Origin of the sequence: Pseudomonas sp. (assembly GCF_048265905.1) — a bacterium.
GTDB lineage: Bacteria > Pseudomonadota > Gammaproteobacteria > Pseudomonadales > Pseudomonadaceae > Aquipseudomonas.
In genome coordinates this window covers 112,998-195,618 of sequence record NZ_JBLXAP010000008.1, presented here as the reverse complement: position 1 = coordinate 195,618, position 82,621 = coordinate 112,998, and the positions used below count along the sequence as shown (strand labels likewise).

Here is an 82,621-nt window from a genome sequence, read left to right as displayed (position 1 = left end):
AAAAAACTGCGAAAAGCGGCCGAGGTCGCGCTCGACTTTACGTGTTGTAAATGAGCATTTTGAGCAGTTTTTTAACGAAGTAATATCTAGCGCAGTAGTTTTTCAGTGGTTCCTTAGGTCGGGTTGACGTGATTTTGCATATCAGCCTGTATCCGCAAGAGGCTACTGCAACTATGTATGACCGCGATTTACAAGCCCTGTTCGCTGAGCCATAAATTGAGCGCGGCCATTTGCCAGAGTTTCGAGCCGCGTAATGGCGTCAGCTGGCCGTCTGGATTGCTTAGCAATTTATCCAGCATGGCCGGGTTGAACACGCCACGGTCTTGGCTGGGGTCGGTAAGCAGATCACGCACCCAACCGAGTGTTGCGCCTTCAAGGTGTTTAAGACCAGGAACCGGGAAGTAACCCTTTTTACGGTCGATGACCTCGGCAGGAATAACCTTGCGCGCAGCTTCCTTGAGCACGTATTTGCCGCCGTCAGGCAGCTTGAAGCGTCCAGGCACACGTGCCGAAAGCTCAGCCAAACGATAGTCGAGGAACGGCGTGCGCGCCTCTAAGCCCCAGGCCATGGTCATGTTGTCCACTCGCTTGACCGGGTCATCAACCAGCATCACCGTACTGTCGAGGCGCAGGGCTTTGTCGACTGCAGCGCTGGCGCCCGGTTGCGCGAAGTGTTCACGGACAAATTCACCAGCGTGGTCATCGGTCAACCAGGCAGGCTGTACGCAAGCCGCATACTCATCGTGTTCACGGTCGAAGAAGGCTTGGCGATAGGCGCTAAACGGGTCATCCGCGCCATCAACCAATGGATACCAGTGATAACCGGCAAACAGCTCATCAGCGCCTTGGCCGCTTTGTACCACTTTGCAGTGTTTGGCGACTTCACGCGAGAGTAGATAAAAAGCAATGCAGTCATGACTGACCATCGGCTCGCTCATCGCGCGGAACGCCGCTGGCAACTGATCGAGAATTTCGTTTTCACCGATGCGCAGCTGGTGGTGATTGGTGTTGAAGCGCTCGGCAATCAGGTCCGAATACTGGAACTCATCGCCGCGTTCGCCACCAGCATCCTGAAAGCCAATCGAAAAGGTCGAAAGGTTTTCCACGCCTGCTTCACGGAGCAAGCCAACCAGCATGCTCGAATCAACACCGCCCGAGAGCAGTACACCAACGTCGACCGCCGCCCGCTGACGAATCGAAACTGCTTCACGCATGCCGTCAAGGACACGGTCACGCCAGTCTTCAAATGTGTAGTTCTGCTCGTCGGCTCGTGGACCAAAGTCCAGCTTCCACCAGCTTTGCTGTTCGCACTTACCGTTGGCATCAATGCGCATCCAGCTCGCCGCTGGTAGTTTTTCGACGCCTGCCAGAATGGTGCGTGGCGCAGGCACTACCGCATGAAAGTTGAGGTAGTGATTGAGCGCAATCGGGTCGAGGGTTTTGCCGATATCACCGCCTTTAAGCAGAGCAGGCAAGCTCGATGCAAAGCGCAGGCGTTGGCCAGTGCGTGACATATACAGCGGCTTGATGCCGAGGCGGTCACGGGCGATGAACAGCTCTTGGTTATCGCGCTCCCAAACAGCAAAGGCAAACATGCCATTGAGCTTGGGCAGCATGTCTTTGCCCCAGGCGTGATAGCCCTTAAGCAACACTTCGGTGTCGCCGCCTGAGAAAAAGCGATAACCCAGCGCTTCGAGTTCAGCACGTAATTCTGGGTAGTTGTAGATGGCGCCATTAAAGACCATGGACAAGCCCAGATCGCTGTCGATCATCGGCTGGCCAGAGGCCTCGGCGAGGTCCATGATTTTTAGTCGGCGGTGGCCGAGGGCGATAGGGCCTTGGCTGTGGAAGCCATGGGCATCGGGGCCGCGAGGGGCCAGATGATGGGTAATTCGTTCGACTGCAGCTAGATCGGCTGGTCGGTTATCAAAGCGTAGTTCACCTGCTATTCCGCACATATATCCTTACCGGTATTGCCGTTGGGGAGTGGTTGAGGCATTGCCTAACCTTTTACACCAAAACAAAAAAATGCTTTCATGTCAAAGTTTATGGCAGCAAGTAGATAGATAAATGGCAGATAAAAAAGTTTCAGCTGAAATCAAATTGTCATCCGTCGTCGCGTTCGAAATGCCCGTTTTTCAAGCCTTGCGACGCTTGCAGCAGGCCGGTGAAGTGCATGCCAAACGCTTGAGCCGCTTCGGTGGTTTGACACCGATGCAGTTGATGGTTCTGCAAGTATTGGAAAAAGAATCGCGGATAACCGCGAGTGATTTGAGCGGGCGAGTGAGTCTCACCGCCGCCACGTTGTCAGGCTTACTTGATCGCTTGGAAGAGCGTGGCTTATTGCAGCGTCAGCGTGATGATCAGGATCGTCGTCGTCAGTGGTTGTTGATCAGTGATGAAGGCCGCGAACTTCTAAAACGCGCACCGTCGTTGTTACCGCCCGAGTTCAATCAGCGTCTGGCAGCGATTCCCGAGTGGGAGCGACACAACCTGACCGCCGCATTATTGCGCGCCGCCGAGTTTTGTGAAGACGAGTAGGGCGATCGAGGTCGCGTAGGGCTTCGACAACGCGAAGCTTGTCTACCAGATTTGGCAGGCAACCATTTATCGCACTGCAAATGGCGGACATAAAAGCGCTGTCTTCCCCACAGGACAAACATCACGTAGGGTGCGACAACGCGCAGCTTGTCCACCAGATTTGGCAGACAACCATTTACCGCACTGCAAATGGCGGACATAAAAGCGCTGTCCTCCCTACAGGACAAACATCACGTAGGGTGCGACAACGCGCAGCTTGTCCATCAGATTTGGCAGGCAACCATTTATCGCACTGCAAATGGCGGACATAAAAGCGCTGTCCTCCCTACAGGACAAACATCACGTAGGGTGCGACAACGCGAAGCTTGTCCACCAAAGCTGGCGCAGGCAACCATTTACCACACTGCAAATGGCGGACATAAATGCGCTGTCCTCCCTACAGGACAAACATCATTCGTAGGGTGCGACAACGCGAAGCTTGTCCACCAGATTTGGCAGGCAACCATTTACCGCACTACAAATGGCGGACATAAATGCGCTGTCCTCCCTACAGGACAAACATCACGTAGGGTGCGACAACGCGAAGCTTGTCCACCAAGTACCTTGGGGCGCTATAAATTGCGGATCAACTTGCGCAATACAAAGCGATTCGGGTGGCATCCTTCCGCAACATCACGCGGCACTGGCAATGGCTCGGCGTTTAGCCAGGCAGCGATTAACTCGCCTGAGAGGGGTGCGGTAATCAGGCCGCGAGAACCATGGCCACTATTGATATATAAGCCATCCAGCCAAGGGCACTGAATATCCGGGGTTTGCTTCGCGTTTTTACTCAGGGCCTGATAACAGTCGAGAAAAGCCTGCTGGTCAGCCAGCGGTCCAACAATCGGCAAGTAATCTGGGCTGGTGCAGCGAAATGCCGCGCGTCCGGCAAGGGTTTGTGGGTCTTGCTCAGCGATATTCAGGCGACTGCTCAGGTCGGGCGAAATTGCCTCCAGCATCTGCAAGTTACCGACATGATCGGCGCTGTTAAGGCTTAAGTCATCGCTATCAAAGTCGAAGCTGGCACCAAGCGTGTGTTCATGCAGGCGAGCTGGGGCGACATAACCTTGAGCGCACACAACGGTGCTCAATGCACGGCTTGCGGTTGTCTGCTTCAAGCTGCTGATTTGCCCGCGGATACGCTTAAGCGGCAGTTCTGCACTGTATGCAAAGCCTTTAATCTCTGCGGCACCGGCCAGCACCACAACTTCGGCGCTGGCCAGCAACTGTTCGCCATCCCAGGCTTGCCACTCTCCGCCTGCACGTACAAGTTGCAGTGCGTTGTGTTGGCTGAGCAGGGTTACGTTCGGCTGACGACTGAGCAACTCGCATAACGCAGGCGGGTGAACCCAGCCCGCTTCCGGATAAAACAAACCACCGGCAGGCAACTGGACGCCCGCTAATTGCTCGGCGGTGGCTTGGTCGACTTGTTGCAGCAAGTCGTGGGCAAATGCCTCAGCCAGTTTGCTTTGCCGTTTGTGCTCCTGGGTATTGAATGCCAGTTGCAACACGCCGCAGTCACTCCAGTCCTGGTCTCTCTCCAGACGCTCAAGCAGCCGCCGGGTGTAGCCAAAACCGCTGACGATCAAGCGCGATAGAGCGGTGCCATGGGCTGATAGCTTGAGGTACAACACGCCTTGCGGATTACCTGACGCCTCTTGCGCGATAGCTGAATGGCGTTCCAGCAAACTCACCCGCCAGCCACGAGCCGCGAGGCTGGCGGCTGTGGCGCAACCGGCCAGACCTGCGCCAATCACCATTGCATGGCGGTTTGAGGTATTTAATGCGGGGCGGGCAAACCATGGTTTAACCGGGCTAATGGATTGCCGGTTCAGGGGCGCAGCAGGCTGCTCAGGCAAGCCAATAAACTGGCCTTTGAGTACATGCCATTTACCGCCGATGCCGGGTACGCGCTTGATTTTGAAACCTGCTTCTTTCAGCCCCCTCCGCACATCACCTGCACTGGTGAAAGAGCCAAGCGTTGCACCGGGTTTAGATAGGCGGGTGATTTCAGCGAACAATTGAGCAGACCACATTTCCGGGTTTTTAGCCGGTGCGAACCCATCGAGAAACCAGGCATCTACACAGGCATCCAATTGGCTGAACATCTGGCTGGCATCGCCGATCAGCAAGTCGAGGGTCACGCGTCCGGCAGCAAACTGCAACCGCTGAAAACCAGAGTGAATCGCTACATATTGCGACAGCAGGGCCTGACTAAAGCATGCCAACTCGGGCCACAGGCTCAAGGCGCGTTGCAGGTCGTCACGGCTTAGCGGGTACTTTTCGACACTAACAAAATGCAAGCGCGCGCTGGCCGTGGCATGTTGTTCAAACAGCTGCCAGGCACAGAAAAAATTCAGCCCGGTACCAAACCCGGTTTCAGCGATGGTCAGTTGTTGATGCTCGGCAAGCTCGCTAAAGCGCTGGGCAAGATCGTTGTTGTGCAGAAACACGTGGCGAGTTTCTGCAATGCCTTGCTGAGGTGAGAAATACACATCATCAAACACTGAGGAAAGCGGGCGGCCCTGGTCATCCCAGTCAAGTTGCGCTTGCTGATGCTGGGCGGTTTGTTGCGCTCGCTCGGTCATGGTCTTCGCTCGGGAAATCAGGGGTGCATTCTAGCCGAATCTGGGCGTCGCATATTGCCCGCGATCCTCTTCAAAACCGCAAAGCTTTGCGACAACAACGCATGTAATCCGCTAGTCTGAAGCAATCAGTTCAGGGAGATGTACATGTTCGAGTCCGCAGAGATTGGTCGCACGATAGACAAGGAAACCTTTGATGATGCCGAGCCGGCGCTGCGCGAGGCGTTGCTCGAAGCGCAATATGAGCTGCAGCAGCAAAAGCGCTTCTCGGTCATTATTCTGATTAATGGCATCGAAGGCGCAGGCAAGGGCGAGACCGTTAAGCTGCTCAACGAGTGGATGGACCCGCGGCTGATTGAGGTCAGCACCTTTGATCAGCAAACCGATGAAGAGCTGGCGCGCCCACCGGCTTGGCGCTTTTGGCGTCAGTTGCCCGCCAAGGGGCGCATTGGTGTCATGTTCGGCAATTGGTACAGCCAAATGCTTCAGGCACGGATCCACGGACGTTTGAAAAATGCTGCCTTAGATCAAGCTATCGACAGCGCTGAAGGCCTTGAGCGCATGCTTTGCGATGAAGGGACGCTGATCTTCAAGTTTTGGTTTCACCTGTCCAAAGAGCAAATGAATGCGCGCCTGAAAACCCTCAAGGACGATCCGCTGCATAGCTGGCGCATCAGTCCGTTGGATTGGCAACAGTCGAAAACCTATGACAAGTTTGTCCGTTACGGCGAGCGGGTTCTGCGCCGCAGCAGTCGTGAATATGCGCCTTGGTATGTGGTGGAAGGGGTCGATGAAAACTATCGCAACCTCACCGTTGGCCGAATCCTGCTGGAAGGCTTGCAGGCCGCACTCAAATCTAAAGATCGCCCAGTGCCTCAGCCTCATGCTGCGCCGTTAATTGCTTCGCTTGAGGGCAATGGTTTGCTCGATAGCCTGGACATGTCCCGGGCGCTGGAAAAAGACGACTACAAAGAACAGCTGGCGATGGAGCAGGCGCGTTTGTCAGGCTTGATGCGTGACAAACGAATGCGCAAGCACTCGGTGATCGCGGTGTTTGAGGGTAATGACGCGGCGGGTAAAGGTGGAGCCATCCGCCGCGTAGCTGCGGCAATGGACCCGCGCCAATACCGGATCATTCCAATTGCTGCGCCGACTGATGAAGAGCTGGCGCAACCCTACTTGTGGCGATTCTGGCGACATATTCCGGCACGCGGCAAGTTCAGTATTTTCGACCGTTCGTGGTATGGCAGGGTGCTGGTTGAACGGGTGGAAGGCTATGCTTCGCCAGCGGATTGGCTGCGTGCATACGGCGAGATCAATGACTTTGAAGAGCAGTTGACCGATGCCGGTGCAGTTGTCGTCAAGTTTTGGTTGGCGATTGATCAAGACACCCAGCTAGAGCGGTTTAAGGCGCGAGAGAAGATCCCGTTCAAGCGTTTCAAAATCACCGAAGATGACTGGCGCAATCGCGAGAAGTGGCCGCAGTATCGTGACGCGGTCGGTGACATGGTCGATCGCACCAGCACCTCAATTGCGCCTTGGACCCTGGTTGAGGCCAATAACAAACACTTTGCCCGGGTTAAGGTTATACGCACTATCAATGAAGCCATTGAGGCGGCATTTGCTAAGGATTGAGCAGCGGTTTATGCGCGCAGCAGGTGCAAGTTCATATGCCTGGTGAATGATCATCGCATATGAGCATTGTACGAACTTATGCTCAATCTAACCCTTTATAGCGGTGCACTTGCTAGTAGCGATGCCCGTCGGCTCATCATGGAGAACAGCTATGCGTGAAGTAGTGATTGTCGAGAGTGTCAGGACCGGTCTGGCCAAATCATTCCGCGGTAAATTCAACATGACCCGCCCAGACGACATGGCGGCGCATTGTGTTAATGCTTTGCTTGAGCGTACAGGCATTGACCCGCAACTGGTTGATGATTGTATTGTCGGCGCTGGCTCCAACGAAGGCGCCCAAGGCATGAACATTGGGCGGAACGTGGCTGTACTGTCTGGCTTGGGCACGAATGTGGCCGGTATGACGCTCAATCGCTACTGCTCGTCGGGTTTGCAATCCATTGCGATTGCCGCCAACCAGATCGCTTCTGGCTGCAGTGACGTTATCGTCGCGGGCGGTGTTGAGTCGATCAGCATGACCCTGAAAAGCATCAACATGGACAACCTCTACAACCCGATTTTGCAGGAAAACGTTCCGGGGATTTATTACCCGATGGGGCGCACTGCCGAAATTGTGGCGCGTCGCTATAACATCAGCCGTCAAGCGCAGGACGCGCTCGCTCTGCAAAGCCAGCAACGTACTGCCAAGGCGCAGCAAGCTGGGCTGTTTGCTGATGAAATCGTCCCGATGAACGTTAGCTACCAGGTCGAGGATAAAGCCACGGGCGAGAAATCAATCGTTGCAGGAGTGGTTGATCACGACGACTGCAATCGCCCGGATACCACCCTGGAAAGCCTCGAAGGTTTGAAGCCGGTATTTGCCGAGGATGGCTCAGTTACGGCTGGCAATGCTTCACAGCTGTCGGATGGCGCTTCGATGACTTTGATCATGAGTCTGGATAAAGCGCTTGAGCTGGGCCTCAAGCCCAAGGCGTATTTCCGCGGCTTTACTGTGGCCGGTTGTGAGCCTGATGAAATGGGTATCGGGCCAGTGTATGCGGTGCCTAAACTGTTGAAAGCCAAAGGCTTGAGTGTTGCCGACATCGATCTGTGGGAGCTCAATGAAGCATTCGCCTCGCAATGCCTTTATTGCCGTGATGAGCTTGGAATCGATAACGAGAAATACAACGTCAATGGCGGCTCGATCTCCATTGGTCATCCGTTTGGCATGACCGGTTCACGACTGGTTGGCCACATGATTCGCGAGCTACAACGCCGCGAACTGCGCTATGGCGTGGTGACCATGTGTGTGGGCGGTGGCATGGGAGCAGCGGGGCTATTTGAGGCTTATCGTCCATAAAGCGAACAATGCGAAGCTCGTCCGCCGCGGCTTAAACAGCGCAATGTTAAGGCAACACAGTTGTTGATGCACAAAAACCGCGCAATTTTGCGCGGTTTTTTGTGGGTATCAGTTTGATGGTTGCGACTGGAGCCTAGAACGTTCTGCTTTCGATTAGTTGGTGCGACTGAATCATACGCTGCACATAACGTTCGATCTGGTGTTCGGCATCTATGCGCGTGAAGAACGGGCCTTCCAATGTGCCTTCACGGGTCGAGAAGAAATATTGACCATTTATTGAACTGATGCGATCACAGCGATAGTGGGTTTCGGGTCCGGGGTCAATAGCGCGCTGGCCTAGCATGTCTCCATCCTCAGTTTGGGAATCTCTGAAAACGACTGCGCTACTTTTCTCAGAGGCTCGTGGGAAATAAGGTTTTTCTGAGTGTAACCGGCAATATGGATTTTGTGCGGCAGGGCGATAAGTGGTTGTTTTGCAGTGTGTTAGGTTGATTTGTCGGTATTTTGGCGACAACTTACTGGCTTTTAGAGCTGCGCTTAATCACGCCCAGGCGCCCAGGTTTTCAGCTTTGCGTAGCCACTCCTGACGCTGGTCTTCGGATGCGGTGTGGATGGAGGCGAACTCAGTCAAACGGCAGGGTTTTATGCCGCAGCTGTAGAGTGTTGCTCGAGTGATACGGCTATGTGCAGGCGCACCAAATCGCCAAGGTATACGCCATGTAGGTGTATCGAGCGTGACGAGGATATCGGCTGTGCGCCCGCTCAACAGTTTGTCCCATTGGCATGAGTTTGCGTGGTATTTGAAGGCAAAGCCGGGCATCAGTACGCGCTCGAAAAAGCCTTTGAGCAAGGCGGGCGGACCGCCCCACCAAACCGGATAAACCAGTAAAAGATGCTCGGCCCAGTGAATCTGCCTTTGCGCTTCAAGCAAGTCAGGTTCAAGTTTTTGCGTGCTTTCATAGCCGCTGTGCAGCACAGGGTCGAATGCCAGTTCGCCAAGGCGTAACTGGCGAACCACGTGGCCTTCGTTACGCGCTCCATGTGCATAGGCATCGCTTAGCGCATGGCACAGGCTATTGCTCTTGGGCGTGCCAAGGATGATCAAGATGCGTTTGCCATCGCCTTCATTAGGTGTGGCACCGCTCTTGATTGATTCAGTCATGGCGGGGTTCCAGCATGTTTTCTGGGCGAACCCATTGATCAAACTCTTCAGCGCTCAGATGGCCCAGCTCGATCGCGGCCTGACGCAAAGTGGTGCCGTCGTGATAAGCCTTTTTCGCGACTTCAGCAGCCTTGTCGTAGCCAATATGCGGGTTGAGTGCTGTCACCAGCATTAAGCCGTTATCAAGATGCTTGGCCATCTGCTCAGCATCAGGCTCCAGACCTGCGATGCAGTGCTGCTGAAAGTTACTGCAACCATCGGCCAGCAAGCGAATCGACTGCAAGATGTTGTGAATGATTACCGGTTTGAACACGTTTAGCTGCAGGTGGCCCTGACTGGCGGCAAAGCTAATGGTGACATCGTTGCCCAACACCTGGCAGGCCAGCATCGACAAGGCTTCACACTGCGTTGGGTTAACCTTGCCCGGCATGATTGAGCTGCCTGGCTCGTTGGCAGGTAACTTCACTTCTGCAAAGCCCGCACGTGGTCCTGAACCAAGCAAGCGCAAGTCGTTGGCGATTTTCATCAAGCACACGGCCAAGGTTTTTAACGCCCCGGACATGTTGGTTAATGGCTCATGGCCTGCCAGCGCAGCAAACTTGTTTGGCGCACTTATCAGCGGTAAACCACTCAGTGCTGCGAGCTCGGCTGCGATTGCCTCGCCAAAGCCGGGTGGTGAGTTCAAGCCGGTCCCCACTGCCGTGCCGCCTTGGGCTAACTCACACAGGGCGGGAAGGGCGCCACGAATAGCGCGCTCGGCGTAGTCAAGCTGGGCGACATAGGCTGACAGCTCTTGGCCAAAGGTAATAGGTGTGGCGTCCATCATATGGGTGCGGCCGGTTTTGACCAGGTTGGCGTGGCGCGCAGATTGTTCGGCGAGCCCGCCGGATAGCTCAGCAATCGCCGGAAGCAGTTTCTGGGTAATCGCTCTTACCGTGGCGATATGCATGGCGGTAGGGAAACTGTCATTAGAGCTTTGCGCGCGATTGACGTGGTCGTTGGGATGAACCGGACTTTTACCGCCACGTTCGCCACCTGCCAGTTCGTTAGCACGACCGGCAATGACTTCATTGACGTTCATGTTGCTTTGCGTGCCGCTGCCGGTTTGCCAGACCACCAGCGGGAATTGGTCGTCATGCTGCCCGGCAATGATTTCATCGGCCGCTTGCTCAATGAGTCGGGCGATATCTTGCGGCAGATCACCAATGCGGTCGTTAACTCGCGCTGCGGCCTTTTTGATCAATGCCAGCTCGTGAAGCACAGCCAAGGGCATGCGCTCCTGGCCAATTGCAAAGTTGAGCAGTGAGCGCTGGGTCTGGGCGCCCCAGTAGGCGTTTTCAGGTACTTCGATTGGGCCGATGCTGTCTGTTTCGGTCCGGGACATGACAATCCTCCAGTGACGGAACCTTTGAATACCGCTGCAGCCTCGAAGGGGACGCAACGCAAGTCGAGTGCCTATTTATAACCCGTAAAGCCGAGCGCGACCTCAGTTGCATTTGAGCTGTTCGCTTTTGCAGAAGGTTATTGGATGGCCTAAGGAGTTTAGGCTGCAATTGCAGCGCTGGTAATTTGATATGCCAGATTGCTGAAGATTCTGGCTGTTGGCGAGACTTACCAGCGAGCGTCGGTGGTGCCGAGCCAGCCAAGTGCGGCTTTAACTGGCACATGCTCGCCTTGTGGGCTGACGAGTTCGCCGTCGAAGTGGCCAAACCACTGGCGAGTGTCAGCGAAAAGCGGTCCAACGTGCCGCGAGGCCTGGTGCAGTTGGCGTGGGGTGAATGTCAGGTTGACCCGTTGATTAAGCGTTTTGATTGACCAGCTTGCGAGCGGTTCGGCGTGCATTGGCGTCATTTCGATACTGTCGGCAAGCTGCTCTAACTTCCCACCAAACCACAATGCGTTCTCTGAAAGGCCGCTGTAATCGATCCAATGCGTGCCGAAGTTACCCGCAATGCCGCCAGGTCCGGCGAATGCTGCGCGTTTCCAGTGAGTATTGAGCGGCCACACGCCGCGGCCGAAGTCCATCGCAGCGAAACTTTGCCCAGGCTCGCAGCTATAGCTGCGATTGCCCAGCTTCACGCTACCGCTAAGTGGCAAACCGAGCTGGCGGCATGTTGCATGAAAACTATTGGGCCCCATCGGTGCGACTAAATTGACGGACTCAAGGTGGGTTGGCCGCTGAATATCCAGCAATATCTCAATTGGTGGCCCGCTTAAATTGCTGGCGCTCAGGCTCAAGCAGGCGCGCCCCGGATATTCGCTGAGTTGGAATGACAGCCTGCGGTGATCAAATGCATGGCTTTGCTGGGGTCTGTCTGGCAGTTGGCAGCCGCGGCCGAGCGCGCGCATTTGACTGAAACTTGCAGACTCACCGGTTTCAAGATCAAGAAAGTAGGCCGCGCCGTAGCCTACATAGTCGAGATCTGCCTGGGTGACGGAGAGCATCCATTGAGGCGTGGTAAAGCACCAATGGTTCCAGCGCTTGCGCCGCCCTTTGTGCTGCAACAGCGCACAATTAACCTGTGGACGATTTGACCAGCCAATGGCTTCAGGATTGAGCGCGCCGTTACTCAGGCATAAGTCTGTCTGGGTGAAAACAGAGGAGTGAATGGCGCTGTTCATCGTACACATCCATGTGGGTGCAGCGCGACTGCGCGGCAGTTATTCAGATAATAGAGCATTTGCGGCGGTGAGCATGCCTTTACTGGGTAAACTGCTTCAAGTCATGGCAGTTTGCTTATGAGTGGTTCGTGACCGAGCGCACAAACCCCGCTTTAAGTGCATGAGTATGGACAATTCTACGAATTATTCAGTGCTTGGGCACAAAATGGCCTTAGTGGCTGTCCAACTCGATTCAACCCTTTGTCAGGAGTCGCCAATGCCTCGTTTTCCGGTTCTATGCCTCGCTGCTGTGCTGTCATGCGCCAGTGCTCAGGTGTTCGCAGATGCAGCCAGTCACGCAGCCGATGCAGAGCGGTTTTTACAGTTAGCCCATGCCGACAAGCTTGCCGTACCAGTTTATTCACAAGTGCAGCAGATGTTTGCTCAGCGTTTTGCCCAAAGTGGCGCAGGCGGAGAAAAGAAGGCGCTACTGGAGTCCTACCAAGCTAAAGCAGATGCGGTGCTTGATCAGTCCATCAGCTGGAACAAGGTCAAACCTGACCTCGTTAAGCTCTACACCAGCAACTTTACTGAGCAAGAGCTCAAAGAGCTGATCAAGTTCTATGAGTCGCCAGTCGGTATGAAAGTGCTGAAAACCATGCCGCGTCTGACTGCTCAATCTGCAGAGCTGACCCAGAGCAAGCTTGAGCCTGCCGTACCTAAGGTTAATAAGTTGCTGGAAGACATGACCAAGGAACTGGGTCCTAAGAAGTCTTAATCTGCGCTGCATCCGTGCATTTTTGCTAGATGATGAAAAATGGCTTTGGCTTGAGCTTTACACTTCGTAAACTCATTGCCTGAGCCATTTTTTTTGCGCTGCGATTAAGTAAGCATGCGCTAAGGAACCTCTGAAAAAGGTAGCGAGCGACGATAGGATAAGGCAAAAAACTGCGAAAAAGTGACCGGGGTCGCGCTCGACTTTACGGGCTGTAAATGAGCATTTTGAGCAGTTTTTTAACGCAGTAATATCGAGCGCAGTAGTTTTTCAGAGGTTTCCTGAGTCTCACAACGGTATTTTGGAGTCGAAAATGACAAAGCAAGCGCAGCTTGAGGCCGCACTCGCAACCTTGCAGCCTGAGCATATGCAGGTGCTGGATGAGAGCCACATGCACAGCCGTGGCCTTGAAACACATTACAAGGCCGTGATCGTCAGCGAGCAGTTTCAAGGGTTGAACGCGGTCAAGCGCCACCAGAAAGTCTATGCCAGCCTTGGCGATTTGATGGGACAGATCCATGCTCTGGCGCTGCACACATACACCGCACAAGAGTGGGCCAAGAATGCGACTGCACCAGCGTCACCCACCTGTTTGGGCGGCAGTAAGCACGACAAGTAGGGCAGATAGCGCTTTTTACCCACCATTTTGCGCTATGGATATTATGTAGAGGTTCTGGCTCATCTTTGAAAATTTCGCTGTCTGATTCATGGTCGACAAGCTGCACGTTGTCGCACCCTACGCTCACAGCCATAAAAAACGTTAAACTAGGCACCGCACCGGCAATGGCCGGTGCCGCTGTCAATTAAACACCAGTGAATCAATTACCAGTCCGCCCTTTACGTGGGCGACTACTGAGGAAGTAAAAGCATGACCGACAAAATTGTCGTTGCAGCGTTGTATAAATTCGTCTCGCTGCCAGATTTCCATGAGCTGCGCGAGCCGCTGCTCAACACCCTGATCGAAAACGGCGTTAAAGGCACTTTGTTGATTGCCGAAGAGGGCATTAACGGGACTGTTTCAGGTAGCCGTGAAGGCATTGACGGGTTATTTGCATGGTTTGCTCAAGACCCGCGCCTGGCCGATGTCGATCACAAAGAATCGTATTGCGATGAGCAGCCGTTCTATCGCACCAAGGTCAAGTTAAAGAAAGAAATCGTCACCCTTGGCGTTGAAGGTGTCGACCCTAACAAGCAAGTGGGCACCTATGTCGAACCTAAAGACTGGAACGCACTGATTGCCGATCCTGAAGTGCTGCTGATTGATACCCGTAACGATTACGAGGTTTCGATTGGTACATTCGATGGCGCTATCGACCCTAAGACGAAAACCTTCCGCGAGTTCCCTGAATACGTAAAAGCTAACTTCGATCCGGCCAAGCACAAGAAGGTCGCGATGTTCTGCACCGGTGGTATTCGCTGTGAAAAGGCCTCTAGCTACATGCTTAACCAAGGTTTTGAAGAGGTTTATCACCTGCAGGGCGGGATTCTTAAATACCTCGAAGAAGTGCCGCAGGAAGAGTCGAGCTGGAAAGGTGATTGCTTTGTTTTCGACAATCGAGTCACTGTTCGTCATGACTTGACCGAAGGTGAATACGATCAATGCCACGCCTGCCGCACACCGATCTCGGTGGCTGATCGCGAGTCGGAGTTCTTCACCCCCGGTGTGAGCTGCCCGCATTGTTGGGATTCTCTACCGGAGAAAACCCGCGCCGGTGCCCGTGAGCGGCAAAAGCAGATTGAGCTGGCCAAACAGCGCAATATGCCGCACCCCCTTGGTTTCAATCCGCGTTTAAAAAAACAAGGCTAAACCATGCAAACTCGCTTGCTCTACGTGATGGACCCGATGTGTTCGTGGTGCTGGGGTTTTGCCCCCGTGTTCCAGTCTCTCGCGGAGCAAGCGCAAGCTCAGGGAGTCGAACTGCACCTTATTGCCGGCGGTTTGCGTACGGGCAGTGGCGCAGCGTTGGATAACACCACCCGCAATTACATCCTTGAACATTGGCAGGCTGTTGCTGATGCAACGGGGCAGCCGTTCAAGTTTGATGGTGCCTTGCCCGATGGTTTTGTTTACGACACCGAGCCCGCCTGCAGAGCATTGGTCACAGCGCGCAACCTTGATCCGCAAAGTGCTTGGCCGCTGGTTAAGTCAATTCAGCACGCCTTCTATGCTGAAGGTCGCGATGTCAGCCAAGCCAGTATTCTAGTTGAGCTGGCGGAGAAGGCTGGGCTACCGCGTATCGTTTTTGCCGAAGCCTTTGACAGCGCCGAGCAACACGCGGCCACGGCTGATGACTTCACCTGGGTTCAAGATTTGGGTATTGCGGGCTTTCCAACGCTGCTCGCTGAGCGTGACGGGCAGCTTGCATTAGTGACTAATGGTTATCAGCCGCTCGAAAGTTTGTCGCCATTGTTGGCGCGCTGGTTAGAGCGCGCAGCCAATGCGTGATCAGCTGAGCTGGGCGGAAATTCGTCGCCTGGCTTTTCGTCACCGTAAAGCCCTGTACCTCGCCAACGCTGTTGCTGTACTGGCGACACTCTGCAGTGTACCGATTCCGTTGTTATTGCCTTTGTTGGTTGATGAAGTCCTGCTCAAACAGGGCGATGCAGCGCTGCAGGTCATGAACAATTTCTTGCCGGTTAGCTGGCAAAGCGCGGTCGGTTATATCGGCTTGATGCTGGCACTGACATTTGTGTTGCGCGTCAGTGCCTTGATATTCAACGTGTTGCAGGCTCGATTGTTTGCACGGCTGTCGAAAGACATCGTCTATCGAATCCGTGTGCGCCTGATCGAGCGGCTAAAGCGTATATCGCTATCTGAATACGAAAGCCTGGGCAGCGGCACAGTCACCACCCATCTGGTGACGGATCTCGACACCCTGGATAAGTTTGTCGGTGAAACCCTCAGCCGATTCTTGGTGGCGATCCTGACGCTGGCCGGCACATCGGCAATATTGCTGTGGATGCACTGGCAGTTAGCCTTGTTGATTTTGCTGTTCAATCCGCTGGTTATCTACGCCACGGTGCAGCTCGGCAAGCGGGTCAAGCACCTGAAAAAACTCGAAAACGACAGCACTTCGCGCTTCACTCAGGCATTGACTGAAACCCTGGATGCTATTCAGGAGATTCGTGCAGGCAATCGCCAGGGTTTTTTCCTCGGCAGGCTCGGTACCCGGGCGCAAGAGGTGCGTAATTTTGCTGTAGCGTCACAGTGGAAGAGCGACGCATCCAGCCGAGCCAGTGGCTTGCTCTTTCAGTTTGGTATCGACGTGTTCCGTGCAGCGGCGATGCTTACCGTGCTGTTCTCAGATTTGTCGATCGGTCAGATGCTCGCGGTGTTCAGCTATTTATGGTTCATGATTGGCCCGGTCGAGCAATTGCTCAGCCTGCAATACGCGTTCTATGCCGCGGGTGGGGCGCTGTCACGGATCAATGAGCTGCTTGCGCGTCGTGATGAGCCGCAATATGCCGGTGGCGCTGATCCTTTCAGTGGGCGAGAAACCGTCGGCATCGAGATTGAGCAGCTGTCCTTTTCCTACCAGGACGAGCCAGTGCTCGACCAGCTTAACCTGCAAATTGCACCGGGCGAGAAAGTAGCCATTGTCGGGGCTAGCGGCGGCGGTAAAAGCACCTTGGTGCAACTGTTGCTGGGCTTGTACAGCGCGCAAAGTGGATCGATTCGTTACGGTGGCTGCAGTCTGCAGAATATTGGCCTTGAGCAGGTGCGCGAGAACGTGGCGGTGGTGCTGCAGCATCCGGCATTGTTTAACGACTCCGTGCGCGCCAACCTATGCATGGGCCGAGAACGCAGTGATGAAGCCTGCTGGCACGCACTTGAAATAGCCCAGCTGGCGACCACCATCAAGCAACTGCCTAAAGGCCTGGACAGTATCGTCGGCCGTTCTGGCGTGCGTTTATCTGGCGGCCAGCGTCAACGCCTGGCCATCGCCCGGATGGTGCTGGCCGAGCCGAAAGTGGTGATTCTCGATGAGGCGACCTCCGCATTGGATGCCGCGACTGAGTATGCTTTGCATCAGGCCATGAGCCAATTTTTGGTCGGTCGCACGACACTGATCATCGCTCACCGTTTGTCGGCGGTGAAACAAGCCGACCGGGTATTGGTGTTCGATGGCGGCTGTATTGCCGAGGATGGTGATCATCATCAATTGATCGCAGATGGTGGCTTGTACGCACGTCTCTACGGCCATTTGCAGCAGTAGCCAAGGTTTGTAGGGGCAAGTGCTAGGGTTATGGCTAACAGGATTTCGCCGAGCTCTGATGTAACAAGTGCGTGACGTAACAAGTGCGTGTGGTCGGCGTCGAATCAACATTCGTCACACCATAGCCGGCTTCTGGGCCGAGCCACCCAAGCGTAATGATTAACTAACGAGGGATACGTGAATGAATCGAGTCAAGGTTGAATTTGCTGGTAGCTCCGGGCAGCAGTTGGCAGGTTTGCTAGAGCTGCCAAATAGCTTGCAGCCAGTGAAGTACTACGCGCTTTTTGCCCACTGCTTCACCTGTGGCAAAGATATCGCCGCCGCATCACGAATTAGCCGCGAATTGGCAGACCAAGGCATCGCAGTGTTACGGTTCGATTTCACGGGGCTGGGTAACAGCGACGGCGATTTTGCCAACACCAACTTCACATCCAACGTTCAGGACCTGGTTGCCGCTGCGAAGATGCTTGAGGCTAAGTATGCCGCGCCCAGGTTGATCATTGGCCATAGTCTCGGCGGTGCTGCAGTTCTTTCTGCGGTCGACAAAATTCCGTCATTGCAAGCGGTTGCGACCATTGCTGCACCTTCCACCGCGCACCACGTACAGCATTTATTTGACAGCTCAAAATCCGAAATCGAAGCACAAGGCGAAGCCAAGGTTAAGCTGGGCGGTCGTGAGTTTTCGATCAAGAAGCAACTGATTGAGGATCTCGATCAATACGCCGATTTACAGCATATTGCGCGCTTGCGATGCCCTTTGATCGTGTTTCATTCACCGCTTGATAACATCGTGTCGGTTGATGAAGCTGCGAAGATTTTTACCGCGGCCAAGCACCCGAAAAGCTTTGTTTCTCTGGATAAAGCGGATCACTTGCTGAGCAAAAAGGAAGATGCGCGTTATGTCGCCAAGACCCTTGCGGCCTGGGCTGAACGCTATGTCGAGGTGCCCGCAGCTGAACCAATCGCAGCGGATCTTGAGGATGGTCACGTGTTGGTGACCGAGCTGGACAAGAAATTCCTGCGCGGTCTTTATACCCGCTCTCATCAATGGGTGTCCGATGAGCCCACAAGAGTTGGCGGCTCTGATTTAGGACCAACACCCTATGCTCTGTTGCTGATGAGCCTGGGCGCTTGTACTTCGATGACTATCCGTATGTATGCCGAGCGCAAGGGCATACCGCTGGAAGATATAAATATCCGTCTGGTTCATGACCGTGTGCATGCCGAGGACTGTGCCGCCTGTGAAGAGCGCGAAGGCCAGATCGAGCGAATCCAGCGCTTTATCAGCTTCAAAGGCGAGCAACTGACTCAAGAGCAGATCGAAAGCATGTTGAAGATTGCCAATCGATGCCCGGTGCATAAAACCCTTGAGTCCGACCCTGTCATTACCACTGAGCTGGAGAGCGGTGAGTAAGCCGCATGCTGTAAACACCCCAGAAAAACCACCTTCGGGTGGTTTTTTTATGCCTATAGATATCTAGCGGCAAGATGTTGCGCAGGGTTGGCCGCTGAGTTGGCAGCTTATTGAACCGCCTTGTAACGATAACTTTACGCAGTTTGAGCGTTAATCGCGTGGTTATTGCTATAAAACCGGGATGTAAGGAAAACGTGCCACCCAAGCCTCGTAGCAACGGAAAAGCACTGTGCTTGTGCGCTTGTTCGTCCAGCGTTCTAAGGGTGTTATGGCTGCAATAGGGCTGCTTTGAGGCAGCTTACAACCGCCCGAAAACAACAAGGAGGCGCAATGAACGCCGTGAACAAAATCGAACAGCACAACCCGATTGGTACTGATGGCTTTGAATTCGTTGAATACACAGCGCCGACGCCTGAAGGTATTGAACAACTGCGCGAGTTGTTCACGGCGATGGGTTTCACGGAAACCGCCAAGCACCGCTCCAAGGAGGTGTTTCTGTTCCAGCAGAACGACATCAACTTCGTACTCAATGGCAGCCCGACGGGTCATGTTCGTGAGTTCGGTCTCAAGCACGGCCCAAGTGCCTGCGCCATGGCTTTCCGGGTTGAAAACGCTGCGCAAGCTGCTGCCTATGTTGAGTCGCAAGGCGCTACGCTGGTGGGTAGCCACGCCAACTTTGGCGAGCTGAATATCCCGTGCGTTGAAGGGATTGGTGGTTCTCTGCTGTATCTGGTGGATCGTTTTGGCGAAAACACTATCTATGACGTGGACTTCGAGTTCATCGAGGGCCGTACACCCAACGACAATGCCGTGGGCCTGGTCAGTCTCGATCACCTGACCCACAACGTTAAGCGCGGGCAGATGGACGTTTGGTCCGGCTTCTATGAGCGCATCGCCAACTTCCGTGAGATTCGTTATTTCGATATCGAAGGTAAGCTCACCGGTTTGCTGTCGCGGGCAATGACCGCACCTTGCGGCAAGATTCGTATCCCGATCAACGAGTCGGCGGATGACAAATCGCAGATCGAGGAATTCATCCGCGAATATCAGGGTGAAGGCATCCAGCACATCGCCCTGAGCACCGATGATATTTTCGCCACCGTTCGTCAATTGCGCGCCAATGGCGTCGACTTTATGAGTACTCCAGGCACTTATTACGACAAAGTTGATACCCGTGTCGCAGGCCATGGCGAGTCAACTGAGATGCTGCGTGAGCTGAGCATCCTGATTGATGGCGCGCCGGGCGATGACGGTATCTTGCTGCAGATTTTCACCAATACGGTAATTGGTCCGATTTTCTTCGAGATTATCCAGCGCAAAGGTAATCAGGGCTTTGGCGAAGGCAACTTCAAGGCCTTGTTCGAGTCGATCGAGGAAGACCAGGTTCGTCGTGGTGTGATCGCCGCCGACTAAGCTCCTTTATGACTGATATAGGACTGGCGCAGCGATCTAAACTGCGTCAGCTGCTTTTGCCAATTTAAGGTTTGATTATGAAGTTAGCCTCACTCAAGCAAGGTCGCGACGGAGTATTGGTCGTGGTTTCCCGCGATCTCAGCCGCGCGCTCAAAGTCCCAACCATTGCCGCAACACTGCAGGCCGCACTGGATGACTGGGCCACTATTCGTCCGCAACTTGAAGCCCGTTACCAGCGCTTGAACGATGGCCTTGAAGCCGAGGCGTTCGCGTTCGAGCAGAGCGCTTGCCACAGCCCGCTGCCACGGGCTTTTCACTGGGCCGACGGCAGCGCCTATGTGAATCACGTGGAGTTGGTGCGCAAGGCGCGCGGTGCCGAAATGCCAGAGAGCTTCTGGCACGAGCCCTTGATGTATCAAGGCGGTTCTGACGCATTTATCGCTCCGCACAGCCCCATTCTTATGGCTGACGAGGCATGGGGTATCGACCTTGAGGCCGAGTTGGCGGTGATCACCGACGACGTGCCGATGGGCGTTAGCGCTGCCGAGGCCGTCGATCACGTGCAACTGCTGATGCTGGTCAACGATGTGTCGTTGCGTAATCTGATCCCGGGTGAGCTGGCTAAAGGCTTCGGCTTTTATCAGAGCAAGCCCTCGTCTAGCTTCTCGCCGGTTGCAGTGACCCCTGATGAACTGGGTGATAGCTGGAAGGGCGGCAAGGTTCACCGCCCGTTGGTTTCGCATATCAATGGTAAGTTGTTCGGTGAGCCGGATGCGGGTACTGACATGACCTTCAACTTCCCGACGCTGGTGGCCCACGCCGCGAAAAGCCGTCCATTGGGCAGCGGCACCATTATCGGTTCTGGCACCGTCTCCAACTATGACCGCAGCGCTGGATCATCTTGCCTGGCGGAAAAACGCATGCTCGAAGTGATTGAGCAGGGCGAAGCCAAAACACCGTTTCTAAAGTTTGGCGACCGCGTACGCATTGAGATGTTTGATGCCGCTGGGCAGAGCATTTTCGGCGCGATTGACCAAGCAGTGGAACGCTACGATGGCTGAGCTGACGCTCTATTCCTATTGGCGCTCCAGTGCCGCTTATCGCGTACGCATTGCCCTCAACCTCAAAGGCTTGGCGTATCAACAGGTAGCGGTGCATCTGGTCAAGGATGGTGGTGAGCAATTGGCGCCAGCGTATCAGCAGCTCAACCCACAAGGCTTGTTGCCGCTGCTGGTCGATCAAGTGTCTGGCGCTGATGAAATCAAAATTGCTCAGTCGCTGGCGATCATCGAATACCTTGAAGAAGCGTTTCCCGTACCCGCACTGCTGCCAGTCGAGCCAGCATTGCGTGCGCAAGTTCGGGCGCTGGCGCTGCACATCGCCTGTGATGTGCACCCCTTGAATAATTTGCGTGTGCTGAAGTACCTGTCGACCGAGTTGGGCATTGCCGATGATGCCAAGACGCAGTGGTACCAACATTGGGTGCACAGCGGTTTGAAGGCAGTTGAGCAAGGGCTGGCGGTATTTGTTGACAATTTGTCCCTTGGTCAGCGGCCTGGATATCTAGAAGCCTGTTTGATCCCACAGGTGTACAATGCGCGCCGTTTTAACTGTGACTTAAATGCGTATCCGCGCATTCTCGCCATGACGGCGCGTTGTGAAGCCCTCGAAGCCTTCCAGAAGGCCGCTCCGGAGGTGCAACCCGACGCAACTTGAGGTTTACAGCCTTGCGGGGAGACAGGCGTGCCAATGTTGGTGCCACTGAGCTCTTCATCACTCCGCCGCGCCACAAGCGCAGCGGGTTAGATTCCGTCACAGATAAAAACAACAGGTGACGCATGACCCGAGAAAAACCGAAAAACCTCTGGCTCTCTCGCTGGGGCTTTATCCTTGCCGCGACTGGTTCCGCCGTGGGGCTGGGTAATATCTGGAAATTCCCTTACATCACCGGTGAATACGGCGGCGGGGCTTTCGTACTGATGTACCTTGCCTGCATTCTGGCCATTGGTATTCCGGTGATGATGACTGAGATCGCCATTGGTCGCCGGGGTCGCGGCAGCCCGATTGATGCGATTGGTCGCGTGGTCAAGGAAAACAGCGGTAATCCGTTGTGGAAGGCGGTTGGCGGTATGGCCATGCTTGCCGGGTTCATGATTCTTTGTTTCTACGTGGTCGTGGCCGGTTGGGCTTTTGCCTACACCTGGAAAATGCTGGATGGCTCACTCGCAGCGACCAGCGTTGACGCCCTAGGCGCGGTATTCGAGGCGCACAATGCCAATCCTTGGCAGCTCGGCGGCTGGAGTGTTTTGGTTGCGCTGCTAACCTTGTGGATTGTTGCCAAGGGCGTGCAGAAGGGTATCGAAAGCGCGGTGCGCTGGATGATGCCGGGTTTGGCGGTGATGCTGGTGGCGTTGGTCGGTTATGCCTTTACCAGCGGCAGCTTCTCGGCGGGCTTCGATTTCCTGTTCAGCTTTGATGCCTCGAAAATCACCGGCGAAGCCTTACTCGCCGCCTTGGGCCATGCGTTCTTCACCTTGAGTTTGGCCTCTGGGGCGATTCTGACTTACGGCTCATACATTCCCGACGGCCAGTCGATTGCACGAACCACCTTTATGGTTGCCATCTGCGATACCGCTGTTGCGTTGTTAGCTGGCTTGGCGATTTTCCCGATTATCTTCGCCAACGGCATGAGCCCGAGTGCGGGTCCTGGCCTGATCTTCATGAGCTTGCCGCTGGCCTTCCAGCAAATGCCTTTTGGCACCGCATTTGGCGTGTTGTTTTTCGCCATGGTGTCAATTGCTGCGCTGACCTCGGCGATTTCAATGATCGAGGCGACTGTTGCCTATCTCAATGAAAAGCACGGTATCAGTCGTGTCAAATCCGCCGTCGTGTCCGGTTCGGTGCTGTTGGTCATTAGCTTGTTGGCGATGCTCTCGTTCAACCTGCTCGCGGGCTGGACGCCGATGGATAAGAATTTCTTCGATTGGCTGGATTACCTGACGTCACGCTGGATGATGCCTTTGGGCGGAATCTTCATCGTATTGTTTGCCGGTTATGCGCTGCGTGACGAGATCATGCGTGACGAGCTTAATCTGCCGCCGCTGGGGTACGCACTCTGGCTGTTTATGGTGCGCTATGTGTGCCCGGTGCTGATTATGATTGTGTTCCTCAATGCCCTTGGCTGGCTGGGTTTTGACCCGATTGCAGGCTGGTACTGGATTGCCGGAGCAATTGGCGTGCTGACTATCTTTGGCGAAGTTTTTCGGCCACGGGTGATGCCAGCTCTGGCAGGCCGTTAATCGATCAAGCTACATGCAACTGAAAAAGCGCAGGGCGAAAACCCTGCGCTTTTTTTGTGTCCGTGAACTGAGTCGGCTTGACGTTCTAGCCGAGTGCTTGCCGATAAAATAATGGCGAGATGCCGCCAAAGTAATGGTTCAGCTCAGCGTAAAGCTGCCGATACAGCTCATCTAGATGTTGTGATTTTGTCCACCTACGGATTGTCTGTTGCCTTGTTGTACCCGTAATAAAGGCTTTTACGGGTTATGGCGGATTAATGGCACAAGGCTTGCGATGGAGGCAGGTCCAACAAACACTGTGCCAGTTCAATCTTGCGAGCAGGCTGGCGATTTCAGTGAATAAATATAACGGAGTAGCCCCATGTCTTTGTCTGTCTCACGTCTATTCAGTGACCTTGCCGTAGGTAAAAAACTGCTCGGCGGTTTTGCCATTGTGTTGCTGCTAACTCTGGCAGTTGCCTTAACCGGTTATTGGGCTGTGGAGGCTGTTGCGAATAGACACGAGCAGGTCAACCGGTTCTCGGAAATTGACTTGGCTGTATTGGATGCTCGGCGCTTTGAAAGTATGTTCGCTCTGAAGAAAACCCCAGAAGCCGCAGCACAAACCACTCAACAGTTAACCTTGGTCAAGCAGTTGATTGCGGCGCAAGCGAGCGCGGCGGTTGGCGACAAAAAAGCCCAATTGCAGGCGATGGATGAGGCGGTTGATCAATACCGGCAACAGTTCGACGGCTTTGTCCAACTCAATGACCGGTCGCGCTCAGCCCGTGAACAAATGAGCAAGGCTGCGGGTGAGGCGCGTGATCAGTTTGATGTGATTGAATTTGAAATGTACGACGCCGTGCGTGAGTTGCGCTTGCAGGGCGACAACCTCAAAGGCAGTGATCCGCTGACTCTGGCTGAGACAGCATCAGGTTTGAGCAAGCGCATGCTTGATCTGCGCAGCAATGAAAGCTTGTACATCATTGATAAATCCGCAGACGCTTTGAAAGACTGGAAGTACACCAATGAAGATCTGGAAACTGTCGCTCGCAACTTAATGATCTGGCTCACCGATGAGCAAAAAAGTGCGATCAGCGCTGCACTGGATGCACTGAAGGTTTATCAGCAGGCGTTTGCCAATTATCAGCAGGTCATTACTGAGGGCGACAACGCTGAAAAAAGCATGGTGGAGAAAGCAGAGACGGTGTTGAGCCTGGTTGAGGTCGCCAAATCAACCGAAGATAAGCGGATGCTCGATATTCGCAATCAGTCGCTGTTAGGTTTGAGTGTCATGGCGCTGGCAGCGATGGCCGTTGGAGTGCTGGCTGCGCTATTGATTACTCGTTCGATTGTCTCGCCATTGCGCCAAGCCGTGACCTTTGCCGAACAAATCGCCGAAGGTAATCTCAGCCAAAACATTGCGAGTAACCGTGGTGATGAAGTCGGTCAGCTCATGTCTGCCATGCAGCGCATGACTTTGAGTCTGCGTGAGTTGATCAACCATATTGGCGGTGGCGTCGGGCAGATTGCTGCGGCAGCCGAACAGTTGTCGGCAATTACCGCGCAAACCAGTTCAGGCGTGCAAGAGCAGAAGCTTGAAACGGAGCAGACTGCAACCGCGATGCATGAAATGGCGGCGACTGTGCAAGAAGTTGCGCAGAATGCTGATCAAGCGTCAGTCGCGGCACGTGAAGCAGACCAGGAAGCGCAGCAGGGTAATCAAGTTGTGCAGCAGGCGGTTGGCCAAATTAATAGTCTGGCAGGTGAGGTTGAGCAATCCGCTCAAGCCATTCAGGCTCTTAACCTTGAGAGCGAGCGCATTGGCAGCGTGCTTGAGGTGATTCGTTCAGTTGCAGAACAGACCAATTTATTGGCCTTGAATGCTGCCATTGAGGCGGCGCGTGCGGGCGAGCAGGGCCGTGGTTTCGCAGTAGTTGCCGATGAGGTTCGTGCGTTGGCGCAGCGCGCCTACAGTTCAACCGAGGAAATCGAGGCGTTGATTGCTGGCCTGCAATCCATGGCTAAAGATGCAGTCACGCAAATGGACAGCAGCTTGAGTCTGACTCAGCGCACTGTAGTGCTTGCTGGCCAGGCTGGCGATGCATTGGGCCGGATTACTCAATCGGTAAGCACTATCGAGCAGATGAACCATCAAATCGCCGCAGCCGCCGAAGAGCAAAGTAGCGTGGCGGAAAATATCAGCGAGAGCATCACCCGAGTCCGGGATATCGGTGAGCAAAGCGCCTCGGCCAGCGCGCAAACCGCCGAATCCAGCGCCGAGTTGGCACGCCTTGGGGTCGAGCTGCAAGGTTTGGTCAAGCGGTTCAGGGTTCAGTAAACCTTCGATGCAAACCAAGAATGGCGGACGCAAAAAACGTCGTCCGCCATCACTGCGTAGGGTGTGACAACGCGAAGCTTGTCCACCACAGATCGGCAGGCAAGCCTTTTCGCGTGGTAAATGGCGGATAGAAAAGCGCTGTCCGCTCTACATTGCGTAGGGTGTGACAACGCGAAGCTTGTCCACCACAGGTCGGCAGGCAAGCCTTTTCGCGTGGTAAATGGCGGATAGAAAAGCGCTGTCCGCTCTACAGTCGGTTCCGGCTGATCAAGGGTTTGCTAAGTTCACTGGCCCAACTCGCCAGTGGAATAGGCGTTTGCGGCTGCCAAATGCGCGTCCACAATAGCTTCAGGCGGTTAAGGTCGCCGCGCTCGACCGGCCAGCGTTGGATCTCATCCTGAATCTGCCACTTATTGTCTTTCCAGTGGGCAAAGTCGAAGCGAAACGGGTGAAAGCCGGTCATCCCCAAGCGCAGGTCAGTGACGATCAGGCGGTCATCAATCCGGTCATAACGCAATACGCCATTGGTGAACCAGCTAAGGCGGGCCAACGCTGGCGAATTGGCTAACGCTTTACCCTGCTCGGTGCCCAGCGGAATGCGTTCAAGTGTTGGTGGCTCGCTATCAAACCAGCCAGACAGCGCCTCGTAGTAATTATCGCCATCAAGCACGATCACTCGCCATAACAAGGTATTGAACGGTGTCGGCGAGCTGAATATTTGCTGTGCTTGAATGCCTTGGCGGGCGAGCTCAGCCTCGACACGATGCTCGGCAACGTTTTTGCCGACCAGACTTGAAGCAAGGTATGCGGTCGAAATTGCCAGCGCGATAGCTGGCGCTTTGGCGACCTTGTCGCGCAGCCCGTAAATCAGCCCGAGTATCATCGCACCGAGCAAGGGCAAGGTGTAGAGCGGATCGATGATGAAAATGCTCGACCAGGCGATGGGTGTTGTGGTCATAGGCCAGAACAGCTGCGTGCCGTAGCTGGTGAAACTGTCGAGTAGCGGATGAGTGGCCAGCACCAGCCAGATTGTCAGCAGCAAACGCTGGCTGGAATAATCGGGGTTGGGCTGAAAACGCCTTATCAGCAAGGTCAATAGCAGGGCTACACCGCTGAGGACGAAGATCGAGTGGCTAAAGCCGCGGTGATAAGTCATCTGTGCGACAGCGTCGCCGTAATGAATGAGTACATCCATATCCGGCAGGGTGCCGAGCAGTCCGCCATACAGCAGTGCCTTGCGGCCTTGCCAGCGGCCAAGCAGTGCACCTTGAATGCTAGCGCCAAGCACAACCTGTGTAAGCGAATCCATTGCTGCCCCTCATATTCGAATAACGCCTACGTTAACCGGATCTTGCTCGCGCCAATGCATTGAAATGTACTAAAAAACATTTCAATACAAAGCTCAATACACTGGCTCAGCTTGGCTAAGTGCCAACTGTGACGGCATATCGGGTTATTCTGCATCCTTACTTTTGTGCAAGGTCTTGTCATGTTGGTGGTTTCAAACAGTGTTCATCTCGCCGATGACGAAATTGAGCTGACTGCGATCAGGGCTCAAGGTGCGGGTGGGCAGAACGTCAACAAGGTATCCAGCGCCATGCATTTGCGCTTTGACAGCCAGGCATCATCATTGCCGCCATTCTATAAGGAACGCCTGCTTGCGCTGCGTGACAGTCGGATTACCGCCGATGGTGTGGTGATCATCAAGGCCCAGCAGTTTCGCACCCAAGAGAAAAACCGCGCGGATGCACTGGAGCGTCTGTGCGAGCTGATTCGCAGTGCCGGCAAAACCGAAAAGGCCCGGCGTCCGACCAAACCGACCTTGGGCTCAAAGAAACGCCGACTGGAAGGTAAGACCAAGCGCGGAGCCATTAAGGCGGGACGCGGGCGCGTAGATTTTTAGTCGTCAGCAAGTCGCCAATGATCAGCTGTTGGTTAATCCCATTGAGGCGCAAAGCCCGGGTTGGCCAAGCGTTCGCCACGATCCAGTTGCGCGATTTCAGCCATTTCAGCTTCACTCAGTCTCAGGTTCATCGCCTGCAAATTGCTTTGCAGGTTTTGACGCTTGGTCGATGAAGGAATTACTGAAAAACCCGACTGCAGCAGCCAGGCCAGTGAAACCAGGGCGGGTGTGGTGTTATGGGTGCTGGCGATACGTTGCAGCAGCGGATCATTCATTACCTTGCCATACGCCAGAGGCATGTAAGCCGTCAGATGCAAGCCGTTTTCACGGGCAAATTCAACCACCTTGCGGTTTTGCAAGTAAGGGTGGATTTCGACCTGATTGGTCGCGATCTGCTCAACGCCGACGGTCTCAAATGCCTGTTGCATATGCTTGATGGTGAAGTTGGAGATGCCAATTTCGCGGGTCAACCCTTGAGCCTTGGCTTCGAGCAGGGCGCTCATGTATTCGCTAACCTGGATTTTATCGTCTGGCGATGGCCAATGGATCAAAGTGAGGTCGACATAATCCATTTTCAGCTTGCTCAGGCTTTGCTTGAGGCTTGGGATCAGATCATTGCTGGCAAGGTTATCGGTCCAGATCTTGGTGGTGACGTATAGATCCTTACGCGCTATTGCGCTGGCAGCAATCGCTTGGCCGACTTCGGCTTCATTGCCATAAATCTGTGCGGTGTCGATATGGCGATAGCCGAGTTCAAGGCCAGTGGTGACTGAATCGATGGCTTGCTGGTCTTTCAGGCGGAAAGTACCAAGGCCAAATGCTGGAAGAGACATCTTTTACTCCTAACGGCGTGAATGATTAGTAACAGCTAATTTAGGGCGATAGATTAGCTGACAGTGTAATTGGCCCGTCGTTTCGTCCGGGTTGCCCAATCAATGGCCGCCAACTGATGTTGCTTGCACTGAATTCTGCAGCTTTTATTCATGCGGAGTAATACGGTTGCAGGTGAAAGATAATTGACTAAAATTCAATAATGAAAACGACTTTAGATGAATTACAGGCCTATGTGACTGTGGTCGACAGCGGCTCTATCAGCGGAGCTGCAGAGCAACTTCAACAAACCGCTTCGGGGGTTAGTCGCGCATTAAGCCGTCTTGAAGAAAAACTTGATGTAACCCTGATGCGTCGCACAACCCGGCGCTTGGAAATTACCGAAGAGGGCATGGTTTTCCTGGCTCAGGCGCGCAAGATCCTAACTTCGGTTGAAGAAGCTGAGGAGCAGATGGCCTTGCGTCGTCAGCTTCCAGCAGGGCGTTTGCGGGTCAATGCTGCTGCGCCATTTATGCTGCACAGCATTGTGCCGCTGGTTGCAGGGTTTCGACAGCAGTATCCGGATATCGAGCTTGAGCTTAATAGCAGTGATCAGATCATTGATTTGCTTGAGCAGCGTACAGATATTGCAATTCGGATTGGCCCACTGCGTGACTCAACCCTGCATGCGCGTCCTCTTGGGAGTAGTCCGCGGCGTATTTTGGCCAGCCCCGAATACCTAAAGCTGCATGGAGAGCCGAAATCAGTTGCGAGTTTAAGTCAGCACAGTTTGCTTGGCTTCACTCAGCCAGAGTCGCTCAACCATTGGCCGTTACGCAACGAACAGGGCAATTCATACGCAATCAACCCCAGTTTATCGGCTTCCAGTGGTGAGACCTTACGTCAGCTAGCCTTGGCAGGTGCAGGCATCGTCTGTTTGGCAGGTTTTATGACTGACAAGGACCGAGAAAGCGGCAGTCTGCAGCAGGTGCTTAAGCGCGACACTGTTGAAGCGTTGCAGCCGATCAATGCTGTTTATTACCGCAATACCGCTTTGGCTTCGCGTATTACCTGTTTTATTGATTACCTCAGTCAGCAGATGCTTGAGCCCTGAAGCGCGTTGCAGCAGGCTGAATCCACATAAAAAAACCGGCGCAGTGCCGGTTTTTTATGTGCTATGCCTTTGAGTAATGGTGGACAAGCTTCGCTTCACCACGCCCAAACGGTAGGGCGGATGACACTTGTTTCATCCGCCACTGCCGGCCTAAACGTGCTCTGTAGACGGCTTGCCTACGATGCTTGGTTGGCTGTCTGCTGGGCTGGGCGTCGCGTTCGGCATTTCACTGCCAATTATCGGTACGACCTCACCTTGTGCATTGAACAACTTGCCGCTTTTGAAGTAATCACCGTCTTCCAGTGCTTCAATGTCGCGGTAGCGCAGGCTGCGCTCGGTACCGGCAACGAACACCGATTGTTGGTCTGAGTTGCCGGTCGTGATGTGGTTGAACACCAGGTTAAGCACGATCGCCATGATTGCAGCAGAGCTGATGCCCGAGTGGAAAATGGTTTCGAACCAGGCGGGGAAGGCATGGTAGAAGCTTGGCGCAGCGATTGGGATCATGCCAAAACCGATCGATGTGGCGACGATGATCAGGTTCATGTTGTTGCGGTAATCAACCTTCGACAAGGTACGAATCCCGCTGGCCGCTACAGTACCGAACAGTACGATGCCAGCGCCGCCTAGAACCGAAGTGGGTACTGCGGCAATGACCCGGCCCATGACTGGGAGCAAGCCGAGCAGCACCAGAAATACACCGCCGGTGGCAACCACGTAGCGACTTTTGATTCCCGTGACTGCAACCAAGCCGACATTCTGGGCAAAGGCGCTTTGGGTAAACGAACCAAAGATTGGCGCCAGCATGCTGGAAAGCATATCGGCGCGCAGGCCATTGCCGAGACGTTTGGAGTCAACTTTGGTTTCGATGATTTCGCCAACCGCAAGGATGTCAGCGCTGGTTTCGACCAGTGTCACCATGATCACGATGCACATCGAGATGATTGCGGCAATGTGGAAGGTCGGCATACCGAAGTGGAAAGGGCTGGGCATCGCGACCATGGTGCCGTCGCCAATGCGCGAGAAATCGGCCATGCCGAGGCTCATCGCAATCACCGTGCCGATCACCATCGACAACAGAATTGACAGGCGTGAAATGCTGGCGCTGCCAAGTTTGCTCAGTATCAGTACGCAAACCAGGGTAATCGCAGCCAGGCCAATGTTGGCCATGCTGCCGAAGTCTGGCGCGTTGCTGTTACCGCCCATGGCCCAACGGGCGGCCACTGGCATCAAGGTCAAGCCGATAGTGGTGATGACAATGCCGGTCACCAGTGGCGGAAAGAATTTGATGATTTTCGAGAATATGGGGGTTATCAATAGGCCTATCAGTGAGGCAACCACCACGGCGCCGAACACCGCTTGAATACCGCCTCCACCGTCGCTGGTAACAATTGCGACCATTGTCGCAACACCGGCGAAGGAAACACCTTGCACCAGTGGCAATTGGCAGCCAAAAAATGGCAGGCCGAGGGTTTGCAGGAGTGTGGCTAAACCGCCCGCAAAGAGTGAGGCGGTGATCAGCAAGCCGATATCGCTTGGTGATAGGCCTGCTGCCTGACCAACAATTAGCGGTACTGCAACAATACCGCCGTACATGGTCAGAACATGCTGCAAGCCGTAAGCCATGTTGGCTCCGGTACCGAGGTTCTCATCTTCAGGACGTTGCGATGAAGCACTTTCAACTGATTGCGATTGCATAGTGAGGTGTTCCCGTTTTTTTCTTGTGACCGTAATGTAGGGAACAATGGGTGTACTTGGCTAGTACTTGTATACAATTTTGTCATAAAAACTGGATAACCTGTCCGACTGGTCAGTCAAATTAAGTTGATCTGCATAAGCTCTCAACCGTCTGTTACAGGGCTTTTTGACAAGTTGTCCGTGCATTCAGTTAAAAAACATTGTGTACGATTTATGAATTATAAATCGACGAAAGGTATAAAAACGCCACAGTTTTGAGCTGTGGCGGTTTGATTTTTCAGGCTGAAACCTTATGAGTGCGCGTGCTCAACGCTCAGTTCCTGTTGCGCTTGACGGATGACTTGGTAAGCTGAAGTAATTGCCAAAAGCGCCATTACGCTGGCAACCAGCAGGTCTGGCCATGCGGTGCCGGTGCCGAACACACCTAGTGCAGCGATTAGTACCGCAACATTGCCCAGTGCATCGTTACGTGTGCACAACCACACGCTGCGCATATTGCTGTCACCTTCTCGGTAGGCGTAGAGCAGGGCGGCCACACCGAGGTTTGAGAGCAAGGCCAGGGTGCCGATCAGGCCCATGGTTTGCGGTTCCGGCACCTGGCCATTTATCGCGTGCCAAACAGCCATGGCGAGAACGCCTACACCAAATACCAGCATCGATGCGGCTTTTACTAATGAGGCTTTGGCACGTAATGCGATGCTCATGCCCAGAACCCACAGGCTGATGCCGTAATTGGCGGCATCCCCGAGAAAGTCCAGTGAGTCGGCAAGCAGTGACACAGAGCTGGCTTTAACACCGCTGGCGATCTCGATAAAAAACATCCCAAGGTTGATCAGCAGTGCAATCCACAGAATCTTGCGATAACGCTCTGGCTGTTGTTGGGTTGATGGATCGGGTGTGTGATTGCAGCAATTGGCGCCCATAAGACTTCTCCTCAATAGCGATAGGCGTTACGCTAAACCCTGTAGTCGCTACGGAGTCAAGCATGAAAAAGCCATTTACCATCAGCGCATTGAGTAAGCAGAGCGGCGTCAATCTTGAGACGATTCGTTTTTATGAGCGCAGTGGATTGTTGCCGCAGCCGCAGCGCACCGCTTCTGGCTATCGTAACTATCAAGATGCCGATGTGCGGCGTGTGTTGTTTATCCGCCGTGGCCGCGAGCTGGGTTTTAGCTTGGATGAAATCCGCAACCTGCTGGACTTGGCAAACAGGCCTCACAGCCCTTGTGTCGAGGCGGATAAGCTGGTGCAAAGCCATCTGGTGACCATCGAAGATCGTATTCGCGACCTGCAAAAAATGCAGGCCGAGTTGTCACGAATGGCAAATTGCACCAGTTCTGAGGCGGAACATTGCAGGCTGCTCGAGGCGCTCGATAATCGCCAATGCTGCGCGCCACTTCACGAGATGGATGCGGCGCAGGGTGCGGCAACGCAAAGCTTGCCCGCCAGCGTTGATTCAATAAGCTGAATGTCAAAGGATGGCTGAACAAAGCTCAGCCATCCTGCGAACGTTCCTTAGCTGCGCTCAGCCAAATAGCGGCTGTAGTCGGGAATCCGATAAGAATGTTGTTGTTCTAACAAACTACTGCTGAGCATGTAGTCGGCGCTGCTTTCGTTGCAGGCTACCGGAATGTTCCAAACTGCGGCCACCCGCAGCAGGGCTTTGATATCCGGATCGTGGGGTTGTGGCTCGAACGGGTCCCAGAAAAACACCAGCATATCGACACGCTGCTCAGCGATGCGTGCGCCTATTTGCAGGTCACCGCCCAGTGGGCCGCTGATCATGCTTTCGACTGGCAGTTGCAAGTTGCGGCTCAACAAGGCACCGGTCGTTCCTGTTGCCAGTAATTGGTGATTAGCCAGTTTATCGCGATGGCGCTGGCACCAGTCCAGAAGAAACACTTTGCAGTGGTCATGAGCGACCAATGCAATCCGTTTACGTGCAGCCAGTGTTGCGGTCGTAAAGCTGATACGGCTCATGCATTAACTCCTGCTACTCGGGTGCGTTGCACAGGGCCAGGCAGGTATCGAGCATACGATTGGAGAAGCCCCATTCGTTATCGTACCAAGCCATCACTTTAAGCATTTTTCCGCTGAATTTGGTGTGATTGGCATCGAAGATCGACGAAAGAGCATTATGATTGAAGTCGCATGAAACCAGCGGCAGGCTGTTGTAACCGAGTACATTTGAGCCTTCGCTGGCGCTTTTCATCAGTGCATTTACCGCTTCTGCGCTGGTCTCACGACTGACCAACAGCGTCAGGTCGACCAGCGATACATTGATGACCGGAACCCGCACAGCCATGCCCGTTAGCTTGCCAGCAAGCTCAGGTAGAACTAGACCTACAGCTTCGGCTGCACCTGTTTTGCTCGGGATCATCGATTGCGTGGCCGAGCGCGCGCGGTACGGGTCGCTGTGGTAAACGTCAGACAAGTTCTGGTCGTTGGTGTAGGCGTGAATGGTGGTCATCAGGCCTTGCTCGATGCCCAGTTCGCGATGCAAGACCTGGGCAACGGGTGCCAGGCAATTGGTGGTGCAGGACGCATTGGAGATAATCTGATGAGATTGACGCAGAATACGGTGGTTGACCCCGTAAACTATGGTTGCATCAGCGCCTTTGGCTGGCGCAGAGATAATCACTTTGCGTGCTCCGGCACTAAGGTGTGCAGCCGCTTTATCGCGTGCGGTGAATAGCCCTGTGCATTCGAATACCACGTCGATTGCCAGCTTCTTCCAGGGCAGTTCGGCAGGATTACGAATTGCACTGACAGCGATATGATCACCGTTTACGGTCAGGCTTTCCTGGTCGAACTCAACATTGCCATCGAAGATGCCATGCACGCTGTCATACTTCAGCAAATGAGCATTGATAGCGCTATCACCAAGGTCGTTGATAGCTACGATTTGGATGTTCTGGCGGTAGGCTTGGGTGTACAGCGCACGCAACACGTTGCGGCCGATGCGCCCAAAGCCATTGATAGCGATACGCAGTGTCATAAATGCAGTCCGTTAATTATTTTGTTGTTGGAATTACAAGATTATTCCCGTGAATGTAGAAATCAAGTCTTTTAAGTGGCAGTATTTTGTTAAAGGTACAAATAAATTTGCCCGCTAGCCTGGAGTCGACAACATGCATCCCCGTGTCCAAGAGGTAACTGACCGCCTTATCGCCCGCAGCCGTGCTACTCGTGAGCGCTATTTGGCGATGATTCGTGCGGCTGCAAGTGACGGTCCGCAGCGTGGCAAATTGCAGTGCGCCAACTTTGCTCACGGCGTTGCCGGTTGTGGCTCTGACGACAAGCAAACCCTGCGCCTGATGAACGCTGCCAACGTGGCAATCATCTCTGCATACAACGATATGCTCTCGGCGCATCAGCCGTACGAGCGTTATCCCGAACAAATCAAGCAGGCCCTGCGCGAAGTTGGCTCGGTTGGCCAGTTCGCCGGTGGCGTGCCAGCCATGTGCGACGGCGTTACCCAAGGCGAGCCGGGCATGGAGTTGGGCATTGCCAGTCGCGAAGTGATTGCCATGTCGACTGCGGTGGCGCTGTCGCACAACATGTTTGATGCTGCGCTTTGTCTGGGTATTTGCGACAAGATTGTTCCGGGCTTGCTGATGGGCGCATTGCGTTTTGGCCACTTGCCGACGATGTTTATTCCCGCCGGGCCAATGCCTTCTGGTTTGTCGAATAAAGAAAAGGCAGATGTGCGCCAGCGTTATGCCGAAGGCAAGGCGACTCGCGATGAATTGCTTGAGGCCGAGATGAGCGCTTATCACAGCCCCGGCACCTGCACCTTTTACGGCACAGCCAACACCAACCAGTTGTTGATGGAAGTGATGGGTCTACATCTGCCGGGCGCTTCTTTCGTCAATCCGAATACGCCGCTGCGCGATGCCTTGACTGTTGAAGCGGCGCGGCAGATCACCCAACTGACAAAGCAAAGCGGGCAGTTTATGCCGCTGGCTGAAATCGTTGATGAGCGTTGCCTGGTTAACTCGATTATCGCCTTGAGTGCGACCGGTGGCTCAACCAATCACACCTTGCACATGCCTGCGATTGCTCGTGCGGCCGGAATCATGCTGACGTGGCAGGACATGGCTGATTTGTCCGCTGTGGTGCCGACCTTGGCGCATGTCTATCCGAATGGTAAATCCGACATCAACCACTTCCAGGCGGCTGGCGGTATGTCGTTCCTGATCCGTGAGTTGCTTGATGCGGGTTTGTTGCATGAAAACGTCAACACTGTTGCGGGCCATGGTCTGAGCCGTTACACCCAAGAGCCGTTCCTTGAAGATGGCAAGCTGGTGTGGCGCGACGGTCCGGGCAAGAGCTATGACGAAACGGTACTGCGTCCAGTGGCCAACCCGTTCTCGGCGGAAGGCGGTTTGCGGGTGATGGAAGGTAATCTTGGGCGCGGCGTGATGAAAGTTTCGGCAGTCGCCCTTGAACATCAGGTTGTTGAGGCGCCGGCGCGAGTATTCGAGGACCAGCAAGAGCTGGCTGATGCCTTCAAGGCTGGCGAGCTTGAACATGACATGGTGGCGGTGATGCGCTTTCAGGGCCCGCGCTGCAATGGTATGCCCGAATTGCACAAGATGACGCCGTTCCTCGGCGTGTTGCAGGATCGTGGCTTTAAAGTCGCGCTAGTCACTGACGGACGTATGTCGGGCGCTTCGGGCAAAATTCCGGCGGCGATTCATGTTTGCCCAGAGGCATTTGATGGTGGCCCATTGGCGCGCGTGCGTGATGGCGACATGATCCGAGTGAACGGTCATACCGGAGAGTTGCAAGTGCTGGTGGATGACAAAGAGCTGGCTGCGCGCGAGTTGGCGAGCCGGACTGTGGAAAGTGGCGAGGGTTGTGGTCGCGAGTTGTTTACCTTCATGCGCCACTCATTCAGTACCGCAGAGCAGGGTGCGAGTGCGTTCACTGAAAGCCTGGAGTCGCTTAAGTGAAGCTAGCGCTAGTTGGTGATATTGGCGGCACCAATGCACGCTTTGCGTTATGGCGTGATGAGCAGTTGGAGTCGGTCAGTGTGCTGGCTACGGCTGACTTCACGACACCGGAAACGGCAATTGAGCAGTATCTGGTTGAGCACAATGTGGCGCCTGGCTCGCTCGGCTCGGTTTGCCTGGCATGTGCCGGGCCGGTCAGCGATGCGGTGTTTCGTTTTACCAATAATCATTGGCGGATCAACCGCGCTGAGTTTTGTCAGCGCTTGCAGATCGAGCAGTTGTTGCTGGTCAACGACTTCTCGGCCATGGCGCTGGGAATGACTCGCCTGGCTGAAGGTGAGCGGTTACAGGTGTGTCCGGGCGAGTCTGATGCGGGTCGTCCATTTGTGGTGATCGGTGCGGGCACCGGCTTGGGGGTTGGCACATTACTGCAGCAAGCGGACGGCAGTTGGGCTGCGCTGCCCGGTGAAGGCGGGCATGTTGATCTGCCCATTGGCAGTGCTCGCGAGGCGCAACTGTGGCAAGTATTGTTCAAGCAATTGGGCCATGTGCGCGCTGAGGATGTGCTCAGTGGCAATGGTTTGCTGGTGCTTTATCGCGCCATGTGCGAGCTGGATAATGTTGCACCGCAATTGGCTAGCCCTGCACAGATCACCACGGCGGCGCTTGCAGGTGACGCCACGGCAAGTGCTGTGCTTGAGCAATTCTGCTGCTGGCTTGGGCGCGCTGCAGGCAATAACGTGCTGAGTCTGGGCGCGCGCGGTGGCGTGTACATCGTTGGCGGTATTGTCCCGCGCTTCGCAGAGTTCTTTTGTAACAGTGGTTTTGCGCGCAGCTTCAGCGACAAAGGTTGCATGAGTGGTTATTTTGCCGGGATTCCGGTGTGGCTGGTAACTGCTGAATACCCGGGCTTGATGGGAGCCGGGGTGGCGTTGCAGCAAAACAGCCGGGGATAGCGAGTCTGCGTTGGCCGTTATCGGCGGCCACTCATAACAAGAAAAGGTGATGTCTTGAGTCAGAGCGGAAAGTCGGTCTTGCTGGTTGACGACGATCAGGAAATTCGCGAACTGCTGCAAACCTATTTGAGTCGCGCTGGTTTTCAGGTGCGTGCAGTCGGTGACGGCGCCGGATTCCGGCAAGATCTTACGGCGAATTCTGCTGATTTGGTTATTTTGGATGTGATGCTGCCCGATGAAGACGGTTTCAGTCTGTGTCGTTGGGTGCGTGAACATCAGCGCTTTGCGCATATTCCGATAATCATGTTGACCGCCAGTTCTGACGAAGCTGATCGGGTGATCGGTCTCGAGCTGGGCGCTGATGACTACTTGGGCAAGCCCTTTAGTCCGCGTGAGTTGCAGGCGCGTATCAAAGCCTTGTTGCGCCGGGTCAACTTTAGTCTGGAGCGTGGCGCTGAGGTGCTGGCATTTGAAGGCTGGCGGCTGGACATGGTCAGCCATCGTTTGTTTCATGCCGATGGTGAAGAAGTGATTCTTTCCGGGGCTGATTTTATCTTGCTCAAACTGTTTCTCGATAACCCGCAGCAAATCCTTGATCGCGACACCATCGGCAACGCCACGCGCGGGCGTGAAGTGATGCCGCTTGAGCGAATTGTCGATATGGCTGTCAGTCGGTTGCGTCAGCGCCTGCGCGATGTAGAAAAACCACCGCGACTGATTCGCACGGTTCGCGGCAGTGGTTATTTGCTGGCAGCTAACGTCGAGCCACATCAGGGGCAAGGTTATTAAGCGCTTATTCGCCAAGCTGGTGCCGCGCTCGTTGCTGGCAAGGATGTTGGTCTTGACCCTGTTGGTGGTATTGATTGCCCAAGCGCTTTCGAGCGTTATTTGGGTCTCGCAGTTGCGCGCCAGTCAGGTTGAGGGGTTGGTCACCAGTTCGCGCAGTCTGGCGCAGTCGATGGCGGCCAGCGTCAGCTACTTCCGTTCATTGCCGCTGGGCTATCGGCCGATGGTGCTGGATCAGTTGCGCAATATGGGAGGTACGCGTTTTTTCGTATCGCTTAACGACAAACCGCTGAGCATGGATGTGTTGCCAGTCACGCCGCGAAAGCGCGCAGTACTGGATGCCGTTGACGCGACCTTGCGTGATCGCTTGGGTCACGACCTTGATGTGTCGGTACAGTTTGTCAGCCCGAATGATCTGCGTATTTTCAACAACGCGGTGAAGCTCGATGAGTTGCCGCGATCGTGGGCGCACTACGCGCTAAGTCTTGAGCCGATGAACCCGCCAGTGCTGGTTACCCAGATAAGAATTGGCCCGCAGGAGTGGCTTTATCTGGCGTCGCTGATGCCCGAGCCTTACGTCAGCCTTGAGCAGCCGGGCCTGCCTGCGCAACAACTTTGGTTCATCATTTTGACCAGTGGTTTTCTGTTGTTGTTCATTGGTTTGATGGTGCATTGGCAAAGCCGTCCGCTTAAGCATCTGGCAGTGGCTGCGCGTGAAATGTCATTGGGAACCGAGGTTGAGCCGCTTAAAGAGGCGGGCGGCAGCGAAGTGGTGGAGGTGAGCCGTGCATTCAACACCATGCGCGAGCGTATTGGTCGTTACCTGCGTGAACGCAGCCAGTTATTCAGCGCTATCTCCCATGATTTACGCACCCCCATCACCCGTTTGCGCTTGCGCGTTGAGTTACTTGACGATGGGGCGGTACAGGATAAGTTTCGCCGCGATCTTGATGAGCTTGAGTTGCTGGTAAAAGGTGCCCTGCAGTGTGTTAAGGACACTGATATTCACGAGAATATAGAGCCGATAGACCTCGATTATGTGGTCAATTGCGTGATCGAACCTTATCTGGCACCTGCCGGTAATGGCTTGGTAACACTACAGGGACAGACATGCGCAAGTTATCAGGGCAAGCCTTTGGCGCTGAAACGCTGTATTGGCAACCTGGTTGATAATGCTTTGAAATACGGTAAGCGTGCGCATTTATCTATCGAAGATGATGACAGCGCGTTTGTCTTGCATGTGGACGATGAGGGGCCGGGCGTGCCCGAGCAACAATTGGAGCATGTATTTGAGCCGCATATTCGCTTGTCTGCACAGCAGCTGGGTTACGGCCTTGGCTTGGGCATCGCGCGCAACATTGCGCATAGCCATGGCGGCGAAGTGACCCTGAAAAACCTGCGCGAAGGCGGCTTGCGCGTGTCGCTGTATTTGCCGCGATTCGCTGATTAATTTGAGGGTTATGGAACCTTTGAGAATGTAGCGAGCGAAGGGAGTGCAAGGCGAAAAGATGCGAAAAAGCGGAGTCTACGGGTTGTAAATGAGCATTTGATTCGCTTTGCTCACCCCTTCGGGGCCGCACTAAAGTGCGTTCAGCCTAAAGGCTGTGAGCAGTTTTTCAACACAGCAATCCCTAGCGCAGTAGTTTTCAGAGGTTCCATGTCTTTTGTAACCATCCTGTGACGTTTCTATATCCCTTCGTTACCCGTTTTCGCCAATGCCTTGGTTAGTATCCAATGCAGCACAAGCGTCAGACTTGTTCGCGAATAACAACAAGAAAGGTACTGTTAATGAAAGTTATCTCTCGCCTGGCAACCGCTGTTTGTCTTGCCTCCCTTATTCCGTTTGCTGCCCACGCTGGTGAAGTAGAAGTTCTGCACTGGTGGACGTCGGGTGGTGAAAAGCGCGCTGCTGATACCCTCAAACAAATGGTTGAAGCCAAAGGCCACACTTGGAAAGACTTCGCGGTCGCCGGTGGCGGTGGTGAAGCGGCCATGACCGTACTCAAAACCCGGGCTGTTTCTGGTAATCCACCTGCAGCTGCGCAGATCAAGGGTCCAGACATTCAAGAGTGGGGTGAGCTGGGCTTGCTGACCGACTTGAATGACGTTGCCAAGCGCCAGAAGTGGGATGAACTGTTGCCTGCACAAGTTGTTGAAATCATGCAGTACGACGGTGATTACGTCGCCGTGCCGGTCAACGTGCACCGGGTTAACTGGCTATGGATCAACCCGGAGGTGTTTGCCAAAGCTGGCGCTACGCCGCCAACCACTCTTGATGAGTTCTTCACTGCTGCCGACAAACTCAAAGCCGCTGGCTTTATTGCAATTGCCCACGGCGGCCAGCCGTGGCAAGACGGCACTGTGTTTGAAGATTTAGCGTTCGCCATTCTGGGGCCAGCTGATTTTCGCAAAGCATTTGTCGACCAAGACGAAGCGGTGCTGACTGGCGACAAGATGGTTGAAGTCTTCGCCACCCTGAAAAAACTGCACGGTTACATTGACTCAAACGCTGCAGGGCGTGATTGGAATGCCGCAGCGGGCCTGGTCATCAACGGCAAGGCCGGTATGCAGATTATGGGCGACTGGGCCAAGAGTGAATGGACTGCTGCTGGCAAGGTTGCAGGTAAGGACTACACCTGCCTGCCGTTCCCTGGTACGCAAGGTAGCTTTGCTTACAACATCGACTCATTGGCCATGTTCAAGCTCGCCGATGCGGACAACCGCAAAGCTCAGGAAGACCTCGCCGAAATCGTAATGGGCAAGGAATTCCAAGCCATCTTCAACAAGAACAAAGGCTCGATCCCGGTTCGTCAGGACATGGATATGAGCAGCTTTGACAGTTGCGCCCAGGCGTCAATGAAGGACTTCAAGGAGGCCGCCAGCAATGGTGGTCTACAGCCAAGTCTGGCGCATGGCATGGCGGCTTCAAGCTATGTGCAGGGCGCGGTGTTTGACGTGGTGACCAACTTCTTCAATGACGCCGATGCTGATCCGAAGAAAGCTGCACAGCAACTGGCTGCGGCAATTCAAGCGGTTCAGTAAATAGCCCGGCTGCCGGTACGCCGGCAGCTTCAGAGGTTCCTATTTCTCATGTAAAGCGCTTTCGGTGCATTAACAGGCACTGTGAGCAGCGCTTTGCCTGAATTTTGTCTTACGCAGCTTGAGAGGCCTGTATGAGCTCAGTAGCAATTATGAGCAAAGCTTCACCACTGGATGCGCTGCAACGCTGGCTGCCTAAGCTGGTGCTGGCGCCGACCATGCTGATCGTGCTGGTTGGTTTTTATGGTTACATCCTTTGGACCTTTTTATTGTCCTTCACCAGCTCGCGGTTTATGCCCAGCTACAAGTGGGTGGGCCTGCAGCAGTACGAGCGGTTGATGGATAACGATCGTTGGTGGGTGGCGAGCAAGAACCTGATGATGTTTGGTGGCTTGTTCATCAGTATCAGCTTGATCCTCGGGGTATTGCTTGCGGTGCTGCTCGACCAGCGCATCCGCCGCGAAGGGTTTATCCGCACCATTTTCCTGTATCCGATGGCGATCTCGATGATTGTCACCGGTACGGCCTGGAAGTGGCTGCTCAACCCGGGGCTGGGGCTGGATAAGCTGCTGCGTGACTGGGGTTGGGAAGGTGTTCGCTTTGACTGGTTGGTGGACACCGATCGCGTGGTCTATTGCCTGGTGATTGCCGCTGTCTGGCAGGCCTCGGGCTTCGTTATGGCGCTGTTTCTGGCTGGGCTACGCGGGGTTGATCAATCAATCATTCGCGCCGCGCAAGTCGATGGCGCCAGCTTGCCGAATATCTACCTGCGGATCGTGTTGCCGAGCCTTGGTCCGGTGTTTTTCAGTGCGGTGATGATCCTCTCGCACATCGCAATCAAAAGCTTCGACCTGGTTGCGTCGATGACCGCTGGCGGCCCCGGTTATTCATCTGATTTGCCGGCGATGTTTATGTATGCCCATACCTTCACTCGCGGCCAAATGGGCCTCGGCGCGGCCAGTGCGATTTTGATGCTGGGCGCGGTGTTGGCGATTCTGGTGCCGTATCTGTATTCCGAGTTGCGGGGCAAGCGCCATGATTAACTCAAACAAGTTCAGCTTCAGCCGCTTGGCCATCTACACCACATTACTCGCGGCCTGTGCGGTTTATCTGGTGCCGTTGATCGTCATGCTGCTCACCAGCTTCAAGACGCCCGAAGATATTCGCAGCGGCAACCTGTTGTCGTGGCCTGATGTAATTACTGCGATTGGTTGGGTCAAGGCCTGGGACAGTCTCGGTGGCTTTTTCTGGAATTCGGTGAAGATCACCGTTCCAGCGGTGCTGATCTCCACGCTGCTCGGCGCGCTTAACGGCTATGTGCTGGCGATGTGGCGCTTCAAGGGCTCGCAACTGTTCTTTGGCTTGCTGTTGTTTGGTTGCTTCCTGCCGTTTCAGGTGGTGTTGCTGCCTGCGTCATTCACCCTCGGCAAGCTGGGTCTGGCCAACACCACAACCGGTTTGGTGTTGGTGCATCTGGTTTATGGCATCGCCTTTACCACGCTGTTCTTCCGCAACTACTACGTCAGCGTGCCGGATGCTTTGGTGCGCGCTGCGCGTTTGGATGGCGCCGGATTCTTTACCATTTTCGGACGCATTCTGCTGCCGATGTCAGTGCCGATCATCATGGTTTGCCTGATCTGGCAGTTCACCCAGATCTGGAATGATTTCTTGTTCGGTGTGGTGTTCGCCAGTGGTGATACCCAGCCGATTACGGTAGCGCTGAATAACCTGGTCAACACCAGCACTGGCACCAAGGAATACAACGTCGATATGGCGGCAGCAATGATCGCTGGGCTACCCACGCTGGTGGTCTATGTGCTGGCTGGAAAGTACTTCTTGCGCGGGCTGACAGCCGGCGCGGTGAAAGGCTAACAGGTCGCTTTCGACCTTGACCTGTTTGGAGAGACAACATGGCAACGCTTGAACTACGCAATGTACACAAGAGCTACGGCAGCGGTCTGGCCGATACGCTGAAAAATATCAAATTGAAAATCGACTCGGGTGAGTTCCTGATTCTGGTCGGCCCGTCCGGGTGTGGTAAGTCCACGCTGATGAACTGCATCGCTGGGCTGGAAAGCATCAGTGGCGGTGAAATCCTGGTCGAAGGCGCTGATATAAGCGGTATGAGCCCAAAAGACCGTGACATCGCCATGGTTTTTCAGTCCTATGCGCTGTATCCGACCATGAGCGTTCGCGACAATATTGCCTTTGGCTTGAAGATGCGCAAGATGGCACCCGAGGCGATTGATGAAGAAGTCGCCCGTGTTGCCAAGTTGCTGCAGATCGAACACCTGCTCAAGCGCAAACCGGGGCAATTATCCGGGGGCCAGCAGCAGCGCGTGGCGATGGGGCGTGCACTGGCCCGACGCCCAAAAATCTACCTGTTCGATGAGCCTTTATCCAACCTGGACGCCAAGCTGCGCGTCGAGATGCGTACCGAAATCAAGCTGATGCACCAGCGCCTTAAAACCACCACGGTGTACGTCACCCACGATCAGATCGAGGCTATGACCCTGGGTGACAAAGTGGCGGTGATGAAGGAGGGCATCATTCAGCAGTTCGGTACGCCGCAGCAGATTTATAACGATCCGGCCAATCTGTTCGTCGCCAGTTTTATTGGCTCACCGCCGATGAATTTTATTCCGGTGAAGTTGAAGCGTGGTGACAATCAGCTGTTTGCGCAATTGCACAGCGGTGAAAAAGGCGAGCTTAGCTGTGCCTTGCCCTTGGCGGCGATGCCTGAAGGTGTTGAGGATCGTGAAGTGATTCTGGGTATTCGCCCAGAACAGATCCAGACCACTGCAGGCACGCCGGGGCTGGTGCCGATCGCTGCCGAAGTCGAGATTATCGAGCCGACCGGCCCGGACACACTGGTATTTGTCACCCTCAATCAAACCAAGGTGTGTTGCCGCATGTCGCCCGATGAGGCGCCGCGGGTTGGACAGGTTCTTGAGCTGCAACTCGATCCAGAAAAAATCATGTTGTTCGACGCCCAGATCGGCGAGCGCCTTCGCCCGGTGTCATTCACGGCAGATCACTCAGCCAGCAATGTCACTCGCTTGAGAAGTCTTTAACTGTCGCTGAATTGATCGGTGGCTGTGCGGCGGATTGAACGCCGCGCTGAAAACCATTTTGTGTGTTGTTCAGCCAGGCTTTTACGCCCGGCTGAGGGAGTTTTGCGTGGATATGGATATCGCTTAGCAGTTTATGCGGCGGCTGCCTTGTTTGGTCACATGAACTGATTTCTGACGAACTTAACAATAAAAATAAATGGAGTTGAAATGAGAGCAGCAACACGTATGAGTCTTGCGGTAGCGGTGAGCTATTTGGCTATGCCAATGGCTGCAAACGCGCTGGAGTTCAGTGGTTATGTGCGCAGCGGCGCGGGTAGCTCGGAAAATGGAGGAAGCCAGTCATGTTTCCAATTGCCCGGCGCGCAGTCCAAGTATCGTTTGGGTAACGAGTGTGAAACCTATGCGGAGCTGGACTTGCGCCAGGACTTGCTGAGTTTTGACGACGGCTCCACCGTCAGCGTTGAAGGCATGGCTCAGCTCTACAACGAGTATGGCCACACGCCAAAATTCACCGGTGATTATGGCTTTGCCCGAATGAACCAGATGTATGCCGAGTGGAGCAATATGCCAGCGTTGAATGGCGGCTCACTTTGGGCCGGTCGCCGTTTCTACAAGCGTAATGACATTCATATCTCTGACTATTACTACTGGAACCAGAGCGCGACCGGTTTCGGTGTCGATGAAATGGTTATTGGGGATCTCAAGTACAGCTATGTGTTCTCGCGTAAAGACAGCTACTTTCAAGAAGACTACACCACCCGTCATGACTTCAACGTCGGCGGTTTCAAGACCAATCCGGGCGGTGAAGTGGAGGTTGGCTACAGCTACATTGACAACCCTGATCGCGGTGACAGCAGCAGTGGCTGGGCGATTACCGGGCAGCATGTGCAAAAGGTTTTCCTCGGCGGCACCAACAAGTTTGCCTTGCAATACGGTCAGGGGCCGGGCACCGGATTGGGCACCACTGGCGATGTGGGGCTGGATCGCGACAGCAAGAGCTACCGATTGGTTGAGTTTTTTGACTGGCAGATCACGCCGCGATTAGGCGGTCAGGTCGAGGTGGTTTATCAAAAGGATATTCGCCCCGACACTGATGATCAGGACTGGTTGTCGGTCGGTGGGCGCACCACCTATGCGTTGACTGATCAATTCAAGCTGGTGGGTGAACTGGGCCGCGACCAAGTGGATGCCGCCGATGGCACCCGCAAACTGACCAAGTTTACCGTTGCTCCCACCTGGTCACCGACGGGGCCTGGTTTCTGGGCGCGTCCTGAGTTCCGTTTGTACTACACCTATGCCAGCTGGAACGAAGCGGCGCAGCGTGCAGCGAGCCAGATGGCAGCGGGCTCCGCGCTATCGGATACGGGTGTATTTGATAACGCGCGGCATGGCTCGAATTTCGGTGTGCAAGTCGAGTATTGGTGGAAGTAACCTTTGTGGCGGTTGAGGTGCTTGCTGATCGAGCGGATTGTCGAAGTGGTCAATCTTCATCGGTCGGGTAGCGGCTGGCGTTGAGGCTCTCTTTGATTTTGCGCAGATGTGGCTGGAAATCGACGCCTCTGCGCAAGGTAACGCCAGTCGCGAGCACATCAAGCACGGTTAGTTGGATGATGCGTGAAGTCATCGGCATGTAAATGTCGGTGTCTTCAGGCAAGGGAATATCCAGGCTCAAGGTGCTGGCTTTGGCGAGTGGTGAATTGGCCGCGGTGAGGCCCAATACCGAAGCGCCTTTTTCACGGGCGATACGCGCCACTTCAACCAGCTCACGGGTGCGCCCGGTGTAGGAGATGATCACGAACAAATCGCCGGTATGCGCCACCGAGGCTAGCATGCGTTGCATGAGCACATCGGCGTGGGCGGTTACGGCAAGGTTGAAACGAAAGAATTTGTGCTGTGCATCCAGCGCCACTGGGGCGGATGCGCCGAGCCCGAAGAAGTGTATCTGTCTAGCCTGAATCAGCAGGTCGACAGCTCGACTGATGAGTTGTGGGTCAAGTGACTGACAAGCGCTGTCTAGCGAGGTGATGGCGCTGCCAAAAATTTTACGGGTATAGGCTTCCGGACCGTCGTCTGCTTCAACTGCTCGGCTGACATACGCCGCGCCACTGGCAAGGCTCTGCGCAAGTTGCATTTTCAGTTCGGGATAGCCGTTGACGCCGAATGAGCGACAGAAGCGGTTAACGGTCGGTTCGCTGACGGAAGCTGCCTGCGCGAGTGCGGCTATGCTCAAGCGTGTGGCTTGCTGCGGGTTGTGCAAAATCACTTCAGCAACCTTGCGCTCTGCCTTGTTCAGGCTGTCGAGGCGGGTCTGGATTTGCTCCAGAAGGTTTCGCACGCGATCCATTTTTGTTCCTTATGTAGACATGCAGACGACGGAAATGCAGGCCTATCGTACTGATCAGCCCTGATTGTCACCACTTGTTATGTTAATTTCCGCTAAATGTTGTTTTTATTACTACATCTTGCGGTGTAGTATGCCGATAAATCCGGTGTTTCTCGCTTAAGTTGATAGAAGAACATATATCATGCCAAGCATAACTGTTGAACCTTGTACCTTTGCCTTATTTGGTGCGCTGGGTGATCTGGCACTGCGCAAACTGTTCCCGGCACTTTTTCAGTTGGATCAAGCTGAATTATTGCACGCCGATACGCAAATTTTTGCACTGGCGCGCGATGCCAGTGAGCCGCAGCAGTATATCGATACGATTGAAAAGGCCCTGCGCGGCTACATTGATGCACCGAGCATCGATGAAGCTGTCATGCAGCGCTTTCTGGCGCGTTTCAGCTATCTGCAGATGGATTTTTTGCAGGCTGATGATTATCTGCAACTGGCGGAACAAATTGCTGGTGACAAATGCCTGATTGCCTACTTCGCCACCCCGGCTTCGGTATACGGCGGCATCTGCGAAAACCTTGCACGGGTCGGTTTGGCAGAACGCACACGAGTGGTTCTGGAAAAACCGATTGGCCATGACTTAGCCTCTTCGCGTGCAGTAAACGATGCTGTCGCGCGCTTCTTCCCGGAAACCCGCATCTACCGGATTGACCATTACCTGGGCAAAGAGACCGTGCAGAACTTGATTGCACTGCGTTTTGCGAACAGTTTGTTTGAAACCCAGTGGAATCAAAATCATATCTCCCACGTTGAAATCACCGTGGCGGAAAAAGTCGGAATCGAAGGCCGCTGGGGCTACTTCGATCAGGCTGGCCAACTGCGCGACATGATCCAGAATCACCTGTTGCAGTTGCTTTGCCTGATCGCGATGGACCCGCCCAGCGACTTGTCCGCCGACAGCATCCGTGATGAGAAAGTCAAGGTGCTCAAAGCCCTTGAGCCTATTACTGCCGAGCAAATCAGCCAGCGCGTAGTGCGCGGTCAGTATGTGGCCGGTAATAGCGCTGGCAAGCCAGTGCCGGGCTACCTTGAGGAGGAGAACTCCAACACCGAAAGTGATACTGAAACCTTCGTTGCGTTGCGTGCCGATATCCGTAACTGGCGTTGGTCGGGCGTGCCGTTCTACCTGCGCACCGGCAAGCGCATGGCGGAAAAAATGTCACAGATCGTGATCCATTTTAAGGAGCCGCCGCATTATATCTTTGCTGCCGAACAGCGGCCGCTGATCAGCAACCGGCTGATCATTCGTCTGCAGCCAGATGAAGGGATATCGCTGCAGGTCATGACCAAGGATCAAGGTCTCGACAAAGGTATGCAGTTGCGCAGTGGCCCATTGCAGCTGAGTTTTTCTGACACCTACCAAAGTGCACGTATCCCCGATGCGTATGAGCGTTTGCTGCTTGAAGTCATCGGTGGCAATCAGAACCTGTTCGTGCGTAAAGATGAAATCGAACACGCGTGGCTCTGGTGTGACCAACTGATCGCTGGCTGGAAGCGTCTTGGCGATAAACCTAAACCCTACGCCGCAGGCTCGTGGGGGCCAATGGCTTCAATCGCCTTAATTACGCGTGACGGGAGGGCTTGGTATGGCGATCTCTGATTTGCAGTTACCGACAGGCGTGGTCGCTCACAGCCTTAACAGCTCGACCCAGCTTGCCAACACATTGGCCGCTAACGTTGCCGATATGTTGCGATCGGCAATCGCTGATAAGGGCCAAGCTACATTGGTGGTGTCAGGCGGACGCAGTCCCGTGGCCTTCCTTGAAGCGCTGGCACAGCAAGAGTTGCAGTGGTCAAGCGTGGTGGTAAGTCTGGCGGATGAGCGCTGGGTGCCTACCAGCCATGCCGACAGCAACGAAGGCTTGGTGCGCCGTCACCTGCTGCAAGGGCCGGTTGCAGCTGTCTGTTTTTTGGGGCTGTATTTCAATGCTGCATCGCATGAAGAGGCGGCTGAGGCGGCTGATCAGGCGCTGCGGGATTTGCCGCCGATAGATGTGCTGGTGCTGGGCATGGGCGATGACGGGCACACCGCATCGCTGTTTCCCAATAGCCCTGATTTGCTTAAGGCATTGGCGCCGGACGGGGAGCGTCGTTGCTTGCCAATGCTCGCGCCGAGTGTTCCACATCAACGCTTGACCATGACCTTGGCGTTGCTTGCTACAGCAAGGTTGACGCTGCTGGCGATCCAAGGTCAGAGCAAGCTGTCAACGCTGACTCAAGCGCTTCAGGTTGATGAGCTGGCGCTGATGCCAGTGCGTGCCTTTTTACAACCACCTCTTGAAATTTACTGGTGCGCGTAGCCCGGTAGCTTTAATTTTTAAGGACTTCAATAATGACAATTCATGAGACGAACCAGCAGCGTATGGTTGCCAAAATTGCGCAGATCGACGCTATTTGCGCGCAAGCGAAAATAATGCCGGTAATCACCATCTCCCGTGAAGAAGATATTCTGCCGATGGCGGATGCATTGGCTGCTGGCGGGCTTACTGTGCTTGAGGTGACGCTGCGCTCTGAGCATGGACTTACCGCCATTCGCCGCTTGCGTGAAGCGCGCCCGGATTTGGTGATCGGTGCGGGTACAGTGCTTGACGTCGATATGCTTGCCGCCGCAGAAGCAGCTGGCGCGCAATTTATTGTCACCCCTGGCTGCACCCGTGAACTGCTCGAGGCCAGTTTGACCAGTGATATCCCACTCTTGCCGGGTATCGCCAGTGCCTCGGAAATCATGATGGGCTATGCCTTGGGCTACCGCCGCTTCAAGCTGTTCCCGGCTGAAGTCAGCGGCGGTACTGCAGCACTCAAGGCTCTGGGTGGACCATTCCCTGCTGTACGTTTCTGTCCGACTGGCGGCGTCAGTCTGGCTAATGTCAAAAGCTACATGGCACAGCCGAATGTGATGTGTGTCGGCGGGACCTGGATGCTCGACAGTGCCTGGATCAAAGCCGGGGACTGGGCGCGCGTAGAGCAGACCAGTGCTGAAGCCCTGACGCTATTGGCGCAGTAAAGCTCGACCAGCAGGTCGGCGGACAACGTGCCGACCTGCTTCCTTCCACGGATTTACCGTCAGTCAATCAGGCTGGCAACAGCTTGATCTCTCGCCTATGGTCATTCGACCAGTCTTAGCCAGCCGCTGAAAACCACAGCCTTTGAATGTGCAGTAGCCGTCGCTGCGCGTTGCATTCTGTCGCTCACGGGCTTTTTCAGCTGCGCCTTGATCAGCCATACAGTGCCTAATTATCCCGGCCTGAAAATAATTGTCTGGCCTTGTCGATTTGCCGTATGCCCGTTCGACTAACGCATAGTTAAACCGAAAATAATAAGGAGTTTGTTATGCGTTGCATGGTGATAGTCAAAGCCAGCCCAGAGTCAGAGGCCGGTGAAATGCCCACTGAAGATTTGCTTGAGCAGATGGGTAACTTCAACGAAGAGTTGGTCAAGGCGGGCGTCATGCTCGCAGGTGAAGGTTTGCACCCGAGCAGTAAAGGCGTGCGCGTGCAGTTCTCTGGTGAGCGGCGCACGGTTGTTGACGGTCCGTTTATGGAAACCAAAGAACTGATAGCGGGGTTCTGGATCTTCAACGTCTCCTCGATGCAAGAAGCGATCGATTGGGTCAAGCGGTGTCCAAACCCAATGGTCAGTGATTCTGAAATCGAAATTCGCCAGATATTCGAGGCAGAGGATTTCGGCGAAGAATTTACCCCGGAGTTGCAAGAGCAAGAGCGCCGCTTGCGCGCACAAATTGACTCAAAGAACTGAGCCCTTGGCTACTACTTGAGGATTAGGAGTTAACCATGAAAATTAATAGCTACCTGACATTTGATGGCAACTGTGAAGAAGCATTCAACTTTTATGCTGACTGCCTGGGCGGCAAGGTTGAGGCGCTCATGCGTTTTTCCGAGATGCCTGCTGAGGCGGGGGAAGTTCCACCCGAACTCGCCGAGCGCATTTTGCATGCGCGTCTGGTTGTGGATGATCAGGTCTTGATGGCTTCAGATTCATGCCCCATGAGTCCTTATGAAGGCATTCGAGGAAATTCGGTGGCAATCAATCTGGACTGTATCGAAAAGGGCGAGCGGATCTTCAATGCCCTGGCTCAAGGCGGGACCATTGAGATGCCGTTTGAGCAAACGTTCTGGGCGACTCGCTTCGGTTCGGTGAAGGACCGTTTTGGTGTGCCTTGGCTGATCAACTGCGAAGTCACCGAGTAAAACAAATGCCCGCTACAACTGCATGGTTGTAGCGGGCTTTTTCAGGCTTTGGGCAAATTAAGAGGCCAGGCCAATCGCGCTGACATTTTCAGGCTTTTCCACCTCGAACGGCGCCTCGGCAACTGCGCCAAGGAACTCGTCGCCCCAGCGGCGAATGTCGTTGTAGCTGACGATATCGAACAGTTCACGCAGGCGCGCTTGTGCCTCGTCTTTTGGCAAGTTGAGCGCCCAGTAACAGGTGCCGGTCAGGTCGGCTGGGTCGTGGGGGTTGGTTAGCAGTGCGCCCTTGAGCTCAGCTGCTGCGCCGGCAAACTCGGAGAGCACCAGTACGCCGCTACCGCCGAGCAAGCCTTGTGCTGCGACAAACTCCTTGGCAACCAGATTAAGACCGTCGCGCAGTGGAGTGATCCACATTACATCGGCCATCGCATACCAGGCGCTGACTTCCTCAAACGGCAAGCTGCGGAAGAAGAACTGAAGTGGCGTCCAGCCAATACGCGCGAAGCGTCCGTTGATGCGGCCAACAGCTTGTTCGATCTGCGATTGCAGCTCGTCGTAGATGGTCATCTCTTTTGCGGCAGGGACACAAACGGTAACCAACGTAACCTTGCCGAGCAGTTCTGGATTTTCCTCAAGCAGGCGTTCGTAGGCGTTGAGTTTTTCCAGAATGCCCTTGGTGTAATCGAGGCGTTCGACCGATAAGATCAGCTTGATACCGGTGAGTTCTTCACGCAGGCGCGCCATCATTTCGCGAATTTTCGGGTTGTCCAGCGCGCTGCGTACCCGGTCGATGTCCAATCCTACCGGATGCGCGCCGAGCTTGACCGTGCGGCTGCCGGTGTCGACGGCGGTGGTCATGCGCTCAAGGCCAACTGCACAACCGTAGGTGATAAAGCGCGGTGCGCAGTTCTGGCGGCTGACCGTCTGCAATGGCGTCACACCGCGCGCAACATCGACGAAGTTCTCAACCTGGCGTGGGATATGGAAGCCAATGTAATCACACTGCAGCAGGCTGCCGATGATCTGGCGGCGCCAAGGCAGTACATTGAAAACGTCAGCCGATGGGAAGTAGGTGTGGTGGAAAAAGGCAATCTTCAGGTCTGGGCGCAGCTCACGCAGGTAGCCTGGCACCATCCACAAATTGTAGTCGTGCAGCCACACAGTTGCGCCTTCAGCCGCTTCAAGGGCGGTGCGCTCGGCAAAGGCGCGGTTGACCTTGAGGAACACTTGCCAGTCATCTTCACGGAAGGTTGCGCGCTCCCAAAAGGTATGCAGCGTTGGCCAGAAGGCTTCTTTTGAGAAGCGCTTGTAGAAGATATCGACTTCGTCCTTGGTCAGCGCCACACGCGCAGCCTTGAGTTTTGGATAGCGCTCAGCATCAACTGTGGTGTGGGTTTCAAAGGGTTCTTCTTCATCACCTTCATGAATCGCCCAGGCGACCCACGAGCCGGGACGGCCGTCGCCAAAGAAGCTCAGCAGGGTTGGAATGATGCCGTTGGGTGAGGTGGGGCGACGGCGTTGCAGCTTGCCGTCATTGCCGCGATATTCTTCGTATGGCAGGCGGTGATAAACCATAACCATTTCGGATTTGCCCGGTTGCGCGGCTTGGCGTTTTTCAGCGGCGATACCGTGCTCACCGAGAAAGCCAAAGTGGGCAAATGCTTCGAGAATCCCGCCGCAGCCACTGCGCTGTGCATGCAGGGTCCGTGAGTGGTGAAGGGTGGCGTCGAGCAAGGCTTGTTCGGATTTACCCACGCAGACACCATGAAACTTGGTGTCGAGCATGCCAAGGTCGTTGAGTGTATCGCCTGCGGCGAGTACCTGATCGTCATCCAGTTCAAGCCATGCGGCCAGCGCTTCGAGGCTGCTGCCTTTGTTCACGCCCTTGGGTAAAAAGTCCAGGTAACGCGCGGCGGAGTAGAGCAGGTCGCATCCGAGCGAGTCGGCAACGGCTTGCAATTCTGGCGCTGCGGCTTGCTCCGGGGTGCAAAAGTAGGAGCAGCGGCGCACTTGCGGTACATCCTGACGCTCAAGATTAAAGCCTTCAATGGCGCTGGCCACTAGGCTTTCACCGGGCCAGAGTGCATCGACGGCGTTTTGCAGCGGCTGAATGGGCTGCAGGCTGTCGCCATGAACCAGGGTCGCACCAACATCGGCAATGATGTAGTCGGGGTGCGGCAGAGTAGGGTCTGCCAGTAAGGGCAGTACTGCCTCAAGGCTGCGACCGGTGACGTAGGCCAGCTTGATTTCTGGGTGAGCGGCAATGGTTTGGTAAAGGCTTAAACGATCCTCGGGATCGCCAGCTAGAAAAGTACCATCAAGATCGGTTGCAAGTAACATGCGCTGTCTCCCTGTCCATATATAGTGGGTGCAGTTGACGCGCCGACATCGGCCGACGAGCTTGAACTCGCTGTTGAGTAACTGCGCTGTTAATCAACAACAAGCTCTGCGTTTCGAGCAGTTGCACGCACCGTAAAGTGGGTGACTGCCTTCATTGTTATGTAGCGCCAGACTGTGTCTGTCGTTACGGTGATTCGGGTTCAGGTCCAGCGTTATTGGTCCCTGAGTCTAGGTCTGCATGCGGTGTGTCAGGCATGAGTTCCAATACGGTATGGCTGGTGCGTAGCATGGGCACGAAGTGCGCCTGATCTCCACTGACCAAGTCGCTGACATGGCGCAGACGGTAGAGCGTATAGGCGGCCAGCAAACCCAAGACCACAGCAAAATAAAGTGGCAATGCGTGGGCGCCGATGTGTTGCATAAGCACACCCGCAAGCAATGGCCCGCATACTGAGCCAATACCGTTGACCATTAACAGGCTGCTGGAACCGGCGAGAATTTCGTCGCTGTGCAACTGGTCAATCAATTGCGCCACGGCAATTGGGTAAATGGCAAATGCCAAGCCGCCCCAGACAAACATCAAGCCTAGCAGGATGGGGCCGGCAGGTACGAAACTCATCAGCAGGGCCACGACAACCGCGAGCGCGACGACCCAGAACATGATCAGGCGTCGGTCGTGTTTGTCCGAATAACGGCCAATCGGCAGCTGCAGTAATGCGCCGCCAAGAATGGCGCTACTCATCAATAGGCCAACACCCTTTGCGTCAAAGCCGCTGAGGTTGGCGTAGACCGGCGCCATGCCCCAAAACGCGCCAAGGGCCAAACCGGATAAGCCCGCGGCGGCAATCGATAACGGAGCGATTCTGGCGACTTGGCGAACATCGGTGTGCAGTGTTTCAGGCACAGTCGGTTGGATCTGCCGGGTCAGGGTAATAGGCATCAATGCCGCGCTGATCAGAATCGCAGCCAATGCAAACAGCATAAACTCAGTTGGCTCGGCGAGATTAAGCAACTGTTGCGCGGCGGCTAGTGCGCCCAGGTTGACCGCCATATAAATCGCAAACACAGTGCCGCGCTTGTCATTGGGCACCTGCGCGTTTAGCCAGCTTTCGATCACCATGTACAGGCTGACCAGCGCCAGGCCATAGATAACCCGCAAGCCCAGCCAAACCCAAGGGTCGACAATAAGCACGTGGAGCAGGGCGGTGATGGCTGCGAGAGCCGCACAAAATGCAAACGCACGGATATGTCCGATGCGCCGTACCAGCGGAATCGCTAGCCAGGTGCCGAGGAGAAAACCGACAAAGTACCCGGACATTATCAGTCCGAGCATCCCAGTGGAATAGCCTTGGGCTACACCACGCAGGGTCAGAAGTGTATTGAGCAGACCATTGCCGAGCAGGAGTAAAGCGACCCCGCTCAGCAATGAGCTGATAGGGGCAATAAGGGACCACATGGCGAGCTACCCTAGGGAACTAGTCGCAATATAGCAAGCACAAAGCGCGCCACAATCTTTTGGTTGGTATTGTTAAGTGTTTGATTTTAAACAATAAAAACCGTTATTAAAAAGATTGACTAATTTTTCGAGAGTTACAGGTGCACTTGTTTGGTGCGCGTTGCCAGTCGCTACTTGGTCTTAATCCTTGATAGTGCAGGCAGGCTTTCCTTGGCTGCACTGTTGATTCGTTCGATAAAATCATTGATTTCTTCGCGGTCGCGCGGAGTCGTCAAGTGTTCATCGGCGCTTTCTATGACGCTACGTGCGTGGCGTAGAAGCTGCACTTTGTGCTCAGGCTTGGGGTTTTGATGGAGCAGGTTCTTGAAGGCCTGTAGCAGGCTTACCAGCACACTTGGATCTGCTGCGCCGTAGGTGCGGATGGGGCCGAGAACTTGCTGCAGCAATTGGTCGAGCGGCAATTCATTGATAAACAGGCGCGGTGGCTCGTCTTCCAACTCGCTAAAGTCAAAGGTCGGCAGGTTCAAGCGCTGGCTGAAGAGTACGCTGAGCATGTCGATGGATTTAATCGCGGTGCCCGGATCATTAATCCCGGGGCTCAGTGCCTTGACTGCAATTTCAGATATCTGTTTGCAGCCAAACAAGTAATGGGTGCTGGGGTATTCCTCTATAAAGAAGTCAAAGCAGTCGAGCAATTTATTTATCACGCTGTCATCGATCTTGCGGTCGAGCTTGAACAGCGGATGCCCTTCGATAACAAAGAATCCTCGATGCACCTGAATGGTCATTTTTAAATTATGTTCGCAAAGCAGTTCATTGGTCAGCGAAGCGTTAATTTCTTTGAAATAGCCGCTACGCTCAGAGCGAACCTGCTGCCATTTTTGATCATCGGGCCAGCTTGCTGCGGGGCTCTGTGCCGCCATTTTACTGATGCGGGCGTCTAATTTTCCGCGAGTCACTTGGTATAGATTGGTGAGGATATGCTCGACTTGGATCGACTGCGAGATTGAGCGAATGAAGTGGACGAACAGCCCAAGGCACGCAATGCCCAGGCCAAGAGTAACCAATACACCAAGGCTGGGGACTTTATCGCCGCCATTTTGCTCAATGGTGGTAATCAGCAGCAGCGCATAGATGATTGTACCGAGGTAAAAGCCGAGGGTTTTCTGATGGCTTTTGCTACTCACCAGTCCGGGCATAACGCGTGGTGAAAGAACTGTGGCGGCATTGTTGAGTACAACCATGACCATCGAAAAGCTGAACACCATCAGTGACACCAAGCTGCCGACGAGGGTGCCAAGAATTAATCGGGCGTTATCCGCATTTCGCACCAGGCCGATATCAATCTTGCTTTTAATCGCCATTAGCCATGGTTGATATTCGATAGAAATATTCAACAGGCAGGCGAAAAAAAAAGCCAAGGCAATTAGCGTTGGGTAGAAGGCCAGACTATGGATCGTTCGCTGATAGACGCGAAAAAGCATGTTCGATGGGTTGATCACGGGTGCTCCTTAATCAGGCAGTCATCGAACTATAGCTAAGTAGCCTTGGGCCATAAAATAATATGTTCCGGCCGAGCGCCTGATTAAGCGTGGTGCGTTTGCGGGGAGCATCTTAAGTACGCAGTAATCTGGCCGCTTGGCAGGGCTGCCAAGCGGCTTAGGCGGTTCGGTTACTCTACGCAGACGTGAGCAATGGCCTGAGCGAGCTGCGCAAAGCGCTCACCATCAATCCCGGCGACGTTAGCCCGACCGGAACCCACCATATAAATGCTGAATTCTTCGCGTAGCCGTTGCACCTGCAACGGCGACAAACCAGTGTAGGAGAACATGCCGCGTTGCTGGCTGATATGAGCAAAGCGTTGCGCCAAACCGTGGGGCTCCAGTGCAGTGACCAGACCATCACGCAAGCTGGCTACCCGCTGACGCATATTGCATAACTCATCGCTCCATAGCGTTTTAAGCTCTGGGTCAGCCAGAATGGTAGCGACAACGGCTGCGCCATGCGCTGGTGGCGTTGACCATAGATTACGCGCCAGAAACGCCAGTTGACTGCGGATGTCGAGCAGCTTTTCAGTATCACGTGCGCAGACCAACAGCGCACCTGTACGCTCGCGATAAAGGCCAAAGTTTTTCGAGCATGAGCTGGTAATCAGCAGTTCCGGTAGCGCATCTGCGAACAGTCGAGGTGCCCAGGCATCTTGCTCAAGGTCCTCGCCAAAACCCTGGTAGGCAAAATCGATGAGTGGCAGCAGTTCGCGGGCTTTTACCACCTCAAGCACCTGTAGCCAGTCTGCATGGCTCAAATCAAAACCGGTCGGGTTGTGGCAGCAGGCATGCAGTAACACCACATCGCCTTGCGGAATTTGGTTAAGCGCCGTGAGCATCGCCTCGACATTCAGCCGGTTGTCCGCGCCGACATATGGGTAATGCCCAACTTGCAAGCCAGCTTCGGCAAAGATGCTTTCATGGATTGGCCAGGTCGGGTCGCTCAACCAAATGCCGCGTGTGGGCAGATGATGACGAATAAAATCTGCCGCAAGACGCAATGCGCCCGTGCCGCCAGGTGTTTGCGAGGCGCCAACGCGCTGCTTAGTCAGGACTTGGCTGTCCGCACCCAGAACTAATTCTGTCAGTAGTTGGCCAAATAACGGATCACCGTGACCACCGATATAGCTCTTGGTGGTTTCGCTATCAAGCAGACGCTGTTCAGCAAGTTTGACCGCCTTGGGAATCGCTGTCTGGCCTTGGGCGTCTTTATAGGCACCAACGCCAAGGTCAAGCTTGCCCGGATGGCTGTCGGCGCGGTAGGCCTCCATCAGGCTGAGGATCGGGTCACCCGGAACCCGGGCAATGGACGCGAAGTGGTTCACTTGCGGCCCTCGGCGTGCGTAGCGACCTCGTCAGTACGCGCAGCCATGATGAAGTCGTTACGGTGCAGGCCTTTGATTGAATGACTCCACCAGGTCACAGTGACTTTGCCCCACTCGGTGAGCAAGCCTGGATGGTGACCTTCAGCTTCCGCAACATCGCCAACGGCATTGGTAAACGCCAGTGCGTGTTTGAAGTTCTTGAACAGGTAAACCTTTTCCAGCTGCATGATCGAGTCACGAACTTCGATATTCCAATCCGGAATCTGCTTGAGCAATTCAGGCAGCTCCTGATCAGATACTTGAGGGGCACCGGCTTGGCAGGCTTCGCAATGAGCTTGGTTAAGAGCAGTCATGATGACTCCTTAAAATCAGTAGATAAAAGCAATATAGGTTTGAGACGCCGCAAAAGTGCAGGCGTTCACGCCGCTTGTTTAGGTGGAAATTGTGGAGCATGCAGCCCTAGCTGACTGGCTTGAACGACCATCGACATGATGTCTTCATGGGCAAGGTCGAACAGCCGTTTGAGGTCTGGCAGAGCAAAATAAACCGGTTGCAGAATGTCGATTCGATACGGTGTACGCATCGCTTCAACTGGGTCGAAGGCCTGATGCTGGGGTTGATCAGACAAGCAATACACGGTTTCTTTGGGCGATGAAAGAATCCCGCCGCCGTAAATTTTACGGCCTTGGCTGGTATCGACCAGACCAAATTCAATGGTCATCCAGTACAAACGAGCCAGAAATACGCGCTGTTCTTTGCTGGCTTGCAGGCCAAGCTTGCCATAGGCGTGGGTGAATTCAGCGAACCATGGGTTGGTCAGCAAAGGGCAGTGGCCAAATATCTCGTGGAAAATATCCGGCTCTTGCAGGTAATCAAGTTCTTCAGGGGTGCGAATAAAGGTCGCGACCGGAAATTGCTTGCTGGCCAACAGCTCGAAAAAAGTCTGGAAGGGGATTAGTGCAGGCACCCGGGCAACTTGCCATCCAGTGGTTGACTGCAACACCTGATTGACTTCTTTAAGCTGCGGGATGCGCTCATGGGGTAGGTTCAACTGCTCAATACCGTCCAGGTATTCTTGGCATGCACGGCCCTCAATCACTTTCAGCTGACGAGTGATCAGGGTGTTCCAAAGCTGATGCTCGGTTTCTGGGTATTCAATAAAACCGTTGTCATCCGGTTGCCGAGCGACGTATTGCGTGCACTTCATCTATTCGCCTCCTGATGGAGCTTTTGTTGTTGTGTTTATCTATGGATAACCCAGCAGCGAAGGTGTTTACAGCCCCAGAACATCAGCCTGAATGGCGAATGAAGGCGTTTTTTCGTAAAGAAATGATTACGGCATGATGGCGCAGGCCCACTATCATCTTGCTGAACTGCTAATCTGTCACATATTCTTGACGGATAATTCTCGCAATCGTCGATTTTTCATCGCTGCGGCCCATAAAAATACAATCAGAGCTCAGTCATGCGTATCAAAGTTCACTGTCAAAACCGCATTGGCATCCTTCGTGACATTCTCAATTTGCTGGTTGAGTACGGCATCAACGTAGCTCGCGGCGAAGTCGGTGGAGAGCAGGGCAACGCCATCTATCTGCACTGCCCGAACTTGATCAATTTGCAGTTTCAATCGCTGCGGGCCAAGTTTGAAGCCATCACTGGCGTATTCGGCGTCAAACGTGTGGGCTTGATGCCCAGCGAGCGTCGTCATCTTGAGTTGAACGCTTTACTCGGTGCCTTGGATTTTCCGGTGCTGTCGATCGATATGGGCGGCTCGATTGTTGCCGCCAACCGCTCTGCGGCGCAGTTGCTTGGGGTGCGGGTCGATGAAGTGCCGGGTATTCCGCTGTCGCGTTACGCCGAAGACTTCGACTTGCCAGAGTTGGTGCGTGCGAATAAATCGCGGATCAATGGTTTGCGGGTAAAGGTCAAGGGCGATGTGTTTCTCGCTGATATCGCGCCACTGCAATCCGAGCACGATGAGAGCGAGGCGCTGGCCGGTGCCGTGCTGACGCTGCACCGGGCAGACCGTGTAGGTGAGCGGATCTACAACGTGCGCAAGCAGGAGTTGCGTGGCTTCGACAGCATTTTTCAAAGCTCAAAAGTGATGGCAGCAGTGGTGCGCGAGGCGCGGCGGATGGCGCCATTGGATGCGCCACTGTTGATCGAAGGTGAAACCGGCACGGGCAAGGAGTTACTGGCTCGCGCTTGCCACTTGGCCAGCCCGCGTGGCCAGTCACCATTTATGGCACTCAACTGCGCCGGTTTGCCTGAATCGATGGCTGAAACTGAGTTATTTGGCTATGGACCGGGCGCATTCGAAGGCGCCAGGCCCGAAGGTAAGCTGGGCCTGCTTGAATTGACGGCTGGCGGTACGTTATTTCTTGATGGCGTCGGTGAGATGAGCCCGCGCTTGCAGGCAAAGCTGCTGCGCTTTTTGCAGGATGGCTGCTTTCGCCGGGTCGGCAGTGATGAAGAGGTGTATCTCGATGTGCGCGTGGTGTGCGCCACTCAGGTGGATTTGTCCGAGCTGTGCGCCCGCGGCGAGTTTCGCCAGGATCTGTATCACCGGCTCAACGTACTGAGTTTGCATATCCCGCCATTGCGGGAGTGTTTGGATGGTTTGGCTCCGTTGGTTGATCACTTTCTCGATCAAGCCAGCCGGCAAATTGGCTGTGCGTTGCCCAAGGTCGCGCCGCAGGTGCTTGAGCGTCTCAGCCAATATCACTGGCCGGGTAATGTGCGCCAGCTAGAGAACGTGTTGTTTCAGGCGGTTTCGTTGTGTGACGGCGCGATGATCAAAGCGGACTACATTCGCCTGCCCGATTACGGCGCGCCTCAGCCGATTGGTGAGTTCTCGCTTGAAGGCGGCTTGGATGCGATTGTTGGGCGCTTCGAAAAAGCCGTGCTTGAGCGCCTGTTCAGTGAGCATCCGAGCAGTCGCCAGCTCGGGAAACGGCTTGGTGTATCGCACACCACTATTGCCAATAAGCTGCGTGAGCACAGTATTTGCAAAGTGACCAAAGCGGACTGAACCTAAAGCAAGCCCGTCACCATGAGTGGTGGCGGGCTGCCTTTGGTCGCGCAGCTGGTTAGCTTTGTGGCCTGATCAGGCTGCGCTGTAGCGCAGCATTCTTCAGTTGGTTGTGGAAGCTGCTCGCGGTTTGCGCAGGCGTGGGCTGCTCTTGTTGATCTTGCTGCTGCTCTTGCTCTTGTTGTTCTGGAGCCTGCCATGGTTGAGTCAAGCCATCGACGCTGGTGCCAAATAAGGAAGGATCACTGAGCAGGCCGTCAGCGGTTAAGTCGACCCGCTGCTGACGGCTTAGAATCCAGGCCATGTCCAATTCGCTGTCGAACTGGCTGTCGAGCACTTGCTGGTGAACGAACTGGCCCGCCACCGGATTAATCTCAACTATGTCGTTGAGTAAGCCGTGAGCAGAACCAAGCAGCAGCTTGCTGCCGTCTGATTCGCGGGCCATAAAGGCGTTGATCCTGCTATCACGCTCCACCACCGGACTGATAAACACCGCAGGATCAATATCCTTGAGCAGTGGTTGATATTGATCTGCAGGGTCACGGTCGTCTTCGTGGTGGAACGGACCGTCTTTGGGCGCTGGAATGAACGGCGCTGTGATATCGAGAGTAATCACCAGCTCGGCAGGATCGGTGGCTCCGGCCAAGTCACCCAAGGTGTAAGTGAATACATCGCTGAGTACCTGGCCCAATCCTGCGGCGGCCAGGACTTCGTTATTGGTCAGATCGATGCTGTAGGTGTAGCTGCCGTCGGCGTTGAGTACCAAGGTGCCGTAGCGTCCGACCAGTGGCTGGCCGAGGGCGCCGGTTGTACCCGTGGCGTCTTCGGCGCCGGTGCGGATCGCCACGACCTGCAGGCTGTCGCCGCCATCGACATCGCTGTCGTTGGGTAGCACGTTGCCGCTGGTTTGCGGGGCAGGAACCTGATCGCTGGCCACATTGCTGTCGTTGACTGCCAGCGGGTTATCGTTGGCGCCTTGAATCAACAGGTTCAGCCGTGCAGTGGATTCTGCTCCAGCGGTATCGCGCATGCGGTAGGTGAAGGTTTCACGCAGGGTTTCACCTGCCGTACGCAAGGCCTGAACCGTTGGGTTGTTATTGTCCAGCACATACTGGTAACTGCCATCGGCGTTAAGTGTGAGGCTACCGTAGCGGCCCACCAACACCTGGCCTGCGCTGGAGGTGTTGCCGGTTTCACTGCTGGCGCTGAGTACTTGTTTGGTTTCGCCGTTGGCTACGCTGTCAACGTCGGTGTCGTTATCCAGCACATTGCCTTGCGGATTGACCCCTGGCGTGCCATTGAAAATACCGCCGGCTTCCACCGCCGTGGCGTTATCGTCCGCCGCGACAGGGGTGTCGTTGCGCCCGTCGATAGTGATGACAAGCTGTGCGGTGTCGTCGGCAAGGTAAGGGTCTTCGACGGTATAGGTGAACGTCTCAGTCAGGGTCTGGCCGCTGATACGCAATGCTTGAACAGCTGCGAGGCTGTTATCGAGCACGTAGCTCCAGCTGCCATTGCTGTTAAGCGTCAAATTGCCATAAAGGCCACGCAAGCTGGTGCCGACTGCACCGCTGGTACCAGTGCCTGACTCTGTTCCGGTACGCACTCCGGTCACGGTGAGCACTCCGTTTTCCAAGTCGGTATCGTTGCTCAACACATTGCCGCTCGGGTTGACTCCGGGCGTGCTGTTGTTGATCCCGCCAGCCTCAACGGCAGTGGCGCTGTCATCAACACCCACCGGCGGGTCGTTGCGGCCGATAATCAGAATCGACAGTTGTGCAGGGTCGCTCAAACCACCATCGTCGGTCGCGGTGTAGGTGAAATAGTCGAACAGGCTATCGAGTAGGTCGAGTGCCAGTACATCTGGGTTGGTCTTGTCCAGCACATACTGATAGCTGCCGTCGGCATTGAGGATCAAGCTGCCATACTGACCGACCAGTACGCTGCCGACAGTGCCCGCGGTGCCGCTGCCCGCTTCCTGGCCGGTGCGGATCGCGGTAACGGTCAGGCTGTCACCAGCGTCAACATCGGTGTCATTGGTCAGTACATTTCCGCTTGGGTCGAAGAACAGCCCGTCACCATTGTCGGCCACCGCAATACCCAGGTTATTGGCCGCCACCGGGGTATCCCAAGCGCCTTCAATGGTGATCAGTAACTGGGCAATATCTTGCGCGCCAGCGGCATCGTGCATGCGGTAGCTAAAGGCTTCACGCAAGGTGTCACCTGGCTTGAGGGCTTGCACTGCGGCCAGATTATTATTGACCACGTAGTTGTAGTCACCGTTGGCGAGTACAGTCAGCGTGCCGTATTGGCCGGCGATCGATTGGATTGCGCCAACACTGGTGAAACTGCCTCCAGCCAGCTCCAAGCCGGTGCGAATGCCATCGATGGTTTTGCTATCGCCGCTGTCAACATCTGTGTCGTTAGCGAGCAGGTTGCCGTTAGGGTTGTTGCCCGGCGTGGCATTATTGACACCGCCAGCTTCCGTCGCGGTATTGGTATCGTTGATTGCGACTGGGTTGTCGTTGCGACCTGAAATGGTGATAGTCAGTATCGCGCTGCTGGTTGCACCCGCCAAATCGCGGATGGTGTAGGTAAAGCTTTCGCTGAGTTTATTGGCATTGGTGCGCAGCGCCTGAACCAGCGGATCGTCGTTGTCGACGGTGTAGGTGAAGCTGCCGTCGCTATTGAGCGTCAGGCTGCCGTACATACCTGAGAAAGCGCTGCCAATGTTGCCGCCAGTAACCGCGGAAACAGTGAGGACCTCACCATTGAGGTCAACGTCTGTGTCATTGCTCAACACATTACCGCTTGGGTTGACCCCGGGAGTCGAGTTATTCAACCCGCCTGCTTCAACAGCGGCAGCCGTATCATCGTTGGCGACCGGGGTATCGTTACTGCCTTGAATGGTGATGGTTAATACCGCTGCATCGGTTGCGCCAGCGGTATCAATAACGGTGTAGTTGAAACTGTCGGTCAGGGTATTGCCTGCGCGCAAGGCTTGGACTACAGCCATAGAGTTGTCCAGGCGGTAGCGATACTCTCCGTCCTCGCCAAGGGTCAGCCAGCCATAAGTACCACGCAGTTCAACGTCCAGTGAGCCTGCGGTGCCTGCACCTTCAGTTGCGCCAGTACGCACTGAATCGACAGCCTTGGTTTCGCCATTGCTGACGCTGTCGACATCGGTGTCATTGGTCAGTACGTTGCCTGTCGGGTCAGACCCTCCCGTGGCGTTATTCACGCCGCCAGCTTCAATTGCTGTTGCGGTGTCGTTAGCCGCAACAGGGTTATCGTTCTGGCCGCGAATCACCACGATTATTTCGGCGCTGTCACTGAGTCCGCCGGGGTCTGCCACGGTATAGGTGAAGCGTTCTATCAGGGTGTCGCTCGCTTGGCGCAGCGCCTGAACTGCTGGCAGGGTATTGTCGACTACATAGCTGTAGCTACCGTCGCTGTTCATGGTCAACTGGCCATATTGACCTTGCAGTGCTTGGCCGACGATGCCAGAGGTGCCGCTTGCGTTCTCCGCGCCGGTACGAATTGCGCTAACAATAAGAATGTCGCCATCCGGGTCTTCGGCCGAGATATCGCCTGTGGGATTGATACCCGGGGTTGTGTTGTTGACGCCTCCCGCTTCGGTTGCCAGTGCAAAGCCATTGTTTGCCAACGGCACGTTATTGGCGCCGGTGACGGTTATGACGAGTTGGGCAGTATCGGTCAGGCCAGCGGTGTCTGTGATTTCATAGGTCACCACAACATCGAGGGTCTGGCCAACAGCCAAGGCGATAATCTCTGGATGATCGCTGTTGACGTTAAAGCTGAACGAGCCGTCTGGATTGATCGTCAGCTCACCGTAAGACATGCCGCTGACATTGCTTGAGCCTTGCGCGTACATGGCATCGAGCGTGGTGCCAGCCGTCACTGGGTCCAATGCGCCCCCGGCAACTTCAGTGCCATTGCGGATGCCGGTGACAGTCAGATTGGTGTTAGGGCGGTCAGCACTGTCGACATCCTGGTCAATACCGTTGCCGCCTGGCGTACCTGTATCGTCTGGGCGGCTTGGAAAGGTAATGACATTACCAGTCGGGTTGGCTTCGTTGCCGTCGTCATCGACTTCACTGGCTTGGGCCTGGGCGTGGTCATCGCTGGCAACCGGGTTGTCGTAATTGCCCTGGACGATAATGGTTAAGTCAGCCAGATCATTAAGGCCCAGCGCATCAGTGACCTGATAGCTGAAGTGATCGGTCAGCGTGTCATTCGGGCCTAGTCGCTGCACGGCAATGTTGTCGTCATCAATGACGTAGCTGTATTCACCATCAGAAAAGATCGTCAATGTGCCGTAGGTGCCATCGATACTGACCGATCCGCCTGGAGGCACGATTAGCGGTGTGCCGATTTCATCTTTAGGCACATCACGAATGGCGGTGACGCTTTTGCTTTCGCCATAGTTGATAGGATCGCCAGCGCCGCCATCAACATCGGTGTCGTTGTCGAGCACGTTACCGGTTGCGTCCTGTCCAGAGATGGGGAAGCCGTTTGGCGGGGTGTCACCAGGGTTGCCGATGTCGGTATTGTCGACGCCCCCTTGTTCGATTGCCGTGCCAGTATCGTCTACGCCGACTGGCGTGTCGTTGGCGCCTTCGATGGTCACGGCCAGCTCGGCAGTGGAGTTGGCCGTCGCCAACGGTACACCGCTGTCGCTAATCTCATAGCTGAAGGTTTCGCTCAGGGTTTGGCCGCTCAGGCGCAGGGCCTGGACTTCAGGGTTTTCATTGTCGACAACATATTCATAGGCGCCGCTGCTATCGACAAACAGGCTACCGTAATTGCCTTCGATTTCAACGGTGCCAATCGCAGGGACGGGGACGGTCGTACCATTGAAAGTGACCGAAACCAGGATGAGATTTTCGGTGTCCGGATTGGTCACCAAGTCCACATCGAGGTCGTTATCGGTCAGGTTACCGGCTGGATTTACCCCGGGTGTCTGGTTGTCACGACCACCTGCTTCGACTGCGGTTGCGTCATCGTCAACAGCCGTCGGTGGATCATTGACGGCGGCGACCACGATCAATAATGAGTCCTGGTCGGTGCGGGCGTCAGTCGGCTCACCGGGGATGCCATTACCGTCAAAGTCACCGAAGTTACCCAGGTCATTGGTCAGTACGGTCAGGGTGTCGTTACCATTGAAATTGGCGTTGCCCAGGTAGTTGAGGCTGGCCAGTGCCGCATTGATGTCGGCGATACGGCCGACCAGCACCATTGAGTTGCTGTTGTTGCCACTGACGTTGACTCCGGTGGTTGCGCCGGTAAAAAACAACGTGCCTTGAGTCACGCTGAGGGTCACCTGAATGGCCCGGTCAGTGATATCCGGGTCGCGCTCGGCGTCGACATCGCTGACGGAAACTCCAGATATTGCCAAGGCGATATCTTCCTGGGCGTTTTGTGTGCCGGGAAGGCTATTGACCGGCGCGTCGTTGACCTCGACATAACCGGAATTGGCGTCCTGACTGTCAGCTTCGCCGAGGGTGATATTGACTTGGCCGAGGGTCGCACCATCCGTGTCGATGCGAATGCGCATGTCGCCAAAGGCGACAATACTGTTAACCTCGGTAGGGGCGTCAATGCGATACAAGCCCGAAGGCAACACGCCAAAGATGAATTGGCCATTTGCGTCGGTAGTGGCGGTAAAGACTGCGTCGTCAGTGTTACCGAACACTCCATCATTACCGGCCCAGGTCAGCGTCACGTCTTGACCGGCAATGGCCGGGCCGTCTGGCGTGGTGGAGCCGTCGGCTGAGCTGGTGTCGTTCCACAGTGTGCCACTGATGATGCCCAGGCCTGCGGCTTCCACCAGTTGATAGTTATTGAGAACCAAGTCGTTATCCGGGCCAACACCGTCAGCGCTGGTGCGCTCGCCATCGGCACTGCCATCGGCGCCGACAGTGCTGCCGCCCCAAGTGGTGAAGGTTTCCGGCAGGCTGCTCCAGGTGAGACTGGCGTCGGTGCTGGCAACTATTGCGTCGTTGGGTACATCGACGGTGTAGACCACGCTGATCTGGCTGCCAATATCAACCTGGCTGAAGTCAACACTCAGGCCGCCAGCGGTGCTGAAGCTAATGCCATCAGCCGGCAAGTCAGCTGCCGCGTAAGTGGTGCCGCCCACGGTGATGCTGACCAGTTGATAGTTGCTGCCGGTTGCAAAGCTGTCGCTTAAATTGACGTCATAGGCGGGCAGTTCACCGCTCTGGTTAAAACCGATAGTCACGGTCGCGGTACCACTGCTGCCGCCGACATTGGGGTCAAAGTTGCTGACTGTTTTGTCCAGGCCGCTAAAACCACCTTCGACAATACGCTCAAACAGGGTGTCGCTGGTTGCACGTAATACGTTGTCTACACGGTCCTGAACAAATACGCCAAGCTGATCCCCTGCCTGGTTGCTGACTTGGTTATTTACCCGGGCGCTGAATTCAATAACTATCCCTTCAAGGTTGTCATCGTTGCCGTCATCACCTGCGCCGCCTGCACCATTGGTGACATTGCCGAAGTTGATGGTTATGACCTGGCGCCCATTGGCATCAGTGGTGACTGTTACATAATCAGAATTAAGCACCCCGGTTGGTCCCGCGCCAGACAAGTCCGGTGTGATGTACAGGGCTTCGGCGGAGTTCTCGTCGCCATCAATAGCTAGCACACCGCTGGTAATCAAATCGGTCAGGTCTGTTACCAGGCCACCATTGGAGACGAACGCCACACGCATGCTGGCGAGGTCGGCCAGCGTTAGCCCGGCCTCAAGGGTGATGCTGATTGAGTAGTTTGGGTTTGCACCCTCTGGAATCAGGGCGGCAGCGCGATAGCGAACCAGTTCTCCGACTGCGACATTCTCGACACTGGCGTTGGTCGGGTTCGGCGCGGAGGTGTCATCGAGACCACCAACACGGGAAATCCTGATGCCCTGAGCGACAGGGAACACCAGCGCGCTGTCGAGGCGGTAATCGTTGAGGACTCCGCTATTGAGCGGGCCGTCCACGCCGGTACGTTCGTCGCTGTTGACGCCGTCGATACTGGTCCATTGCACTTGCGCCTGGTTGTCGAAATCTGGAACAGAAGCGCCGCTGGCGTTGACCACACCGCTGATGCTGATGCTGATGCTGCCACCTTTGGCAATATCAACATTACCGGTATTAACCAGCATACGGGTGCCGGGGTCGAGACTGAAACTGCTGGTGATATCGGTGCTTACGCCATTGACCGTGTAGATAACACTGTTCAGCGTAAGGCCATCTAGCTCGGTGGGCAGTGTATCGCTGAAGTCGATGTCGAAGGCATCGAAGTCAGTGGCGCTGTTGCCATTGCTGATGGTAATGGTGAAGTCGACAGGGTCATCCTGGTCAAAACCGAAGTCGGTCGGGGTGTCGATTGTTTGGCTGATTTGCAGCGTCGGCTCACGCACTGTGATTGCAGGTTTAGCACCGCTGAGTGCGACGTCACGGTCGATACTATCGGCCGGGTCGGTGCTGTTCGGGGTATCACCGTCTGTATCGGTATAGGTGAGCGTCGCATCATTTTGAAGAACGGTATTGGCCTGATTGCTGCTGACGTCGGTGGCGATCAAGCGCACCCGAATCACAAACTTGTTGTTGTCGGTGTTGTTGTCGCCATTGGCCGAGGAAATGCTAAACACGAAGTTTGCATCGCCACCATCAGTGCCCGTTGTGTTGAGCTGACTGATGTCCACTGTGCCGCCGAAGTCCAGGGTGAGATAGCCTCCGGCGGTGGTGATCAATTGATAGCCACTGCCGCTGAAACTGGTGTCCAGGCGCATGCCGGGCGGAATCAGGTCGTTGATGTTGAGTGACTGGGTGACACCTTCAGGCAGAGTGACAATGATGTCGTAGAGCATACTTTCGCCGACGACCAGATCAGCGCCTGTGGTGTGGCTGGCACTTGAGTCTGAGTTATCTAAGCCTCCACCAGCAAAGCCCTTGCTGATTTCCGGGGCGGCAACTTGTTGCGATGCTGTATCGCTCAGCAGACCGCTATCAAGGAAGTTCGCGCCGCCCTCAACGCTGGCGTAGTTGAGCAACGTGCCGGTGCTTTCAAGGGTTGCACTGGCGTTGATATTGCCTGCAACCAGCGTGTCATAGGTGATGACAATCAGGTTTGCACCACTGTTATCGGCATCCGTCCCAGGACGACCTGCGAGGAGGGCGCCAACACCGGCGCCATCAACAAAGGTGATGGTGTTGGTGGCGTTGTCGACGGTGAAGTCGACCCCGGCGATCAATTGTGAGCCATCGCCGCGGAATATCAGCAGGTTGGCGCTAGACAGGCTGCCGCCAACGAAAGACAGGCCTGGCGGTAGGGTAATCTGGGTGCTGACATCATAAGCATTGCCGCCCCCGGAGTTCTCGATTGCAGTGGCCAGGCGAATGGTGTCGCTGGCGTCGATATCGCTGACGCTGCCTTCAATCGCATTGATATCGGTAACGCTGCCGGTAAACGGCGCACCGCCCGTTCCGGGTGCGTTCCAGCTACCGGTTGTACCGGTGACTGTACCGTTGCTGGAGGAAACCACGCCGTGAGTGATGCTCAGATCAGGCTCGGCGACCGAGGCGATAAGGGTGACGTCATCAGAGGACAGGATTTCGTTCTTGTCGAGCGTTGTGGTTTGGCTTGACTCTGCCAGCACGTTGAAAGAACGCTGGTCAGCAAAGGGTTGGTCGCTGACTGTCAGGGTGAAATCAATTTGGATGGTGCTGCCTTCAGTCCCGCTGTTGACGTAGTTGTCGAAGGTGAAAATCAACGAGTTGCCTGGGCCGATAGTCACCGAGCTTGGACTGTTGGGGTTGGTGTTGTCAGTGCCTAGCTGCCAAAGGGTATTGGGATCGAGACCAGTTAGGTCGAACAGTGGCAGCGGTAGATAAGCTGTGATGCTGAAGTTTTCGTAGTCACCGGTAACCAAGTCATAGGTGAGGCTGAAAGTGACTTCATCGCCCGGCCGCAGTTCTGTCCCAGGCGGCGGTGCGCCATTGCCATTCAGGTCGGCAATATCGATATCAACCGTGCTGGTTGGAATGGTACTGGTGGTGCTTGAGGAGTCGGACTGGTCATCACCCGTGAGGTTGACCTCGTCCTCCATTATGGTCGCCGTAACCGTCGCATTGTTGCCGAATGAGTCGCCTTCGTTGATCTCACTGTGTGGTGTGCCTGCGGGCGGTGTATAGCTCTGGCCAATAACCGCCTGGTAGCTGAGTACCGCTGTGCTGGCCCCCTGCAGAATGTCATCAAAAGAAAGATCGCCATTCATCCACTGATGGTCGGGGTAGTAGCTCTCAACCGAGGCGGCGATATCGAACACCAACGAGGTGGTACCGTCCGGATTCACAACCTGGGTGAAGATGACCGGGATTTGATAGTTGATACCGTCAATATTGGCGGACAAGATCAAGGTGCCATCGACCAGCGTCTGGCCGTCGCTCAGGGTGTCGCTGATAACGAAGCTGCCTTCGTTGAGGAGTGTCTTACCAAATGCAAAATAGTCAGAGACGTTGATATTGATGACGTAGTTAAGCGTGTCACCCGGGCTTAAGCCAGCGCTGCCAATATCGGTTTGCAGGCTGACTTGTTTTTCCAGGGTGATCGACTTGGCGACGATGCTGGTTGCCAGCCCATCACCGCTGAAGGCAATGGTGTCACCCGGATTTGCCACGTCGCGCGGGTCTACCGGTTGCCATTGGCCGCTAGCAGTAGGCGGGGCGAAGGTAATGGTTCTGTCATCGCCGGTGATTGGGTTGAGTACCGGATTACCATTGGCGTCGGCATCCGGTACAAAGAAATCAACATTGGTCGTTACAGGTGCCGAGAAATCGCTGTAGGAGACGGTAAACGACTGGATATAAATGTCGTTGGTCTGGTCGGCATCGTTGTTGCGCGCAAATACCGCATTGATCAATGTCGGGTTGCTGATGGTGTCGCCGTTATACAAGGTGATCGAGGTGAGGGTGCCGTTTGCCCCAGGTGTAATCTGGGTAATGATCACATCGTCGGGTACCGGTTGGGTGATCTCCAGGTCGGTGATGGTCTGCGAGGTTGCCGGGCTAACTGTAATTTGTAGCTCGCGGCCATAGTTTGGCCCGGTCGCAGTTTCACCTTCGGGGGCAATGATTTCCTGATCGAATGTGATCACTGTTGGGTGTACGACATAGCTTACGAAGCCTGACTGCACCAGGCTTGGGTCCACGCTTGGGTTATTCAGCGCATCGTTGCCGTATTGGAAGCCGCTGCGAGCGCGAATAGTTAAATCAGGGGTGGCCGCGGAAGACGAGAAATCGGTGTCGGCTAAGTCACTCAGCGTTGCTGTAACTTGAATGCCGATATTCGGCTGGCCCTGGCTGACACTGGCAAATGGTAACTCGAGCACCACCATTTGGTCGCCGGCTTGCATCCCATAAGTGGCGGCGTTAACCACAAGTGGTTGGCCATCAGTACCTACGGCCAAGGGATGAACGGCCTGGCCATTGGCGTCGAAGGTGATGACGTGAGCGACCAGTGATTGACCAAGGTAGCTGGCTGAAACAAAGCTGATGCCGTCATCAATCTCCGCGCCCGCGCCATCGATACCTGTTGTAGGCAGGAATACATCGACAAAGGGCGCATACCCAGAGTCTGACGAGGTGTTGGAGAAATTCAGGGTAAAGGTAAAGTTGCTGCCCAGTTGAACATCGGCTCCTGTGCCACTGACAGACAGCGTGGGCGCTGCGTCAGGCAACAACCCTGAAAAGCTATCAATGGCTGCAGCGCTAAGAGCGATTGATTTATCAATGTCGCCGTGGCGCACTTCAAGTTCCCAGTCGCCACCTGCCGCTTTATTGCCCGTGTCATCGTTGGACGCGGCGACATCAGCGCCAGTCCAACGCGCCAACTCACCGACCAGAGTTTTGCCAGCCTCGCCCGCCCCAATCTTGCAGCCGTAGAGTTGAATATCCGCACCAGCGCTGAGGTTATTGCTCCATTGCGCGAAGCGACTGCCGAGCTGGTCAATATTGTCACTTGATACGGTGGTGCTGCCTAAAGTGAATTGGCCCGCGGCGCCGTGCGAGAGGATTTGTACAGAATCAACCTGACCCATTGTTTCAAGGGCCTTTTCAATGGCGGCGATGCCATCTTGTTGCGTGTCGACAATGATGGCTTTGACACCCTGCGGAAGTTGCTGGGTGAGCTGCTGGCTATTCTCCAGGCGACTGTCAATGACCAGCAAGGCACGTGCGGCAGATCCGGCAGGAGGGGCCGAGCGCGCAGTTTCAACCGCCGTTGCAGGAACGTGGCTGTTGTCCTGGTTGTTTTGGCCGTCTTGTGCAGAGTTGTCGGTCGTATGTTGTTCGGTGGCAACTGCGGCTGCACCATCGAAAAGAATCCTTGGTTCCAATGCCAACGTACGGCTGCTGGGTTTGAAAGGATTTCCGCTACGACCGGCAGTGATTTTTGACATCGACATGGCTCCATGCACAAGAAAAACATCGTCAACAAAGAATAGACGTCTCTGCCGCAGTCGTGGTGAAAAAATCAAATATGCCGCGAGCTAAAGCGCTGCAAGGCAAATCGAGATGGCCTCGTTGTTGGTTATTTCCAATAAAAAAGCCCGGCGTAATCAATACGCCGGGCTCTTGGGGCAACTGTACTTTTTGGGGCGAGAGATTACTCGTCCATTGCACCCATTGCGGTGGTGTTAAAACCGCCGTCGACGTACATGATTTCACCACTTACGCCCGAAGCCAGGTCGGAGCAGAGGAAAGCGCCAGCGTTGCCGACTTCGTCGATGGTGACATTGCGGCGCAGCGGCGTTTGCTTCTCGTTGGCTGCGAGCATTTTACGGAAGCTCTTGATTCCAGAAGCGGCCAGCGTGCGGATCGGGCCCGCCGAGATTGCGTTGACTCGAGTGCCTTCCGGGCCGAGGCTACCGGCCAGATAACGAACACCAGCTTCGAGACTGGCTTTGGCCATGCCCATAACATTGTAGTTAGGCATGGTGCGCTCAGCGCCCAAGTAGGACAGCGTCAGCAGGCTGCCATTGCGGCCTTTCATCAGTTCGCGACCAGCCTTGGCCAGAGCCACAAAGCTGTAGGCGCTGATGTCGTGGGCAATACGGAAGCCTTCGCGGGTGGTGACGTCTGTGAAGTCGCCGTCTAGCTGGTCGCCTGGAGCAAAGCCGACTGAGTGAACGATGCAATCAAGGCCGTCCCACTTTTTGCCCAGTGCTTCGAATACAGAGACGATTTCTTCATCGTTGGCCACGTCACACGGGAAGCACAGTTCAGCGCTTGAGCCCCAATCAGCGGCAAAGCCTTCAACACGGCCTTTAAGCTTTTCGTTCTGATAGGTGAACGCCAGTTCAGCACCTTCACGGTGCATCGCAGCAGCAATGCCCGAGGCAATGGAGAGTTTGCTGGCAACGCCAACGATCAGTACGCGCTTACCGGTTAGAAAACCCATGTGTTGTTCCTCTTCCTATTCGCAAGGATTAGTCAGCAGTTGCTGGTGCCAAAAAGGCTGCTTCCAGCAGTTGCTGAGTATAAATATGTTGCGGTGCAGCGAATATCGCCTTTGCCGGGCCTTGTTCAACCACCTGACCGTGTTTAACCACCATTAAATGATGGCTGATTGCCCTGACAACGGCCAGGTCATGGCTGATGAACAGGTAAGTCAGGTTGTACTTGGCCTGCAATGACCGCAACAACTCAATAACTTGACGCTGAACGGTGCGGTCGAGCGCCGAAGTGGGCTCATCCAGCAGTATCAGCGCCGGTTTAAGTACCAGTGCCCGGGCAATGGCAATACGTTGCCGTTGCCCGCCAGAAAACTCATGAGGATAGCGATGCCGAGACTCCGGATCGAGATCTACCTCTATGAGCGCATCAATCACAGCCTGTTCCTGCTCGGCTGCGCTGCCCATGTTGTGAATGTCCAGACCTTCACCGATGATTTGGCCCACTGACATACGCGGGCTCAGACTACCGAAGGGGTCCTGAAACACCACCTGCATTTGTCGGCGTAACGGTCGCACTTCCTTTTGCGGAAGGCCATCAACCGCTTGCCCCTGAAAGCGTATCCCGCCTTGGCTTCCCAGCAAGCGCAAGATCGCCAAGCCGAGTGTGGATTTACCGGAACCACTCTCGCCAACAATGCCAAGGGTTTGGCCCTGTGGCAGGCTAAAGTTGATGCCATCCACTGCTTTCACGTAATCAACGGTACGGCGCATGAGTCCTTTTTTAATCGGGAACCAAACGCGCAGGTCGTCAATTTCCAGTATTGGATCCCCAGGGGGATTATCGACTGGGTTACCGCTGGGCTCCGCTCCGAGCAGTTCCTGAGTATAGGAATGCTGCGGGGCAGCGAACAAATCTGCACATGACGCCTGTTCGACGATCTTTCCGCGCTGCATGACACATACGCGGTTAGCAATTCTTCTCACCAGATTTAAATCGTGGCTGATCAGCAGCAGCGCCATGCCCATGCGCGCTTGCAGTTCCTTGAGCAACTCAAGGATTTTAAGCTGTACGGTGACGTCGAGCGCAGTGGTGGGTTCATCGGCAATTAATAGCTCTGGCTCATTCGCCAGCGCCATGGCGATCATCACGCGTTGACGCTGGCCGCCAGATAACTCATGAGGGTAAGCCTTGAGGCGTTTGCGCGGTTCAGGGATGCCTACCAGATCAAGCAGTTCAAGGGTGCGCGCGGTAGCCGCCTTGCCGCTAAGGCCTTTATGCAGCGCCAACACCTCGTTGATTTGCTTCTCGATACAATGCAACGGGTTGAGCGAGGTCATGGGCTCCTGAAAAACCATGGCGATGCGGTTGCCACGGATACCACGGAGCTTCTTCTCATTCATGCTCAGCAAGTCTTCGCCTTTGTAGCGAATGGTGCCGCTTGGGTGTTGCGCCAAGGGGTAAGGCAGCAGGCGCAGAATTGAATGCGCGGTGACTGACTTGCCGGAGCCACTTTCACCCACAAGCGCCAATGTTTCGCCCCGGCGGATGTCAAAGCTGATGTTTTCCACCACGCGTTGGCGATGATCGCCGGTGACAAATTCAACGACGAGGTCGCGTACTTCGATGAGGTTGTCTGTGTCGGTCATCTTATTTCCTCGGGTCGAAGGCATCGCGAGCGGCCTCGCCAATAAACACCAGCAAACTGAGCATGATTGCCAGCACGGCGAAAGCACTGATTCCCAGCCACGGAGCTTGTAGGTTGGATTTACCTTGCGCAACCAGTTCACCAAGCGATGGTGAGCCTGGCGGCAAGCCAAAACCAAGGAAGTCCAGCGCGGTCAGCGTACCAATCGCCCCAGTGAGGATAAACGGCATAAAAGTCATGGTTGAAACCATGGCATTGGGCAGAATGTGGCGGAACATAATGGCGCCGTTTTCCATGCCCAAGGCTCGCGCGGCCCGTACGTATTCAAGGTTGCGTCCGCGCAGGAACTCGGCGCGTACCACGTCGACCAGACTCATCCATGAGAACAGCAACATGATGCCCAGCAGCCACCAGAAGTTGGGTTGCACGAAACTGGCCAGAATGATCAACAAGTAGAGCACTGGCAGGCCCGACCAGACCTCAAGGAAGCGCTGGCCGACGAGGTCAACCCAGCCCCCGTAAAAGCCTTGCAAGGCGCCTGCAAAGACGCCAATGATCGAGCTGAGAATAGTCAGGACCAAGGCGAACATCACCGAAATCCTGAAGCCGTATATCACTCTCGACAATACATCACGACCTTGATCGTCGGTGCCTAACCAGTTGACCGAGGAGGGCGGTGCAGGAGCCGGAACCTGCAAGTCGTAGTTGATGCTCGAATAGCTGAACGGGATGAGCGGCCAGATCATCGTGCCATCTTTGTCCTCGATCAGTTTTTTGATGTAAGGGCTTTTGTAGTTGGCCTGTAACGGGAATTCGCCGCCAAATACGGTTTCTGGGTAGCGTTTGAATACAGGAAAGTACCATTCACCGTCGTAACGCACGGCCAAGGGTTTGTCGTTGGCGATCAACTCGGCACCCAGAGTCAGCGTGAACAAGGCGAGGAAGATCCACAATGACCACCAGCCGCGTTTGTGGGCTTTAAATCGCTCAAAGCGGCGTTTGTTGATTGGAGATAGGGCCATATCAATTCTCCCTGCTTTCAAAGTCAATCCGCGGATCGACCAGGGTGTAGGTGATATCGCCGATCAATTTCACCACCAAACCTAATAAAGTGAAGATAAACAGGGTGCCGAATACCACCGGGTAGTCACGGTTGATCGCCGCTTCAAAACTCATTAAGCCCAGACCGTCGAGTGAGAATATGACTTCAATCAGCAGTGAGCCGGTGAAGAAAATACCGATAAAGGCCGCCGGGAACCCTGCGATGATCAATAGCATCGCGTTGCGAAATACGTGGCCGTACAGCACGCGCGTGTTGGTCAGGCCCTTGGCGCGGGCGGTAACCACATACTGTTTGTTGATCTCATCGAGAAAGCTGTTTTTGGTCAGCAGGGTCAGGGTTGCGAAGTTGCCAATAACCAATGCGGTAACAGGTAGGACCAAGTGCCAGAAGTAATCAAGAATCTTGCCGGTGGTGCTCAGATCCTCAAAGTTGTTTGAGGTGAGTCCGCGCAAAGGAAACCAGTTGAGATAACTGCCGCCAGCGAAGACCACAATCAATAGAATCGCGAAGAGAAACCCCGGAATCGCATAGCCAACGATGATTGCTGAACTGGTCCAGACGTCAAATGCACTGCCGTGCCGGGTGGCCTTGGCGATGCCCATGGGAATCGAGATCAGATACATGATCAAGGTACTCCAGAGCCCCAGCGAGATGGACACTGGCATCTTCTCGATGATTAGGTCGAGGACCTTGGCGTCACGGAAGAAACTTTCACCAAAGTCGAAGTGTGCGTAGTTCTTGAGCATTATCCAGAAGCGTTCTGGTGCAGGTTTGTCAAAGCCATACATATGCTCGATTTCAGCGATCAGTTCAGGGTCAAGACCCTGTGCCCCGCGGTAGTTCGAGCCAGCGACGGACACTTCTGAGCCACCACCGGATATCCGGCTGGTTGCGCCTTCAAAGCCTTCAAGTTTGGCAATCATCTGTTCAACTGGGCCACCTGGTGCGGCCTGGATGATGATGAAGTTAATCAGCAGAATGCCAAACAGCGTCGGGATAATGAGCAAGAGGCGACGGATGATATACGCCAGCATATTATTGCTCCGTGCCTTCAGTTGTTAGCACATCATTCGGCTTTTTTGGGGGGGCAGCTTGTTCTTCAGGGTCATCAGTTGCTGTTGTTGCCTGCTCCGCAGCTTGCGCTTCTGGTGATTTTGGACGTGCCCACCAGGTATTCAGGCCAATGTCGTACATCGGCGTGACATCGGGATGCTGCAGGGTATTCCAGTAGGCTACGCGCCACGTCTTGATGTGCCAGTTGGGCACTACGTAGAAGCCCCAGAGCAACACCCGATCAAGCGCGCGGGTGTGATTAATCAGGTTTTGCCGCGAGTCGGCGCCAATCAGGCCAACTACCAGCTCATCAATGGCCGGGTCTTTGAGGCCAATAAAGTTGCGGCTGCCAGGTCGGTCTGCACTGCTCGAATGCCAGTACTCACGTTGCTCGTTGCCCGGTGAGTTGGATTGCGCAAAGCCGCTAACAATCATGTCGTAATCACGCGAACGGAGGCGATTGATGTACTGCGAAACGTCGACGCGGCGGATTACCATGTCGATGCCCAAATCAGCCAGGTTGCGTTTATAAGGCAGTAATACACGCTCAAACTCGGTTTGGGCGAGTAAGAATTCGAAGCTGACGGGTTTGCCGGTCGCATCGAGCATGTGATCGCCCTCGACCCGCCAACCGGCTTCTTGCAACAACTGGTAAGCGCGGCGCTGTTGCTCACGAATCATGCCGGTGGCGTTAGTCACTGGCAGCGTGAACTCGTCGGTAAATACCTTGGCTGGAATCTTGTCGCGCAGCGGCTCAAGTATCTTTAGCTCGGCCGCATCCGGCAGACCGCTTGAAGCCAGTTCAGAGTTGTCGAAATAACTATGGGTACGGGTGTAAGCGCCATTGAACAGCTGTTTGTTGGCCCACTCAAAATCAAACAACAGGCCAAATGCCTCTCGTACGCGCGAATCTTTAAACAGGTCACGGCGAATATTGAAGACAAACCCCTGCATGCCGGTTGGGTTGGAGTTTTTGAGTTCTTCCTTCATCAACTGGCCGTTAGCAACGGCTGATGTTTCATATGCGGTTGCCCAGTTCTTGGCGCTGGTTTCCAGCCAGTAGTCGAACTGACCGGCCTTGAGCGCTTGCAAGGCAACGTCGTTATCGCGGTAGTAATCAATGCGCATGGTATTGAAGTTATAGAAACCACGGTTTACCGCGAGGTCTTTGCCCCAATAATCCTTGACCCGCTTGTAGCTTATGCTACGGCCGGGTTTAACCTCGCTGATGCGATAAGGGCCGCTGCCCAGCGGGATTTCCAGATTGCTCTTGCTGAAGTCGCGCTCTGCCCACCAGTGTTTGGGCAGCACTGGCAGTTGTCCGACGATCAGCGGCAGCTCGCGGTTGCCAGCATGCTTGAACTTGAAACGTACTTTCAGTGGGCCTTCGATCTCGACGCTTTCAACGTCCGCATAGTAGCCGCGGAACATCGGTGAGCCTTTGCTTATCAGCGTGTCGAAGGTGAACTTGACGTCTTCGGCGGTGACCGGCGTACCGTCATTGAAGCGGGCTTCAGGCCGCAGATAGAAGCGCACCCAACTGCTGTCAGGGGCTTTTTCGATTTTACCTGCGATCAAGCCATATTCGGTGAATGGCTCATCCAGGGCGTGGACGGTGAGGGTGTCGTAGATCAGGCCCAGATCATCGGCCGAAACGCCCTTGTTGATATAAGGATTGAGGCTGTCAAAGCCGCCGAAGCCAGCTTGTCGTAGGGTGCCACCTTTGGGGGCGTCGGGGTTGGCGTAGTCAAAATGGGTAAAGTTGGCCGGGTATTTCGGCGGTTCGTCATACAAGGTGACGGCATGTTGCGGCGCTGCTTGGGTCAAACAGGACAGGCCGAGCAACAAAATGGCGCTACTTTGTACTGCAAATGAGCGCAGTGAATGCGTCATCGGGTTTTCTCCGTGGGTTTCAGCCACCACGTACGCAGCCCTAGTGTGTAAGGCGGTGTGGGGACATGAGCAAAGCGATTGCGATAAGCCAGCCGGTGATAATTGATGTACCAGTTGGGGATGCTGTAATAGCCCCACAACAACACGCGGTCTAAGGCGCGGGTTGCTGCGACTTGTTCGTTGCGGGTTTGCGCTGAAAGCAGCTTTTCAACCATGGCATCGACCACTGGACTGTCGATACCAGCATAATTCTTGCCACCTTTGACTTTGCCCTGGCTGGAGTGGAAATACAGCGATTGCTCAAGCCCTGGACTCAGTGTTTGCGGGAGGGTCAGGGAAATCATGTCAAAGTCGAATTGATCCAATCGCTGCTTGTATTGGGCGCGGTCGACGGTGCGCAGATTCGCTTGAATCCCGAGCATTGCCAGGTTTCTGGTAAATGGCTCATAGATACGTTCCAGTCCAGAGTTGACCAGCAGTAACTCAAACTGGAACTGTTCACCTTTACTGTTGACCAGACCATTTTCCGAAGCCTTCCAGCCAGCGTCGGCAAATAGACTCAGGGCGCGGCGTAAGGTTTCCCGCGGAATGCCATGACCCTGGGTTTTGGGCACCACATAGGGTTCGGTAAACAGCTTTTTCGGCAGCTTATCGCGGTAGGGCGATAGCAGCAGCCACTCCGCGCCTACAGGCTTGCCGGTCGCAGAGAACTCACTGTTCGGGTAGTAGCTGCTGGCGCGGGTGTAGGAGCCGTTGAAGAGGGTGCGATTGGTCCACTCGAAATCAAACATCAGTCCCAGCGCTTCACGGACTTTGGCGTCGGCGAACAGCGGACGTCGTGAGTTCATGAACAGCGCTTGGGTCTGAGTTGGGATTTTGTGCGGAATTTCTGCGCGAATAACGTCGCCATGTTGCACGGCAGGGAAGTTGTAGCCGTTCGCCCAGTTTTTAGCTTGCTGTTCGATGTAAAAATCAAACTCGCCCGCTTTGAATGCCTCAAAGGCAACATTGCTGTCACGATAAAAGTCGACGCGAACCTTATTGAAATTGTACTTGCCGCGGTTTACGGCCAAGTCTTTGCCCCACCAGTCTTTCACGCGCTCAAAGGTCAGGCTGCGCCCCGGACTCACTTCGCTGATTTTGTAGGGACCACTGCCGAGCGGAGGATCATAAGTGGTGGCTGTAAAGTCACGGTCCTTCCAGTAGTGCTGCGGCAATACCGGCAACTCGCCCAGACGCAGTATCAGTAAAGGATTACCCGCGCGCTTGAACACGAAGCGGATGCGGTGGCGATTGAGAATATCGACGCGCTTCACTTCCTGCAGATTGGTGCGGTATTGCGGGTGGCCTTCCTTGAGCAGGGTGCGATAGGAGAAGGCAACGTCATAGGCGGTAATCGGCTTGCCGTCGTGGAACTTGGCATTTTTACGCAGGTTGAAGACCACCCAGCTGCGATCTTCGCTGTATTCGACAGTCTCGGCGATCAAACCATAGCTCGATGCGGGCTCATCCCCTGAAGGGTCATAAGCACCGGTACCAACCATTAACGGTTCGTTCATCTCGTTGACGCCGTACTGCAGGAAGTTTGCGGTCGAGATCGGACTGGAACCCTTGAAAGTATAAGGGTTGAGTGTATCGAAGGTGCCTGAAGCCATCATGCGCATGGTGCCTTGTTTTGGCGCATCAGGGTTCACCCAATCGAAATGGGTGAAGCTAGCTGAGTACTTAAGTGCACCAAATTGAGCATAGCCATGACTTTTGATGATGGTTGCCCCTGCGGGGAAACACACAACAAGGCTGACCAGTAATGGGATGAGGCGACGTATCAAGTGATATATCCGATCCGTGGCGGCTATGGGCATCTTGCCCGGTACAGTAACAGCTTGTATCGACAGGAAAAAGACCAGGCTCTTGAGTGTCTTGTAAGCGTACTGTGATTAAAAATGAATCTTGCCCATGACAGGTGCCGGGTGCCGCTCAGGAGCGGTGTTACGGCCGCATACCCTATGCCCGCATGGACTCAATGTGCAAAATTTCGACTTGGTTTTGCGTGGCTAATTTTCTTACCGGTTATTTGAGTCATTTGTCGTTACTGCGGACACAGGATAGCGCTAGTAAGGTGCACTGTACGCAGATCCTGTGCCTTCAGGTACGGGATATGCACGACCAAGCGGGTGCTTGGCCGTTATCAGAAATTAGCGGGGCAAGCGCAGGGTCAAGGTTTGGCCGGGGCGCAATGCGCTGCCGGTACGTGGATTCCACGTCTTGAGGTGTTTGACCGGTACTTTAAAGCGCTGCGCGATCATCGATAATGAGTCGCCCTTGCGCACCTTGTAGTAAGTGACAGTATTTTGCTTGCGGCTGACGGTTGAACTTGCGCTGGACGTATCTGCAAGGGCCAGGGTTTGACCAATTTTCAGCGAGTTGCCGCTGAGTTTGTTCCAGCGTTTGACTTGATTGACTGAAACCTTGTTGGCTTTTGCGATCGACCAGAGATTGTCGCCTGCCTTGACTCGATAACTGCGTGGCTTCATGGCCCGGGCACTGGCAATCTGTTGGCCAGAGTCAATCTTCACACCTGCGCGCATTGGCAGGCTCAGAGTCTGGCCAACGCGTAGGCTGTTGCTGGTGAGTTTGTTCAGCTCACGGATACCATTGATACTGGTGTTATAGCGGCTAGCGATGCCGCTCAGTGTGTCACCGCGGCGAACTTTGTATTCCTGCCAGCTGATCATGTCCTGAGGCTTCATGGTCGACAAGCTGGCGGTGAATTTTTCGGCTTTTTCGATGGGCACCAATAAGCTTGGAGGGCCGTCCATGGTGATGCGCCGCTTGAAGGCTGGATTGAGTTGGTACAGCTCATCCTCATCAAGGTCCATCATTTCAGCGATCTTCGACAGATCCATGTTCTGTTTTAGCGCAACTTGCTCGAAGTAGGGTTCGTTGGCAACTGGGCTGAGACTGACGCCATAGGCTTTGGGGGTCATTACTACTTGGGAAAGGGCAAGCAGCTTAGGCACATAGTTCTGGGTTTCAGTTGGTAGCGAGAGATTCCAGTAATCAGTTGGCAGGCCAAGTTTCTGGTTACGCTCAATCGCTCTGCTGACCCGTCCTTCGCCTGCGTTGTATGCCGCGAGCGCGAGTAGCCAGTCGCCGTTGAACATGTCATGCAGACGCGTCAGGTAATTCATCGCTGCATTGGTGGAGGCGGTGACATCGCGGCGGCCGTCGTACCAACTGGTTTGACGAAGGTTGAAGTGTTTGCCGGTGGCTGGCATGAATTGCCACAAACCTACTGCTTTAGCATGAGACAGTGCGAGAGGGTTGTAGGCGCTTTCAATCATCGGTAGCAATGCCAGTTCAGTCGGCATATTGCGCTCTTCGAGCTGCTCTACGATGTAATGAATATAGGGACTGCTGCGCTCGCTGGCGCTTTCGATGAACGAGGGGTTGCTTACAAACCAAAGGCGCTGCTGTTCGATGCGTGGATTTATACCAATGATATCTTGCATCTGATAGCCGTCACGCACGCGTTCCCAAATGTCAGTGGCCACGGTCTTTTGGGTTTGCGTATCAAGCCACACAGGCTCTGGTTTTTGACGTTTAACCAGGGCTAATTCGTCGCTGGCTTCTGGCGCAGTTTGACAACCAGCCAGGGTCGCACAAAACACCACCACGAGCGCTTGAGCGCTTTGTGCTAATGCCTTTGAATTCAAGGGTTTGCGTGGTGATAAAAGCATTAGCGGTGATGGTCTTCCAGATGCAAAGGTCGGGCGATTCTAGAAACCGTTTTCGCGCTGGTCAAGTTTTGACCAGCGTTTTGTGGTTGTGTCGACTTTTTAAAAGTTATCTTTCCAAGCACGAAGTTCCGCAAATGCCTGTACTGGGGAGCGCTCATGGGGGCCGCTCCGCTCGTCTAATTTCTGCAGGATGCTGGGCTTATCTGTGCGCAAAAAAGGATTGGTTGCCAACTCCAGTTCTAGACTGGAAGGTAGGCTTATCTGATCGTTCTGGCGCCATTGCGTGACATCGCTGATGCGCTGGGCAACCGCCTGATTGTCAGGTTCTGCGGCCAAAGCAAAGCGCAGGTTGCTCAGCGTATATTCGTGGGTGCAGTAGACGGCGGTAGAGGCGGGCAGGGCTGCCAACCGGGTCAGGGAGTCATGCATCTGTTGCGGGCTTCCTTCAAACAATCGCCCGCAACCCGCAGCGAACAAGGTATCACCACAGAACAGCCAGTTATTCTCGGCTTGGTAATAAGCGATATGCCCCAATGTGTGGCCTGGAACTTCAATAACCCTTAAGGTCTGTCCAAGCACTTGAAGTTCATCGCCTTCGCTTAGCGCCAGGTCGCGGGCTGGAATCTTTTCATTGGCGGGGCCAGTAACGCGGGCGCCGGTGAGTGTTTTCAACTGCTCAACACCGCCCACATGATCAAAGTGATGGTGGGTAACCAGGATGTCGGTTAGCTTCCAGTCCGGGTGACTGTTCAGCCACTTTTC

At 54.7% G+C, this 82,621-nt stretch carries 60 protein-coding genes and 1 pseudogene (1 of these 61 running past the window's edge); 33 read left to right on the top strand and 28 right to left on the bottom strand.

Annotated features, from left to right (window positions below; all coding sequences use genetic code 11):
• Positions 1–188: 188 nt before the first annotated feature.
• Positions 189–1,958, bottom strand: coding sequence for an N-acetylglutaminylglutamine amidotransferase (locus ACN0UH_RS13125; protein WP_417662454.1), 1,770 nt, complete (start codon positions 1,956–1,958; stop codon positions 189–191).
• A 112-nt stretch (positions 1,959–2,070) separates the two neighbouring features.
• Between ACN0UH_RS13125 and ACN0UH_RS13120 the strand changes: the two genes are divergently transcribed.
• A complete protein-coding gene (locus ACN0UH_RS13120; protein WP_417662453.1) occupies positions 2,071–2,541 on the top strand; it encodes a MarR family winged helix-turn-helix transcriptional regulator in 471 nt (156 codons plus the stop codon).
• 611 nt (positions 2,542–3,152) lie between these two features.
• On the opposite strand, the gene mnmC is transcribed toward ACN0UH_RS13120, so the two are convergent.
• Complete coding sequence (mnmC, locus tag ACN0UH_RS13115) at positions 3,153–5,168, bottom strand: bifunctional tRNA (5-methylaminomethyl-2-thiouridine)(34)-methyltransferase MnmD/FAD-dependent 5-carboxymethylaminomethyl-2-thiouridine(34) oxidoreductase MnmC (protein ID WP_417662452.1); 2,016 nt, start codon at positions 5,166–5,168, stop codon at positions 3,153–3,155.
• Positions 5,169–5,312: 144 nt separating this feature from the next.
• Between mnmC and pap the strand changes: the two genes are divergently transcribed.
• Positions 5,313–6,800, top strand: coding sequence for a polyphosphate:AMP phosphotransferase (gene pap / locus ACN0UH_RS13110; RefSeq protein WP_417662451.1), 1,488 nt, complete (start codon positions 5,313–5,315; stop codon positions 6,798–6,800).
• A gap of 151 nt (positions 6,801–6,951) precedes the next feature.
• A complete protein-coding gene (locus ACN0UH_RS13105) occupies positions 6,952–8,139 on the top strand; it encodes a thiolase family protein (protein ID WP_417662450.1) in 1,188 nt (395 codons plus the stop codon).
• A 133-nt stretch (positions 8,140–8,272) separates the two neighbouring features.
• Here ACN0UH_RS13105 and ACN0UH_RS13100 read toward each other — a convergent pair whose 3' ends face one another.
• The 4 genes from ACN0UH_RS13100 to ACN0UH_RS13085 all read right to left on the bottom strand — a co-directional run bounded on the left by ACN0UH_RS13100 (position 8,273) and on the right by ACN0UH_RS13085 (position 11,923).
• Positions 8,273–8,482 (bottom strand): DUF6316 family protein, encoded by a 210-nt coding sequence (locus tag ACN0UH_RS13100; RefSeq protein WP_087516464.1) that lies wholly within the window; start codon positions 8,480–8,482, stop codon positions 8,273–8,275.
• Between the two features lie 198 nt (positions 8,483–8,680).
• Positions 8,681–9,301, bottom strand: a complete 621-nt coding sequence (locus ACN0UH_RS13095; RefSeq protein WP_417662449.1) for an NAD(P)H-dependent oxidoreductase — start codon at positions 9,299–9,301, stop codon at positions 8,681–8,683.
• A complete protein-coding gene (locus ACN0UH_RS13090) occupies positions 9,294–10,685 on the bottom strand; it encodes a class II fumarate hydratase (RefSeq protein ID WP_417662448.1) in 1,392 nt (463 codons plus the stop codon). Before ACN0UH_RS13090 ends, ACN0UH_RS13095 begins: the two co-directional genes overlap by 8 nt.
• A 227-nt stretch (positions 10,686–10,912) precedes the next feature.
• Complete coding sequence (locus ACN0UH_RS13085; protein ID WP_417662447.1) at positions 10,913–11,923, bottom strand: DUF2804 domain-containing protein; 1,011 nt, start codon at positions 11,921–11,923, stop codon at positions 10,913–10,915.
• Positions 11,924–12,179: 256 nt separating this feature from the next.
• On the opposite strand from ACN0UH_RS13085, the gene ACN0UH_RS13080 reads away from it, so the two are divergent.
• The 12 genes and pseudogenes from ACN0UH_RS13080 to ACN0UH_RS13025 all read left to right on the top strand — a co-directional run bounded on the left by ACN0UH_RS13080 (position 12,180) and on the right by ACN0UH_RS13025 (position 25,340).
• Positions 12,180–12,680, top strand: a complete 501-nt coding sequence (locus ACN0UH_RS13080; protein WP_417662446.1) for a DUF2059 domain-containing protein — start codon at positions 12,180–12,182, stop codon at positions 12,678–12,680.
• Positions 12,681–12,990: 310 nt separating this feature from the next.
• Positions 12,991–13,296, top strand: a complete 306-nt coding sequence (locus ACN0UH_RS13075; protein ID WP_417662445.1) for a BolA family protein — start codon at positions 12,991–12,993, stop codon at positions 13,294–13,296.
• Between the two features lie 249 nt (positions 13,297–13,545).
• Positions 13,546–14,484 (top strand): rhodanese-related sulfurtransferase, encoded by a 939-nt coding sequence (locus tag ACN0UH_RS13070; RefSeq protein ID WP_417662444.1) that lies wholly within the window; start codon positions 13,546–13,548, stop codon positions 14,482–14,484.
• Between the two features lie 36 nt (positions 14,485–14,520).
• Positions 14,521–15,123: a DsbA family protein gene (locus ACN0UH_RS13065; protein ID WP_417662464.1), complete on the top strand. Its 603-nt coding sequence runs from the start codon at positions 14,521–14,523 to the stop codon at positions 15,121–15,123.
• Positions 15,116–16,894: an ABC transporter ATP-binding protein gene (locus ACN0UH_RS13060; protein ID WP_417662443.1), complete on the top strand. Its 1,779-nt coding sequence runs from the start codon at positions 15,116–15,118 to the stop codon at positions 16,892–16,894. The genes ACN0UH_RS13065 and ACN0UH_RS13060 overlap by 8 nt, the downstream gene beginning before the upstream one ends.
• 181 nt (positions 16,895–17,075) lie before the next feature.
• Positions 17,076–18,308 (top strand): alpha/beta fold hydrolase, encoded by a 1,233-nt coding sequence (locus ACN0UH_RS13055; RefSeq protein ID WP_417662442.1) that lies wholly within the window; start codon positions 17,076–17,078, stop codon positions 18,306–18,308.
• 330 nt (positions 18,309–18,638) lie between these two features.
• Positions 18,639–19,721, top strand: a complete 1,083-nt coding sequence (hppD, locus tag ACN0UH_RS13050; RefSeq protein WP_417662441.1) for a 4-hydroxyphenylpyruvate dioxygenase — start codon at positions 18,639–18,641, stop codon at positions 19,719–19,721.
• A gap of 77 nt (positions 19,722–19,798) precedes the next feature.
• Positions 19,799–20,782 (top strand): fumarylacetoacetate hydrolase family protein, encoded by a 984-nt coding sequence (locus ACN0UH_RS13045; protein WP_417662440.1) that lies wholly within the window; start codon positions 19,799–19,801, stop codon positions 20,780–20,782.
• Complete coding sequence (gene maiA, locus ACN0UH_RS13040) at positions 20,775–21,437, top strand: maleylacetoacetate isomerase (protein WP_417662439.1); 663 nt, start codon at positions 20,775–20,777, stop codon at positions 21,435–21,437. Before ACN0UH_RS13045 ends, maiA begins: the two co-directional genes overlap by 8 nt.
• A gap of 122 nt (positions 21,438–21,559) precedes the next feature.
• Positions 21,560–23,020: a sodium-dependent transporter gene (locus tag ACN0UH_RS13035; protein WP_417662438.1), complete on the top strand. Its 1,461-nt coding sequence runs from the start codon at positions 21,560–21,562 to the stop codon at positions 23,018–23,020.
• Between the two features lie 361 nt (positions 23,021–23,381).
• Positions 23,382–24,482, top strand: a pseudogene (locus ACN0UH_RS13030) (HAMP domain-containing protein); the annotation flags it as partial.
• Entirely contained in the window at positions 24,456–25,340 is an 885-nt protein-coding gene (locus ACN0UH_RS13025) for a methyl-accepting chemotaxis protein (protein WP_417662463.1), read from the top strand. The pseudogene ACN0UH_RS13030 and the gene ACN0UH_RS13025, both read left to right, overlap by 27 nt.
• Before the next feature lie 247 nt (positions 25,341–25,587).
• Here ACN0UH_RS13025 and ACN0UH_RS13020 read toward each other — a convergent pair whose 3' ends face one another.
• A complete protein-coding gene (locus ACN0UH_RS13020; RefSeq protein ID WP_417662437.1) occupies positions 25,588–26,649 on the bottom strand; it encodes a metal-dependent hydrolase in 1,062 nt (353 codons plus the stop codon).
• A gap of 180 nt (positions 26,650–26,829) precedes the next feature.
• Here ACN0UH_RS13020 and arfB point away from each other — a divergent pair, with 180 nt between their 5' ends.
• The gene (gene arfB, locus ACN0UH_RS13015; RefSeq protein ID WP_417662436.1) at positions 26,830–27,243 is read left to right on the top strand and encodes an alternative ribosome rescue aminoacyl-tRNA hydrolase ArfB; all 414 of its coding nucleotides are present in this window, start codon (positions 26,830–26,832) and stop codon (positions 27,241–27,243) included.
• Between the two features lie 32 nt (positions 27,244–27,275).
• On the opposite strand, the gene dkgB is transcribed toward arfB, so the two are convergent.
• The gene (gene dkgB, locus ACN0UH_RS13010; protein WP_417662435.1) at positions 27,276–28,076 is read right to left on the bottom strand and encodes a 2,5-didehydrogluconate reductase DkgB; all 801 of its coding nucleotides are present in this window, start codon (positions 28,074–28,076) and stop codon (positions 27,276–27,278) included.
• Positions 28,077–28,276: 200 nt separating this feature from the next.
• Between dkgB and ACN0UH_RS13005 the strand changes: the two genes are divergently transcribed.
• On the top strand, positions 28,277–29,167 hold the full coding sequence (locus ACN0UH_RS13005) for a LysR substrate-binding domain-containing protein (protein WP_417662434.1): 891 nt from the start codon (positions 28,277–28,279) through the stop codon (positions 29,165–29,167).
• Positions 29,168–29,317: 150 nt separating this feature from the next.
• On the opposite strand, the gene ACN0UH_RS13000 is transcribed toward ACN0UH_RS13005, so the two are convergent.
• Positions 29,318–30,865 (bottom strand): nucleobase:cation symporter-2 family protein, encoded by a 1,548-nt coding sequence (locus ACN0UH_RS13000; protein WP_417662433.1) that lies wholly within the window; start codon positions 30,863–30,865, stop codon positions 29,318–29,320.
• A 290-nt stretch (positions 30,866–31,155) separates the two neighbouring features.
• On the bottom strand, positions 31,156–31,788 hold the full coding sequence (locus tag ACN0UH_RS12995) for a cation transporter (RefSeq protein ID WP_417662432.1): 633 nt from the start codon (positions 31,786–31,788) through the stop codon (positions 31,156–31,158).
• Between the two features lie 62 nt (positions 31,789–31,850).
• Between ACN0UH_RS12995 and ACN0UH_RS12990 the strand changes: the two genes are divergently transcribed.
• Complete coding sequence (locus ACN0UH_RS12990) at positions 31,851–32,333, top strand: MerR family transcriptional regulator (protein WP_417662431.1); 483 nt, start codon at positions 31,851–31,853, stop codon at positions 32,331–32,333.
• Between the two features lie 47 nt (positions 32,334–32,380).
• Here ACN0UH_RS12990 and ACN0UH_RS12985 read toward each other — a convergent pair whose 3' ends face one another.
• Both ACN0UH_RS12985 and gap read right to left on the bottom strand, forming a co-directional pair.
• Positions 32,381–32,845, bottom strand: coding sequence for a methylglyoxal synthase (locus tag ACN0UH_RS12985; RefSeq protein ID WP_417662430.1), 465 nt, complete (start codon positions 32,843–32,845; stop codon positions 32,381–32,383).
• A gap of 13 nt (positions 32,846–32,858) precedes the next feature.
• A complete protein-coding gene (gap, locus tag ACN0UH_RS12980; protein WP_417662429.1) occupies positions 32,859–33,863 on the bottom strand; it encodes a type I glyceraldehyde-3-phosphate dehydrogenase in 1,005 nt (334 codons plus the stop codon).
• Positions 33,864–33,996: 133 nt separating this feature from the next.
• Here gap and edd point away from each other — a divergent pair, with 133 nt between their 5' ends.
• From edd to ACN0UH_RS12935, 9 genes are all read left to right on the top strand, one after another.
• The gene (edd, locus tag ACN0UH_RS12975) at positions 33,997–35,823 is read left to right on the top strand and encodes a phosphogluconate dehydratase (protein ID WP_417662428.1); all 1,827 of its coding nucleotides are present in this window, start codon (positions 33,997–33,999) and stop codon (positions 35,821–35,823) included.
• Positions 35,820–36,779: a glucokinase gene (locus ACN0UH_RS12970; protein WP_417662427.1), complete on the top strand. Its 960-nt coding sequence runs from the start codon at positions 35,820–35,822 to the stop codon at positions 36,777–36,779. Before edd ends, ACN0UH_RS12970 begins: the two co-directional genes overlap by 4 nt.
• Positions 36,780–36,833: 54 nt before the next feature.
• Complete coding sequence (locus tag ACN0UH_RS12965) at positions 36,834–37,568, top strand: response regulator (RefSeq protein WP_417662426.1); 735 nt, start codon at positions 36,834–36,836, stop codon at positions 37,566–37,568.
• Between the two features lie 43 nt (positions 37,569–37,611).
• On the top strand, positions 37,612–39,015 hold the full coding sequence (locus ACN0UH_RS12960) for an ATP-binding protein (RefSeq protein ID WP_417662425.1): 1,404 nt from the start codon (positions 37,612–37,614) through the stop codon (positions 39,013–39,015).
• 338 nt (positions 39,016–39,353) lie between these two features.
• On the top strand, positions 39,354–40,607 hold the full coding sequence (locus ACN0UH_RS12955) for an ABC transporter substrate-binding protein (RefSeq protein ID WP_417662424.1): 1,254 nt from the start codon (positions 39,354–39,356) through the stop codon (positions 40,605–40,607).
• 131 nt (positions 40,608–40,738) lie between these two features.
• Positions 40,739–41,647 carry a carbohydrate ABC transporter permease gene (locus ACN0UH_RS12950; protein WP_417662423.1) on the top strand — a complete coding sequence of 303 codons (909 nt, stop codon included), beginning with the start codon at positions 40,739–40,741 and terminating at the stop codon, positions 41,645–41,647.
• Positions 41,640–42,476 (top strand): carbohydrate ABC transporter permease, encoded by an 837-nt coding sequence (locus ACN0UH_RS12945; protein WP_417662422.1) that lies wholly within the window; start codon positions 41,640–41,642, stop codon positions 42,474–42,476. The genes ACN0UH_RS12950 and ACN0UH_RS12945 overlap by 8 nt, the downstream gene beginning before the upstream one ends.
• A 38-nt stretch (positions 42,477–42,514) precedes the next feature.
• Entirely contained in the window at positions 42,515–43,678 is a 1,164-nt protein-coding gene (locus ACN0UH_RS12940; RefSeq protein ID WP_417662421.1) for an ABC transporter ATP-binding protein, read from the top strand.
• A 225-nt stretch (positions 43,679–43,903) separates the two neighbouring features.
• Positions 43,904–45,109, top strand: a complete 1,206-nt coding sequence (locus ACN0UH_RS12935) for a maltoporin (protein ID WP_417662462.1) — start codon at positions 43,904–43,906, stop codon at positions 45,107–45,109.
• Positions 45,110–45,158: 49 nt separating this feature from the next.
• Here ACN0UH_RS12935 and ACN0UH_RS12930 read toward each other — a convergent pair whose 3' ends face one another.
• Positions 45,159–46,013: a MurR/RpiR family transcriptional regulator gene (locus tag ACN0UH_RS12930; protein ID WP_417662461.1), complete on the bottom strand. Its 855-nt coding sequence runs from the start codon at positions 46,011–46,013 to the stop codon at positions 45,159–45,161.
• Between the two features lie 190 nt (positions 46,014–46,203).
• On the opposite strand from ACN0UH_RS12930, the gene zwf reads away from it, so the two are divergent.
• The 5 genes from zwf (at position 46,204) to ACN0UH_RS12905 (ending at position 50,281) form a co-directional block, all read left to right on the top strand.
• The gene (gene zwf, locus ACN0UH_RS12925; RefSeq protein WP_417662420.1) at positions 46,204–47,673 is read left to right on the top strand and encodes a glucose-6-phosphate dehydrogenase; all 1,470 of its coding nucleotides are present in this window, start codon (positions 46,204–46,206) and stop codon (positions 47,671–47,673) included.
• Positions 47,660–48,373: a 6-phosphogluconolactonase gene (gene pgl, locus ACN0UH_RS12920; RefSeq protein ID WP_417662419.1), complete on the top strand. Its 714-nt coding sequence runs from the start codon at positions 47,660–47,662 to the stop codon at positions 48,371–48,373. The genes zwf and pgl overlap by 14 nt, the downstream gene beginning before the upstream one ends.
• 32 nt (positions 48,374–48,405) lie before the next feature.
• Entirely contained in the window at positions 48,406–49,077 is a 672-nt protein-coding gene (locus ACN0UH_RS12915; protein ID WP_417662418.1) for a bifunctional 4-hydroxy-2-oxoglutarate aldolase/2-dehydro-3-deoxy-phosphogluconate aldolase, read from the top strand.
• A gap of 326 nt (positions 49,078–49,403) precedes the next feature.
• Positions 49,404–49,829: a YciI family protein gene (locus ACN0UH_RS12910; protein ID WP_417662417.1), complete on the top strand. Its 426-nt coding sequence runs from the start codon at positions 49,404–49,406 to the stop codon at positions 49,827–49,829.
• 35 nt (positions 49,830–49,864) lie between these two features.
• The gene (locus ACN0UH_RS12905; protein ID WP_417662416.1) at positions 49,865–50,281 is read left to right on the top strand and encodes a VOC family protein; all 417 of its coding nucleotides are present in this window, start codon (positions 49,865–49,867) and stop codon (positions 50,279–50,281) included.
• A gap of 57 nt (positions 50,282–50,338) precedes the next feature.
• On the opposite strand, the gene ggpS is transcribed toward ACN0UH_RS12905, so the two are convergent.
• The 6 genes from ggpS to phhA all read right to left on the bottom strand — a co-directional run bounded on the left by ggpS (position 50,339) and on the right by phhA (position 58,156).
• The gene (gene ggpS, locus ACN0UH_RS12900; RefSeq protein WP_417662415.1) at positions 50,339–52,621 is read right to left on the bottom strand and encodes a glucosylglycerol-phosphate synthase; all 2,283 of its coding nucleotides are present in this window, start codon (positions 52,619–52,621) and stop codon (positions 50,339–50,341) included.
• Between the two features lie 184 nt (positions 52,622–52,805).
• Complete coding sequence (locus tag ACN0UH_RS12895; RefSeq protein WP_417662414.1) at positions 52,806–54,077, bottom strand: MFS transporter; 1,272 nt, start codon at positions 54,075–54,077, stop codon at positions 52,806–52,808.
• A gap of 170 nt (positions 54,078–54,247) precedes the next feature.
• The gene (locus tag ACN0UH_RS12890; protein WP_417662413.1) at positions 54,248–55,579 is read right to left on the bottom strand and encodes a DUF2254 domain-containing protein; all 1,332 of its coding nucleotides are present in this window, start codon (positions 55,577–55,579) and stop codon (positions 54,248–54,250) included.
• A gap of 170 nt (positions 55,580–55,749) precedes the next feature.
• On the bottom strand, positions 55,750–56,949 hold the full coding sequence (locus ACN0UH_RS12885; RefSeq protein WP_417662412.1) for an amino acid aminotransferase: 1,200 nt from the start codon (positions 56,947–56,949) through the stop codon (positions 55,750–55,752).
• Positions 56,946–57,302 (bottom strand): 4a-hydroxytetrahydrobiopterin dehydratase, encoded by a 357-nt coding sequence (locus ACN0UH_RS12880; RefSeq protein WP_417662411.1) that lies wholly within the window; start codon positions 57,300–57,302, stop codon positions 56,946–56,948. The genes ACN0UH_RS12885 and ACN0UH_RS12880 overlap by 4 nt, the downstream gene beginning before the upstream one ends.
• Positions 57,303–57,367: 65 nt before the next feature.
• Entirely contained in the window at positions 57,368–58,156 is a 789-nt protein-coding gene (phhA, locus tag ACN0UH_RS12875) for a phenylalanine 4-monooxygenase (RefSeq protein ID WP_417662410.1), read from the bottom strand.
• Positions 58,157–58,414: 258 nt separating this feature from the next.
• On the opposite strand from phhA, the gene ACN0UH_RS12870 reads away from it, so the two are divergent.
• Positions 58,415–59,980, top strand: coding sequence for a sigma-54-dependent transcriptional regulator (locus tag ACN0UH_RS12870; RefSeq protein WP_417662409.1), 1,566 nt, complete (start codon positions 58,415–58,417; stop codon positions 59,978–59,980).
• Between the two features lie 58 nt (positions 59,981–60,038).
• Here the strand turns inward: ACN0UH_RS12870 and ACN0UH_RS12865 are convergent, their stop codons facing one another.
• The 9 genes from ACN0UH_RS12865 to gloB form a co-directional block, all read right to left on the bottom strand.
• A complete protein-coding gene (locus ACN0UH_RS12865) occupies positions 60,039–71,468 on the bottom strand; it encodes a VCBS domain-containing protein (protein ID WP_417662408.1) in 11,430 nt (3,809 codons plus the stop codon).
• Between the two features lie 206 nt (positions 71,469–71,674).
• The gene (gene fabI / locus ACN0UH_RS12860) at positions 71,675–72,469 is read right to left on the bottom strand and encodes an enoyl-ACP reductase FabI (protein WP_417662407.1); all 795 of its coding nucleotides are present in this window, start codon (positions 72,467–72,469) and stop codon (positions 71,675–71,677) included.
• A 28-nt stretch (positions 72,470–72,497) separates the two neighbouring features.
• Complete coding sequence (locus ACN0UH_RS12855) at positions 72,498–74,111, bottom strand: ABC transporter ATP-binding protein (RefSeq protein WP_417662406.1); 1,614 nt, start codon at positions 74,109–74,111, stop codon at positions 72,498–72,500.
• A gap of 1 nt (position 74,112) precedes the next feature.
• Entirely contained in the window at positions 74,113–75,132 is a 1,020-nt protein-coding gene (locus tag ACN0UH_RS12850; RefSeq protein WP_417662405.1) for an ABC transporter permease, read from the bottom strand.
• Position 75,133: 1 nt separating this feature from the next.
• The gene (locus tag ACN0UH_RS12845) at positions 75,134–76,207 is read right to left on the bottom strand and encodes a microcin C ABC transporter permease YejB (RefSeq protein ID WP_087516511.1); all 1,074 of its coding nucleotides are present in this window, start codon (positions 76,205–76,207) and stop codon (positions 75,134–75,136) included.
• A gap of 1 nt (position 76,208) precedes the next feature.
• Positions 76,209–78,119, bottom strand: coding sequence for an extracellular solute-binding protein (locus ACN0UH_RS12840; protein WP_417662404.1), 1,911 nt, complete (start codon positions 78,117–78,119; stop codon positions 76,209–76,211).
• Positions 78,116–79,945 carry an extracellular solute-binding protein gene (locus ACN0UH_RS12835; RefSeq protein WP_417662460.1) on the bottom strand — a complete coding sequence of 610 codons (1,830 nt, stop codon included), beginning with the start codon at positions 79,943–79,945 and terminating at the stop codon, positions 78,116–78,118. Before ACN0UH_RS12835 ends, ACN0UH_RS12840 begins: the two co-directional genes overlap by 4 nt.
• A 369-nt stretch (positions 79,946–80,314) precedes the next feature.
• A complete protein-coding gene (locus ACN0UH_RS12830; protein WP_417662403.1) occupies positions 80,315–81,859 on the bottom strand; it encodes a LysM peptidoglycan-binding domain-containing protein in 1,545 nt (514 codons plus the stop codon).
• Between the two features lie 99 nt (positions 81,860–81,958).
• Positions 81,959–82,621 carry the 3' portion of a hydroxyacylglutathione hydrolase gene (gene gloB, locus ACN0UH_RS12825; protein WP_417662402.1) on the bottom strand. The gene runs 111 nt beyond the window's last position, so 663 of the gene's 774 nt are visible here — the last part of the coding sequence; the start codon falls outside the window, past its right edge; the stop codon is at positions 81,959–81,961.

What these genes read in the sequence shown, in the direction of transcription:
- phhA (WP_417662410.1), bottom strand. Translation starts at nt 58,156, where the DNA reads ATGAAGTGCACGCAATACGTCGCTCGGCAACCGGATGACAACGGTTTT.
- ACN0UH_RS13095 (WP_417662449.1), bottom strand. Translation starts at nt 9,301, where the DNA reads ATGACTGAATCAATCAAGAGCGGTGCCACACCTAATGAAGGCGATGGC.
- ACN0UH_RS13005 (WP_417662434.1), top strand. Translation starts at nt 28,277, where the DNA reads ATGAAAACGACTTTAGATGAATTACAGGCCTATGTGACTGTGGTCGAC.
- ACN0UH_RS13025 (WP_417662463.1), top strand. Translation starts at nt 24,456, where the DNA reads ATGTCTGCCATGCAGCGCATGACTTTGAGTCTGCGTGAGTTGATCAAC.
- ACN0UH_RS12840 (WP_417662404.1), bottom strand. Translation starts at nt 78,119, where the DNA reads ATGACGCATTCACTGCGCTCATTTGCAGTACAAAGTAGCGCCATTTTG.
- ACN0UH_RS12995 (WP_417662432.1), bottom strand. Translation starts at nt 31,788, where the DNA reads ATGGGCGCCAATTGCTGCAATCACACACCCGATCCATCAACCCAACAA.
- ACN0UH_RS12955 (WP_417662424.1), top strand. Translation starts at nt 39,354, where the DNA reads ATGAAAGTTATCTCTCGCCTGGCAACCGCTGTTTGTCTTGCCTCCCTT.
- gap (WP_417662429.1), bottom strand. Translation starts at nt 33,863, where the DNA reads ATGACACTGCGTATCGCTATCAATGGCTTTGGGCGCATCGGCCGCAAC.
- zwf (WP_417662420.1), top strand. Translation starts at nt 46,204, where the DNA reads ATGCCAAGCATAACTGTTGAACCTTGTACCTTTGCCTTATTTGGTGCG.
- ACN0UH_RS12870 (WP_417662409.1), top strand. Translation starts at nt 58,415, where the DNA reads ATGCGTATCAAAGTTCACTGTCAAAACCGCATTGGCATCCTTCGTGAC.
- edd (WP_417662428.1), top strand. Translation starts at nt 33,997, where the DNA reads ATGCATCCCCGTGTCCAAGAGGTAACTGACCGCCTTATCGCCCGCAGC.
- ACN0UH_RS13105 (WP_417662450.1), top strand. Translation starts at nt 6,952, where the DNA reads ATGCGTGAAGTAGTGATTGTCGAGAGTGTCAGGACCGGTCTGGCCAAA.
- ACN0UH_RS13085 (WP_417662447.1), bottom strand. Translation starts at nt 11,923, where the DNA reads ATGAACAGCGCCATTCACTCCTCTGTTTTCACCCAGACAGACTTATGC.
- ACN0UH_RS12990 (WP_417662431.1), top strand. Translation starts at nt 31,851, where the DNA reads ATGAAAAAGCCATTTACCATCAGCGCATTGAGTAAGCAGAGCGGCGTC.
- ACN0UH_RS12960 (WP_417662425.1), top strand. Translation starts at nt 37,612, where the DNA reads ATGTTGGTCTTGACCCTGTTGGTGGTATTGATTGCCCAAGCGCTTTCG.
- ACN0UH_RS13090 (WP_417662448.1), bottom strand. Translation starts at nt 10,685, where the DNA reads ATGTCCCGGACCGAAACAGACAGCATCGGCCCAATCGAAGTACCTGAA.
- dkgB (WP_417662435.1), bottom strand. Translation starts at nt 28,076, where the DNA reads ATGTCTCTTCCAGCATTTGGCCTTGGTACTTTCCGCCTGAAAGACCAG.
- ACN0UH_RS13125 (WP_417662454.1), bottom strand. Translation starts at nt 1,958, where the DNA reads ATGTGCGGAATAGCAGGTGAACTACGCTTTGATAACCGACCAGCCGAT.
- mnmC (WP_417662452.1), bottom strand. Translation starts at nt 5,168, where the DNA reads ATGACCGAGCGAGCGCAACAAACCGCCCAGCATCAGCAAGCGCAACTT.
- ACN0UH_RS12985 (WP_417662430.1), bottom strand. Translation starts at nt 32,845, where the DNA reads ATGAGCCGTATCAGCTTTACGACCGCAACACTGGCTGCACGTAAACGG.
- ACN0UH_RS13080 (WP_417662446.1), top strand. Translation starts at nt 12,180, where the DNA reads ATGCCTCGTTTTCCGGTTCTATGCCTCGCTGCTGTGCTGTCATGCGCC.
- ACN0UH_RS12940 (WP_417662421.1), top strand. Translation starts at nt 42,515, where the DNA reads ATGGCAACGCTTGAACTACGCAATGTACACAAGAGCTACGGCAGCGGT.
- ACN0UH_RS13065 (WP_417662464.1), top strand. Translation starts at nt 14,521, where the DNA reads ATGTGTTCGTGGTGCTGGGGTTTTGCCCCCGTGTTCCAGTCTCTCGCG.
- ACN0UH_RS12945 (WP_417662422.1), top strand. Translation starts at nt 41,640, where the DNA reads ATGATTAACTCAAACAAGTTCAGCTTCAGCCGCTTGGCCATCTACACC.
- ACN0UH_RS13000 (WP_417662433.1), bottom strand. Translation starts at nt 30,865, where the DNA reads ATGCAATCGCAATCAGTTGAAAGTGCTTCATCGCAACGTCCTGAAGAT.
- pap (WP_417662451.1), top strand. Translation starts at nt 5,313, where the DNA reads ATGTTCGAGTCCGCAGAGATTGGTCGCACGATAGACAAGGAAACCTTT.
- ACN0UH_RS13120 (WP_417662453.1), top strand. Translation starts at nt 2,071, where the DNA reads ATGGCAGATAAAAAAGTTTCAGCTGAAATCAAATTGTCATCCGTCGTC.
- ACN0UH_RS13045 (WP_417662440.1), top strand. Translation starts at nt 19,799, where the DNA reads ATGAAGTTAGCCTCACTCAAGCAAGGTCGCGACGGAGTATTGGTCGTG.
- ACN0UH_RS12880 (WP_417662411.1), bottom strand. Translation starts at nt 57,302, where the DNA reads ATGACTGCTCTTAACCAAGCTCATTGCGAAGCCTGCCAAGCCGGTGCC.
- pgl (WP_417662419.1), top strand. Translation starts at nt 47,660, where the DNA reads ATGGCGATCTCTGATTTGCAGTTACCGACAGGCGTGGTCGCTCACAGC.
- arfB (WP_417662436.1), top strand. Translation starts at nt 26,830, where the DNA reads ATGTTGGTGGTTTCAAACAGTGTTCATCTCGCCGATGACGAAATTGAG.
- ggpS (WP_417662415.1), bottom strand. Translation starts at nt 52,621, where the DNA reads ATGTTACTTGCAACCGATCTTGATGGTACTTTTCTAGCTGGCGATCCC.
- ACN0UH_RS12855 (WP_417662406.1), bottom strand. Translation starts at nt 74,111, where the DNA reads ATGACCGACACAGACAACCTCATCGAAGTACGCGACCTCGTCGTTGAA.
- ACN0UH_RS12915 (WP_417662418.1), top strand. Translation starts at nt 48,406, where the DNA reads ATGACAATTCATGAGACGAACCAGCAGCGTATGGTTGCCAAAATTGCG.
- ACN0UH_RS12950 (WP_417662423.1), top strand. Translation starts at nt 40,739, where the DNA reads ATGAGCTCAGTAGCAATTATGAGCAAAGCTTCACCACTGGATGCGCTG.
- ACN0UH_RS12850 (WP_417662405.1), bottom strand. Translation starts at nt 75,132, where the DNA reads ATGGCCCTATCTCCAATCAACAAACGCCGCTTTGAGCGATTTAAAGCC.
- ACN0UH_RS12905 (WP_417662416.1), top strand. Translation starts at nt 49,865, where the DNA reads ATGAAAATTAATAGCTACCTGACATTTGATGGCAACTGTGAAGAAGCA.
- ACN0UH_RS13060 (WP_417662443.1), top strand. Translation starts at nt 15,116, where the DNA reads ATGCGTGATCAGCTGAGCTGGGCGGAAATTCGTCGCCTGGCTTTTCGT.
- fabI (WP_417662407.1), bottom strand. Translation starts at nt 72,469, where the DNA reads ATGGGTTTTCTAACCGGTAAGCGCGTACTGATCGTTGGCGTTGCCAGC.
- maiA (WP_417662439.1), top strand. Translation starts at nt 20,775, where the DNA reads ATGGCTGAGCTGACGCTCTATTCCTATTGGCGCTCCAGTGCCGCTTAT.
- ACN0UH_RS12910 (WP_417662417.1), top strand. Translation starts at nt 49,404, where the DNA reads ATGCGTTGCATGGTGATAGTCAAAGCCAGCCCAGAGTCAGAGGCCGGT.
- ACN0UH_RS13100 (WP_087516464.1), bottom strand. Translation starts at nt 8,482, where the DNA reads ATGCTAGGCCAGCGCGCTATTGACCCCGGACCCGAAACCCACTATCGC.
- hppD (WP_417662441.1), top strand. Translation starts at nt 18,639, where the DNA reads ATGAACGCCGTGAACAAAATCGAACAGCACAACCCGATTGGTACTGAT.
- ACN0UH_RS13055 (WP_417662442.1), top strand. Translation starts at nt 17,076, where the DNA reads ATGAATCGAGTCAAGGTTGAATTTGCTGGTAGCTCCGGGCAGCAGTTG.
- ACN0UH_RS12845 (WP_087516511.1), bottom strand. Translation starts at nt 76,207, where the DNA reads ATGCTGGCGTATATCATCCGTCGCCTCTTGCTCATTATCCCGACGCTG.
- ACN0UH_RS13070 (WP_417662444.1), top strand. Translation starts at nt 13,546, where the DNA reads ATGACCGACAAAATTGTCGTTGCAGCGTTGTATAAATTCGTCTCGCTG.
- ACN0UH_RS12895 (WP_417662414.1), bottom strand. Translation starts at nt 54,077, where the DNA reads ATGTGGTCCCTTATTGCCCCTATCAGCTCATTGCTGAGCGGGGTCGCT.
- ACN0UH_RS13020 (WP_417662437.1), bottom strand. Translation starts at nt 26,649, where the DNA reads ATGGATTCGCTTACACAGGTTGTGCTTGGCGCTAGCATTCAAGGTGCA.
- ACN0UH_RS12935 (WP_417662462.1), top strand. Translation starts at nt 43,904, where the DNA reads ATGAGTCTTGCGGTAGCGGTGAGCTATTTGGCTATGCCAATGGCTGCA.
- ACN0UH_RS13035 (WP_417662438.1), top strand. Translation starts at nt 21,560, where the DNA reads ATGACCCGAGAAAAACCGAAAAACCTCTGGCTCTCTCGCTGGGGCTTT.
- ACN0UH_RS12830 (WP_417662403.1), bottom strand. Translation starts at nt 81,859, where the DNA reads ATGCTTTTATCACCACGCAAACCCTTGAATTCAAAGGCATTAGCACAA.
- ACN0UH_RS12865 (WP_417662408.1), bottom strand. Translation starts at nt 71,468, where the DNA reads ATGTCAAAAATCACTGCCGGTCGTAGCGGAAATCCTTTCAAACCCAGC.
- ACN0UH_RS13075 (WP_417662445.1), top strand. Translation starts at nt 12,991, where the DNA reads ATGACAAAGCAAGCGCAGCTTGAGGCCGCACTCGCAACCTTGCAGCCT.